Raw genomic sequence first — 115,343 nt, 5'->3', positions numbered from 1 at the left:
CCCACTGAAGTTCCCAAAATTTCCGAAATTGCTTCGTACTTGAGTTCTTCAAAATATTTCATTTTAAAAATCAGCTGTTGTTTTTCTGGCAACAATGCAATCGCTTTTTGTAATTTTAGTTGAATTTCATTACCATCAAAAAAGACATCGGCTTCCAGATTGTCGAGCGTTTTGTTTTGCAATATTTCAGATGAAATGCTACTTAATTTTGATTTTTGTTTTAGAAAAGTTAAGGCTTCATTGGTCGCAATACGGTACATCCATGAAAAGAGTTTGCTTTCTCCTTTAAAATTTTTCAAATGTTGAAATATTTTAATAAAAGTATTTTGCAGAACATCATCAGTATCGTCGTGGTTCAAAACGATGTTACGAACGTGATTGTAAAGAGGTCTTTGATAATCCGATATCAAACGCTGAAACGCTTGGTTTTGCGTTTTAGGGTTTAACAATCGTTTTATAAATTCCTGTTCTTCTAGCAAAATTTGTATTTTAAGGTTAGAATGGAATTTATTAAAAAGGTTTAATCGTCGTAATACAATTTTAAAATTCGGATTGCTCTTCTTCTTTAATGATGGCCGGTTCCGGTGTTTTTACTGCTTCCACTTTCTTGATGACAGGTGTTACATAAGAATTGACAGGAATTGCTTTTGGTGTAATAGGGTAGTAAATTTCAGTGACCCATTTTGAAGGATTCTTAATTTGGGACCGGCTTTTTGTGAAAATTTCTAAATGTGAAAACACAGGATCTACCGGAATTCTATTAGCGTTTATGTATTCTTTGGTTTTATCCAATGCTTTTCTACTATGGGAATAATCACCTGTCAAAGTTGTTTTGACTGCATCAAAAGGTTCTAACTTATCCGCTAAAATATCACTTCCCGAACTCGTTAATATTTGACTTTTTATTGGTACACAAAAGGATAATTTGGTCAATCCGTTCGCTAAATCATAAGTGTGATAAAGTATAAACGGTTTGCCATTTAATTCAATATTATTTTGTTTGCAGAATGTGATGATTTTATAAAATACGACTCTGGAATTTTTAGTAACACTAGAAATTTTACTGGTAAAGGTTTGTTTTAAGTAAAAAGTACCGGCTTTTTTTACTAATCCATTCACTTTTACAGTGTGTGTATTTAATTCAAAATCAAGAGTTTTGTCAAGACTAGCCAAGCTTTTTTCATATATTTTGCCAATGATATTGTCAATTCCACCATTGAATGCAGTGTAGACTTTCATAGAAAAACTCATTTTTCCTATGGTTTTCCAAGTAACTTTTGTGCCCCCAACCGTATCTTTAAATTTCCAAAAAACCAAAGATTCCGTACCGCCAAAATTCATTTTTTGAGATATACTATCGTTTTCTTTAACAAAAAGAGTTTTTATATTTCCTGTTCCATCTTTTCCCTCCCATGAATACGATGCTCCAGGTCCGATTGTTACAGTAGAGTAATTTATTTTCATTTGCGGATCTTCTGTAATCCAAGAACCAAAATCTTCCCAGTTTCTGAAATCATTAACAAAACTAAACACATTGCATTTTGGAGAATTTATGATTTGACTTCTTTCTACAGTAAAATCTCCTTTTTGAGTGGCCACAAAAATGGATAAAGCCACAAAACTAAGTAGCAGTAAAAGAAATAAATATTTTAAAATCCTCATAATACACAGGTTTATTAATTTTTGTAAAGTTAAAGATTTAATTTACAAGTAGCAGAAAGTGTTAAATAAATATAATGTCATTTTTACATCAAAAATCGTAGTCAAAAAAGTTAATTTTCTAAAATGAATCTTAGTGGTCAAACGAAATGAGTAGAACTAATATTTAAAACTGTAATCTAGCTTTATAAAGCAGAAGTAAGGAATTTGATTTGGAATGATAAAATAGTACGGAAATAAAAAAGTCCACTGAAGAGTGGACATCATTACTTTATTTTAAAAAAATTAACGTTTGAAAAACACTTTTATTAAAAATAAAATTCCAATAAAAATTCCAAATCCTATCAGAATTTTGTAATTTCCTTTATAAAACTCTTGATGTATTTTTATATCTTTCCGGTAAGAATAAATTGCAGCAATAATAAATGCAATAAAAAATAAGCCTGCAAACACTAATTGACCTTGACTAAACATAGTTTAAATTATTTTAGGCAAATTTAGTTAATAGTTTAGAAATAGTTGCTAATTTGCCTTTTCATTTAATAAAATAAAAAGATGCAAAAACAGATAAACTCAGTTAAAGAATTTCACACAGCTTTTAAAATAGGCCACAGTGAAGTTCCCACCGCTAATTTAGGAGAAAGTAAACATGAACTCCGCTATAATTTAATGAAAGAGGAAAACGAAGAGTATCTTGAAGCAGTCAAAAACAATGATTTAATAGAAATTGTGGATGCATTGGGTGACATGATGTACATTCTATGCGGAACTATTATCGAACATGGTTTACAACATAAAATAGAGGCCGTTTTCGACGAAATCCAACGGAGTAATATGAGTAAATTAGATGAAGAAGGAAAGCCTATATATCGGGAAGATGGAAAAGTATTGAAAGGTCCAAATTATTTTAAACCAGATTTTTCTAAAATATTTGAGAATACTTAATTAGCGTCCTGGCAAACTAAATTCAGCCAAAATAATAGAAAACAAAAAAGCGATTTTCAGAGTGAAAATCGCTTTTTTAAAATTATAAAATGTTGAATTTATACTTTAACAGTCCACCCAAAAGTATCTTCTTCCAGTTTATTTTGGATATTAGTCAACTTATCTTTTAATTGTATTGCCACAGTTTTTTCGATTTTTGGCAATTCATAATAAACATCCTGATAAGAGAATCCAGAAATTGGACTAACGACAGCTGCTGTTCCAGCGCCAAAAATCTCTTTTAAAGTTCCGTTTTTTGAAGCTTCAACAAGTTCAGAAACCAATACGGGACGAACCTCTACATCAATACCTTCACTTTTAGCCAAATCGATTAGTGTTTTTCGGGTTACACCATCAAGAATTCTTTCACTGACCGGAGCTGTTAGTAATGTGTCATTTATTCGAAAGAAAACATTCATCGTTCCTGCTTCTTCCAGTTTAGTATGCGTTGCATCATCGGTCCAAATTACTTGTTGGAAACCTTCCTTATTCGCTAACTCGGTAGGGTAGAACTGTGCAGCGTAATTTCCGGCAGCTTTAGCAGCCCCAATTCCTCCATTGGCAGCTCTACTGAAATGTTCAGCTATCAATACTTTTACATCGCCTGAATAATAAGAAGATACAGGAGATAAAATAATCATGAATTTATAAGCATTTGATGGATTTGCAATTACACCAGTTCCAGTTGCAATCATAAACGGTCTGATATACATGGCGTTTCCTTTTCCTTTTTTAATCCAGGCTTTGTCTAATTGTAACAATTGCTTTAGACCATTCATGAAAATTTCCTCTGGAACTTCCGGCATAGCCATTCTCACTGCTGATTTATTAAAACGTTTGTAATTTTCATCAGGTCTAAAAAGCCAAATAGCATCAGTGCTGTCTCTGTAGGCTTTCATCCCTTCAAAAATAGCTTGGCCATAATGAAAAACTCTTGTTGATGGGTCTAACAAAAAAGGGGCATAAGGCTTAATAACTGGCTCTTGCCATTCCCCGTTTTTAAAATCACATTCAAATAAATGATCCGTAAAAACGGAACCAAAGTTTAAGTTGTCAAAATCTACCTCTTTTATTTTTGAAGTAGAAGATTTTATAATTTCAATTTTGTTAGTTTGAGTTGTACTCATAGTAATGTATTGTTTTTTAATTTTTTTAAAATGATGAGTTAAAACTTAAAAGAATCTGGTTTTCACAAATTGGCATTTAATTTTTGCAAAATTAAATAAAAATCAGCAAATTACTTATCAAAACAATATTAATTATAGTCTTTGACTAAGATTTATTTACGTTTTAAAAAATTAGAAATAAATAAGTTTAATTCTCTCGATTACATAATAAATTGTGCTTTTTCAGCAGTAAGCGTAATAGTTTTTATTAATTTTGACAAGTATTAGAATTTTAAATCAATACAAATAAAGCGTATAATTTTGAAAAGAGAAATAATCCAGACACTCGATGGTTCAACAACCATACATATATCAGAATGGGACGAATGTTATCATTCTAAACACGGAGCCATTCAGGAAGCAAGACATGTTTTTATAAAAAATGGTCTTTCCTTATTTCAAAACCAGAAAGTTGCTATTTTGGAAATAGGATTTGGCACTGGTTTAAATGCTTTTATTACACTTTTGGAGGCTAAAAAAATGCAGCAAACTATCGATTATGTTGGAGTAGAAGCCTATCCAATTTCAGCTGATGAAGTTTTGAAGATGAATTATGTGACCGAATTAGAGGCAACTCAGCAAAGTGCGATTTTCGATATGATGCATGAAAGCAATTGGGAAAAAAAAATTGTTTTGAATGATGATTTTACATTGACTAAAAGGAAACAATTCTTTGAAGAAATTAACGAAGAAAATAAATTTGATTTGATTTATTTCGATGCTTTTGGATACAGAGTGCAACCTGAACTATGGAGTACGGCAATTTTTGAAAAAATGTTTAAAGCGCTTAAACAAAATGGAGTTCTGGTTACTTACGCTGCCAGAGGTGTTGTTAAAAGGAGCATGATCGAAGTCGGTTTTACTGTTGAGAAGCTTGCAGGGCCCCCTGGAAAAAGGGAAATGTTTCGAGCCCTGAAAAACGAACTTAAATAGTTAAAGTGTTTGTTTTCAATTATTTATTTTTCTCTGAATTTTTCTTCATCTAAAATAAAAAACTAAAAACTTCGTTAAATAATAATAGTGTGATTAAAATTACTGTATTTTTACGAAGCTTTATTAAAAAAATCTAACTTAAAATCTTCATTTATTATGTCGAAAATCATGTATGATTATACAAAATCTGTCTTAGAAAGAGTAAGTTTTGATCCGTTGCTTTTTTGCAAAGAGTTAGAAAAAGCCATCAAAATGTTGTTGCCTTATGAAATGGAACAACTACGAGAATGGTTATTGAGTTATACCATAGGAAAACCAGAGTTGAAACAATGTTTACTTATAGTAAATTCATAAAGGAAAGGAACCGCAAAAAACGGTTCCTTTTTTTATTTTTTATGTATCGAACTTATAATTTGAACGTTCTGAAAAACAATAGCGCCTTTTATGACGCCGGCAATTGTGCTCCTAAGGGCTTCAATTATCTGGATTTTCAATTCGCTTTTTGGGTATATAAGGCTTACTTCTCTGGCCGGTTTTGGTTCCTTAAAATGTCGTAATTTTAATTTGTCAGTTTCTTTTAAATCCAAGGTGTGTAAATAGGGGAGCAATGTTGTTCCTAAACCCTCGTCGGCTAATTTTATCAGCGTTTCAAAACTGCCACTTTCTATTTGAAAATGACTCGTTTCACTTTTACCAGTGTTGTTTTTACACAAATTCAATATTCCGTCACGAAAACAATGTCCGTCTTGTAACAACAGGATTTCATCTAGGTTTAGATCTGAAACTTCTATTTCCTCCTTTTGAAAATGATGATGACTTTCCGGAATGTAAGCTACAAATGGTTCAAAATATAATACAATTTCTTTAATTTTCTCTTCCAGTAAAGGAGTCGCGGCTATCGCTGCGTCAAGATGACCATTTTTTAGTTTTGTTATTATTTCGTCCGTATTGAGCTCCTCGATGATGAGCTTTACTTTTGGGTATTTTTTTATAAAATTATTCAAAAACATCGGCAAGAGCGTAGGCATAATCGTTGGAATTATTCCCAATCTGAATTCACCCCCAATAAATCCTTTCTGTTGCTCCACTATATCTTGGATACGATCGGCTTCATTGACAATATTTTTGGCTTGATTGACTATTTTTTGACCAATATCAGTTAGTTGAATCGGTTTTTTGGTTCTGTCAAATATTTGAATACTTAATTCCTCTTCAATTTTCTGAATTTGCATGCTTAATGTTGGTTGCGTTACAAAACATTTCTCAGCAGCAAGTGTGAAATTTTTGTGTTCGGCCACAGCCAAAACATATTTTAATTGAGTAATTGTCATCTTTTATAATAATATCTGATGCAAATATAAAAACAATCAATTTGACTTATAGTGTAAAGTTGCTTTTTCTTACCTACGTTTGTATAAAATAAAAATAATGAAAACAAATATTTTAGGATTACCCGTAAAAGAATCAGAATTGATAGTAAATGAATTAAATATTCTGTTGTCAAATTTTCAAGTTTATTATCAAAATTTAAGAGGAATTCATTGGAATATTAGAGGAAAACGTTTTTTTGATTTGCATGTAAAATTCGAAGAATTATACACTGATTCCCAAATTAAGATTGATTTGATTGCCGAAAGGGTTCTTACAGTTGGCGGGACACCGCTTCATACTTTTGAAGATTATATAAATAATAATCAATTAGTTGTAGGTAAAAATATTTCTAACGATGAAAAAGCAGTTCATTTGATTGTTACTTCCTTGTCCCATTTATTAAAAATAGAAAGAGAAATTTTAAAAAAATCCGGTGAGATTAATGATGAAGGAACAAATTCGATGATGAGTGATTTTATTTCTGAACAAGAAAAAACAATTTGGATGATGCAGGCGTGGCTAGAAGAAAGTTTGTAATAAATTGAAAACCAGATGAAATCAATTGATTTTTTACTGGTTTTTTTTTAATGTTAATTTTTTTAAAATTTAGGATATTGGATGTTTTTTTTATGAACTATTATTCTATTTTTGCTACAATGAAAATGATATCTAAAATATTCTTAATCATATTTATTGCGTTTCTTGTTACACCAACAATAGTTACTGTGATTGAGAAAAGCGCTGATATTTCAATTTTCTACACTGTCTCTGAAGAAGAACATGCTCAGAAGGAAATCAAGACATTTTTTTATTTGGATAATTTTTCAGATGTAATCCTTCCCGCAAAATTAACTTCAAGCGCCATTTTATCTGAGAATTTATCTAAACACGATAATATAACGGCTTCCATATTTATTCCTCCGCCCAACTAAGTTTAATGCACAATTTTTGATTATATTTTTTTAATCAATTTTCACATGTAGCATGTGAACAACTGTTTTTATTCACTTTTAGTTAGGTATTATGACAAAAAAAATTAACCTTTTTGCTAACCTTAAATCCGATTTTGCGTCTGGTTTAGTGGTTTTTTTGGTTGCGCTACCGTTATGTTTAGGTATTGCAATGGCTTCGGGTGCTCCTTTATTTTCAGGAATTATTTCAGGAATTATAGGAGGGATAGTAGTGGGTTATTTAAGTACTTCTCACATAAGCGTTTCTGGACCGGCCGCCGGACTTACGGCAATTGTTCTAACAGCAATTACGGATTTAGGGGCATTTGATATTTTCTTGACAGCAGTCTTTTTTGCAGGTCTGATACAATTGATACTTGGATTTGCGAAAGCCGGAAGTATTTCTAATTATTTCCCAACGAATGTTATCGAAGGAATGCTGGCGGGTATTGGAATTATAATTATTCTGAAACAATTGCCGCACGCATTTGGATATGACAGTGATTTTGAGGGAGATCAAGCCTTTTCGCAAACGGATGGCAGTAATACTTTTTCAGCGTTGTTTAATATTTTTGATTACCTCCAAATAGGTTCTATAGTTATTACGTTAGTTTCTATGGCAATCATAATTTCTTGGGATAATTTTCCATTTTTTAAAAAACTAAAATTAGTTCCGGGAGCATTAATTGCCGTAACTGTTGCTGTTATTTTGAATGAAATATTCATTAGCAACGGGAGTGCATTGGCAATAGAGAAAGAACATTTAGTTTCTTTACCGGTTCCATCGTCATTCGAAGAATTTAAATCAATTATCGTCACACCTAATTTATCTGGAATTATGAATCCAAAGGTTTGGGTAGTAGCATTTACGATTGCTATTGTAGCTTCGATTGAGACACTTTTGAGTATTGAAGCATCAGACAGGATGGATGTGCAAAAAAGATATACTGACACCGATAAAGAATTAAAAGCGCAAGGAATTGGTAATATGGTGAGTTCTTTACTAGGCGGTTTACCATTGACTTCTGTAATTGTTCGTTCTTCGGCAAACAATAATTCTGGGGCAAAGTCTAAGATGTCAACCATTATTCACGGATCATTATTGTTAATTAGTGTACTTGCTATTCCGGTAGTTCTTAATAAAATTCCATTAGCAACTTTAGCAGCCATCTTGATTTTAGTGGGATATAAGCTGGCTAAACCTGCTAGATTTATACATTTTTGGGAAAAAGGAAAATATCAGTTTGTTCCTTTTATTGCTACATTATTAGCAGTTGTATTTTTGGATTTGTTGAAAGGAGTAGCTTTGGGAATCATCATCAGTGTTATTTTTGTTTTAAAAGGGAATCTTAAAAGAGCTTATTATTTTAGAAAAGAGGAATATGAAGATGGAGATGTAATTCATATCGATTTAGCTCAAGAAGTTTCTTTCTTAAACAAAGCAGCCATCAAACAAACATTAAGTCAAATACCGGAAAATTCTAAGGTTATCATTGATGCAAAAGATACGGTTTATATTGCGCATGATATTTTGGATTTGATCCATGAGTTTAAAACTACCAGAGCTGTAGACAATAACATTAAAGTTAAATTAAAAGGATTTAAAAAAGCATATCAGTTGGAAAACAGCACGGATATACAAAAATACGTTACTATTGAGCATTATTACGATGCCGCAAAACGAGTTATGGTAAAAAAAGAAATGACAGAGGAATAATTTTTTTAAAAATAAAGCGAAAAATAATTAGGGATTTAAATTCAAAAAAATGTTTCTTTACACCTAATGACAAAAAATATACGTTTGTATAATTATTAATAAAAAAAATTATGAGCGATTTTTATAAAAAAATATTGGAGAATAATAAAAAATGGGTTGAAACTTCGTTAGCAAGCGATCCAAATTATTTTCAAGATCTTGCTAAAGGTCAAACACCACCATTGTTATGGATTGGTTGTTCGGATAGTCGCGTTCCTGCAAATGAAATCGTAGGTGCAAAACCGGGCGAAGTTTTTGTACACAGAAACATCGCTAACATGGTCGTTCACTCTGATATGAATATGTTGAGTGTATTGGATTACGCAGTAAACGTTTTGAAAGTCAAACACGTTTTAGTTTGCGGACATTACGGTTGCGGGGGTGTAAAAGCAGCAATGGGAAATGATTCTATCGGGATCATTGATAACTGGATTCGCCACATTAAAGACGTGTATCGTTTGCATAATACGTACTTGGATTCTATTCTGGACGAAACAGAACGTTTTAACACTTTCGTAGAATTGAACGTAAAAGAACAGGTTTTTGACCTTGCTAAAACATCAATTGTTCAGGCAGCTTGGAGAAATGGTCAAGATTTGACGTTACACGGATGGGCTTACGGATTAAACTCCGGTTTTGTTACCGATTTAGAGGTTAACATCAGTTCTGAAAAAGATTTGGATGAAGTTTACCAGTTGAAATTTTAAGTAGCGAATTAGATTCCAAAAGCGGATCAAGACAGTACATAAAATCTTATACAATTTTATAATTAATTGAAATAATGATGAGCTCGATATTGTGTCGGGCTCATTCTTTTTAGATTTAGTTTAATTCTATCTGCTATCGTATTTTAAAAATGATTGCAATTATTTACGTAGTGATAAGTATTTTTTATAAACATTACGATAATATCTAAAACTTCGATGTAAGAATGCATCAAATGCTGTTTATCTTTCAGGTATATTTCAATATTAATGCATGGCATCGGCAGGATTGATTTTGTTTTTTCCTTTTTTTAGCAAAAGTATAAAAGGAATACACAACAAAAATAATGCGCCTAAGTACAAAAAGATGTCCATATAAGATAATACGGAACTTTGAACCATTACTTTATATTCAATGGCTTTGTAGGCTTTTGCCAAAGCTTCATTTTCTGAATAGCCTTTGGACATAAATCCCATTTTTAGTTGTTGCACTATTTTTTGTACTTCATAAGAAGTTGAATTCAGATGCGAAATAAGATTCACGCGGTGTTCCTGATTGAATCTGGCAATAAAAGTGGTGATAATAGCAATTCCGAAAGAACCTCCCAATTGTCGCATCATTCCTGTAAAAGCGGCTCCTTCGCCAATGCTTTTTCCTTTTAAAGTGGACAAGGAAAGTGTAGAAATAGGAACAAATAATAATCCCAATCCAATTCCTCTTAATATCAGTGGCCAGTACAGATGTTCTGCACCAGAATCTGGTGTGATTACCTGTTGCATCCAATACGTAAAAAAGAAAAATAACAAGAATCCTGCTGCCACCATATACGTTTGCGGTATGCCACGCTGAATCATTTTACCAATAAAAGGCATCATAATTCCGGTAGTTATGGAACTTGGAATCAACAGTAAACCGGCATCTAAAGCACTCCAGCCCAATACGGATTGTGTGTAAATAGGGATGATAAAAGTAGAGCCATATAATCCGAAACCTAGAATAAAACACATTATGGTTCCTACTCTCAGGTTGGTGTCTTTCAAAACTCTTAAATTTACTATGGGATGTTGATAGGTAAGTTCTCTCCAAATAAAAAGCACTAAACCAAAAATAGAAACAACAGTTAACAATACAATTATATTATTATTGAACCAATCGTCTTGCTGACCATGTTCCAGAACGTATTGTAAGGAGCCAATAAAAGCGGTTAATAGAACGATTCCCCACCAATCGACTTGACTGGCTTTAAGTTTATCTCCATATTTAGGGCTTTTTACAAAAGACAAAGTCAGTAATGTCGCGATAATCCCGATAGGAATGTTGATGTAAAAAATATAAGGCCATGAAAAATGATCCACAATATAACCTCCCAAAGGCGGACCAAGCGTTGGTCCTACAATAACTCCCATTCCGTAAATAGCTTGCGCCATTCCTCTTTTGGCAACAGGATAACTCTCGGTAATTATGGTTTGTGCTGTCACTAATAAAGCGCCACCACCCAATCCTTGAATAAATCTAAAAGTGACTAATTCCCAAATATTATTGGCGTTACCACATAGAAAGGAAGCAACCGTAAATATAATTATGGAAACCGCAAAATAATTCCTACGCCCAAATTGTTGTGATAACCAACTGGTCATAGGAATAACAATTACATTCGCAATGGCATAAGCGGTAATTACCCAAGCCACATCAGTAAGTGACGCACCAAGGCTGCCTCGCATATTGTTCAATGCCACATTTACAATTGTAGTATCTACAATTTCAAGCATAGCACAAAGAACGGCTGTAATGGTAATGATGACTCTTCTAAAGCCATATTCTACTAAATCGTCTTCTCCCGTTTGAACCATTTTATACTAAAGTGTAAACTATCATTTTCTTAAAGCTAGTGCAGTTTTTGACATTTTAGAACCTGCCAAAGTTTTGATTTATTTTAAATGTACGTCGACATCCACATTCATTCCCGCGCGAAGTAATTTTATTTTTTCAGGATCGTTTGTTGTGCTTAAACTTATTTTAACCGGTAATCTCTGAATTGTTTTTACAAAGTTTCCTGTAGCATTATCAGGAGGAAGTAATGAAAAACGAGAACCTGTAGCAGGAGAAAACGAAGTAATTGAACCTTTAAAATCATAACCCGGATACGCATCTACTTTTATGGTAACTTTTTGTCCGATTACCATTTTGTTCAATTGCGTTTCTTTAAAATTAGCAATTACCCATGCCTCCTTGTTATTGATGATGTAAAATAAAGATTGTCCCGGTTGTACTAATTGTCCCGGTTGAATGTCGATTTTTGAAACCTGACCATCAATTGCAGCAGTTACAGCAGTGTAACTTAAATTTAATTTTGCGGCATCTAATATTGCTTGAGCTCTTTTGATATTGGCAGCAGCCACTTCCGTTTGTTTGTCTGAAACTTTCGATTTAGCTACAATAACTGATTTTTGAAAAGCAGTTGCTCGCTGTTGTTGTTGTAAAACACGTACTTGGCTTTCCGCTTCAAGTTTTGCGGCTAAAGATTGCTCATATTGTTGTTTTGTAATCGAATGGCTTTTGAATAAATTCTCATATCGGTTGTAATCACTCGTAATGCGGCCCAATCTTATTTTTGCCGATTCGATATTTCCGCCCGCTGATTGCACATTGGCATCAGAAACTGAAATGTTAGCCAAAGCACTTCCAATATCCGCTTTAGAAACTTCAAAACTGCCTTCAGCACCAACCATTGCAGCATTTGCTTCTTCAATTTTTAACTGATAATCTCTTTTGTCAATTGTAAAAAGCGTGTCGCCTTTCTTTACAAAATCATTGTCTTTGATATATACTTTATCCACATATCCCGAAACTCTAGGAATTATAGGATTCATGTTTTTTTCAATTTGCGCATCGTCTGTTTCTTCATGAGCCAAGGAATGCCTATATTTATAAGTTCCGTAAGTACCACCTAACACTACCAAGGCCACTAGGATAATAATAAATTTTGAATTCTTTTTTTTCTTTTGCATGGTAGTATGATTATTTTTGAGCTAGATTGAATGATTGTGATAATTGACCAGTTACGGAGAGTAACTCGTAGTATTTTTGGATGGTATTGGCTTTCGCCAAAGCTTTACTGATTTTTGAATTTAGTTGTTCCACATCAGCTTCGAGCAGATCATTAGTGTCCGAAAGTCCATTGTCATATTTGTCTTTTACAATTCGGTAATTTTCACTCGCTTGGTCTTGTGCTTCCTCGTAAACAGTGGTTTGTTTTAAAGCTAAATCGTAATCTTCAATCGCTTTTTGAACTTGAACTTTAATATAATCCGTTAAAAGAGCTTCAGAATTTTGTACTTCTAAAAACTTATTTTCTGCAAGTCGGACCAAGGTTCCATTTTTCAGAATAGCACTTAAATCATAAGAAATTCCAACACCGATATTCATCGCATTTTGAACAGTGATGACATTGCTCAGGTTTAATGCGGTATATCCACCAATGATTGCAATTGCCGGATAATACGACCCTTTTGCTATTTTTATATTCGCTTCACTTGCTTTTCCCTGATACCGAATAGCTTCTAAATCCTTACGATTTTCTAATGCCGGCAATTCATTAATTGGGATATTTATCATTTGGAAATCAGCAAAATCATCTTCCCGAATTTCCAGTTTGGTGTCTGGATTTAATTTTAAAAGTGTAACCAAATAAAAGTTGATTACTTTTAAATTATTATTCGTTTCATCTAACGATAATTGTATTTTCGAAGCTTGTAATTTAGATTTTAACAGATCATTTCTAGGAATGATTCCGTTTTTTTCGAGTTCTACAAAATCTTTAACACGTTGCTTGGCGCTTTTTTGGTTTTCTTTCAGCAGCTCAATTGTTTTTTGTGCTTTGTATAAACTGGCATAATATTCAATCACCCGCAAAGCAATTTCCTCCTTTGTTTGAGCAGCAGTAGCCATTTCAGCTTCGTAAAGATTCTGATATGCTTTGATGCTGTTTTGGATTTTAAAACCAGAGAAAACAGGAACACTGGCATTCAATTGGCCCACCATTAATTGATTGACAATGGGAAGCTGCTGGTCGCTGTTATTTTGATTCAGTTTAAAATCTACCGATGCATTTGCCAATCTTTGGTATTGTCCGGAGAGTTTCAAATCAGGATATTGGTTGTTTTTTGTAGATTGCAATTCGTATTTTTTGGTTTTTACTTTCGTATTGGCCAGCGTAACTTCATTGCTTTTGGTCCAAGCCAAATTAATGGCTTCGTTCAATGTTAAACTTGTTTTTTCTTGTGCTTCTATTGATGAAATTCCAATAAAGAAAATCCCAAAGAGCATGAATTGACTAACTTTCATATATCAGAAGTGCTTTTATAGTTTGTTGTATGTGCTTGGTCAAATTGGTTTTGATATAATTGTTATATAAATCCTCCGTTTTCAAGTTCAATAAATTTTCGAAGAATGGTTTGTTCATGTGAAAATGAAAGAAAGTACCCAAAATGGTTGGTGTAATGAGCGGAATAATTACATCTTTTCTGAAAATGCCTTTAATCTGACCTTCTTCAATAATAGTTTCAAGGGATTTTAGATTTCCTTTTTTTAATTCAGAAAAAGCCTGTAAATTTTGTTCTCGTTTTTTGGAAGTGAATTCGAAATGTAAAATTCTGTAGATACCTCTGTTACTGTTAATTCTATTGATGTAAAGTTCAATTAGTTTGTTTATTTTTTCAATGGGTTCCAGATCTTCTTTTAAGAGATTCTCTAATTGATTTTTGAGGTCGGAAGTTCTATATATAATAAGCGATTCCAACAAACGTTCTTTAGAACCAAAGTAATATGAAACCATGGCAATATTGATTTTTGCCACTTTAGCTATGTTTCTAATGGAAGTACCATCAAATCCTTCCTCTGCAAAAAGTATTTCGGCAACTTCGAGGATCTGAATTTGTTTGTCGTTAAAAATACTTTTCAATGGAATCAAATTTTTTCAAGAAACAAAACTAAACAAGCGTTTAATTTAAACAACTGTTTGGTTTTTGTTTAACATAATTTTAACATTGAATAAAGCGTGACATATTATTTTTTTTTTGATACTTCAATTACATCATTCATAAAAAAAATAAATATAAATCTAACGGCTACTATTAATACGGGTGGTAAAAATAAAAAAATTTGATTTTAACGTTATTTATTAGCATGTAATAATTCTTTCTATTAATTACTTAAAATCAGCACTTACATTTAACGCGAAATCCTATAAATTAGACATTTTATACGGCTTTCCAAATGTATTATAGGATCGACAATCAATATTCAAAGAACTTAAAACTTATAAAACTCTAAAACTTTTTTCATTATATTTGACACAGATAATCCATTTATTTTACTTCAAATAACGATACACAATGGGTTAATTTAATTTTTTCAATATGAAATTTAAAAATAAAAACACCATAAAATTGACATTGTTCATTGGTTTATCGCTACTTGTTTTAGGAAGTATTGCGTATGGTTCATCAAAAGCGGGTGGATTTTCATCTCAAAGAAGTGAAACCATTGTCTACGACTCATTAGTAGATCCAATTGACAATAATGGGTATTTGGGAGATAAGATTGTGAATTTCGGAATGGGATTATTAGGAACACCTTATGTTGCAGCGGGCTGCAGCAAGAATGGTTTTGATTGTTCCGGATTTGTTTATTTTGTCTATAATCATTTTAAAATTCAGGTTCCGCGCAGCTCTTCGCAGTTTAATAATTTTGGTAAAGAAATCCCGATTGACGATGTAAAAAAAGGTGATATTCTATTGTTTTTGAGTCCTACCAGAAATGTTATTGGGCATATTGGTATCGTATCAAATCCAAAAGGAATGGAAAGTGATTTTATTCACTCCACCTCAGGTCGTGAAATGAAAGTGGTTGTAACAAGTCTAACAAAGCCCGGCTATAAGCGTAGATTTGTGAAAGCAATACGTGTTTTGTAATTTTATTATTTTAAGAAAATAGTAATCTAAAATCTATTTTATTATTATTAAAAATGATTCGATTTGCATTCTAGTTATACTATTCGTAGAAAATACATCAATAATGGTGGCTTCATGGTTAATTAATGTAAAATGATTTCCTCTTATTAAAGTAATCAAACTATGATTGGTTATTCCAAAACGAAAATATTTCCCTTCAATTTCTAGTTGATGATATTATACAGTTTCTTTATTGTCAAATAGACTTTGTGTCAAAACAAATAATGAATTGGTAATCGATTCGAAATTTTCTATTCTTTTCTTAATATCATTATTCTTTTCAGTAAGATATAATTCGATGAGATGTTTCTGTTTTCTTTCATAATAATTTACTACCACAATTATAAACTCTATTCAATTTGTATTTCTCAAATATAATCGAATAATTCTAGCAAAAATGCTACTTTTTAAAACTAATTTCATCCAGCCCAATCGTGTATTCCGCACGTTGGTTGTCGTTGACATCCCAAATTTCCATTTTTATTTTTGGGATTTTGTTTTTCCAGTCTATCGTTAATAACCCAAAATGATTTTCCATAATTGGACCTTCAATTCTGTTTTTGTTGGGTGTCGCAAAATGCCAGGTTGAAGAGAGTCCGCTGGAGGTAAAATCGTAAATAGGATACAATCCCGGTGCCGTAAGTTTAGAAATTTCAGCATAATGCACATCTCCGGTTAAAAACAAAACGCCGTTTGCTTTCGTTCTCTTGATGAGATTTAAGAATCTTTTTTGCTCCAGCGGAAAATTAGCCCAACCTTCATAGCCGTTGTATTCAATTCCAAACTGAGACCCGGAACCAATTAGTCGAATATCAGCGGGTTTTTGTAATTCTGCTTCCAGCCAGTTCCATTGCGCAGTTCCTAAATAAGTGGAATCTGGGTTTTGTAAAGGTGCGTAATCCAAAGAGTAGAAATACCGTTTATCATCCCTAACTTCTCCATTGTATTTCTTGTAATCATCCCTGAAAGTGCGGTTATCCAACAGGATTATCTGTACTTTTTTACCTTTATTTTCATACATATTGGACGTGTATATCCCGTCGTGTTTTCTTCTTTCAGAACCTGCAGGTTCATCAAAAAACTTTAAGAATAGTTCTTTTGATTCCTCCTTTTTGGGATAATGCCGACCCGCATCATTTTGACCGTAATCGTGATCGTCCCAGGTAGCAATGATGGGTACATTTTTTTTCAAATTTTGAAAAGTAGCTTTAGCCGCCAATCGATCGTATTTGGCTTGCAGTGTGTTCATATTGTCCGTATCTCCGTAAATGTTATCGCCCAGAAATACAAATAAATCCGGTTGGTGTTTTACCACAACATCAAAAATGAGTAATGGATTATTTTGGTTCGAACACGATCCAAAAGCAATTTTTGAAATGTTCTTTTGCGAGAAACCATTCCATGAGACTAGTATGAAAGCTACTAAAAAAAAGGTTTTTTTAACGATATTATTTTGAATCATAATTTGATTTTTAGTGTTTTAAAGTTTCTAAATAAAAGGGAAGTCGTCTCCAAAAGCATTACCAGTTTCAATAAAATTTAAATGCTGACCGCAATAGATCGTATAAATTCAAAAAAAAAACGTATTTCCAAATGTAATAAAAAAAGGAAGCTAATAAAATGAAGCTAAAAACAAACTGCAGTTCAAACCTCCTAAAAAGTCTGGAACGTTTGTTAATTAAAAGTTAAACCAATGAATATTATTTAATTTGCTTGAGCTAAAATATATTTTTGATATTGATTAACCATTAAATATCCAGTAAATGAAGAAATTTTTCATTTTAACAGCAATTGTAGCAACAATGCTTGTGCCTACCAACCAATTTGCACAATCCAAAAGAAAAAGAGATAAAAACGCCGCTGTAGTTCCGCCATCGGAAAAGAAACCGGAAGCCACCATCAAGGAATACAGTAAGGTAATTACTAAAGATGCCGTTTCAGACGAAGGCTTATTTACGGTTCATAAAGTAGATAAAAAATATTTCTTCGAAATCCCAAATAAATATTTAGATAAAGACATGCTTTTGGTAAGTCGGTTGTCTAAATTGCCTTCAAATTTAGGCGGCGGATACGTAAACGCTGGTTCCGAAACCAATGAGCAACTGATTGTTTGGCAACGTTTTCAAGATAAAATCCTTATCAAATTAAAGTCGTTCAGCGCTGTTGCCAATGACAGTTTACCCATCAGTATTTCAGTGAAATCCAATAATTATGAGCCTACATTATTCGCTTTTGATATCGTAGCATTCAGCAAAGATTCTGCAAATACGGTGATTGATGTATCCAAATTTTATGGCACCGATGTAAAATCAATTAGTGGTTTATCAGGTGAAATGAGAGAAACTTATAAGGTAAAAGGACTGGATGAAACCCGAAGTTTTATCAATACAATGAAAAGTTTCCCCATGAACATTGAAGTAATTCAGGATTTCACCTACAACGCGTCAAAACCGCCGGTTCAGGCAGATTCAGAAACAATCAGTATCCAAATGAATCAATCGATGATTTTATTACCTGAAAAACCAATGCAACCCCGATTGGCCGATCCGCGAGTGGGGTGGTTTACGATGAATCAAATTGATTATGGAAGTAATGAATTAAAATCCGACAGTAAAAGCTATATCCGCCGTTGGAAATTGGAGCCAAAAGATCCTGTCGCTTACGCAAAAGGCGAACTCGTGGAACCCATAAAACCAATTGTTTATTATTTAGATCCTGCCACGCCTGAAAAATTGCGAAAGTACATCAAACAAGGAATTGAAGATTGGCAAAAGCCTTTTGAAACGGCTGGTTTTAAAAATGCGATTATCGCGAAAGATCCCCCAACGAAAGAACAAGATCCTGACTTTAGCCCGGAAGATATTCGGTATTCCGTGATTCGTTACGTGGCCAGTACGACACGTAACGCGGTTGGACCAAGTGTTTCTGATCCTAGAACTGGAGAAATTATCGAAAGTGACGTAATTTGGTACCACAACCATTTGCGGTCGTACCGAAACCGTTATTTGTTAGAAACTGGAGCAGCAAATCCTTCGGCAAGAACATTAAACACAAGCGATGAAGAAATGGGTGAAATGATGCGTATGGTTATCGCGCATGAAGTGGGACATGCTTTAGGTTTTCCTCACAATATGGGTGCAAGTTGCGCTTATGATACTGAAAATTATAGAGATGGAGCCTTTACTCAGAAAAACGGAATCGCAGCAAGTTTGATGGATTATGCCCGTTTTAATTATATCGCTCAACCCGGAGATAAAAACGTGCGTTTCATTCGCCAGATGGGACCTTACGATCATTATGCTACGAATTGGGGATACAGATTCATTCCAAATGTGACTTCTCCTGAAGCAGAAGTACCCACATTAGACAAATGGATTATGGAAAAAGCGGAAAATCCTATTTACAAATTCGGGAAACAAAGCAGTAATTTTGATCCAACATCACAAACCGAAGATATTGGAAATAGTTCGATGAAAGCGGGTACTTATGGCCTTAAAAATTTGCAATATGTAGCGACACATTTACCGGAATGGACTAGTGATGTAACTAATAATTACGAAGATTTAGATGAGCTGTACAAAGAAATGCTGGATGTTTGGAGCAGATATGTTGGACATGTAGTGACCAATGTTGGAGGTGTTTATGAAGCTACAAAAAAGCCAATCCAAAAGGGAAGTATTTATGATATTGTACCAAAAGCAAAACAGCAAGAAGCGATGCAGTGGTTGCAAACTAATGCTTTTGCTTCTCCAACGTGGTTGGTGAATGTAAATACATTAAAAAACATTGATTACGCTGGTTACACCGAGCGTTTCCGAAATGTACAATCCAGACATTTAAATAGTGTGTTGAGTTTTGAACGTATTGGTCGATTGATGGATGCCGAGATAATGGGAACGGCAAATTACAAAGCCTTGGATTTATTAGGTGATATGCGTAAAGGAATTTGGAAAGAGGCTAATTTGCCATCGAACGTGACTATTTACAGAAGAAATTTGCAACGGGCGTACATCGAAAGAATGGCTTATCTTATGAAAGAAGAAATCAAGTCCGGTAGTGCTTCTGACTATTATAATGTTGCGCAATCAGATTTGAGAGGATTAGTGAGAGGTGAGTTGAATGCTTTGAGAATCACTTTGGCAGTTGCTAAAACGAGAGCTGTAAATGCAGAAACAAAATACCATTATGAAGATGCCATCAAAAGAATTGAGTTAATCTTAAACCCGAAATAATGGCAATTCAGGAGATTATATTTACGCAAAAATCCGCTTTCGAGCGGATTTTTGGGTTTTGTAAAGTTGACCTTATAAAAAGAATGCGGTTTATTTCATTGGAAAATTAGCCTCAAAAGCTTTAAATCTTGAGTCTAAATCTTTTAGTAATTGCTTTTTTACGACAGCTTCTTTTATAAAACTGTAATTGATGCTATTGTACACATATTGTTTAATATCCGTATAGGAAACGTTTTTGTATCTTTTGGCTAACAAAACATATTGCTCCGTCATGTTGGTGCGTAAAATACCTGCATCATCGGTACTGATTACGATAGGAACGCCAAATTCTTTGTACAAGGTCAAAGGATGACGGCTTTCTTTTACTTTCAAAATGAATTCGTTGCTCACTAAGTTAATTTCAATAGGAATGGTTTTCTTCGCCATATAACGCAATAAATCATACGAATCTTTCTCATACGCCATATCTACTCCGTGACCGATGCGATTGGCTCCTGCAGTATGAACAGCTGCGCCTATGTGCCAAGTCAAATCTTCCGGTTGCACCAAACCAAGAGTCAGTTCGCCGGCATGCATTGAGTATTTTACATTTGGATAACGAGAATGGCAATATTTAAACATTACCATGTGCAACCAATAATCTTTCATCGAAGTTGCGCCGTCTTCGGGAGAAACAATGTTAACTCCTGCCATTAGAGGACTTTCATCGGCCGAAATGAATGCAATTACCAAATTTTTGAACAAGTCTACGGGTTCCATGAAACGCAGTACAAAATTTTGATAGCGCATCGTAAATTGCTTACCATCAATTTTAAGGTCCTCGTGAAGCTTTGCCACAAAATTGGTATTAAATACTGCAGCGTAGGAATTAGCATCTTTTTTTAGTAAAGAATTGTAAACAGAATCCAATGATTTTAGAATAGCTTTTTCGTCTTTTAACAATGCTAATTTTCGCAATCGGGAATTAAATTCTGTCAAATCATCAGTGTTCATTGCAGTTGGAATCGTTGATAATTGTGTTTCAATATAACTGACATTTTCTGAAATGGCTCTGTTTTTAAGTTCCAATAATCCTTGTCCAAAATTCCCTTTGATAGCTGGTTCAAACTTCATAAACGATTCGAAAAACAGCTTATCTGATGGGTAATCCACATGATTATAATCTTTTACAGACCATTTTTGCATGATTTTTTGTTTGTAAGCGTCCAATGTACCGTTGCTTTTCAATGTCGAAAATAATTGCCAGTTTCCGGTTCCTGGTTTTTCTTTTAACACGTCCATCGTTTCTGTATTAAGATAAAAATCGTCCGTAATAGCGCGTTCCAATAAAGGCTCAGCGTAAATAGAACCCGAAAAATGATGATGTAAATCGCCTCCTTTTGGCATTTGCGAGAAGAAAGCAGTTAGTGCTGCTTCATTGTTTCTGATCTTTTCAAAATAGTCATTCGTTGATTGCGAGTAAGTAGAGTTTAAAAGAAGAGCGAAGAATAAAGTATAAAGTAATTTCATATTTTTTTTTTGGATCGATAATGTTAAAGTACTTTTTTAAAAAAAAGTCCTAAATTATGCCAAAATTAAGCAATTTCGTTTTCTATTTGGTATAGCAATAAAAAAGTTTTATTTTTGCACCTTATTTATGGAAAACAGTATTCATTTTATCTCCGTTACGCCGCCTTGATTTATAGTCTTTAAATTGAAGGATATCACTTAAAAATTTGCATTCAATTTTTTGAAGACGCTTTCTACATATGGAAATGTCTAATCAATACATTTTATGAGCAGTAGCAGTATTTATTTTAGTACCGTTACCACGACTATTTTTTTAGATTTTTTAAATTTAAAGATAATTCCTAAAGCATTTTATTAATTTTTTTAGATATGATTTCAGCAACTGAAATTGAATCACACATCCTATTTGAATTTTTTTATGAAAAAAGTATTTAATTTATTTGATTTATCACAAAAGGTAAATTACAAAACAGAAATTTTAGCTGGTTTGACAGTTGCTATGACGATGATTCCGGAATCCCTATCATTTGCTATTCTCGCAGGTTTTCCACCGTTAATGGGACTGTACGCTTCTTTTATAGCTGGTTTTATTACGGCAGTATTTGGAGGCAGACCCGGAATGATATCAGGAGGAGCAGGAGCAACGGTAATTGTTTTAATTGCCTTAATGAAGTCAAATGGTCTAGAATATGTTTTTGCAGCGGTTGCTTTAGCAGGTATTTTACAAATTTTAGTGGGCGTTTTTAAATTAGGCAAATTTATCAGATTAGTGCCTCATCCCGTAATGTTTGGTTTTGTCAATGGATTGGCAATCATTATATTTATGTCTCAATTGGAACAATTTAAAATGGTGGTCAATGGAGAAATCACATGGCTTACAGGAACTCCAATGCTGATTATGGCAGGTTTGGTTGCTTTAACTATTGGAATTGTTGTATTTCTGCCAAAATTAACAAAAGCAATCCCATCATCGTTAGTAGCCATTGTAGTTGTATTCTTGTTGGTTTTTTTATTAGGAATAGAAACAAAAACCGTGAAAGATATTGCCTCTGTAAGTGGTGGTTTTCCTCCATTTCACATTCCGAATATTCCACTTACATTAGAGACTTTAAAAATAATTTTTCCTTATGCCTTAATTATGGCTGCAGTCGGATTGACCGAAGGCTTACTGACCTTGAATTTAGTCGATGAAATCACTGAGACTCGTGGTAATGGAAATAGAGAATGTATTGCACAAGGGAGTTCTAATATTTTGAATGGCTTTTTCTTTGGAATGGGAGGTTGCCCAATGATAGCACAAACATTGGTTAACTTATCAGCAGGATCTAGAGCCCGTTTATCTGGTATTGTTGCTTCATTAACAATTCTAATAATTATTTTATTTGGTGCTCCGGTAATTGAACTATTACCTATGGCTGCTTTGGTTGGCGTGATGATTATGGTTGCCATAGGAACTTTTGAATGGGCGAGTTTGAAAATATTTAATAAAATGCCCAAAAACGATGTTTTTCTTGTGATTTTAGTTGCTTTAATTACTGTTTTATTGCATAATCTTGCTTTGGCTGTTTTGATAGGCGTAATTATTTCAGCTTTGGTTTTTTCGTGGGAAAGTGCTAAACGAATTCGCGCAAGAAAATTTATTGATGAAAACGGGGTGAAGCATTATGAAATATACGGGCCTTTATTTTTTGCATCTACGACTGCTTTTACTGAAAAGTTTGACGTGTTAAATGATCCAAATGAAGTTATCATCGATTTTAAGGAAAGTCGAGTTTCTGATATGTCAGCAATTGAAGCATTGAATGTTATTACAAATCGTTATCACAAGCAAGGTAAAAAAGTACATTTACGCCATTTGAGTAGCGATTGTATAACGTTACTTAAAAATGCAGAAGCCATCATTGATGTAAATATTATGGAAGATCCAACGTATAAATTAGTGATTGATCGACTTTAATTTCAATAAGCGTAATAAAAGTTTAGTTCTGGAACTTCCAATTGTATCGCTTCATGGAATGTATAATAATTAAAAAACTATGCCACGACTCTCACAAATCCGCGAAAATTTATTCGTGTTGATATTTGAGATTGGTGGCAAGTTTGTTAAATGATATAACTTGGCAGACTTTTATTATAAAATAACAAACTATATTTTCATCGCTTCGGCAGCTAATCGTCCCGTTTTTAGAGCGGCATTGATAGAACCATTTAGCAAGTTGTCTCCGCAAATAAATAGCGTATCCGAGATTTTTATTTCAGAGACAGCGATTTCATTTCGTACACTTTCTTGAGTTGGCAATGCATATTCAATGCGATACGCCCTTAGCATTTTCCACGAATTTACTTTTTTCCCGTACCATTGTTTCAACTCTTGCTTCATGTTTTCAGTTAAAGTCGCGTCATCAACAGTTGGGATTCCATTGTAGGAAACGGAAATAAGCACTTTCCCTTTTGGCGCATACGCTCTGGAAACATTTGACATTACAGTCAAATTATTCACCCATTTTTTCTGACTTGAAGCATTTAAAATAACGACCGCTTTTTTAGTAGGCGCTTCAATGGCTTCAAAATAAATATTGGTTACCTGATGCGAAGTCATTTTTTGCTTCGGAAAGTATTTTTGGGTCAAGGCATTGGCGGTCGTAGCCAAAAGGATTTGGTTGGCTTCAAAAACAGTTCCATCTTCAATAGTTATCTTATTTCCATCAATGGCTGTCACTTTGGTATGGCATTGAATACTGCCTTCTGGAAGCATAGCGACTATTTGTTTGGGTATTTCTTCCATTCCTAAAGCAGGAACCGCTACATCGCCATCTGAAAACATTTTCATTACAAAATCGAACATTCTACGGGAAGTTTTCAATTCATTTTCCAAAAAGATACCGGAAAGAAAAGGAGCGTAAAAGCGTTCTATCATTTTTGCGCTAAAACCATAATCGGTCAGTTGCTTGAGAGTCGTTTGCTCCGGTTGTTCGAAAATTTCGTCAATCGTTAATTTTTGCAGTTTATTTTTTAACCAAAGAGTATTGATTTTGTCTTTTAGAGTGCCAACGGGCGCAAAAAGTGTTGCAAGTGCAGCAGATGGTCTTCGGAATGGATCTGCAATTTCAAAACTGCCTCCGTCATAAAGCACGGTTGCTCCGGGTAACATTTTTTTTAGTTGTAAATCATTATAATTAAGTAGAGCTCTTGTCTCAGGATATGCCGTCAAAAGGACTTGGAAACCTCTGTCGAAAAGAAAGCCTTCATGTGAATCGGTTTTTATTCTTCCGCCCGCGCGATCACTAGCCTCCAAAAGGAGAACTTTTCGATCTTGACGATGCAAATGAACAGCCGCAGCTAATCCCGCTAATCCCGCTCCCACAATAATTACATCCTCTTTCATAGTTTTTGATAATATTTGATACAAAAATAAGCCAAATAGGGATTTAGAATTGCTTATTTAAGTGACAATTTAAAATTTGATTATTGTTTACTGTAATCCAAATTGCATCAATAAATCGGTTTGCTCGTCGTTACCCATTATAAAAACGTGTTTATCAAATACAAAAAACCCATTTTTAATATAAAATCGGAGTGCTCTGTGATTTTCTTCCCACACACCGAGCCAAACAGAATCAACGCCAGAACTTTTTGCGATTTTTTTTACCTTGTCAAGCAAAAGCTGTCCGATATTTTTTCCATGAAATTTTTGCAGAACATAAATCCGTTGCACTTCTAAAGCATTTTCGTTTATAGATTCCGTTTGGGCATCGCCAAAGTTTATTTTCAGATATCCCACTGCTTCTGCATTTGAATAGGCTACATAAAACTGAGAATTATCATTGTTTAATTCATTTTTTAATTGTTCCGAATTGAAATTTTCTTTTACATAATTGGCAATGTTTTCAGGCGTATTTACAGCGGCAAAAGTCTCTTTAAAAGTATGGATGCTTATATTTTGAATTGTTTCCAAATCTGATACTGTTGACTTCCTAATTTCAATCGTGTTCATAATTATTTATTGGTATTTTACAACTCAAAAATAATTAAATTGGCGAACAATTTTCAATATCTATTGCACTATTAAACAAATCAATTTAAAGATTCTTGATTTCTTGATTTCAATTAGTACTTTTGGTTCAATTAATAAAAAGAGCTCGAAAGAGTATTGTGTATGAAAATTGTAATATCGCCAGCCAAGTCGTTAAATTTTGACAAACAGTTACCCACTCAATTGCACACCGAACCTTTGTTCTTAAAAGAATCGAGACAGATTCAAAAAGTTTTAAAAGAGAAAAAGCCTGCTGATTTATCGGATTTAATGAGTATTTCAGATAAACTTGCTGATTTGAATTGGAAGCGAAATCAAGAATGGAAAACACCATTTACGACTTTAAATGCACGTCCGGCAATATATACTTTTGATGGAGATGTTTACGTTGGATTAGGTGCTTATTCGATTCCAGAAAAAAAAATAGAAGCTTTACAGGATCGTTTGAGAATACTATCTGGTTTGTATGGATTACTGAAACCGTTGGATTTGATTCAGGCGTATCGACTGGAAATGGGAACCAAATTACCAATTGGCGAAAGCAAAAACTTATATGAATTTTGGAAACCGGCCGTTACAAAGGCTTTAAATAAAGAGCTTAAAGAAGACGAATTGTTTATCAATTTAGCCAGTAATGAATATTTTTCAGCAATAGATGTCAAGGCGTTAAAAGTTCCTGTAATCACACCAGAATTTAAAGATTACAAAAACGGAAAACTAAAAATCATCAGTTTTTTTGCCAAAAAGGCTAGGGGAATGATGGTGCGCTACATTATTGATACCGATGTTAAAACGATAGAGGATTTAAAAGGTTTCAATTACGATGGTTATCAATTTGATCAAAACTTATCGGAAGGCAATAATTTGGTTTTTACGAGATAGCTAATTTTTTAAATATTAATCCTTTAAAATTGGCATGTATCATATTTTTTTAAATTAAAATATTTAATAATTTTAGAAGTTGACACTTACTGGTTTTTGATTCATGTTATATTTTGATTTTAAGTCGTAAATCATAAATCAAAGGGAAGTTGGGTACAAAAAAATCTGGAAAGTGCTAAATTCTATTTTACATAATATAAATTATAGATCATTTTATTTCATATTAATATTAAATAAGTTATTAACGCAACGCTACCGAAAAACTACAAATCTTTTAAATTTGATAAAATCAAATGTGTTGTGGGCTCGCCATAAACTAAAAGTCGGTCTATAAATTGTTGCAGATGCAGTTGATCAATTAAAACTACTTTCATAAAAATATTATGTGTACCAGTAATTCTATAAGCTTCATATATTTCCGGAAATTGATTCAAATCTTCACAAAAAATGAAGAGTTTCGTACTGAATAATTTAAACATTATAAAAACTTCTAAGCCAAAGCCAAGTTTTTTATTGTTTAGTTGAATCTTATAACCTTCGATAACACCGCTATCTTCTAGTTTTTGAATACGTTCTCTAACTGACGAAGGTGAAAGCCCTATATGTTTGCCAATATCTACAAATGAAGTTCTAGAATTAACTTTAAGACTTTCTATTATTTTTAAATCAAGTGCATCGACCATAAATAAAGCTTTTAAATTGGCTAAATTACATTTAAATTGTTGTAAACGGACACTAAATCCGTTGAATAAATTTTAGTTTAATTACTCGTTACGCTAATTTTGCATTATGGATATGATGTTATTACTCCTTACTATTGGTATTTTTCTTGGCTTTTTTGTTCAAACCATTACTGGATTCGCCGGTGCTTTAATTGCCTTACCTTTTTTGCTCTTTGTGATGCCATTGTCGGATGCAATTGGTTATTTATCTATTTTTTATTTTATTTCAACTCCTATTTATATTTATAAAGAATGGAAATACATTGACAAACAACTTCTAATAAAATTGGCCCCATCATCATTTTTTGGACTAATAATTGGAATTATTGTTTTAGTATATGCTCAACCTATATTTTTAAAAAAAGCATTGGGTTTGTTTATAATTTTGTATGCATTAAATAGTTTAAAAGAAAAAAAAGAAATCCATTTAATCTCAAAAATGAAATACTTTTTTGGTTTTTTAGGAGGTTTTTTTTCAGGTCTTTTTTCAACTGGAGGGCCTTTGTATTTAATAATTATAAAAAGTGAAACCTCGAATGTAAAGACTTTACGTGCCACCATGTTTGGTGTTTTGGGTTTAATAACATTAATGCGAATTCCTATTCTTGCCTTTGAAGGTATTTTGTCCCTGAATCTATTTTATAATGCAATTTTTGTTTTACCTTTTTTCATAGTAGCTTTATTATTGGGTAATAAGGTGTATTTAAAATTAAATGAATTTATCTTAAAGCGAATTATGTTAGGACTTTTGTTTTTGTCCGGAATTATGTTATTAATAAAGAATTAAGTGCTTTTATTTATGTTTTCAGTTTTTGTGATAAATCAAATTTATTAAATCTACCATTTGAATCGCCCTTTAAATATTTACCTTTGCAAAAATTAAAAAAATTTGATGATTGATCTCATAATGACAAAAACTAAATATTTCCAATTAATTCTAATTTTAGGTTCACTAACTGCGCTTGGACCATTTTCGATTGATATGTATTTGCCTGGTTTTGCCGGAATTGCCAAGGATTTGAACACATCCGTAGCTAATGTTTCCATGACTTTGTCCAGTTATTTTATTGGAATTTCCGCAGGACAATTGCTTTATGGACCTTTATTAGATCGTTTTGGTCGAAAAAAACCTCTTTTTATCGGACTAATCGTTTACATTTTAGCTTCTCTAGGTTGCGTTTTCGTTACTGATATAAATACTTTTATTGGTTTACGATTCATTCAGGCTGTCGGCAGCTGTGCTGCAACCGTAGCATCGGTTTCTATGGTTCGAGATTTATTTCCTGTAAAAGATATTCCAAAAGTATTTTCATTATTGATGTTGGTTGTTGGACTTTCGCCAATGCTAGCGCCAACTATTGGTGGTTACGTTACCGAAGATTATGGCTGGCATACCGTATTTTTTATATTAATGTGTATGGGTATTTTGATTCTTTTGGCCGCGCAAATCGGCTTGCCAAATACTTTTAAACCAGATACTTCAATTTCATTAAAACCAAAACCAATTATTACTAATTTTATCATTATTCTAAAAGAGCCTCAGTTTCATACCTATGCATTTACAGGAGCAATAGCTTTCTCAGGATTGTTTACTTATGTAGCGGCCTCCCCTATTTTATTTATGGACATTTTTAAAGTTGATGGTAAAACATATGGTTGGATATTTGCTTTTATGTCCTTGAGTTTTATTGGTGCCAGTCAATTAAATTCATTTTTGTTAAGAAAATTCACGAGTGAACAAATGATTTTAGGGGCATTAATTTCTCAATCTTTCATTAGCATTTTATTCCTAGTTTTGGCAATGAATGATCTTTTAAATTTGTATCAAACTATTGCGATGCTATTTTTATTCTTAGCCTGTTTAGGAATTTCAAATCCTAATACAGCAGGACTTACGCTTGCTCCTTTTTCAAGAAATGCGGGAAGTGCGTCGGCATTAATGGGGGCCATTCAGTTAGGATTAGGCGCCTTAGCGTCGTTTGCAGTGGGTGTTTTTGTAAAAAATTCGATGTTGCCAATGGTTATAATTATGGCCGTTTCAACAATTTTAGCCTTAATTATTTTAATTCTTGGAAAACGAAATATAAAAAAAACTATTGCAACTTCTCATGATGAAGGAATTGCAATAGTTCATTAATTTTAGCTTTAGTATTATTTAGCTTCTATTTTAACTTTTTTATCAGGTCTGATAATCATTCGCAAAGATTGGTCTTTTGCAAAATAGGCAATCATCCAATTAAAAAATGTTTTCACTCTATTGCGATAAGTTATCAACGAAATGAGATGAATAAATAGCCATATTATCCAAGCAAAAAATCCTTTGAAATGCATTTTAGGATGTGGTAAATCAACCACAGCCTTATTTTTTCCAATGATAGCCATTGATCCTTTATCATTATATTTAAAGGGTTTTAATGGTTTTTTTTGACTCATTAGTTTAAAGTTCTTAGCCAAATTTATTCCTTGTTGAATCGCAACTTGTGCCACTTGTGGATGACCATTTGGGAAATCTGCATCTGTAAGTTGGATGCAAGTATCTCCAATTGCATAGATGTTTTCAGTACTATTTACTTTATTATAAGCATCAGTAGCCATTCTTTTTCCGCGACCATAACTTTCTATTGGAATTCCTTCGAAAACTTTTGCAGAAACTCCCGCGGCCCATATTAAATTTGTAGTTTGAATCGTTTCGCCATTAGCAAAATATACTGTGTCATCTATATAATCCACCACTGTGGTATTTAATTTCACGACAACACCTAATTTTGTCAGCGCTTCAAGTGTATCTTCCTGAGAAGCTTTACTCATTGGAGAAAGTACGGCATTTGCGCCATCAACAAGATAAATATTACTTGCAGTAGTACTTAATTCTGAATATTCTTTCAGCAAAATATTTTTTCTCATCTCAGCGAGCATACCGGAAACTTCAACACCAGTTGGGCCACCACCGGCAACTACAATGGTTAATAATTTTCTGCGTTCACGAATGTCTTTACAAATGGCAGCTTTTTCTAAATTCTTCAAGAGTGTATTACGCATAACGATTGCGTCATTCAGCGTTTTCATTGGAATAGCATTTTTTTTTACGTTTTCCATTCCAAAATAACTCGTTTCGGCACCAGTGGCAAAAACCAAGTAATCGTATTTTAATTCTCCATTGTTGAGAATGATTTTATTTTCTGAAGGGTTTATTTTTAGTAAGTTTCCTAAACGAAATTGTAGATTTTTTTTGCCCGAGAAAAATTTCCTAAAAGGGTAACTTATACTTGAAGGTTCTAAAAAAGCGGTAGCGACCTGATATATCAGTGGTGCAAAGAAATTGTAATTATTTTTGTCTACGAGTGTTACGTTGATTCCTTTTTCATTTAAAAGTTCTTTAGCAAGATTTAATCCTGCAAATCCACCGCCGATTATTATAATTTCCATATCGTGTTTTTATAGTCTATAAATTAAAAAAGCATCCCTAAATATACACTATTTATGAATGCTGTAATAAATTAAATAGTAAATAAACTTGAAATATTTAATTCTTTTTAAGTTTTTTAACGGGTTTTTCTAAAGGTTCATTTTTGTTTTGCAGCATATAATTTGCCAATAATTTTTCAATCAATTCATCTTTAGTCAAATGATGAAAAACAATTTTTATTTTTTCTTTTAATGCTGCAGCAACATCATGATTGGGTTTAGTTTTGAAGATTTGCTTTGCCCACAATAACGTATTATTTTCTTCGATACTGGCAACAGTTGGTTTTTTAAATTGTGTAAATTTTATTCCCAATTCTTTTTCGAAATCAGCAATTTCCCCTACTTCTTCTTGTTGCAAAACCGTTAGAGAAAGGCCCTTTGCTCCTGCTCTTGCCGTTCTTCCGCTACGGTGCACGTATGCTTCATAAACATCAGGTAAATGGTAATTGACCACATAAGAGATTTCTTTTACGTCAATTCCTCTTGCCGCTAAATCTGTCGCTACCAATATGTTGATATGTCCTTCACGGAATTGCTCCATGATTCTGTCTCTAATTCCCTGAGATAAACTTCCGTGTAATGCTCCCGATGAAAATCTATTTATTGCCAGATTTTTCGCTAATTTATTAACAGCGGCTTTTGTTTTGCAAAAGATAATTCCGCGCTCTCCTTCTTTAGAATTCAAGAAATGCATCAAAACATCCAGCTTCTCAATGGGATCAACTAAAATATATTCATGATCAATTTCTTGATTTCCTACCGTTTCCATGTTGGCGTTAACGTGCACCACATTTTTATTCAAATAATTCTGAATTAACTGTTTGATAGTTCCGGGCATGGTCGCCGAGAATAAAAAAGTATGATGAATTGCAGGTAACTCCGCCACAATCTCATCTAAGCTTTCTTTTAGAATAGTCACCATTTCATCGGCTTCATCAAGCACTAGGAATTTGGTTTCTTTCAAATTTATTGCTTTGCGCTGAATCAAATCAATCAATCTTCCGGGTGTTGCCACAACAATATGTGTAGGCAATGAAAGTCGCTCTATTTGGGGTTTTATTGGGATACCGCCGCAAGTTGCCGCAATGGAAACATTGGGTAAATATTTAGAAAAATCTTCTAGGTTTCTAAAAATCTGATGTCCTAATTCCCGAGTTGGAACTAAAATCACAGCTTGAACTGAAGATAAATTTACATCAATTAATTGTAAAAGAGGCAATCCAAAAGCTGCTGTTTTTCCTGTACCTGTTTTAGCAACTCCAACCAAATCTGTAGTGTTTGATAAAAGTAACGGAATTGTTTTTTGCTGAATCTCTGTGGGTACAACAATTTTCAATTCGGTAATCGCTTTTAATATTGGTGCTGAAATTCCTAAATCGGAGAATTGTTTTGGCATTTTTTTGGATTTTATAATTTTATAAAAAAGTTATTTTGTAAACGTAATTTTTAGCCCCGATAGCAGTGAAAATCCTTTCTGGTCATGAACTTGTTTCAGTGTTCTGAAACAAGTTCATGACCAGAAAGATTGCATCGAATAGCGGGATTAGCTCCTTAAAAAAGAAATATTAATCTTCATCCGGTTCGTTCATGATTTTTTCCCGATATTTTTTACCAGTTAACAATACCAGTTTTAATTTGTAATCGTCAACAAGCCACTCACGGTAATTTTTACTGCATTGACTCAAACATTTAGAATAGCGCTTGATGCGGCAATCGATATCATCATCTAGCAATTTTCCTAATGCTTTCGCCTCTTGCAAGGTTTCAGAATTATCAACACACATGGCAGCGTGCTGTTCCAATGATTTTTCCAACACTTCTTTTGAACGTAAATTTTGTTTGATGATGAGTTTGTGTTCTTCATCGATATCAAAAGTTACCACTTCTGTTTTGCTAAATTTAGCTCGTATTTCAGGCGGCATGCTGTATTTAAAATACAATTCGATTTCAGTGTCATCACGTAAATTTTCCAGATAAAACTCCGGTGATTTAAAGATGTGTTGCCAATTTACCGGCTCACTCCACAATCCAAATCGTGCTGCATTATTCCCCAAATCGATAACGCTAAAAGTATCTTTATTAGGTAATTTTCTGGAACCGCGACCAATCATTTGATAGTATAGTGTCAATGATTTTGTCGCTCTATTTAATATGATAGTTTCGACAGTAGGCTCATCAAAACCGGTGGTAAGAATTCCAACTGATGTCAGAATCGCATCCGGCGTATGCTTAAACCAATGTAAAATATCTTTTCTTTCTTCGTTATTGCTGGTGTTATCCAAGTGGCGAATCGCATAACCGGCTTCTCTAAAAGTTTCATATACATATAAGGATGTATTGATTCCGTTATTGAAAATTAAGGTTTTCTTACCCAAAGATTTCTCCGTGTAAGCATGCAATAATTTTTCCTGCATGGCCATATTCGTATATAAATCATCTGATGATTTTACGGTGTAATCCCCATTGATACCTACTTTTAATGAGGTCAAACCCACATCATAGCTGTACGTGATTGCTTTTGCTAAAAATCCATTTTCGATCAACGAACTAATGGTGTCTCCTACGATTAATTCATCGTAGCTCTCATGCATTGGCAACTTGATATTCGAACTTAAAGGCGTTGCTGTAACTCCTAATATGAATGCATTTTTGAAAGAGCTTAATAATTTTCGGAAGGAGTTGTAATGCGCCTCATCGATAATCACCAATCCTACATTATCTAAATGCAATTTTTCGTCATTGATACGGTTTTTCAAAGTTTCGACCATTGCAACAAAACAAGAATAATCGTTTTGGTCCGGAAGTTCTTTTACTTTACTGTTGATAATTTTGTTTTTCACATCAAAACCTTTCAACATTTTTGAAGTTTGCTTACACAACTCAATGCGGTGTGTCAACACAACTACTTTTTTATCATGTTGTGATAAGTAACGTCGCACTATTTCTGAAAAAACTACTGTTTTCCCTCCGCCAGTAGGCAATTGGTATAACAAATGGTGTTGTGGAGGTGCATTATCTATACGCTCAAATATGGCGTCAATGTCGCCTTTTTGGTACGCATAAAGTTCTTTTTTGTCTTCGATTTCTATTTCTAAAGTGTTTTGCGACATTGCTTATTGTTGGATTTTTGCAAAAATACACCTAAAAAACAGTTTAGTTATCAATTTTAATTAAAAAAAATAGGATTGATTAAATAAAATTGAATTATGCAACCTTTCAGTACTCAAATCGCTCAATAATAGCATTGAACTCTTGTTCGTTGTACCATTTTTGCATAATGGTTTCGTTATGAATGACTGCTATTCTTGTTTTAAAATCATTAAGTATTCCGTTTGTGATTAAGAAAATAACGGCTTGCTCAAAAGAATTGAACATACTTTTGAAAAACAAATCATGTTTTATAACATTTTCAGATGCAAAGGTTTGTGCAATTTCGATATTGTAAAGCATTACATCGGCAATTATAAAGGGATCAACACCTAAAAGGATAAAATGCTTGATATATTTTTGAGCAACGGAGCGTCTCATTTTAGGTTTGCTGCGTCTTCCCGCCTTTTTGAAAGGAAAATATTCATTTGAAATTTTGAGTTTGCATTCTTGCAAAAGCGTTTCTTCTTTTGGATTGAAAACAAAATTATAATAGACTTTTACCGGACTGAATTTTTCGTACAATTCGAGAATTTGCTCTTCGAGTTGCTCTTTATTCAATTCAGCTAAGTATTTTTTTAAATCGCGTTTGCTCATTACCAAAGTTTAAGATTACAAAAGTAATTTACTTTTAGAATCAATGCGCCGAAAATCAATGATTATAACTAATTTTGACACAAATAAAAGTAGAAGCACTTTTTATCCTAACCTAATTTTTTACTTTTATCCTCAAATTTATTTTTATGCTGAAGATTTTTAAAATTATCGCACTACTTGAAGGAGTTTCTTATTTGGCTTTATTTACCAATATGTTAGTTGTGAAACCTACAAATGTTGCTTTTTACAAGGCATTATTATTTCCAGTAGGAATGGCTCACGGAATTTTATTTGTAAGTTATATCATTTTAGCGATAATGCTGAAATTTGAACAGAATTGGGATTGGAAAAAATTCGGAATTATATGTTTGGGTTCCTTAGTTCCTTTTGGAACTTTTTACGTAGATAAAAAATATTTACAAAATGTATAAATACATAGAAAAAATATTCAATTTTCTTTATCCTGTATTTCGAAAATGGGGATTAGGAAGCAGTTTAGCTTCCTATTTAAGCCTAGTGCTCAATATCGTTATATTATGTGTCTTGGCATACGCGATTTATGTTGTTTTTAGACTTATTCTGGTCACCATTATGGCAGTTATTGCCCAAAAAACTAAAACGAGATTTGATGATTTATTGGTAACAAACAAAACTGCCAAGTACATTGCGCACTTAATTCCGCTGCTGTTTATATATAAATCGGTACCAATTATTTTAGACAAATACGTGTATTGGGAAGGCCTTTTTGGAAAATTAGTCGGAATTTATATTGTAATGTTGGTTTTATGGATCATCCGAACCATTTTTAATGCTTTACGAGATTATTTAAAACTAAAACCAAGGTATAGCGATAAACCAATTGACAGTTTCATTCAGGTTATAATGATTGTGCTATGGACTGTTGGGATTACGGTTATTATTTCCAAATTATTCGATATCAATCAAAAAGAGTTGTTAACCATTTTGGGAGCGGTTTCTGCGGTAATTATCTTGATTTTTAGAGATACTATTTTAGGTTTTGTTTCGAGCGTTCAAGTCTCAATCAATGATATGGTTCGAATTGGCGACTGGATTACGATGGATAAATTTGGTGCCGATGGAGATGTAATAGAAATTAATCTGGCAACAGTGAAAGTTCGAAATTTCGACAACACTACGACCACTATTCCTACCTACAGTTTAAGTTCCGATTCGTTTCAAAACTGGCGCGGAATGTTGAATTCTGATGGGAGACGGATCAAAAGACACATTCTTATTAAAACTAGCAGTATTCGATTTCTGGAAGAAACAGAATTAAGTGATTTAAAAAAAATACACCTTATTTCAGATTATATTGACACTCGAAAATTAGAAATAGACGAATATAACTCCAGTAATAAAGTTGATAAATCTATTGCTATAAATGGACGGAATTTGACCAATTTAGGCTTGTTTCGAAAATACATAACCGAATATTTATTTAATTATCCCGGCTTAAATCAAGAGATGTTGATGCTTTGTCGCCAATTGCAATCGACCTCACATGGAGTTCCGCTTGAAGTCTACGCCTTTTCGCATGACAAACGTTTTGAAAATTACGAATACATCATGTCGGATATATTTGATCATATCATCGCATCAGTGCGTTATTTTGACTTAGAAATTTTTGAAACTGCCACCGAAAATGAATTAAAAGTTTAATCGTTGTTTAAATTTCATTTTCTCTGATCTTCGTTCCCTCCACTTTGTGTTATGAAATGTATAAATCTTTTAAAAAAACTAAAATTTTACCTTTGCTATGCGTATTTTTTTTAATTTTAGAAAAAAAAATATGAACGAGCGTGATACTTTTTTAAAAGAATTTAGAGGACAAACTATTGGTTCCGTAACCACCCAATCTACAACTGAAGAATCATTTCAAAATGAAGTACTTCGACCAATTTTAAAGCTACAAAATGATTTATTTGTAGCTTCCTTTATCAATTATATAAATAAAAATAAAGCTGATTTTTACAATCATTCTCTTGATAAAAAACAATCAGTCATAGAAAATGTAATCCGTAAGGACATCAAGTTTCGAAATGTTTTAAAGGGAATGGTTATTGGATTATTCACTTCTGATGAATATGCCATTTACATACAAAACACCTCCAATACCAACAAAAGAATGATGAGTATGCTTGTAGAAAGATTGAAAAGCCAAGTTCAACTTTTTTAAATCTAAAAAAACAGTAAATTTTTTGTTTCCCTTGTTCAGAAATTCATTGATCCATTCCAACATTTTGATTTTACTGATTATTAAATGGTCATGCAGAATAGAAGGACTTAAGATTTTAAAAACACATTATGTTAAAACAACTTGATTTGTTGTTTATAATTTAAAAATCACCTTCTTATTAATCTAATTATTACCATTTATATCTAATTTAATAATTCTAATCTTTTTTATAATAAATATTAGTTAAGCGCATTTTTATCTGCTATCGGTATGGTTTTTTTCATTATAATTGTTAAAAATAATTTTATGAAGGAAGAATATTTCAGTTGGTATTCCCCAAATTTAAATAGAGATATTGAAATGTTGGTTTTTGGACATGCTGGATATCCTGTAATCTTATTTCCAACTTCTATGGGAAGTTACCATGAAAACAAAGATATGGGTTTGATAGAATCTGCAAAATGGTACATTGAGCAAGGTTTAATTCAAATATTTTGTCCGGATAGTATTGACAAGGATAGTTTTTACAATAAAAATATACACCCTGTTCACCGTATCGAAAATCACGTAAAATACGATAAAATGATTTGTCACGAGATTGTTGAAAAGGCAAAGAACAACACGCCCTCAGGCAAAGTTGCCGTTGCTGGTTGCAGTTTTGGAGGCTATCATGCGGCAAATTTTGCTTTTCGTCATCCAGGTTATGTAAGTCATCTTTTTTCTATGAGTGGCGCTTTTAACATTAAGAGTTTTTTGGATGGTTTTCACAACGACGATGTATTTTACAACAGTCCGGAAGATTATTTATACGGTCTAGATGATTATGAATTATGGAACATGGACATTGTTTTGGGAACTTCTAATTGGGACATTTGTTTCGATGCCAATCTAAAATTAAGCAAAGTACTAAGCGACAGACACATTCATCATTGGTTAGATATTCGTCAGGAACAAAAACACGACTGGCCGATTTGGAAAGAAATGTTCCCGCATTATTTATCAAGAATTAACTTTTTTAAAATTATAAACACATCAAAATGAAAAAAATTGGAATTTTATTTGGAATGGAAGACACCTTTCCTCAAGCATTTATTGATCGTGTCAATTCAAAAAACGAAAAAGGAATTATTGCTGAGGCAGTGGCTATTGATAAAGTAGTTCAAAATCAAGACGGAGAATACGCAATAATTATTGACCGGATTTCGCAAGATGTCCCTTTTTATCGTGCCTATTTAAAAAATGCGGCTTTAACAGGAACAAATGTAATTAACAATCCGTTTTGGTGGAGCGCCGATGATAAATTTTTCAATAACTCCTTGGCAGATACGCTCGGCGTACCTTTACCTAAAACCGTAATTCTTCCTTCGGCTGAACATCCTACGGACACGACCGGAAAATCATTCCGAAACCTAAAATATCCAATGGACTGGGAAGGAATCTTTGACTATATTGGATTTCCTGCATACATGAAACCGTATGCTGGAGGTGGCTGGAAAAATGTGTATCGATTGGAAAATATTGAGGAATTCTGGGAAAAGCATCAGGAAACTGGACAATTGGTGATGATGCTTCAAGAAGAAATTGTTTTTACGGAATATTTCAGAGTTTATTGTTTGGGTTGCAAAGCGGTGCGAATAATGCAATATGAACCAAGAAATCCGCATCATTTACGCTATGTAATCGATGGACCGCTTGTGGATAAAAAATTATTAGCAACCATAAAAGATTATACTTTACGACTTTGCAAAGGATTGGGATATGATTTTAATACGGTAGAATTTGCCGTTCGTGACGGTATTCCTTACGCCATTGATTTTGGAAATCCCGCACCTGACGCCGAATTAACTTCGGTTGGTGCTGAAAACTTTGAATGGGTGGTTGAAGAGGCTTCGAAAATGGCTATTGCTGCCGCAAAAAAGCAAAAATCAGGAAAAATGAACTTAACATGGGGAACTTTTATTAAAGATGCTGTTGCTGGGAAATAAAATTTTATAAATTACAAAATACCCTAGCCCCGATTAAAGTGTAAATCCTTTGTGGGCCTGCTTTTTAAGGCCTGTAAAGATTGTAACGGAAAGCGGGACACGAGCGAAGCGAACTGACGAAGTAATTAGCTCCTAAAAAAATAAAATAATGAAAAAATTACCAGTTTTTACACTAGGTGTTGAAGAAGAATATCAAATAATTGACCCTGATACAAGAGATTTACGGTCGCATTTGTCAAAAATTGTGGATGGTGCCAAAATAATTTTAAACGAGCAGGTGAAGGCCGAAATGCACCAATCTGTGGTGGAAGTAGGAACTAATATTTGTCATAGCGTTAATGATGCCAAAAATGAGATTCGGTTTTTACGCTCTAAAATCGTTGAATTAGCGGAGAAACAAAACCTTATTGTTGGTGGTGCCGGAACACATCCTTTTTCAAAATGGCAGGATCAACCGATAACTGATGATCCGCGATACCACGATATTGTTAATGAACTGCAAGATGCTGCGCGTTCTAATTTGATTTTTGGAATGCATTGCCATGTAGGAATTGAAAATCGTGAAATCGGTTTGCAATTGATGAATCAGGCTACCTATTTTCTCCCTCACATCTTTGCACTTTCGACAAATTCACCTTTTTGGGAAGGAAGAAAAACAGGTTATAAATCATTTAGAACCAAAGTATTTGATAAGTTCCCCAGAACAGGTTTGCCGGAATATTTTGATTCAGTAAGTTCGTACGAGAACTATTTAGATACTTTGATAAAAACAAATTGCATTGATAATCCAAAGAAAATTTGGTGGGATTTACGCTTGCATCCGTTTTATAACACAATAGAATTCAGGATTTGTGACATGTGCTTGACCGTCGATGAAACTATTTGTATCGTTGCCATTATTCAGGCAATTGTAGCCAAACTCTACAAATTGAATATGAACAATACTAGTTTTAATGTTTATCGACTGGCTTTGATAAAAGAAAATAAATTCCGGGCAGCACGTTACGGAATTGAGAATAATATGATTGATTTTGGCATGCAAAAAGAAGTTGAGACTAAAATGCTTATTCTGGAATTGCTTGATTTCATTGATGATGTTGTGGATGAATTAGGCAGTCGTGACGATATTAATTATGTTCATGAAATTTTGAAAAACGGAACTGGAGCGGACAAACAATTGGCTGTTTTCGAAGAAACTGGCGATCTTTCTAAAGTGGTGGACTTTATAACTGGTCAATTTACCAAGGGATTATAAAATATAAATTATCTTTGCGCATTATTTTTAAAAACAGTTATGTCGAATAAAATCATAAAAATAGCGCTTTTGGATATGTACAACGGAGAACCTAATCAGGGAATGCGATGTATTATTGATATTGTCAATCGGTTTAATCCCGTCGTCGGTTTTGAAATATTTGATGTTCGCGGAAAATGTCACTTGCCGGAAATAAAAAAATTCGACATTTATATTTCAACCGGAGGACCAGGAAATCCATTAATTGGAGATGGAGATTGGGATGTCAAATATTATGAATTTATTGATTCTTTGAACAAATGGAATATGGAGAACGCTGTTAAAAAACATGTTTTGTTTATTTGTCACTCGTTTCAGATGGCTTGTTTGCATTTTGGATTGGCCACAATAACCAAAAGAAATGATACTTCTTTTGGTGTGATGACCATGCACAAAACGAAAGAAGGCCAAACAGATTCTTTATTTGAAGGTTTGGCGGATCCTTTTTATGCTATTGATTCCAGAGATTATCAGGTGGTACAACCAAAACTTAGTGTTTTTGCTAAAAAAGGAGCCAAGATTATTTCATTAGAAAAAATTAGGGATCACGTGCAATACGAACGCGCGATTATGGCGGTTCGATTTACAGACTACTTTGTAGGTACTCAATTTCATCCTGAAGCGGATCCGATAAGCTTTGTTGCTCACATGAGAAACAAAGTAGCGAAGGAAAAAATCAAGAAAATGAAAGGGAAAAAGAAATTCAGAAACATGCTGGAAGATTTATTAGATGATGATAAAATTTACAGAACTAATGAAACCTTAATACCAAATTTCCTCAGAATAGCAATTAACGATTTGATGAAAACAAAAAAAATGCTTTCTAATTAATACAATCCTTGCAAATGATTTCAAAATATCGGGAGTTATTTAATGCTCAATTTACAGAAAAAAAATATCAGGAATTCAAAGATGATATTGCTTCCGATTTTAATTACCTACCTACTTTCAGGTTGGCGGAAACCCCTTTTTTTATTTCAAAAGAGTTGCAGTCCCAATTGATTGAAGGTTGTAATGAAGTTGTAGCTTTTATTCAAAAAGAAGACTTTAAGTTACTTACCAACAAATCATTAGAATTAAACTTAAAAGTACCAAATGAGGACGACCATTCTACTTTTCTAGCGATCGATTTTGGCATTTGTGAAGAAGAAGGAAAAATTATTCCTAAACTGATTGAAGTGCAAGGATTTCCTTCTTTGTACAATTATCAGTTGAATGTGTATGAAAAGTTCAAGAATCACTATCCGATTCTTAAGGAACTGACTCCATTTATAACTGACATTACACAACTGAAATATTTGGATATTTTAGAAGAAGCAATTTGCAACAATCATCCAAAAGAAAATGTTATTCTTCTTGAAATTGAACCCGAAAAACAAAACACCAAAATTGATTTTTATTACTGCAAAAGAGATATTGGAATCCCAATTGTTTGCGTGACGGAGTTGATAAAAAAAGGCAAACAACTTTTCTATAAAAATTTAGCAGGCGATGAAATTCTTATAAAAAGAATTTATAATCGGGTTATTTTTGATGAATTAAATCTGAGAACCGATTTACAACTTAATTTTAGTTTCTCAGATGATTTAGATGTGGAATGGGCGGGTCATCCCAATTGGTTTTTTAGAATCAGTAAATTTATTTTACCTTTATTGAAAGGGAAATATTTTATAGACACAACTTTACTAAGTGACTTAAAAGAAATACCTCAGGATTTAGAAAACTATGTTCTAAAACCGCTTTTTTCATTTTCAGGAACAGGAGTTATTTTCCATGTAACCAAGGAAGATATTGAATCCGTTGTTGAAAAAGAACTTTATATTCTTCAAAAAAAGGTAAATTACATTCCAATTGTGCAATCTCCAGACGGAAAAGTAAAAGCCGAAGTACGTGTACTTTGTGTTTGGAAAAAAGACGATATCGCTCCTACTCTATGCTGCAACTTGGTCCGTTTGAGTCGAGGTGAAATGATTGGCGTAAAATTCAACAAGGACAAAGATTGGGTTGGTGGTACGCTTGGTTTATTTGAAAGATAAACTTAAATTGAATCTTAATATTTCCATTTTTTAACATTGATTAAAGTTTTTAATTATCTTTTCATTTTTTATCATCGAAGCCTTTTTTACTAATTATTTAGCAAAAAAATTTCTAACTCTTTACATGCTTATTTTAACCGATAATGTCATTTTAACGCATTGAAAATTATTTTAACGAATGTTCAACAATATATTATAGTAAAATACTCGCTAATATTATATTAATTTCATTTTTAAGAGCGGTTTTTCTTCCTTTTTTCTTTAAGAAATATAATTTTTTATTTAAAATCTTAGATTCCAGCGACACTTTTATGAATTTTTTAAAGTGTTTCCCTTAATAATTTGAAAAATATGGAATTATTCAATAATTTAACATAAATAAAATTAAGGTGTTTTTTTTTTCTTTATTATTGTAAGGTTATAATAATTTAAGAATAATCAACAACTTTAATAATTAACAAATGAATAGAAGAGAAGCACTTAAAAACGTTGCGTTTTTGATGGGAGGCGCAATCTCAGCAACTACAATGGGCGTTTTGTTTGAAAGTTTTACTTTACCCGAAAAAGAAAAAAATCAGGTGTCTTTTTCTGCTACGGATGAAGAGATTTTGGCTGAATTCGCCGATATCATCATCCCGACAACAGCATCTTCGCCCGGAGCAAAAGCTGCAGGACTCGGTGCTTTTATTCCAATGATTATTAGAGATTGTTATCCTGCAAATATGCAAGAAATTTTTGCCTCAGGATTAAAAGCAATGCAATATAAATGTTCTAAAGAATTCAATAAAGACTTTTTGTCAATGTCCGTTGAAGAACGTCAAAAACTATTGACCTCATTAAGGGATGAGGCAATTGCTACCAATAAAGCACCTTCTTTCTTTTTGATTGCAAGAGATTTAACAATTTTAGGGTATTATTCTTCAGAAATAGGCTGCACACAGGCTCGTGAATATCTTCCAGTTCCGGGACGCTACGATGGTAGTGCAGACTACAAACCCGGACAAAAAGCTTGGGCAACCAACTAGTCTTATTAGAACCTACTGTTAGAAACTATTTTATTAAATAAAAAATAATACCCGTGAATATAAATACCAATTTGAAAGAGGAAAATACGTATGATGCTATTGTTGTAGGATCTGGAATTAGTGGTGGTTGGGCTGCAAAAGAACTTACCGAAAAAGGATTAAAAGTTTTGATGTTAGAACGCGGAATGAATATTGAGCACATCAAAGATTATGAATCGGCCATGAAAGCACCATGGGAATTTGAACGCGCAGGCAAGCTTACCGAAGAACAAAAAAGAACCCATCCTGTTCAAACAAGAGATTATCCATACAATGAAGCTACCGAAAAATGGTGGGTGAATGACTTGGAATGTCCCTATACAGAAGACAAACGTTTTGATTGGTACAGAGGATTTCATGTGGGTGGAAAATCTTTAATGTGGGGCCGTCAAAGTTACCGTTTTAGTGACCATAATTTTGAAGATAATGCCAAAGATGGTCATGGAAATGACTGGCCTATTCGATATAAAGACCTTACCAGGTGGTATGATTATGTAGAGAAATTCGTAGGAATAAGTGGTCAAGCAGAAAATTGGCCCCTATTACCGGATGGTAAATTTTTGCCTCCAATGGATTTAAATTGTGTTGAAAAATCAGTTAAAGAAAGATTAGAAAAACATTATAATAAATCACGTATTCTGACAATTGGTAGAACCGCCAACTTAACTGTGCCTCACAAAGGTCGCGGCAGCTGTCAGTACAGAAATTTGTGTAGCCGAGGATGTCCGTTTGGAGCGTATTTCAGTACGCAATCTTCTACTCTACCGGCTGCGATGGCAACCAACAGATTGACCGTGAGACCCTACTCTATTGTGAATCATATCATTTATGATAAAGATACTAAAAAAGCAAAAGGTGTGATGGTTATTGATGCAGAAACAAATGAAACTATGGAGTTTTATGCTAAAATTGTTTTTGTGAACGCATCCACTTTAGGATCAACATTCCTTTTATTAAATTCAACTTCAGAAGCGCATCCGAATGGAATGGGTAATGCCAGCGGACAATTAGGCCATAATCTTATGGATCATCATTTCCGTTGTGGTGCAGAAGGAACAGCTGAAGGTTTTGAAGATAAATACACGTACGGAAGAAGAGCTAATGGTATTTATATTCCAAGATACCAGAATGTAGGAAATGATAAAAGAGATTATTTAAGAGGTTTTGGATATCAAGGTGGTGCCAGTAGAGGATCGTGGCATAAAGAAGTAGCCGAACTGGCTTTTGGTGAAAATTTCAAATCTACCATGTCATTACCAGCTGATTCTTGGAGTATGGGATTAGGTGGTTTTGGAGAAATGCTACCGTATTACGAAAATAAAGTATATATCGACCATACTAAAAAAGATAAATGGGGACAACCTGTTTTAGCAATTGACTGCGAAATTAAAGATAACGAAGCTAAAATGAGGGAAGATATGATGAATGATGCCGCAGAAATGCTGGAAGCTTCAGGAATTAAAAATATACAAACCTATGATAATGATTATTATCCTGGAATGGCTATCCACGAAATGGGTACTGCCAGAATGGGTAATGATCCGAAGGATTCAGTTTTAAATAAATGGAATCAAATGCACGAAGTGAGTAATGTATTCGTTACGGATGGGTCTTGTATGCCTTCCATCGCTTGTCAAAATCCATCATTAACATTTATGGCTTTAACGGCACGTGCTTGCGATTACGCAGTAAAAGAATTAAAAAAAGGAAATATTTAGGTTCATCGGTATGAGAAAATTAAGAATGGGAATGGTTGGTGGTGGCCAAGATGCCTTTATTGGTGCAATTCACCGCTTAGCCGCCAATATGGATGGATTAATTGAATTAAAGTGTGGTGCATTAAGTATAAAACCAGAAACCGCAATAGCCTCTGGTAAAGCCTTGTTTCTTCCAGCATCAAGAACGTATTTGACGTATGAGGAAATGATTAAAGCTGAAGCGCTTTTGCCTGCTGACGAAAGAATCGATTTTGTTACTATTGTTACACCAAACTTTGCTCATTTTGCTCCTGCGATGATGGCTTTGGATCATGGTTTTAATGTAGTAATTGAAAAACCAATGACTTTTTCGTTGGAAGAGGCAAAACTATTGCAGCAAAAAGTAGAAGAAACAGGATTAATTCTTTGTTTAACACATACCTACTCCGGCTACCCAATGGTCAAGCAAGCTAAAGCAATGGTTAATGAAGGAAAATTAGGAAAAATTAGAAAAGTTTGGGTTGAATATCCGCAAGGTTGGTTGAGTAAACTTTCTGAAAGAGAGGGTAATGCGCAAGCAGCTTGGAGAACGGATCCTACTAAATCCGGAAAAAGTTCAGTAATGGGTGACATTGGAACTCATGCAGCACATTTAGCCGAATATATTACCGGTGCAAAAATTACAGACGTATGTGCAGAATTGGACACCCTCGTTGAAGGTCGCGTAATGGATGATGATGGTGCGGTATTACTAAAGTTTGACAATGGAGCAAAAGGAGTTTTAATGGCTTCGCAAGTAGCTGCCGGAGAAGAAAATGCTTTGAAAATCAGAATCTATGGCGAAAAAGGTGGAATTGAATGGTTTCAACACGATCCCAATACTTTAACAGTTAAGTGGCTATATGAACCAACTCAGGTTTTAAGAGCTGGATCTAACTATGCACATTTATCTTCATTTGCAACTCACAATTGTAGAACTCCAGGCGGACATCCCGAAGGTTATTTAGAAGCATTTGCTAATATTTATCGCAACTTTGCTTTAACCCTTAACTGCAAATTAGATGGTAAAACACCTACTCCTGAAATGTTAGACTTTCCTTCTGTTGAAGATGGAGTAAGAGGAATGGCATTTATTGATAACGTAGTAGCATCATCACAATCTGATAAAAAATGGACTCCTTACGTTTTGTAATTAATTAGGAATTTACAAAAGTTTAGACAAACATAATATGACAACAATACAAGGTCCAGCAGTATTTTTAGCCCAATTTATAAGTGATGAAGCGCCTTTTAATTCTTTAGATGGGATTTGTAAGTGGGCCGCTGATTTAGGTTTTAAAGGTATTCAATTGCCAACATTAGATACCCGTTTCATTGATTTACAAAAAGCCGCCGAAAGCAAAACCTATGCAGATGAACTTAAAGGTACCATCGCTTCTTATGGACTGGAAATTACAGAATTGTCTACGCATCTGCAAGGACAGTTAGTAGCCGTTCACCCCGCTTATGATGATTTTTTTGATGCTTTTGCTCCGGTAAACGTTCATGGAAATTCAAAAGCGAGACAAGAATGGGCTGTCCAACAATTAAAATATGCAGCTAAGGCATCCCAAAATTTAGGTTTAAATGCTCATGCCACCTTTAGTGGTTCTTTACTTTGGCAATATTTTCATCCGTGGCCTCAAAGGCCGCCCGGCTTAGTTGAAGATGGTTTTGCTGAATTAGCCAAACGCTGGTTACCAATTTTAAATGAATTTGACGAAAATGGAGTCGATCTTTGTTATGAAATACACCCTGGCGAAGATTTGTTTGATGGGGAAACCTATGAAATGTTTTTAAAAGCCGTAAATAATCATTCCAGAGCGTGTTTGTTATATGACCCGTCCCATTTTGTATTACAACAGTTAGATTACATTCAATACATTGATTTTTATCATGAACGAATAAAAGCGTTTCACGTAAAGGATGCCGAGTTTAATCCTACAGGAAAGCAAGGAACTTTTGGAGGATATCAAAGTTGGGTAAATCGTGCAGGACGTTATCGCTCCCCTGGAGATGGTCAAATTGATTTTAAAACTATTTTTAGCAAACTGGCACAATATGATTACAAAGGCTGGGCTGTTATGGAATGGGAATGTTGCATTAAAAATCAAGAGGATGGCGCTAGAGAAGGCGCTGCATTTATAAAAAATCATATCATAAAAGTTACCGACAAAGCATTTGATGATTTTGCTGCTGTGGAAACAAATAAAGCTTTTAACAAAAAAAACTTAGGATTATAAAACTTAAATATAAATGAAAATGAAATTAAAATATTTGCTTTTTGGGGTTGCTTTAATTAGCTTAACCTCATTTTCTAATGATAATTTAGATACAAAATATATTAAAGCTACTAAAAAAACAACAGCGATTTTTCAAACATCGGATGGTGAAAAATTAATCGCTAAATCGGATTGTGTCGGGTGTCATAAACTAGACAAGAAACTAATAGGCCCCTCCTACTTAGATATTGCAAAAAAATATCCTTCGAACGATAAAAATATTACTTATTTATCTGGTAAAATAATAAAAGGTGGTTCAGGAGTTTGGGGAACAATACCTATGTCTGCACATGCTTCGCTTAAAAAGAATGATGCAAATTCGATGGCAAAGTATATTTTATCCTTAAAAAAATAAATCAAAAGACGCTTTTATATATTCTGTATAACGTTATTATGCAGAATATAAAGTTATGATGTGACACTATTCTATTGCTATTAACCAAACTAGATTAAAAATAAATGAAACAAAAAGAAGAAGATAAAATCACAAATAACCGTCGTGATTTTATAAAAACAACTGCTATAGCTGCCGCAGCTTTTATGATTGTTCCCCGTCATGTTTTAGGAAGAGGATTCGTTGCACCAAGCGATCGTTTATCAATAGCCAGTATTGGCGTTGGCGGAAAAGGTAAATCTGATATCGCTATGTTCGCCAGCAGTGGAAAAGCTGATATTTCTTTTTTATGTGATGTTGATACCAGAAGAGCCGCTGCAAGTGTAAATGCATTTCCTAAAGCTAAATTTTACACGGATTGGCGCGAAATGTTAGACAAAGAACATAAAAATTTCGATGCAGTTTCAGTTTCTACTCCGGACCATAACCATGCTATACAAGCGCTTGCTGCTATGCAATTAGGCAAACATGTATATGTTCAAAAACCTATGGCACATGATATTTACGAAGCTCGTATTTTGACTCAAGCTGCCAAAAAATATAAGGTGGTTACGCAAATGGGAAATCAAGGTGCCTCAAATGATGGTACCCGAATAATGAAAGAATGGTATGATGCAGGTTTAATTGGTGATGTTCATACGATACATGCATGGACAGACCGCCCGGTTTGGCCTCAAGGTATTCCGTGGTCTGCCAATAAAGCCGATATTCCAAGTGAATTAAATTGGGATTTGTGGTTGGGAACCGCTCCTTACAAAGAGTATGTAAATAAATTAGTGCCCTTCAACTGGCGAGGATGGTGGGATTATGGTACTGGTGCCTTAGGAGATATGGGTTGTCACCTGCTAGAAGCTCCTTTTAGTGTATTAAACTTAAAATATGCCAAAGATGTACAATGTAGTGTAGGTTCTGTATACGTAGATGAATTTCAAAGAGGATATTTTCCTGAGAGTTGTCCACCTTCTAGTCACGTTACATTAACTTTTCCAAAAACTGAAAAAACTAATGGTGACATTGCAGTCCACTGGATGGATGGAGGAATCCAACCTGAAAGACCTTCTGAATTAGGTTCGAATGAAATTTTTGGCGATGGCGGAAATGGAACATTGTTCACAGGTACAAAAGGAATAATGATGTGTGATACTTATGGTTTAAATCCGCGTTTGCTTCCTCTAAGCAAAAATGAAAATTTACAAGTTGCTCAAAAATACGCAAGAGTGATTGATGGTTCCGAAGGACATTACAAGCAATGGATTGAAGCAGCAATTGCAGGTTATGGAAAAAAAGAGTTAAGTTCTCCTTTTGAAATTGCAGGTCCTTTAACAGAAGCATTATTGATGGCAAATCTTGCTATCAGAGGTTATGATGTAATGAGAGAAGAGCTTGGAGAAGAAGTGTATCCGGGCCGTTCAGCAAAATTACTATGGGATAATGATGCCATGAGAATAACCAATTTTGACGAAGTTAATCAATTTGTGAAGCGAGACTATCGCCAAGGTTGGAAAGCTTTAACTTTATAAACAAGATTAATTATTAATTCAAAAACTTAAAAATGATTAAAAATATTTGTACCTCATTAATTGTTATACTAATGATTCAAACCGCAAATGCACAACAAGCACCAATAGCCAAAGGATTTAAATCAATTTTTGATGGACAATCCACAGCAGGATGGCATTCTTACGGAAAAAAAACAGCTGGTTCAGGTTGGAAAGTTGAAAATGGCATATTGCATTTTGATCCTACTGCTGCCCAGAATGGTCAAGGAGGCGATCTTGTAACTGATGTTGAATACGAGAATTTTCATTTGAAATTAGAATGGAAAGTAGCAGCAAATGCGAACAGTGGTATTATTTTCTTCGTTAACGAGGATTTGACAAAATTTAAAAATACCTATGAAACAGGTCTTGAAATGCAAGTGTTAGATAATGAAGGTCACCCTGACGGTAAAATTGAAAAACACAGAGCTGGTGATTTGTATGATTTAGTAAAAAGTACTTCAGAACCGGTAAAGCCTGTTGGAGAATGGAATTCTGTTGATATTGTATGTAAATTCGGAAAACTTACAATGTTAGTTAATGGTGTAAAAGTTGTTGAAACAACACTTTGGGATGCTAATTTCAAAAATTTAGTTGCCGGCAGTAAATTTGCTACTTGGCCTGGTTTTGCAGCTTTCAAAAAAGGAAAAATTGCTTTGCAAGATCACGGTGACAATGTCTGGTTCAGAAACATCATGATTAAAGAATGGAATACTATGAAAATTACAACCGGATGCGAGGCCGGAATGTAATTGAATAAAAAGTATTAAAAAAAACGAAAACTAACCAAACCAAAATAAAAATTATCCAACCAATGAATAGCACCATCCGAATAAAATTATCCATAATGATGTTCCTAGAATTTTTTATCTGGGGCGCATGGTTTGTAACCCTTGGAACATTTCTGGGAAATAACTTAAAAGCATCGGGTTCAGAAACTGCCGCTATTTTTTCTACGCAATCCTGGGGCGCCATTGTTGCACCTTTCATCATAGGTTTAATAGCTGACCGGTATTTTAATGCAGAAAAGATTTTGGGAATTCTTCATCTCGCAGGTGCCTTTTTAATGTATCAAATGTATCAATCGGAAGAAGTTGGAATGTTCTACACTTATGTTTTAAGTTACATGATTTTATACATGCCAACGTTGGCTTTAGTCAACTCAGTTTCTTTCAATCAAATGAAAGATCCGGAAAAAGAGTTTTCTAACATTAGAGTTTGGGGAACTATTGGTTGGATCATTGCGGGACTTTCAATCAGTTATTTATTTCATTGGGATTCTGCTGAAGGAATAAGTTCAGGTTTACTTAAAAATACTTTTTTACTAGCTGGTGTTGCTGCCTTTATATTAGGCTTATTTAGCTTTACATTACCAAAAACACCACCAAAAGTTAATGATGAAAAAATAAAAATTGGAGATATTATAGGTCTTGATGCTTTAAAATTATTGAAAGATAAAAACTTTGCAATATTTTTCGTTTCATCTATTCTAATTTGTATTCCTCTTGCTTTTTATTATCAAAATGCTAATCTCTTTTTAACTGAAGCAGGTGTTGAAAATCCGACGGGGAAAATGGCAATTGGACAAATATCGGAAGCCTTATTCTTGTTATTGATTCCTGTGTTCTTTACGCGTTTTGGTTTCAAAAAAACGATTTTAATCGGGATGTTAGCTTGGGCAATTCGATACGTTTTATTTGCTTACGGCAATGGTGGAGACTTAAGTTTCATGTTAATTATAGGTATTGCGCTTCACGGTATTTGTTATGATTTCTTTTTTGTATCGGGTCAAATTTACACCAATTCAAAAGCGGGAGAAAAATATAAAAGTGCTGCTCAGGGTCTCATTACATTAGCTACCTATGGAATTGGTATGCTAATAGGTTTTGCTGTTGCAGGTTATATTACAGATAATTATAAGCTGGCAGACGGTGCTGTAAACTGGCAGATGGTATGGATTATTCCTGCTGGAATTGCTATGGCAGTGTTCTTACTTTTTGCACTTTTATTTAATGAAAAAAACAAGGGAGAAGAATCCACTTCTGCTGTATAAAAATTAAAAATGAGTACTAATTTAAATAGAAGATCTGCCATAAAAGGAATAGTAGCCGGAACAGTTGCGATGGGAATTCCTTCTGGATTTTCTGCTTTGGCTATGCCAAAAAAAGAAACAGCAATACAATTGGGTAAATTAAAAGGAAATATAAATCACTCCGTTTCTCGGTGGTGTTTTAATGACATAGATTTAGATACTCTTTGCATCGAATCTAAAAAGATGGGAATTACCGGGATTGATTTAGTAGGTCCTAAAGATTGGCCAACATTGAAGAAATATGATCTTGTTTCTACCATGTGCAACGGTGCAGAGATTAATTTAGTAGATGGTTTTAATGATATTAAATTCCACGAAACGCTATTAAAAAACTACACTGAAATGATTCCGATGGTAGCAAAAGCAGGTTATAAAAACCTAATTTGCTTTAGCGGAAGCCGAAGAGGAATAACTGATGAAGAAGGATGGAACAATTGTGTTATCGGTTTGCAAAAACTAATTACATTGGCTGAAAAGCATAATGTGATTTTAGTAATGGAATTGCTAAACAGCAAAATTGATCATAAAGATTACCAATGTGACAGAACATCCTGGGGAGTAGCATTAGCAAAACGCTTGAATTCAGAAAACTTTAAACTTCTTTATGATATTTATCACATGCAAATCGATGAAGGTGATGTGATTAGAAACATAAGGGACAATCATCAATATATTGCACATTATCATACGGCCGGCGTTCCGGGACGAAATGAAATTGATGATACACAAGAATTAAATTACTCCGCAATTATGAAAGCAATTGCAAAAACTGGTTTTAAAGGTTATGTAGGACAAGAATTTGTACCAAAAAACCCGGACAAATTAGCCGCACTACAACAAGCTATTACTATTTGTGATATTTAACCAATCTAAAAAACAACTCATGATAAAGAGAAGAGAATTTTTAATTAATACTGGTTTGGCTCTAGGCGCATTAGCACTTGCTCCTACATTTGCTTTTGACTCAAAAAGTAGAAATATCGGAATTCAACTATGGACCTTGCGTGACACGTTACCAAAAGATGTTAAAGGTGTTTTAGCTCAAGTTGGTAAAGCTGGATTTTGCGAAGTGGAAACTTTTGGTTATTTAGTAGATAAAGGCTTTTTTGGAACTTCAGTGCGCGATTTTAAATCGATATTGGATGATAACGGTTTAAAAGCAACGAGTAATCATTTCGATTTCAATTCGATGATCAAAGATGGTTCCACTGATCTTGTAAAATATTATGTAGAAACCGCAAATCAGTTAGGAAGTGAATATGTGACGGTGCCATATATCGTTTCAGAATTGCGCGGAACTACTGGTGATGCCTATAAAAAATTAGCCTTACAAATTAATAAAGTAGGAGAACTTTGTAAAGAAGGAGGTTTGAAATTAGCCTATCACAATCATGATTTTGAATTTACTAAATTTGGTTCAACCAATGGATATGAGATTTTATTAAATGAAACTGATAAAAACTTAGTTGATTTTGAAATGGATTTATATTGGGTAGTTCGCTCTGGAAATGATCCACTGCAATTATTCCAAAAATATCCCGGACGTTTCTCTATGTGGCATGTAAAAGATATGGATAAAGTTAATCCAGATTGGAATGCAGAGATAGGAACTGGAACTATAGATTTTAAATCGATTTTTGCTCAAGCTAAACTTGCTGGGATGAAACGTTTCTTTTTGGAACACGAATCAAATTACAAACCAAATCCAATAGAGTCTGCTGCAACAAGTTTTAAATACATTAGGAAAAACTTGATCTAAATAGTTTTAACGAAAAATAAATTTAAAAAAGGGATATGTTAGTATCCCTTTTTTATTACCACTTCTCTGCTCCCAATAATTTTTTTCCCAAATCACTCAATTCTGCGGTTTTATATTTACTGTAAAAATCATAAAAGTTTTCATTCTTTATTTAAAATAAAAGATACCTTCATAAAATTTAGGCCTTAATTTCTGGATTTACTCTGTTATATCAAAACTGGCGACATAAAAATTTTTGTCTGTTTCCAATTTTGAATTTTCAGTATTTGCTGGAAGACTCTTCCATTTTATTTCCGGTTGCAACAATTCTTCTTTTCCGTTTAGAGTTACTTTGACGGGCATATTAAAACCAGCTACACAATTTGTCCAGCGATACCACAGTTGATTATCCTTGAAAAAATATTCCAGTGTAGGAATTCTGGTGTCTCGTAAGTACTGATTAAAAACAGTTGATAAATCGAGTCCGACTTTTTGACTCATATAATTCTCAATTTGTTTTGTAGTTACCGTTTGGTGATAAAAAGTACTGTTCAAACCTCTTAAAATCCCTCTCCATTTTTCATCATCATTTACTAATTGGCGTATCGTGTGAATCATATTGGCGCCTTTAGGATACATATCGCCTGAACCTTCATTATTTACATCGTAATTTCCGATTATTGGTTTGTCATTTTGGATATTTTTTCTGGTTCCTCTCACGTACTCAAATCCTGCTTCTTTTCCATAATAATATTCGACAAAAAGACTTTCAGAATAGTTTGTAAAACTTTCGTGAATCCACATATCAGCAATATCTTTATATGTGATATTATTGGCAAACCACTCATGTCCAGATTCGTGAATTATAATAAAATCGAATTTTAATCCCCAACCCGTTCCGCTCAAATCACGACCCAAATAACCATTTTGAAATTTGTTTCCATAAGTTACAGAACTTTGATGTTCCATTCCTAAATATGGAGCTTCAACAAGTTTGTAACTGTCTTCATAAAAAGGATACGGCCCAAACCAGTGCTCAAAAGCCTTTAGCATCCTTGGAACATCTTGAAATTGTTTTTTGGCTTTCGCCAAATTGTCTCTCAAAACATAATACGTGCAATCCAAAATCCCTTTTTCTCCTTTATATTTTTCTGAAAATGAAACATAATCTCCTATATTTATGTTTACGCCATAATTATTAATTGGATTTGACACATACCAATTATAGGTTTTTGTCCCGTCTTTTAGTTGTTTAACACTAGTCAGACGTCCATTCGATACATTTGTCAAATTTTTAGGAACATTTACGCTAATCAGCATATTTTCCACTTCGTCATACATGTGATCTTTGTTTGGCCACCAAACACTCGCTCCTAATCCTTGACATGAAGAAGAAATAAAAGGCATACCATTATTGTCTTTTTTCCAAGTGATTCCTCCATCCCATGGCGGATTTACCGCAACTTTTGGTTTTCCTCCATAATGTATGGTTAGTTCTTTTATTGCACCTTTTGTTTGGAGAGCAAGTAATTCAATAAAAAATGCATTTCCTTCTCTTCTGTATTTTAAAGATTTTCCATCTTGAATAACTTTAAAAATTTCCATGGGATTCTGTAAATCAATTTGCATATTGTTGTATTCCTGTAATACCTGATATTTTATGGTATTCGAACCAGAAATAGTGCTGTCTGCGGGATTTACTTTAATATCAAGATGGTAGTTTTTTACATCCCACCAAGCTCTTTCTTTGGTAACACTGCCACGTATCGTATCTTGTCTAGTAAATATTTCTTCTTTTGTATCTAGAAGGCCTTGCGCATTTACACCATTAAAGATGAGAAATGAGATAAAAATAAGACTGCACTGTTTTTTCATAATGAATTTATTTTGGACAAAAATAGACTTCAAATTATAGAAATAAAATTCCTTAAATTTATTTTCCGGGATATATCTGAACATATTCTTGAAGCAATTTATTTTGTTTTCCTCTAATTTCCATAATTACCTTATTGTTTTTAAAGTCAAATTTTAATAATCCAAAATTGATATCTTTTATCACTGCTCCTTTGACATAAGGATTTTCTTCACCAGAAAAAGTAGTATAAGTATGTGTCAATCCACTCGAGGTAAAATCTATTAACGGATACGCTAATTTAGCAACATTTTTGGCAGAAAATGTAGCAATATGACGATCTCCCGATATTATAAAAGTACCTTGAGCTTTGGTGGAAATTATTAATTGCTCTAATTTTTCTATTTCATGAGGGAAATTTCCCCAGGCTTCAAAACCATGTTTATCGGATAAAAACTGAATACTGCTTACTATGACGTTAAATTGAGCATCGGAATTTCTAAGTTCTTTCTTTAGCCAATTCCATTGTGCCTTTCCCAATACTGTTCCTTCACCATATTTATTGGGTTGAAAACGCTTTTTTGAATCGGTCGCTTTTGTAAGTGCTGTTCTAAAAAAACGAGAATCCAATACAATTATTTTGACTTTATTTCCATCAACAACAATGGTTTTTGCAGTATAAATTCCGTCTCTTTTTCGTTCCGGAGCCTTTTTTGAAGTTCCTAAAAAATCTAATAATAACTGTTGACTTTTTCTTTTAAAAGGATATTCTTCCCCGCCGTCATTCACACCAAAATCGTGATCGTCCCACGTTCCTAAAACGATTTTGTCTTTAATAAATTTGAGATAATCAGAATCCTGTTTCTGAATATCATAATTATTTTTAAGAAAATGCATGTCTGATGTATCGGAATACACATTATCGCCTCCCCAAATCCAAACAGAAGGATGATTTTCATCTATCGCTGGCCAAAGTTCATTTTTAATTTTTTGGTCGTCGCAGGAACCGAAAGCAACAGTAAAATATTCATTTTGAATCGGTTTTTGAGGTTCAATTTGACTTATTTGATCAAACGATTTACAACTTATAAATCCTAAAAAACTAAAAAGAAATATTATTTTTTTCATTTGATGTAGAAATGGAAGTAATTATTTAATATTAAAATTCCAACGAAGATATAAAAAACTGTGTCGTTGTACTTTAACTAAACTTTAAATAAAAAAGCGACTATTTCTATTGAAACAATCGCTATTTTTAATTCGGCAAAAGCATTTAATGCAAATTTGTTATTTTTATTTGTTCTACCACAGCTGTGAAATCATTGGCTAAACGATTGCCATAATCTTCTAAAAGTTCTAAAACACGCTGCTGATTATCTGATTTTACAATTAATCCTGCATGATATTCCAATGGCACTTTAAAGCAAACTTCAGGATCTGAAAAAGATGATAAATTAGGGTGCTGGAATTTTGACAACGTCAGAACGATTCCGGCATACCCTTTTTTTACTTTTGGCAAAACATATTTATCCGCTTTTACTAATCCGTTTTCAATTGCTGCCCACTCCTTCCATAAATTAATATTGGAAGCTTCGGCAACCATCTCTGCTAAATGTGCTCCTCCCACGCGTGAAGATGTTTCCAGAAAATAAATCTTACCATCTTCATTACTTTTAATAAATTCAGTATGAGCGGCTCCATGTTTCAATCCAAAACCTTTCATCACTTGTTCATTTAACTTTTTTATCGCAATATCATCTTCTGAATTGTATCTAATATTTGCCGAACGGAAAACACCACCATCCTGAGAAATTTCCATTGGTGTGGATAAATATTTTGAAGTCAAACTAAAGATCACTTTACTGTCCGAAATTAAACTATCGCAATGATACACATCGCCTGGTTTAAATTGTTCCAATAAATATTTAAATCTATTATTCCCCATTTCATTAATATGAATCCACAAACTCTCTTTGTCATGTATTTTTATAATTCCTGTTACCGAAGCTTCGGAACGAGGTTTTAAAACCCATGGAGCTTCGATAGTTTCAGCAAAAGTATTAATGTCATGATCGTTAAATAACGAACAAAAAGCAGGAATGGGTATCCCACAACTTTTGGCTCTCATACGCATGGCGAGTTTATCTCTAAAATAACGTCCTGTGGTTTGTCCCATTCCGTCGATACGGAGATTTTCCCTTAAATATGTTGCTTTTTCCACGTCATAATCATCCAGAGCTACAATGGCATCAATTTTTGTGGACTTCATGAAATTCCCAACACCTAACAAAAGATGTTCTAAATTCCAATCGACGTCCTGACCTTCCATATAGAAAATCTCATCAATATGTTGATGGGGCCACGGTTTATCCTTCAGTTTTTCACTCGTCACTAAATAGACTTTGTTGCCTAACTTTTTTAAATTAATTAAAAAATCGGCACCTTTGAAATAATTTGAAATGCAAAGAAAGGTTTTACAGTTTTCCATTGTTTATAAATTTTCAATGAATTTAGTCAATAAATGAACACCAAAGGCTGTTGCGTGCTTACTTTTAGCAAATTCATCATCTCCAAATGCCACTCCTGCAACATCCAGATGTGCCCAAGATTTGTGTCCCTCAGTAAAATATTCTAAAAATTTGGCAGCACTTATGGCTCCCGCAACTGCTTTTCCGCTATAATTTTTCACATCGGCAATATCACTTTCAATATCTGATTTATATACATCCCAAAGTGGTAAAGGCCATAAACGTTCTCCAATTGCATCTCCGTTTTGTTGCAATTTCTTCGCCATTTCTTCATTATTGGTAAACAAAGCACCACATTCATAACCAAGAGTAGCCACGCTGCTTCCGGTAAGTGTAGCAATATCAACAATATATTCTGGTTTGAAATTTTTAATTAAATACGATAATCCATCTGCTAAAATAAGTCGCCCTTCAGCATCCGTATCAATAATTTCTATAGAATGCCCGCTGTAACTGTGAATTACGTCGCTTGGTAAAAATGATTTGCCATCCACTGCATTTTCAGCACAAGGAACAATTGCAGTTACTTTTACAGGTAATTGTAAATCAGCGATCAGTTGCATCGCGCCAAAAACTGCGCCACCACCTGCCATATCACATTTCATGTGAACCATTCCAGCTGTTTTTATATTTATTCCACCAGTATCAAATGTGATTCCTTTTCCAACAAGTCCAACGTGTTTCATGTGCTTAACTTCAGCTACGGGAGTGTAATTCATGATAATAAACTGTGGTTCATTTTCACTTCCTTTTCCAACTGCTAAAAATGCGCCGAGACCAACTATTTTTGAAGCTTCAGACCCGAGAACTTCTACATCAAATCCGTATTTTTCTCCCGTTTCTTTGGCCCAATTCGCTAAGTATTTCGGATTGATTGTATTTGGTGGCAAATCGACCAAATTAAAAGTACTCAATTGTGCTTTTGCAATTTTAATTCCTTTTTTGGCTGCAGCCAAATAATCATTCTCACTTACCAAAGTCAATGTGAATTCAGGATTTAAAAAAGGATGTATTTCTTTTTCAGATTTAAAATGACCCAAATTATACGTTCCCAGAAGCAAACCGGATACCATCGCTTCAATCTGTTCTTCAATACATTGTTCCGGTATAACTAAAGCAACATTCGAACTGAAATTTTCTTTTTGTTTCGATGAAATACGTCTAAAAATAGTCTTTAAAGATTTGTAATCAATTGTTTTTCCCAAACCAATAAAGACATAAGTATTGTCATTTTTTTCGGCTAAGTAGTGTGTGTCTTTTTTTCCAAAAAAAACGTTAGAAGCAATTTTCAATCCATTAAATGCAATGGGAACAATACTTTTTGAATAGGTTTCAAAAACCGGAATCAAAATTGTACCTGAAAAACTATCTAAATTTGTTACTGTTCTTGTTGTCATTTTCTTTAATTTTTAAAGCTTTTTGATTAAATTTAATGTTACTGTGTATGCTTTATTCTTAAGATTGAGTTGCTATAGATTGCGTCTCTAAGAATCTTTTGTATTAAAAAATAACCACTCAATTGCTTTAGGAAATTCATCACTCCAATATATTTCGCTGTGTTTTCCCTGCCTGTTAATACTTAAATTAATTTGGGATCTATCTTCTATAAAGTGGCTGGAAATTAAATCATCCTGAAACTTTTTGACGTGCTCAATCATCGTTTTACTTTCATCACCACCAGCATATAAATAAATTTTAGTATCGGTCGTATTTACTTTCCTTGCATCAATTTTTAACTCCGGAACCACCCAAAGTGATGGAGAAAAAATCATCAGTTTACCAAATGTTTCGGGATTCCTGAGACCACTAAAAATACTGATTAATCCGCCCATCGAACTTCCTCCTATTCCTGTGAATTCACGTTCTTTTTTGGTTCTAAAATTACTGTCTACATAAGGTTTTAGCGTATCAGTCACAAAACGGATGTATTTCTTTCCTTGTCCTTTTCCTAAAACTGTTTTTCCTACATTATATTCTTTTATACGATCTTCCTCAGCGTGTTCAACAGCAATAATTATGATTTTTCCAATTTTATACTCGGACATGACTGCCAGTTTTTTGTCAATTTCCCAGTTTCCAAATTCGGCTGTTTCATTGAATAAATTTTGGGCATCCTGCAAATACATTACCGGATAACTCTCACTAGAATTATCGTAATCATGTGGTAAAAGTGCCCAAATTTTCCTGATTTTATTAAGTTGCGGGATTTTAAATTCATCTGATATCAACTGAACTTGTGGCAAATACGATTGTTTATAAGGCAACCAGTTTTTCCTCCATCTGGCAACATGTTCATTTTGTACGCCAGTATACGCTAATGTTGAACGATTTTCGGTACGATTTCCATGACTGTCAATTTCAACTTCACTCCAATCCCCTTTTGTAAATTTATACAAAAGCACCTTAGGATAATCAAAGTCATGAGGGAATTTGTAATGATACGAACCATTTCCAATCTTTTGCATTACAAATTCTTTGTCCTGTGTGCGCCAATTATTAAAATTTCCTGAAATATAAACCGGTCGAGAATCATCTTCGTCAGTTGTCAGAATTATGTATAGTCCTGTATTAATTATGGAATCGTTTACATCTGGATTAAAGGTGGTATTATCTGTATTCATCACTTGTATTGGGGGACTTTTTATTGTAAAATAATAGTAAATATAGTGGATTGGCATTTGAAATAAAAGAAAAAAGAAAAACCCAATAGTATAATTATTTACTATTGGGTTTTATGAATTTAAATTCTCTAAAAGGAATTTCTATTTTTGACGCGTTTTTAACACTTCAACAACGTCATTCAGCTTATATCCCTTGGCTTGCAATAAAATAAGATAATGAAAAAGCAAATCAGCACTTTCGCTTAAAAACAAATCATCGTTATCATCTTTGGCCTCTATAACCACTTCAATCGCTTCCTCGCCTACTTTCTGTGCAATTTTGTTCATTCCCAATTTAAACAACGAAGCCACATAACTTTTTTCGGAATCCGCATTTTCTTTTCGAAGTTGAATAGTATCTTCTAACGCCGTCAGAAACCCATAATCGGATTTATTTTCGTCAGCCCAACACGTATCAGTTCCGTTGTGACACGTTGGTCCTTCTGGTTTTACTTGTACCAATAATGTATCATTATCGCAATCGTTTTTGATGTTAATCAAATTTAGAAAATTTCCACTTTCCTCTCCTTTTGTCCAAAGTCTCTGTTTAGTTCGACTATAAAATGTTACTTTTTTAGTGTCAACTGTTTTTTGGTATGCTTCAGCATTCATGAAACCCAACATCAAAACCGTTTTGGTTTCACTGTCTTGAATGATAGCAGGAATTAATCCGTCAGTATTTTTTGAGAAATCTATGTTCATATTTTTAGTCTAATGTATTAAAGTCAAAAAAAAATTAAATTCGTACTTCGATATTATTGTTTTTAAGCGCTTTTTTTAATGTTTTAATTTCAATTTCTTTAAAATGAAATACGCTTGCCGCCAATGCTGCATCGGCTTTTCCTACCAGAAAAGTGTCTTTAAAATGTTGAATGTTTCCTGCGCCACCAGAAGCAATTATTGGAATATTAACCAATTCAGAAAGTTTGGCCAAAGCTTCATTTGCAAACCCATTTTTAGTTCCGTCATTGTCCATTGAGGTAAACAGAATTTCGCCTGCGCCTCTTTGCTCCACTTCTTTGGCCCAATCAAATAAATTCAATTCAGTTGGTATTTTCCCTCCCATTAAATGCACAATCCATTCTCCATCTATCTGTTTGGCATCAATAGCGACAACAATACACTGGCTTCCAAATTTCTGTGCCAAATCATTAATCAATTGCGGATTTTTAACCGCTGATGAATTGATGGAAACCTTATCAGCTCCGTTTTGAAGCAATATTTCTACATCCAAAATAGAAGAAATTCCACCACCAACGGTAAAAGGAATATTAATCGTTGAAGCAACCTTCCGTACCAATTCAACCAAGGTTTTTCTTCTTTCTTCCGTCGCAGAAATATCCAGAAAGACTAATTCGTCCGCGCCTTCATCCGAATATATTTTGGCTAATTCTACCGGATCTCCTGCGTCACGTAAGTCCACAAAATTAACACCTTTTACGGTTCTTCCGTTTTTTATATCAAGACAGGGTATAATTCTTTTTGTAAGCATATCTGTTTGTTGTTAAAAGTCTTATTATTCAAATACTGGGCGTAAAAAAGTTCGTTCATAACTTAAAATACATCTTGAATCTTCTGCAATTTTGAACGTTTCGATACATTCTTGATCTTCTAAAATTAGTCTTCTGTAATTTTCATATTCGGATAAACTAGCAAACGAAAACATTGCAAATGCAACGTTATTTGCTCCTTCAGACGGCAAAAAATAACCATGATGCTGTCCACCAAAACGGTTAACTAATTTAATCCATCTTTTACCATACTCTTCAAAAATATCCAATTGAAAAGGGTCAATAATATATTTTACGTAACAAGTTATCATAATTTATGCTCTGAATTTGACTATTTACTAATTATAAACTGTTCCAATTGTTTCAACGAAATTCGTCCTTCATAAATTGCTTTTCCGATTATTGTTCCTTCACAACCTAATTCGGCTAGCCTTGGCAATTCATCAAAAGTTGAGATTCCTCCTGAAGCAATCAATTTTATGCCGTTGGATTCCCCCAAAATTTTATCGTATAATTCAAAAGAAGGTCCTTCAAGCATACCGTCTTTGGCGATATCCGTACAAATAACATATTCAATTCCTTTATTTTGATACTCTTGTATAAACGGAATTAAATCTTCATTCGAATCTTCTAACCAACCAGAAACTGCTACCTTTTCATTATTAGCATCTGCCCCCAAAATAATTTTATCCGAACCATATTGCGCAATCCATTTTTCGAATAGTTCTCTATTTTTAACGGCAATGCTTCCACCAGTAATTTGATTCGCACCACTTTCAAAAGCGATTTTTAAGTCGGAATCCGATTTTAATCCACCACCAAAATCAATTTTCAGTTTGGTTTGAGAAGCAATTTGTTCCAAAATCTTATAATTGACAATTTGGCTTGACTTCGCTCCATCTAAATCAACCAAGTGCAAATATTCGATTCCGTGTGCTTCAAATGATTTGGCCACTTCAAGCGGATTTTCATTGTATATAATTTTGGTATTGTAATCGCCTTTTGACAAGCGAACACATTTTCCGTCTATGATATCTATTGCAGGTATTATTCTCATTTATTTAAGTCTTAAAGTGTAAAAGTCAAAAGTCATAAAGACCCAACCTAATTTATAATTTTAAAAAATTACCCAAAATTTGTTCTCCAACGTCACCACTTTTCTCTGGGTGAAATTGTGTTCCGTAGAAATTATCTTTTTTAAGAGCTGATGCATACTCAACTTCATAATTAGTTGTTGCAATGGCTTCGAGACAAATTGGCACATAAAAACTATGTACTAAATACATGTATTCGTTTTCATTAATTTCTTTGAATAAAAGTGATTTCAAGTTGTAAATTTGATTCCAGCCCATTTGAGGTACTTTTACTTTTGGCGTAAATTTAATCACATCAACATCAAAAATACCCAAACCCGTTGTGTTTCCTTCCTCCGATTTGTTGCACATCAATTGCATGCCCAGACAAATCCCTAAAACGGGTTGTTTTAAAGTTGGGATTAATACATCAAGACCACTGTCAATAAGCATTTTCATCGCAAAACTAGCTTCGCCAACACCTGGAAATATCACCCGGTCCGCAGCCTTAATTTCTTTCCAATCATTACTCAAAACAGCCTCAAAACCTAATCTTTCAATAGCAAATTTTATGCTTTGAATATTTCCTACTCCGTAATTTATGATTACAATTTTCATTTCATTCAACCATTAATAAATTAAGTTTTATTTTAGAAGTAACGTCCAATAATTCATAATTTATAATTCATAATTTTTTAAAGCATTCCTTTTGTCGAAGGCAAAATCATCTTTTCCGTATCACGTTTTACTGCTACTTTTATCGCTTTTGCAAAAGCTTTAAAGATGGCTTCAATCTTGTGATGCTCATTTGTACCTTCTGCTTTGATATTAATGTTGGCTTTGGCACCATCCGAAAACGATTTGAAAAAATGAAAAAACATTTCCGTCGGCATTTTCCCAACCATCTCCCGTTTGAATTCGGTTTCCCAAACCAGCCAGTTTCTGCCTCCAAAATCAATTGCCACTTGTGCTAAACAGTCGTCCATTGGCAAACAAAAACCGTAACGTTCTATTCCTAATTTATTTCCCAATGCTTTTGCAAAAACTTCGCCCAATGCAATTGCTGTATCTTCAATCGTATGATGTTCATCCACTTCTAAATCTCCTTTTACAAGAACTTCTAAGTTCATTTGTCCGTGACGGGCGATTTGGTCGAGCATGTGGTCAAAGAAAGCAATCCCGGTTTCAATTTTACTTTTTCCGGTTCCGTCAAGGTTCAATTTGATATAAATATCCGTTTCGTTCGTATTTCTTTCGATGGAGGCGGAACGCTCCTCTAATTTCAAAAACTCATAAATTACTTTCCAATCGGTAGTTTGCAAAGCAATAACGAAGTCCAATTCTCCTCTTTTTGAAGAAATCTCATCTCCTCCCAAAGCTTCATTTGTATCAATAAAAATCGCTTTTGAACCTAAGTTTTTTGCTAATTCAACATCCGTTATTCTGTCTCCAATGACGAATGAATTTGCTAAATCATATTCCGGATTGTCAATATATTGTGTCAACATTCCAGTTGAAGGTTTGCGAGTCGGTGCATTTTGGTATGGAAAAGTTTTGTCAATAAACACTTCTTTGAAAACAACCCCTTCATTTTCAAACGATTTCATAATAAAATTATGAACTGGCCAAAAGTTGATTTCGGGATGAGAATCCGTTCCCAAACCATCTTGATTGGTAACCATTACCAATTCGAAATCCAATTCTTGAGCTATTTTAGCTAAATATTGAAAGGCGTTTGGATAAAATTCTAATTTTTCGAAACTGTCTAACTGATAATCATTTGGTTCCAAAACCATTGTTCCGTCACGGTCTATAAAAAGTATTTTCTTCATTTAATTACGATGCGCTATGCTATTTTAAATTAGCTATTTGTCTATTATTTTCTTCTTGTATGAATAATCAATTTTTTTGGGCGTGTCCCTGTGGGTCGGGCTATACGTTCCCGCTTTTTTACAGCCTCGTTCCTCTGCTCTAAAAAGAGCTCCACTGCTATCCCTCACGCTAAGCAACCACTCTCTATTTTAAATATTGAAAACATTTGCTATCCTCGGTCATCTCGACCATCTTATGTTTAGCTGTATTTTCAGTTACTTCTTCACAGTATACATTGTTTATCAACATCCCGGTTTCAAATACAAGTTGCACATAAGTTATTTTACCTGGCTCAACTTAAATTAGAAATTTTTCAGCACTTTCGCCTGGCTACTTTCTGCCACCTTTAACAAAATAATTATGCTTTCCTACAGCAACTTCATGTACGGAGTAATTTTTATTATTCAATTTGCACACAAAAGCACCATCTACAAAAGTTTTAAAAGCAACTGCTGAACCCTGAAAATCTGTAGAACGCAAAAAATAAATTTTGCCAGTTGTAACGTTGGTAGTGTCCTGCGCAGAAGCAAGCGAAGCAAAAAACAAAGTAACAATGAAGGTAAAAATTAATTTTTTCATTTTATATCAGTTCAGGTTAATTCATTTCTTTCAAAGCTACTATTAATTTCATGTTTTCTTGTGCAGTTCCAACAGTAAAACGCAAACAATTGTCACATAGCGGTTGGGTTGTACGGTTCCGAATTACAATACCTTTCGCAATCAATTCATCATACCTTTTGTTAGCATCATCCACTTTTACCAAAATAAAATTGGCTTCTGTAGGATAAATTTTTTCGACAAAGTTCACATCAAGTAATTCCTTAAGTAATTTTTCTCGTTGTGCTATTATTGATTCAATCTCAACTTTTATTTTTTCTGTATCACCTAATCGTTCGATTGCTCTTTTTTGAGTCAGTTCATTGACATTATACGGTGGTTTTATTTTGTTTAAGACCGAAATTATTTCCGCAGACGCATAACAAACTCCCAATCTAATGCCGGCCAGACCATACGCTTTTGATAATGTCTGGGTGATAATTAGGTTTGGATATTCATCTAATTCATTACTCCAGCTATCTTTCTTCGAAAAATCAATATAAGCTTCATCAATTACAACAAGACCTTTGAAGTTTTGCAAAAGATATGCGACACTTTCATCCGAAAAGGAATTCCCGCTTGGATTATTTGGCGAACACAAAAAGATAATTTTAGTTTGTTCATCGACAGCTTCTATAATTTTTTCAATTTGAGGTTGGAAATCATCCGAAAGCAAAACTTCTCGATTTTCAACTGCATTGATATTACCCAAAACGCCATACATTCCGTAAGTTGGTGGCAAAGTAATTACATTATCTTTTTTTGGTTCACAAAAAGCCCGAAATAACAAATCCAACACTTCATCGCTTCCGTTCCCTAATAAAATTTGATCCGTTTTAACAGATTTTTGTTTTACCAAAACCTCTTTTACACTCATTTGTTGCGGATCCGGATAACGGTTTACACCATTTTCAAACGGATTTTCATTGGCATCCAGAAAAATCATATCTGCAATGTCGAAATCCTTAAATTCATCACGAGCCGTAGAATACGGTTTCATTCGTTTAACGTTTTCTCTGACTAAATTATTTATATCGAAATTATTTTCCATCTTGAATCGCTTTTAATCGTAATGTAACTGCATTTTTGTGTGCTTGCAGTCCTTCCGCTTCTGCCATGATTTCAATAGCTTTACCTATATTTTGTATTCCTTTTTCAGTTATTTTTTGAAAAGTCATCGTTTTAGTAAAACTATCCAAATTTACACCGCTATAATTCTTGGCGTAACCGTTTGTAGGCAGAGTATGATTCGTTCCTGAAGCATAATCACCGGCACTTTCAGGGGTATAATTTCCTATGAATACAGAACCCGCATTTTGAACACCATTGCTGTAAAAATCATCAAATTCTGAACAAATAATAAAGTGTTCCGGTCCGTATTCGTTGATTAAATCCAAAGCAATTTTATCATTTTCGACAAAAATTAATTTAGAATTGGCAATCGCTTTTTCAGCAATGGCTTTTCTTGGCAATGTTTCCATTTGGATTTGGATTTCAGCCTCGACAGCATCAATTAATTTTTTGGAAGTAGAAACTAAAATTACCTGACTGTCTGCTCCATGTTCAGCCTGTGACAATAAATCCGAAGCTACAAACGCCGGAATTGCAGTATCGTCAGCAATAATTAATAATTCTGATGGACCTGCCGGCATATCGATTGCTACGCCAAATTGTGTTGCTAATTGTTTAGCCACGGTCACAAATTGATTTCCCGGTCCAAAAATTTTATACACTTTCGGAATTGTTTCTGTCCCAAAAGTCATTCCGGCAATAGCCTGAATTCCTCCCACTTTTAATATTTTAGTCACACCACACAAATCTGCAGCATACAAAATAGCTGGATTTATATTTCCGTTTTTATCCGGTGGCGAACACAAAACAATTTCATTACAGCCAGCAATTTCCGCAGGAACAGCCAACATCAAAACTGTGGAGAATAAAGGTGCAGTTCCTCCCGGAATATACAATCCTATCTTTTGAATTGGTCTTTTTTCCTGCCAGCACTTTACTCCTTCGATTGTTTCTACAGTTACTCTTTCTGTTTTTTGAGCAATATGGAATTTTTTAATATTTGATTTTGCGAGAGCAATCGCTTCTTTTAAGTCGGTAGAAATTGATGCGATTGCTTGGTCAATTTCAGCTTTAGTAACTTCAATAGAATCGATTTTGGCACCATCAAAAAGTGATGTATATTTCGCGACAGCTGTGTCTCCTTTCTTTTGAACTTCATTAAAGATTTCTTTTACAGTAGCTTCAATGTCATCCACAGTTTTAGTAGGTCGCTCTAAAATTGAGGACCACGTTTCTGGTTTTGGATTGTATATTTTATTCATTTATAATTTTATTCAAAGATTAAATAATAGAATTATTACGTTTTTAAACTCATAATTCATAACTTATAATTTAAAATTCTTAAAGCACCATTTTCTCAATTGGACAAATTAAAATCCCTTCGGCTCCAGCTTCTTTCAATTGATCAATCACATCCCAAAAACTATCCTTGTCGATAACAGAGTGAACGCTACTCCATCCCTCTTGTGCCAAAGGCAAAACGGTTAAACTTCTTAATACCGGAAGAATTTTTCCAACAGCATCAATTTTGTCATTTGGAACATTCATCAGGATATACTTCGATTTTCGTGCTCTTAAAACGGATTCGATTCTGAATTTTAACGTATCAATTATTTTTTGGGATTCAGGACTTACTTTTGGAGAAACAGCCAAAACCGCTTCACTTTTAAAAATAACTTCAACTTCTTTTAGATTATTTTTAAACAAAGTACTTCCGCTCGAAACAATATCAACAATAGCATCGGCCAAACCTATATTTGGAGCAATTTCAACCGAACCTGATATCTGGTGTATATCGACTGTCACCCCTTTAGAACTAAAAAAATCTAGCACTGTTTTAGGATAAGAAGTTGCAATACGCATACCGTCTAAATCTTGAACGGATTTGTAATTAAATGCTTTTGGTACAGCAACGGAAACTTTACATTTTGAAAAACCTAATTTTTGAATTACTTCAATACTGTTTCCTTTTTCAACTAATAAATTATCGCCAACAATCGCAATATCTACAACTCCATCTATCAAATATTGAGGAATATCTGAATTTCTTAAATATAAAACCTCTAAAGGAAAATTTGACGCTTCGGCTTTTAATTGGTCGATACCGTTATCTATTGAAATACCAGCATCTTTTAGAATTTGAATGCTGTCTTCGTTTAAACGTCCTGATTTTTGAATTGCAATTTTTAATGTACTCATTTTGTTTTGTTTTTTTTTTTGTTTAGAATATTTTGATTGAGTACAAATGATGGGTAATAAAAAACCCGTTTGATGTACTCAAACGGGTTTTTAGAATATGATGATTTACACACATATCATTAACACATCGCTTGAGAGCAATAATGAAAATGATGATGGTGCAATTGATTTGTAAACATTTTTGGATGATATATTTTAATTCTTTTGCAAATATAAGAGATAAATTATTTACAAAGCAATTTTTATTTTAACATTAATACTAATTTTTGTTAAATTAATATTATTTGTCTTCTTTATCATATATTTTTTCAGCAGATGGATTCCCATTTGCCGGAGCCGAAACAGCATTATTTTCTCTAATTTCAGTATGACGAATTTCTCCTCCCGAAGTCCCAACATTTATAGCCATAATTCCACCTATCAATGCTAAAACAAGCGTAATAAATGAAAATATTTTGGCCGGTCGGAACTTTTTTACAGAGGCTACTAATGAAATTAAAGCAAAACTTCCGGTTACGTAAAGTACTAAAGCAAATTTCTCTGCTAATTCTTCATGTTCATGGATGATTGCTTTGCCTATATTTGGAAAATCTTCCACCATTTCCTCTGCTCCCTCGCCAGTTCCCATACTGAATGCACCAAAAATAGCTGCTACAATAAATAGAATGTAAGCAGTATTTTTTACGGAATTGTTATTTAAAAATATTCCTGTAATTAAAATTCCAATTCCAAAAAAGGTTCCGATAATTGGAAAATGGTTTACGACCATGTGTAAATGAGCATCATTCATAATTTTTTTATTTAAAGTTTAATATGTTCTCGTACATTAATTATTTTATCCCGCTAATGAAACCCCGATTACGGAACCTATTCCATAAGTTACAGCTGCGGCGACTAATCCAAAAGAAACTTGTCTAAATCCGGAAAATAAAACGCTTTTTCCGGTCAATAATGTTATTGCGGCGCCAATACCAAAAAGCCCAACCACACTACTTCCGACACTTAATAAAATGGCATTTTTTCCATCTAAAAACATAAATGGATACAATGGAATAATCGCTCCAATAGCAAAAAGTACGAATGAAGCTATTGCCGCTTCCCAGGCCGAACCACCTAATTCTTCTTTGTCTATTCCCAATTCTTCTGTGATAATAGCATCAATTGCCGTTTGAGGATTTTCAAAGGCTTTGTCAGCTAATTTCTGTGCTTCGACAGCATTCATTCCTTTGGCTTGATACAGCAATACCAATTCTTTTTTCTCTTCTTCGGGTGAAGCTTCTAATTCTTCGGTTTCCAACTCAATTTGACGCTGGTTTAATTCTCTCGAACTTTGCACCGAAAGCCATTCGCCCAAAGCCATTGAAATTGCTCCTGCCAAAAGTCCTGCAATTCCTGTTAACAATATCGTATCATTAGAAACGGCTGCTCCGGCAACGCCCATTACTAAACTCAAATTCGAAACCAATCCGTCATTAGAACCTAAAACGGCAGCTCGCAACGCGTTTCCGCCCACTGATTTGTGTCTGCTTTCAAATTTTGACAAAAACCCGCCGGAAACATTCAAGGCGGCATTATTGTTTACGGCTTCAATAATATTTAGATGATTGTGCTCAAAACCTGTTGGTTTTTCCCCGCTTTTGATTTTATTCTTGATTGAATTTACCGCAAACTGCTTTTCTATACTCGCAAGGTTACTAATAATAGAAGTATATCCAAAGATTTTGCCCAACTTCAATTGAAATTTTGCTCTTGTAGAAGGCAAAGGCATTGTGTAATTTGGCTCCAGAGTCAAAACTTTATCAAACATATGTTTCGCATGTCCTTTTTCGATTTCACTCAGACTACGCAATACTCGTGTCAGCGTATCGTCGGACTGAATGGCAGCAATACTATCATACAAAAAGGCAGTATCAACTTCTGTTTGCAATTGATCTTTTAATTTATTCAGGTCCATTTTATTTACTGTTTATTAATTAGCCAAATCGAAAACATCCTTTGTTAAAATCCTTGAAAAAGCATTAATGATTGTACTCGGAAGTATTTCGACGAAATTTTCAGATTTTTCGCCTGCCGTAACGCTTACTTTCTTGAATGAATATCCATTTTTTTTATTATCCAATAAAAGTACGAAATTTTTGTTATTTTCAGTTATTATTGCTTCAGAAGGAATCGCCAAACCTTTCTTGGAATTGATGATAATTTCAGCCTCAACAAACATTTCTGTTGATAACTTTTGCTGTATCGCATCGTCTAAATGTCCATGAACATTAATCGTTCTGTCATTTCCTTCAATTGATTTTCCAACCAAATGTACTTCCGCATTAAAAACATCTTTCGTTGCTTCAGGGACTTTAAAATGAATCTTCTGTCCTATTTTAATATTTAAAATATTTTTTGTAAAAACAGCTAATTCTAAATGTAAATGATCCGTATCAACAATTTCTAAAATAACATCCGAAGCCGCCAAATACATTCCGACATTGGCATTCATAATTACAATATCTATCACTATTGGAGAAAAAATAGTGATTGTTGAAGTAAGATTTCCTCTCTCCACATTTCTCGGATTAATATTCAAAAGCACTAATTTGGCTCATTTCACTTCATATAAACTTAAAATTACGGTGGTTCCGCTATGTGCCTGACTGGTAATTGCAATATCAATGTTGAGCAAGGAGCACAATCTTTTTACGATAGACAATCCTAATCCTGTTCCTTTAATTTCTGGATGATTACTGGATTTTGAACGATAAAACTGGTTGAATATTTTTTCTAAGTCCTCAGCTGGTATTCCAATTCCGGAATCAGTGATCTGACATTCAATTTTAGAACCGATAGATTTTATGGTGACAGCCAAATTTCCGTTTTGATTTGAATATTTTAATGCATTTGATATTAGATTATTAATTACTATCGAAAACAAATAATTGTCGGTTTCCAAGTAATAATCTTTAAGGAATTCAGTCGAAACACTGATGTTTTTTGATTGTATCACTGTAGAATATCGAGCAATTGTATCTAAAAATAATGCATTCAAATATACTTTCTCCGTTTTTAAGGTTTGCTTTTGGTTTTCAAATCGAGCCAATAAAAGCAATTGATCCACTAAATGATTTAAGCGATTGACTTCTGTAACACAAAAATTAATTTTTTCTTCATATTCAGCGTGGTTTCTGGGTTTACGAATCAAAACTTCTAAAGTTCCTTTGATCACCGTTAATGGCGTTCTTAATTCATGAGAAGCATCTGAAGTAAACTGCTTTTCTCGTTCAACGGCAGTTTCTATTCGGTCTAATAAATTGTTGATGGTTTGCGATAAAATAAACAATTCGTCACGGTTTTGCGGTAACGGAATTCGGGACCTCAGATTATCTTTGGTAATAATGTTAGAAGTCGTGATAATGGTACTAATTGGTTTTATGCTTCTTCCAGCGATAAATCGAGCGATAAAAAACAGCAAAATAAGTATTACGGGATAGGAAATAATCAACACTTCAAATATATTATCAAGTACCCTCGTAACATCTTCCAGTGACATGGCAATTATTATGTAGCCAATAATTTTTGTTTTTTTATAAATTGGAACCTGAATTTGACGAATCGCGTTGTCGACTAATTTGGTATCAAAGATTTTATTATCAGCATTCTCTTTGTCAAAAGTTAAAGTAGATTGTTTAAGATTGGGCGATTTTTCAATCACATTGCTATTTTGATCTATAAATTGAATAAACACCGGATTTACGTCCAGCGTATTGTGCTCGCGTTCCATCCATTCCTGTTCATGAATCAAATGAAAACTGTTGCCTACAAATTCAATTTCATTGAAATGTTTTTCAGCTTCACTAGTAATGTCGTTATTGACATGGCTGTAAACACTAAATTTAACAATAGAAAAGATGATAAAAAAAACCACAAAAATCAATAAAGCTGTGGTAACAATATAATTGAAAGCAATTCTATTTTTAAAGGAAAGTTGTTGCATCTTAATCTATTCATTAGCGATATAACCTACACCGCGAACTGTTTTTATGTAGTCTTGTTCAATTTTTAAATTTAATTTTTTACGAATTGCATTCATAAAAACATCAATTACACCAGTGTCATATTCAAAATGAATGTCCCAAACATCTTCTATAATCTGAGTCCTGGTGCAAACTTTACCTTTGTTTTTTACCAAATAAGTCAACAGTTCAAATTCACGTTGGGTCAATGCCACTTGAATTTCATTTACTAAAACACGATGTTGCGCCGTGTCAATTTTGATGGTGCCAAGAGTCAGCACTTCGTCGACATTTTGGTTTCTGAAATGAATTTTGATGCGTTCCACTAATTCATCAAAACTAAAGGGCTTCTTGATATAATCATTCGCACCTGCTTTCAAACCTTCAATTGTTTCCTGAACGGTATCTTTTGCAGTTAAAAAAATGATCGGAGTCGTTGTGTTTTTTAATCGAATGGATTTACAAAGTTCTAATCCGGTGATTTTTGGCAACATCCAATCCAATAAAATTAGATCAAAATTATGTTTTTGAGTCAACTCAAATCCTTTTAAACCATCAGAAGCACTCGTGATTGTATACCCTTCTTCTTCTAATCCTTGTTGCAGAAATTGAATAATTCCTGCTTCATCTTCTACAATTAGTATGTGCATTTTTATCGTTTTTGTAAATTTAGGTTTTATTGCATTACAAATTTGAAAGCAATTGTAGCAATATTTGCATTCAGATTATCGCTTCGTTTGTAATGATTGAATCTAAAATCAATATTTTTCAACCCAAATTTCCAAATTTTACCCGCAGTAAAAATATCGGTGTAATTTACACCAAAACCATATTGATTCGCATCAAATGTTGCTAAATCAGCATCAGAAGTGTAAAACTTTTCTGTTGACAAATGCGTTTCATAAGGCGCAAAATATTTTGAAGCCATTTGTGTGTAATAGCGATACATAGGAAAAACAGTAAACTTATCCGATACTTTCACAGGAAGCTCAAAACTGGCGGTATGCGATTGAATGTCCCAGTTATCAGAATAAAAACGATAATAGGTTCGTAATATAAATCGGTCACTGAAGTAATAGTTCAAACGCGCTCCCACCGGAATTTTAAAACGAGAATCGGGTAATCTTTCGATATCGTCCGCTAGTTTGTAGACTCCGGCGTTGCTTGTACTTTCGTAATTGCTAATATATTCCGGCTGTCCAATGTAAAAATTGGCTTTGTCAGCAAAATAAATTCGGTGATAAGGAGACGATAATAATCCTTGCTGCTGCAATACATCAAAAAAAACGGAAACTTGTAATTTCTTGGTTAAAACCTGAGAAAGCCCTAGCGAAGCTGAGAAAGAATTTCGGTTAACCGCATTTACTGTTTGAAAGGCTGAGGGCAAATAATTTGTTGTGGATTCACCGTTTTGATCCAAAACCGATATCCCGCTAAAATAGCCTTGATTTAAAAAATTAGAACCATATTTTGAATATTCGTGCAATTCAGTGGGATAAATAGGTCTCCACTGGTCCAAATATGCATTTACTTTCAAGCTCAGTTCCGTGTTTTTTTCATTGAAGAGACTTGCAATTCCTCCACCAAAACCAACAGAAGTATAATCGTATTCATTCGAAAAAGAAACATCTGCATTCCATATAAAATTTCTAGAGTCGCTGCTGTGACTGTAATTAGCCGTAACAGAAACCAATTGATCACTTTTTGAAGCACCGGATGACGCTTGCCAAGGCGTTCCATAAGGTCCGGAGGCCACTGCTTTATTTCCTGTTATTTTACCATTATCACCCTTTTCTGCGCCGCCAGAAGCGCCAGTGGAATTAAATGGATTTATGTTACTGGAAGAAGCTGATGAATAGGCCGATATTCCTAAATCAATAGTCAAAACATCATCATCATTCAAAGGCATTGCCACGACAATATTAGAGGCTACATCGGTAAGTTTCTCCGAACCAATTCCACCAGAAACGGCTGATTTTGATCCGTCTTGATTGTAATAACTGGCTAAAAAGTCAACTTCCGTACTTTCTAATACCCTTTTTTTGAAAACCGGTTCTTTACTATTTTCCTGAGAAAAAGCAGTTGCCGTAATTAAGATAAAAAGAGATAAAATTTTTATTTTCATTTTTTACTGGATTGAAATTTACAATCTGGAATAATTTATTTGACTAATTGCAACCACAACCACCTCCCGATTTACCACCATTGGCTCCTGCAGCAGCTTCACGATATATTTGAAAAGACGTTTCATACCGTTCCGCTGTTCGTGCTGAAAGCTTCATGTCAGGATCATTTATTTTCTCTTTTTCATATTCTTTGACGGAACTGCACGATTGTAAAACGAGTAGTGTAAAAAAAACAAAGGCTATTTTCTGTTTCATGACTGTAGTTTTTAATTAATTATATTTTTTGATGTCAATTCCATTTGAAGAATGGATTTTGCCTTTATCATCAACAATAATGCATTCTAGGCCTTTAATTTGATTGACAAGATCCAACCCTACTTCTACTCCAAGCACAAAAATTCCCGTTGCCATAGCATCCGCGATTTCTGTCTTTTTGGCAAAAACGGAGACACTGACAATGCCACTTGCCGGGTAACCTGTTCTGGGATCAATAATGTGAGAATAGCGGATCCCGTTGAAATTAACATATTTTTCATAACTCCCTGAAGTTTCCACGGAGCCATCTTCTATCGGAAAAGTGGCGAAAATTTTATTTTTATTCAAAGGGTTTACAATTCCTACAGTCCAAGGTTTTCCATCAGGTTGTTTTCCCCAAACATTAATATCGCCTGAAACATTTATAATCCCTGAAAGACACCCTTTCGAAAACAATAGATCTTTGACTTTATCAGCAATATAACCTTGTCCAATACCGCCCAAACCTAATTTCATTCCTTCTAATTTAAGAAAAACAGTTTGTTCTTTTGGGTTTAGAATTATGTTTTTGTATCCAATTTTTGCCACAGATTCCTTTACGGCTTCTTCGGTTGGCATTACTTTCATGGAACCATCAAACTTCCATATTTTGTCCATCGAAGCATACGAAATATCAAATGCGCCATTGGTTATTTGCGAGATTTTTATAGATCTTTCGACCAATTCAAAAACTTCGATATCGACTTTTACAGGTTTTATTCCTGCATTGCGGTTAATTTCTGAAATTTGTGTTGTTGGAATCCAATCGGAAATTAAATGCTCAATTCGTTTTACTTCGGCAACCGCTAAATCAATAAATTCGTTGGCTTTTATAGAGTCATTTGCAACAGCAGTAACCTCAAAAGGACTTCCTAACATCATTAGCTTTCTTTTGTGCGTAATTTGAGAAGTTGCTAATACCGTTGTGAATAAAAAACCTATGAAGAGTATTTTTTTCATAATTTCTCAAAGGAATGAATGATTTGTATGTATTCTTGCGGAGTTATGTTTTTGTAACCAGTAATTCCTAATATACTTCCTGTTTTATCCAGCAACAGCACTAAAGGAAAATTTCCTGATTTGTTGTATTGTTCTGCTAATTTTTTATTGCTCGCAGTCAATTCAGCGGATAACATATTTGCTTTTTTCTTGGGAAAATCAGCCTTATAAAGCACCCACTTCTGTTTTGATTCTTTTTTAAAATCTTCTGATTTCCAAATCGTATTTTCTAATTTAATGCAAGGTGCACACCAGTCTGATCCTGAAAACACAAGTAGAATGTTTTTGTTTTCTAAAATTGACTGTGCTTTTGCCTCTTCAAAATTCGTCTCCCAATTTTGAGAGTAGCTTAATGTTCCTATGAAAAGAAACAAAATCATTATATTTTTTTTCATTGTGAAATCCTTTTAAAATGTGAAGTAAACTTATTCATTTTATTCTAAAAAAAACCTCACTAAATTTGATTTTAAGCTAATATTAATTTTGATAAAATATTAAGCAGTTCTTAAAAAATAACAATAAAAATTATGTATACTTTTGTTTTTAAATTTATCATTATGAAATTGTTGCAAAAAGCCAATCCATTTTATTATTTACTACTGTTTTACATTAGTGTAAGTTTTATTGTCAGAGTTATACTTTTCTTTCATCCCATAACACAAACATCATTTATATGGGTGGATACGCTTTCCCTATTTGTCTTAGGGTTGATTTCTGATATTTTTATTTTTATTTTAGTCAGTGGATTTTTGTGGTTGTATCTTATTTTCATATCCAATGCAAAATATTACAAACCCTACGGATATCTAATTTTTGGATTATTAATAGCCTTGATACTTTACGTTTCATTTGGAAACACGATACTCAACGAATATGGTAGTGCTTTACCAAAAATTGTAACTGTCTTTATTTCGATAAAAACAATATTGTTTGGACTGTTACTTTTCTTACCAAAATATAGAAACCAAATCAGACTTTGGTTATTTTCCTTCGTCATTTTCCTTTACGTAATTTTAATTCTGCAAAACGCAATCAGCGAGTATTTCTTTTGGAATGAATTTGGGGTGAGATATAATTTTATCGCAGTAAATTATTTGGTTTATACTAATGAAGTTATCGGAAATATCATGGAATCTTATCCTGTTATTCCGTTGTTTTCAGCGCTATTTATTATTGCAGGAATTGTAACTTATTTTATTGTAAAAAAATCAAAAAATTATATTGAAAGTATTCCTGTTTTTGTACAAAAAATCAAAATTTCCGGAATTTACCTGCTGCTTTTCGGATTATCATTATTAGCAATTCCCGCTTTATCTTTCAAAGAAAATTCTCAAAATATATTTGCCAATGAATTACAGGCCAACGGTTTGTATAAATTTTATGTAGCATTTATGAAAAGCGAATTGGATTATTTTAAATTTTATAAAACAGTTCCAAATAATCAAGCTTTTGCTCAATTACAAAAACAAATTCCTAATATTTCAGGAGAAACAACTTTAAGAGAAATAAAAAATGAAGCTGCCGAAAATCACAAAAATGTGGTTCTGATTACTATTGAAAGCTACAGTGCGGAGTTTATGAAAATGTATGGCAACGAGAAAAATATCACGCCATTTCTTGACAGTTTAGCAACCAAAAGTTTAGTTTTTACAAACCTATATGCCGTTGGAAACAGAACGGTTCGCGGTCTTGAAGCCGTTACTTTATGCTTTCCTCCTACAGCTGGTGAAAGTGTGGTAAAACGAGAAGACAATAAAAACAAATTTTCTACCGGAGGCATCTTTAAACAAAAAGGTTATGCTGTAAAATTCATGTACGGCGGCGATTCCTTTTTTGATAATATGGGAGATTTCTTTTCAGGAAATGGATATGAAATTGTAGATAAAAAAACATTTGAACCCAATGAAATAACTTTCGCTAATATTTGGGGTGTATGTGATGAGGATATGTACAACAAAGCCGTTGAGGAAATGAATACAGAAGCAACAGCAAATAAGCCGTTCTTCAACCACATTATGACTGTGAGCAATCACAGACCATTTACGTATCCAAATGGAAAAATTGACATTCCCGGAGATGCAAAATCACGTGATGGCGGTGTAAAGTATACAGATTATGCGATGAAAAAGTTCTTTGAAATGGCCAAAAAACAGCCTTGGTTTACCAATACCGTTTTTGTAATTCTTGCTGATCATTGTGCTTCCAGTGCAGGAAAAACAGAACTTCCTGCTGATAAATATAGAATTCCGGCAATAATTTATAGTCCAGGTTTTGTTGAACCAAGAAAATACACCAATCTGATGTCGCAAATTGATGTAATGCCAACTCTATTCGGTTTGTTAAATTTTGATTATCAAAGTAAATTTTATGGACAGGATGTTCTAAAACAAGACTATAAACCACGAGCTTTGATTGCCACATACCAGGATTTAGGATTGATAAAAGACAATGTTTTGACGATTATCTCCCCAAAACAAACCGTAAAACAATTTCAATTGACTTTAAAACCCAACCAAAAAGTAGCTCCTGATTTTCAAATATTTTATGATCAAATACCGCTTAAAAAAGAAAGAGCTGATTTAGTTAACGAAACCATTTCTTACTATCAAACGGCATCGGATATATTGAAGAAAAAGAATTATCAAAAAATTAATTAGCATAAAAAAACGGGTGAAATCAATGTCTCACCCGTTTTCTAATTGAAAATATAATGTTATTCTTTTTCGTTTGTCAAACCAAAGAGGTTTCCTTTTTCAAAAGTTTTTAAATCCTTTTTTAAAGTTTTACTATTGCGCTTAGTCAGTTCAGTAGCATCAAGATTACTTAAATCCGGTTTTCCCGCATTTACCCATGCTGTGTACCAAAAACTTGCAGTGGCACTAATGGCTTTTTTCATTTGTTGTTCGACCATTCCATTCAAATCCGTGTGTAATTTAGCAGCATATTCATCAGAATATAACGTTCCGCCGTATTTGTTTTTCACCACATTTCCAGCTGCATCCGTTACATACATTTTGTTTTCAGCAGTTGCAGTTCTTAATTTTTTATCAGTATCCAATAAAGGCTTTACTAAACTGTGGGTGTCAAAAATGATATCCCAAGTTGCTTTCTCTACATTCTCTAAATATTTTCCTTGCGGTACATTAAGCTTATAATCTTTGGCAAACAATTCCGGCAAACGACTTTCCCACAAAGAATGAATTCCTTTTTGATTGGTATTTTGTCCGTCATGATTGTCCGAAGTATGCAATGGCATGTGCGCATCAGCAATGTAATGTCCTAAATCAGCTGCGATGAATAATATTTCATTCTTTCTTTTATCCTTGAAAGCTTTAGTCAATTTGACCATCATATCCTGAATGTACCAAGGTAAAATTCCGTTTTTCGTCAAAAATTTCTCCTCATATTTAAGGTTCGCTTCTTCCATTGTTTTGGGAAAAGTTTCCACTGCACCAAAATTCTCCATATCAAAATAATGACGTGGCGGCTCCGCTTTATCATTCAAAACATTTCTTCTCAAATCCGGAACGGTAGATCCTTGCGTGATAAAATCAATGTGATTGTAAAAAAATGCTTGTAATGGTTTTGGAAGTGCCATTACTGCCGCTCTATTGATTCGTTCATGACCAATAACGCCCCATGACAAAAGAAAAATAGCAACTCCAAGAACAGATAAAGTAATAAGTGTAGGTCTAATTTTAAAATTTTTCATTAAATTTATTTTTTTGAAGTACAAATGTATTTCTTTAAATCGTTATTAAAAAAAATTGGGTTTAAGATTCTGTTAATTAAAAAAGAAAACTACATATATGTTTCGACATCAAGGGAAAAACAGAACTTTTATTCACAATCTTCGTTTGGCCACTTTATTATCTTTTGTTGCCGGAATTGTAAATGTTACGGGTGTTTTGTCTATTCAAACATTAACTACCAATGTTACGGGACATTTCGCCTATTTTGCGGAAGAATTCATGAAACGGGATTATACAGCCGCCATTACCTTTTTTGTATTCACTATTTTCTTTTTGTTTGGTGCTTTTATTTCTAATTTTTTAGCGGAATTAATTTCCAAAAAACACCCTAATTTATCGCACGTCATTCCTATTGCATTGGAAATGCTTGTTTTAATTGGTGTTGCAATCTTTGGAACACAATCCGATTTATCTAGCATTGATGGAAAATGGATTGCTTTTTCGATGCTTTTTGCTATGGGAATACAAAACTCTTTGGTAACCAAAATTTCTCAATCAACGGTCCGAACAACCCATTTAACTGGGCTTTTTACCGATTTAGGTATTGAATTATCTCAATTGTTTTTCTATAAAAAACCCGAAGAAAAGAAAAAATTAAAAACCAGTATCTATCTGAGATTATCCATTATTTTATTCTTTTTTATCGGCTGTTTTGCAGGTGGTTTTCTTTATGATTTATTGAAAATGAAAACACTTTTTGTGGCCGCCACTTTTCTATTGTTTGCCCTTTTGTATGATTATCTCCGACTTCAATTTCATGTTATAAAGCGAAAAACCTTTCATCATAAAACTATTTAAGATAAATAATTGAGATCAAAGTTGCGATTGCTATAAATGTCCACAGCAATATTCCTTGCGAGAGCGGTTTAAATCCTACCGATTTTAGAACAGTTCTATTTAATCCCGCTCCAATTAGGAACAAAGTTACTGTCAGACCTATTTTAGCAACTGAAACCAAATGCGGTCCAAAATTACTTATTTGTGGCAAATACGTATTGGCAATCATAGCCACAATAAAAAATCCAATAAAATAAGGGATTTTTATTTTTCCCGATTTATTTTTGAAAAAAAATGCAGTAATTAATGCCACAGGAATAATCCACAAAGCACGTGCTAATTTTACTGTAGTGGCTATCTGCAATGCTTCAGGACCAAATTTACTGGCTGCTCCTACCACAGAACTGGTATCATGAATGGCAATGGCGCACCATAATCCAAACTCTTTTTGTGATAAATCCAACCAATGACCCACGGCAGGAAATAAAAAAAGTGCAACCGAATTCAGAATGAATATCACTCCTAAAGCAACTGAGGTTTGTTTTTCATTGGATTTGATAATAGGAGCAATCGCTGCAATGGCACTTCCACCGCAAATTGCAGTGCCACAAGAAATCAAATGCGTTGTTTTCTTTTCGGTTTTAAACCATTTACCAAGAAAAGTTCCTAAAATCAAAGTACTAAAAATAGAAAGTACCGTAAATAAGAAGCCTTCTTTTCCTGCAGCAACAGCACTGTGAACATTCATTCCAAATCCTAAACCAACTACTGAAAATTGCAATAAGTAATTTGTGGCTTTATGATTCAATTCTAAAAATGGATGTCCAAAAAGATTGGCGACAATTAATCCCAATACTAAAGCAATTGGCGGGGAAATAAAAATTGTGGTACAAAACATCAGCAACACAACAAAAATAAGTTGCTGCAATGTGGCATTTACTTTAAAAAAAATAAAAGATTCTTTTTGAATTACTTTTTGATGCGTTTCCAATGTAAAGTTGTTGAATTATTACATCACAAAGGTGAAAAGATAAATCTATTTATGCCAATCGTAAATTATGATCTGCTATAACTTTAAATTATAATGATTGTAAATATTCTGGATGAACAAATCCGATAGAGAATCCGTTTTTCCTTGTAACGTAATGATATAAAAGAAACGTTCTATAATTAGGTCTTTTATGTCAAGTATGGCCAATTCATTGTTTGCAAGTTCTTTTCTTACCGCATGAATGGATATAAAAGCCACACAATCAGAGTTCATCAAATAGGATTTTATGCTTTCGGTACTACCTAATTGCATTTCGATTTGTAGTTCTGATAGTTTAATTTTAAATGGTTTCAACGCATGTTCAATTACTTCAAGTGTTCCTGAACCTTGTTCCCGCATTAAAAAACGCATCCTTTTAAGATCATTTTGAGTCACTTCTTCAATACTAACTAATTGATTGGAACTCTTACAGACTAAAACCAATTCGTCTTTTAAAAACTCCGTATATTTAATGGATTTATTTTTTGATTGCCCTTCTACAATACCTATTTCAATCTCCTGTTTTAACAAAGCATTTTCTATTTGTTCCGTGTTTCCATTTAGTAAATTCACTTTTACATCTTGTAATTTTTTATGGAAACGAGCTAAAAGTGGCGGAATTATATACTGTGAAATAGTTGTACTGGCTCCTAATCGCAACAATCCTGCACGTTGATTAATCAGCGTGCTCATATCAAAATCTATTTCGCGGTAAACTTCAAAAATGTTTTTGGTGTGCTTTAATAAAACTTCACCAGCAGTAGTCAGTGTGGTTTTAGAACCATTTCTATCAAATAATTTAATTTTATATTGCTCCTCTAATTCCTGAATGTGTTTTGAAATCGCGGGTTGCGTGATAAACAATTCGGTTGCAGCTTTAGTAAAACTCAAACGATTGGCAACGGTATAAAACACTTTCAGTCTAAAATCCATATTATTCAAATGTATTACAGTAATCCGTTGTATTTTCGAACAAACCATTCAGTTGCCAGCAAAATTAAAATTAAAACCAATAACCAAATCCAATCAATTAAAGGCGTTTTAGTAACACTATTCTTTTGTACTGCTCTATATTCGTCGTTTTCCAAAAGCGTTTTAATCAATGCATCGACTTGATCGGGAAAAAATACTTTTCCTTGTGTTTGCGTGGCCAATTGTGTTAATTTTTCGACATCGGGATTGACAAATTGCTTTTCGATATCAAAATCAAGAATTTCAAAACTACTGGAATAGGTAGTTTTAGAATTCAATTCTTTTACAGTAAACGCATAAGAACCGGCTTTTAATCCGTCAAGATTGACTTTAAAGGAATTATTATCTTTTAGTAAATCGTAATTTTTTGTTTGCCTGGTTTTGGTATTTGTTACCGCAATAGTCAAACGGGCTTTTTCATCAAACTCATAATTTTTATTGAAAAATTGCGCAGTTATTTCAATGGTTTCACCGGAATTATAAAAACTTTCATGCTCAACAACCAGTGATTTTTTAGAATTATTCGAAGCTAAAAATTGAATAATCTTATCGATTAAAATATCATATTTTTCAAAAGATTGATTGTTGACATGCGTTTGCAAACGCCATTTCCAACTATTTTCTCCCAAAAGATAAGCGTCTCGCCTGCCTTGATTTTCTGTAAAAGCCAATAAAGGTGAATTAGTATCTATATTTCTAATTTTGGACGAAAGCAAAACAGACACCGCTCCTTTTGTAGTTACGTTTCCAAAAGCGTTTTGCAAAGGCGGTAAATTTTCAAACCCGATATTGTCAGCTGCAAACAAATTAAACTGCGCATTAAAAACTGACAAATAATCTTCTTTTTGTCCACTCATTTTAAAGCTCAAATTATTCTGTTGCTGATTCAGAAAATTGAAATCGGTGTTGTTACCAGTAATAATAAACGTATTGATTCCCGCACCTTTATTATTCTCAAAAATGGTTTTGAATTCAGTTGTTGGCTGGTATAAAATTAAAACATTAAAATCCTGCAATGCTTTGACTTCATCTGGTTTAACGATTGTTACTTTACGCTGTACATTGGATTCAATCGCTCTTTTTAGCGCACCTAAATCAGGATGATTTATGGCTGAAATTATGACAATATTTGTTTTTTGGTCAATAACTTCAACCGCAAAATTCTTGGTGTTATTATACGTGTTTTTTTCCTTTTCTTTTGATGTGATAGTAGCTTTAAAAACCTGTAATCCTATTTTATCAGCCGGTAAAAGAACACTTACTTTTGCCGTTTTTTTGGAGGGAGAAAAGGTAATCGATTGTTTACTAAATACCGACTTGCCTTGAGATATTACAAATTCAGCAGTTATACTATTAGTTCCTGAATAGTGCAAAAAAGCTTCTACAGGAAATTTATTTTTTTGAAAAGCGTATTTATTAACGTTCAGCTGATTGATTTTAAAATCTAAAAAAGTCGTTGTATCACCTACAATCACTGGAAATACTTTATTCGCAACATCAAAACTATAAATATAATCATTCCCCGAAGTTTGATTTCCATCTGTAATTAAAACAGTTGGATAGATTGCGTTTTTATAAATGCTTTTTAGATTTTTAGCTACAACATCAATATTGGTTTGGGTTCCTTTAAAATCAAATATTTCTGTTGGTTCAAAATCAGCTGAAAATTGATACGATTGCACGTCAAATTTCTGTTGTAAATCCGAGTTTGATTGTATTTTTTTATACAATACCAAAGCTTTTTCATTGGCATTCAAAAAAGAAATAGAACTTGAATTGTCAACAACAATCGCTAAAAGTGTTTTTACAGTTTCCAATGTATTTCTGGTTATTATTGGATTAATCAACAACAATAAAATTCCAAAAATGGATGAAAAACGCAAAAAAGCCAAAAACCAACCGATTTTCGATTTGTTTTTAGCTTTGTAGATATATTGAAAAAACGACAAACTGCCAGCTATTAGTATAGAAAGAAGTAATAGTAGCAAGGTAGTTGTTGTCATATTTTAGCAGTGTTCAGTGTTCAATGTTCAGTTCTCATCTTACTGATTACTAAAACTGATAACTTTTTTAAGTAAGCATTCCTCCGCAAACATTCATAACTTGTCCAGTCACGTACGCACTCATATCTGAGGCAAAGAAAAGACAGGCGTTGGCAACATCTTCAGTCGTTCCGCCACGTTTCAACGGAATTCCGTCTCTCCATCCTTTTACAATATCTTCGTTTAATTTAGCTGTCATCTCTGTTTCTATAAAACCTGGAGCAATTACATTGCAACGAATGTTACGTGATCCTAATTCTAGTGCTACAGATTTAGAAAAACCGATAACTCCCGCTTTAGAAGCAGCATAATTAGTCTGTCCTGCATTTCCTTTTACACCTACAACTGAACTCATATTTATTATCGAGCCAGATCGTTGTTTCAGGAAAGTACGTTGAATGGCTTTTGTCATATTAAAAACCGATTTCAAGTTGACATCAATTACTTGATCAAAATCGCTTTCAGACATACGCATCAATAGGTTGTCTTTAGTAATTCCAGCATTGTTTATTAAAATATCAACTGTTCCAAATTCAGTTAAAACTGCATCAACAAAAATTTGGGCCTCATTAAAATCGGCAGCATTTGATTGATATCCTTTAGCTTTAATTCCAAGGGCGTTCAATTCGTTTTCCAATACCAAAGCTGATTCTACAGAAGAGCTGTAAGTAAAGGCAACATTTGCACCATGTTTTGCAAAAACTTCAGCAATTCCTTTCCCAATTCCGCGACTCGCACCTGTAATTATGGCTACTTTTCCTTCTAGTAATTTCATATTTAAAAATTAGTTTAAATTTTATTTGGAGCTATTCCTGCTATCCGTTTCAATCTTTTATGATCGCTCCCGCTCACATAAAAGGATTTTCACTGCTATCAGGGCTATCTAACACTCGTCAAATATATAATAATTCCCTTTTTAAAAAAAATTCAAAAGCAATAACAGTCAAAATTCAATTCTTAAATTTTAAAGAATCGTTTTGTCCATTTATCCCAAAACGAACTGTAAATAGCCACTAATGTGAAAACTAATAAAAATAAATGATACCAAGCATTACTAATTAAATCAAAGAAATCTAATTTCCCGTTAGCGTAGCTCAATATAAGCAATACTTGAGCACCATAAGGTAAAATCCCTTGAATTATACACGAAAAAATATCCAGAATTGCAGCCGTTTTTTTAGGATTTAAATTGTATTCATCATTAATTTCTTTAGCAATCGGCCCTGTAATTACAATAGAAACCGTATTATTCGCTATCGCTAAATTAGCAAAACCTACTATAGCGCCAATTCCCGCTTGAGCTGATTTTTTACTTTTAATTCTTTTTTTAATCTGAACTAATAAATACGTTATTCCGCCCGCTTTATCTACCATGGCAGCTAAACCTCCGGTAAGCATAGACAACAAGAAAATATCAGTCATACTAGTAAAGCCTTCATATATCTTTTGCGTAAACTCCATTAGCGTAAATGAACCACTAAAATATCCAATTATACCTGCTAATAAAGTACCAATAAGCAATGTTGAAAATACATTAACACCCACAACCGCTAATATGATTACTAAAATGTAAGGTACAATTGCTATCCATGAAAAATCATTTTTTGCAATGGCAACGGTCACAATATCCGAGTTCAAACCAAGATAAAAGAACACCAGAATAGTAAAAACTGCAGCTGGAAAAGCAATAAACAAGTTAATTTTGAACTTGTCTTTTAGATCACATCCTAATGACTGCGTTGCTGCGATGGTAGTGTCAGAAATCATGGAAAGATTGTCTCCTAACATAGAACCACCTAATAAAGCGCCAGATATCAATGGTAATGAAGCGCCACTTTTATCAGCTAATGCGACAGCGATTGGACCAATCGCTACAATTGCACCTACTGAAGTTCCTGTAGCAGTTGATAAAAATGAAGCAATCAAGAAAATCCCCAATGGAAAATAGGCAACGTCGATAGTATTTATTCCAAGATTCACCACAGCGTCAACTCCGCCCATCGCTTTACTTACCACCGCGAAAGCGCCGGCCAATAAATAAATTAAACACATAGTCATGATTTTGCTTTCTCCACATCCTGCAATTAGTGTAGCAACTTTAACGTCAGTTGAAGATTTGAATAACAAAAAAGCAGCAATAATACCCACCAGAACAGCCACTGGCGATGGAAAAGCATAAAAATCTTTTAGAATAATTCCTGCTCCTAAAAAAGTAAAAATAAAAATAAATAAAGGAATTAATGCAAAGGCATTTCCTTTGTCTTTGGAAAATAAAGTCATAAAAATAATTTACAATTAAAAATTATGACGAAAAACAAAGCTAAAAATGGGAATGTAAACAACATTTTTTCCAAAGGATTTGGCTTATCGTTTTAGCACCTTGCTTGCTGTTGCAGGTTGCTATCCTATTGTAGGATTCGTGATAACGGGTGCAAAAGTAATTAATTATTTATGAAATATTTGGAATTTCATTCAAAAAATAATAATTCAAAAAAAAGCGCCACATAAAAATATGACGCAATTACAATTAAGATATTGAAAAAACAGGCTTTAAATAATTAAAAAGCCACATTCCATTTTGGTAATCTTCCATTTTCGTCAAGGAAATTTTGCAAAACTTGTCCTTCTACAAATGTTGGGATTACTTTCGTATTATCATTGAATGTTTCATACCAAACCACTTCAAGCGTGCTGATATCTTCTATTTTCATTTGTGCTGGCCAAGAATATTTTCTTCCAGTTTTTGCAAATTGGTGTCCTTCTACAATTTTATCTTTCAAGCCACCATTTTTAATTTTCAAAGTTCCGTTATTTTGAATAGTTCCAGTAGAACCAACCATAATTAACTCTTTTTCATCTCCAACGGAATACACTAAAAATACTCCAGATCCTTCTGAAGCATTACAAACTTCTGCTAAACTATCTTCTGTAGTAAATGAAAACTGATTGGTAACTTTAAATTTTTTTAATTCTTTGTACATGTTATTTTATTTTTATTTGAACTGGCTTCGGCAAAAAAATACCCCACAAAACCGTGAGGTCAATTAGAAACCATTCGTTTGTATTTACTTTTATTAGTATTGAATCTGAAAAAAACAAATCCGTTTAATAAAGTACAAAGATATTTCTTTAATTCAATTTATAATAAAAAAGCCCCACAAATGTGAGGCTTTTAAAAATATTTAATCAGAGTTTAGATTAACCTAAAACTTCTTTTACTTTTTTACCAATTTCAGCTGGAGAATCTACTACGTGAATTCCACATTCTCTCATGATTTGTTTTTTAGCTTCTGCAGTATCGTCAGATCCACCAACGATTGCACCTGCATGTCCCATTGTACGTCCTGGAGGAGCGGTAACTCCTGCAATGAATCCTACAACTGGTTTACGGTTACCATCAGCTTTGATCCAATGAGCAGCATCAGCTTCTAATTGTCCACCAATTTCACCTATCATTACGATACATTCTGTTTCTGGGTCGTTCATCAATAATTCAACTGCTTCTTTTGTAGTGGTTCCAATAATTGGGTCTCCACCAATACCAATTGCAGTAGTGATTCCTAGTCCTTGTTTTACTACTTGGTCAGCTGCTTCGTACGTTAATGTTCCCGATTTAGAAACAATACCAACAGTTCCTTTTTTGAAAACAAAACCTGGCATGATACCAACTTTAGCTTCACCCGGGGTGATTATTCCTGGGCAGTTAGGTCCTATTAATCGAGCGTTTCTTTCTTTAACATAACTATTTGCTTTTATCATGTCAGCAACAGGAATTCCTTCAGTAATTGCAATAATTACTTTTATTCCAGCGTCTGCAGCTTCCATAATTGCGTCAGCAGCAAAAGCCGGCGGTACAAAAATGATTGTTGTATCAGCACCTGCTTGTTCTACAGCATCTTTTACAGTATTGAAAACTGGTCTGTCTAAGTGAGTTGTTCCCCCTTTTCCTGGAGTTACACCACCAACAACGTTAGTACCGTACTCAATCATTTGAGAAGCATGGAAAGTTCCTTCGCTTCCTGTAAATCCTTGAACAATTATTTTGGAATCTTTATTGACTAAAACACTCATGATATATTTTTTATGTAATTTTTAAAATGGTTATGCAAAAGTATAAAATAGTAATCAGTAATCAGTATTCAGCGTTCAGTTTTTTGACACTAAATTATGATAATTGACTCATTTGGTACCCTCGAAATAATTTATTGTCTTTAATTTGCCAAATAACAAAAAAATGTGCCAGCAGCATCTCTTCTCTTGGATTCTCAATCGTTTTCACAAAATGAGAATAGCGAACTGAAATTAAATCATTTTCAGATAAAATATGACTGATACGAACCTTCGAACGAACGTACGCTTTGCTCAACTCAACAGATAAATTTATTAACGAATCATAATTAAGTTCCACAAAGCCCTTACTGCTGTTCCATTCCACAATTACTTCCGGATGCAAAAAATCTTTAATAACCTCGCTGTCAATTAAGGCATCTGATTTATAAAATTTCTGAACGATTTCTTTTGCAGACATATTATTTTAGTTTATTTAGAATTTCTGGAATCTTCTTGATATTGGCCAGTTGTTTCAATTTTTCTCTTGATTCTTCAATTGGAGTACCGAAATACGATTTACCACCTTCTACTGATTTTGTTACGCCCGTTTGACCAAGAATAACAGCCTTTGCTCCTATTGTTATCCCACTCGTGGTTCCTACTTGTCCCCAAATAGTAACTTCATCTTCAATAATAACACAACCCGCGATTCCGGTTTGTGATGCGATTAAACATTTTTTTCCAATGACGGTATCATGACCAACGTGCACCTGGTTGTCAATTTTTGTGCCTTCGCCAATAGTGGTATCGCCAGTAACACCTTTGTCAATGGTACAAAGAGCTCCAATTCCAACATTATCTTTGATAACCACTCTTCCGCCTGAAAGTAATTGATCGTATCCTTCAGGTCGCTTCTTGTAATAAAAAGCATCGGCACCCAAAATAGTTCCTGCATGAATCATCACATTATCGCCAATTACAGTATAATCATAAATGGAAACATTAGAGTGAATCAAACAATTCTTTCCTACAACTACATGGTTTCCAATAAACGTATTTGGCTGGATTACAGTTCCTTCTCCTATGGAAGCTGTGGCAGATATTGAAACATTTGAATATTGAAATGGCTTGAAATAGTTTGTCAATTTGTTAAAATCCCTAAAAGGATCTTCAGAAATCAACAATGCTTTTCCCTTTGGACAAACTACATTTTTATTAATCAAAACAATCGTTGCTGCAGATTGTAATGCTTTATCATAATATTTAGGATGATCCACAAAGACAATATCTCCGGATTCAACAACATGAATTTCATTCATTCCTGCAACAGGAAAACTAGCATCACCAACATATTCACAATCGATGATACTTGCAATTTCTTCTAAAGTGTAAACTTTTTGGAATTTCATTTTCTTTTAGTTTTTAGTTTTCAGTCTCAGTTTTCAATCTTTACCTACACGAAATGTCATTGAGGCTGAAAACCAATAAAAACTATTCCTTAACTCTTTCCATGTAATTTCCGGAAGTCGTATCTATTTTGATTTTGTCCCCTTCATTAATAAACAAAGGAACATTTACAGTTGCACCCGTTTCAACAGTTGCTGATTTTGTTGCATTCGTAGCAGTATTTCCTTTAATTCCTGGTTCAGCATAAGTCACTTCAAGAATAACTGATGCCGGCATATCTACTGAAAGCGGTAAATCAGTTTCTGTATTGATACTTACCATTACGTTTTCTCCTTCTTTTAATAAATCAGGTGAATCCAGAATGTTTTTGTTTAAAGTAATTTGTTCGAAAGTCTCAGTATTCATAAAATGAAAATCATTGCCTTCTGGATATAAAAACTGAAATTTATGGTTTTCAACTCTAACTTCTTCGATTTTATGACCTGCCGAAAAGGTGTTATCTAATACTTTTCCGTTTGTTAAACTTCTCAATTTTGTTCTGACAAAAGCAGGTCCTTTTCCTGGTTTTACGTGAAGAAATTCAATAATTTTGTAAATATCGTTGTTGTATTTGATACACAATCCGTTTTTAATATCTGATGTAGATGCCATTATATTTTTTATTTATTTTCCCCACCCCGACCCTCCCCGAAGGGGAGGGAGCTAAGAATGGAAATTAGTTACTTATTTATTTTTATTATATTTTACATTTTGTACTACATTATATTTTTTTATAATATAGGCACGTTTACACTCTCTCCCTTTCGGGGAGGTCTGGGGAGGGGATTAATAATTCCCAGAATATCCTTTCATTACTCCTCTTGATGAATTTCGAATAAAATCAATGATTTCATCTCTTTCGGGTGTTGCTTCCATTTCAGCTTCGATAATACCCAAGGCTTGAGTTGTATTGTAATTTTTTTGGTACAGAATTCTGTAAATATCCTGAATTTCTCTAATTTTTTCAGTGGTAAAACCACGTCTTCTTAATCCAACTGAATTAATTCCAACATATGATAAAGGTTCTTTTGCTGCTTTTGTGAAAGGCGGAACATCTTTTCTTACTAAAGAACCACCTGAAATCATTGCGTGATCTCCAATGTGAATAAATTGATGGATTGCTGCCAATCCTCCAATAACCGCATATTTACCAACTGTAACATGACCTGCCAAAGCAACTCCATTTACTATAATAGCATTATCACCTATGTGACAATCATGCGCAATATGCGCTGTTGCCATTACTAAACAATTGTTACCTAAAGTTGTTTGTCCAGAAGCGATTGTACCTCTGTTTATAGTTACGCATTCTCTAATCGTACAGTTGTCACCAATTATTGCTAAAGAATCTTCTCCTCCAAATTTTAAATCCTGAGGAACTGCTGAAATTACCGCACCAGGGAAAATATTACAATTTTTTCCAATTCTTGCGCCTTCCATTATCGTAACATTCGAACCAATCCAAGTCCCATCTCCAATTATTACATTATTGTGTATGGTTGTAAATGGCTCGATGACAACATTTTTGGCTATTTTGGCGCCTGGATGAACATAGGCTAGTGGTTGATTCATCAGCTATTATTTATTTTTATATTTATCAGAATAAAAACTCCAATCGATTTTTGTTGCGATTCAATTGTAACGTTTTCAATCTAAATCTATTGTTTTTTTGCAATTTGCGCCATTAATTCCGCTTCAGCAACTAGTTTTCCATTTGCGTAAGCATTTGCTTGCATGTGGCAAATTCCTCTTCTGATCGGCGTTATTAAATCACATTTAAAAATTAAAGTGTCTCCTGGCAGCACTTTATGTTTGAATTTGACATTGTCAATTTTCATAAAATACGTCAAATAATTTTCAGGATCTGGAACAGTGCTTAAAACCAGAATTCCACCGGTCTGTGCCATGGCTTCCACAATTAAAACACCTGGCATCACTGGAGCTTCAGGAAAATGACCCACGAAGAAATTTTCATTCATCGTAACATTTTTCATTCCCACAACATGCGTTTCAGACATTTCAATGATTCTGTCAATTAATAAAAACGGAGGTCTATGAGGAAGTACCGCCATAATTTTATGAATGTCCATTAATGGCTCCTGGTGTAAATCATAAACAGGAACGTAATTTCTTTGTTCAATTTTTATGATTTTCGCCATTTTTTTGGCAAACTGTGTATTTACAAAATGCCCTGGTTTATTAGCGATTACTTTTCCTTGAATTCTTGTTCCAATTAAAGCCAAATCACCTACAACATCAAGTAGTTTGTGCCTTGCAGCTTCATTAGGATAATGTAATGTTAGATTGTCTAAGATTCCATTTGGTTTAACCGTAATTTCGTCTTTTCCAAAAGCAACTTTCAAATTTTCCATCGTTGCGGCTGAAATTTCCTTATCAACATAAACAATCGCATTATTCAAGTCACCACCTTTTATCAAACCATTTTCCAAAAGAGATTCTAATTCGTGTAAAAAGCTAAATGTTCTGGACTTTGATATTTCAGTTTTGAAATCAGCAATACTTTTCATATTTGCATTCTGAGTTCCTAGAATTTTAGTTCCAAAATCAACCATTGCAGTTACACAATAATGATCACTTGGCATAACTAAGATTTCACTTCCTGATGCTTCATCAATAAAAGAAATAACTTCCTTAACAACGTATACGTTTCTTTTCGCATTTTGCTCTTCAAAACCTGCTTTTTCAAGTGCTTCAACAAAATACTTTGAAGAACCATCCATGATAGGAAGTTCAGAAGCATTCAATTCGATGATCACATTGTCTAAATCACAACCAACCAGCGCTGCTAAAACATGCTCAGGAGTTTGAATTTTAACGCCAAGTTTCTCCAAATTAGTTCCTCTTTGCGTATTTACAACATAATTTGCATCTGCCTCAATAATAGGTTGTCCTTCAAGATCTACTCTGACAAAGGTAAAACCATTATTCACTGGAGCAGGTTTAAAAGTCATTTTTACTTCTTTTCCTGTGTGTAATCCAACTCCAGTTAACGAAATTTCTGTTTTGATGGTCTTCTGTTTAACCATTGTTTCCATTTTTTTGGTTTAATATTTGTTTTTTTAATTCTTCTATTTCTGCAACAATTTTCGGTAAATTCTTGAAATGAACATACGACTTACTAAAATCATTGTAACCAAATGTAGGGCTTCCTTGCAAGATTTCATCATCTTTTATATTCCTTCCCACACCGGACTGCGCTTGGATTCGCACATTGTTACCAATGGTTAAATGGCCTGAAATTCCAACTTGTCCGCCAATCATGCCGTTTTTCCCAATTTTTGTAGAACCTGCAACTCCTGTTTGCGCGGCTATCACTGTATTTTCCCCTATTTCAACATTATGGGCTATCTGAATTTGATTGTCAAGCTTGACTCCTTTTCTGATGATGGTAGATCCCATGGTAGCTCTGTCAATTGTGGTACAAGAACCTATATCAACATTATCTTCAATAATTACATTTCCTATTTGCGGAATTTTAGTGTACGTTCCGTCTGGATTTGGTGCAAAACCAAAACCATCAGCGCCAATAATAGCACCAGAATGAATGGTACAATTGCTACCAATCACGGTTTCCGAATATATTTTTGCGCCAGCAAATAATATTACATTATCCCCAATTGACACATTATCCCCAACAAAACAATTAGGATATATTTTTACATTTTCGCCCAAAACTACATTCTGACCAACATAACTAAAACTACCAAGATATAAATTATCTCCGTATTTTACACTTTGTGAGAGAAAAGAGGGCTGTTCTATTCCGGTTTTATTCAATTTTACCTGATTATAAAACTCTAATAATTTTGAAAACGCGGCATACGCATCATGTACTTTTATTAATGTTGTGGTCAAGGGCAATTCTGGCTCAAAAGACTCATTAACAATTGTAACGGAAGCTTTTGTGGAATAGATAAAATTAAGATATTTAGGATTTGATAAAAAAGTAAGTGATCCCTCAGAGCCATCTTCGATTTTTGACAATCTAAAAACTTCAGCCATGGGATTTCCTACAACTACTCCTTCTAAAATTCCCGCTATTTGTTCTGCTGTAAATTTCATCTTATCGGATCATATTTTTAAAAAAAGTAAGATGGAACTCGCTGTGTAAAGTTCTTTTTGAATTAAAAAAAAATGATTTGGCTCGTTTCATTGTGGCAAAAATATAAAAAAATAGATTTTAAATGACGTTTTTATAGCAGTTGTTTTGGGAAACAGATATAATACTTCGTCACTAATTTAGATAACGATTTTAAATTCAGCTGGTCAGAAGATTCTATAACGTCCTCTATTGTGCTGTCTTTTTTCAAAATTCGTATCGGTTCCGCCTCTTTGCTGTATGCTTGATTTTTTATTTTACCTTTAAAAATAAAATAGTTAGTTTCTAGTAATGAAATATTATTTTCTACTGCGAATCGTTCTTTTAGCGGCTGTAATTCTTCAATCCCTACTTTTTCACTAGTTAATTTTATTTTTAATAAATCTCTGTTGACAATCATTTTACTTAACGACGACAAAATAAAATCATCTTGTTTTTGCCAAGCTTTTAAAGCTCCAATAATATCAAAATCATCCAGTTGAGCAAATAAATCCAAGGTTTCAGCATCAAAAGTATCAATAGTGACTTTGTTTTGCATGAAAAACAATAGCGGCTCGCTGCACGGCAATTGCACTCCTTTTAGAGTTAATTCTTTGGCGCGTTTTAAGATTTTCATCAAAATTAACTCTGCCACTAAACTAGTTTTGTGCAAATACGCCTGCCAATACATCAAGCGTCTGGACATTAAAAACTTTTCTACGGAATAAATTCCTTTTTCTTCAATTACTAAATAATCTTCGACCACATTCATCATTTGAATCAGTCGTTCCGAATTGACATTTCCTTCTGCCACTCCCGAGTAAAAACTGTCGCGTTTCAAATAATCCATTCGATCCATATCCAATTGACTGGAAATCAATTGCAACATAAACTTTCTGTTGTATTCTCCTTTAAAAACCTGAATTGCCAAACTCAACTGACCGTTAAATTCAACATTTAATTGGTTCATGAATAACAACGATATTTCTTCGTGATGAACATCTTCTACAATGCTTTTTTCCATCGCATGCGAAAAAGGACCATGCCCAATATCATGCAATAAAATAGCAATGTACAGTGCATTTTCTTCTTCCAGAGAGATAAAAACTCCTTTGAAACGCAACACATCGACAGCTTTTTGCATCAAATGCATGCAGCCTAAAGCATGATGAAAACGAGTATGATTTGCTCCAGGATAAACTAAGTACGACAATCCCATTTGGGAAATTCGGCGCAAACGTTGAAAATAAGGATGCTGAACTAAATCGTAAATTAACGCATTTGGAATTGTAATAAACCCATAAATGGGATCATTGAATATTTTTAGCTTATTGATTTGACTCACTTCACGTTTGTTTTTAAGGTCAACAAATATAAGTAAATTAGATTTCAAAACAGAAACGACTCACTGCTGATTTGGAATCAAAAAAAACGAAGCGTTCATGGCGCTTCGTTAGTCTATTTTATTTTTAAAGTTTTCTGATCCAAATATTTCTAAATTGATTTTTTGAATCATGATCCTGAAGCGAAATTACATCATCGCCATGAGACGACGGATAATTATGCAAACCGATGTAAAGTGTCAATCCGTTTATAGTTGTGTTGTTTTGTACTAAAACACCATTCAAAAATACGGTGATTCTTGCCGGAGCATCAATTCTTCCATCTCCCTTAAAACGTGGTGCTGTGTAAATTACGTCGTAAGCATTCCATTCTAATGGCGTTTTCACGGCGTTTACTAATGGGGGATGATCTTTATAGATACTTCCCGCTTGACCATTGCTGTATGTTCTATTATTGTAGGAATCTAAAATTTGCAATTCGTATCTGTTTTGGAAAAACACACCGCTGTTTCCTCTTGCCTGTCCGCCATCTAAAACGACATCCGGTGCACTCCATTCCAGATGCAACTGACAATCGCCAAAGGTCATTTTGGTTTGAATGGCTCCTGAGCCTGGAACAACTTCCATGTAATCCTTATCAACAATTTTCCAACCGGCAGGTTTACTTACATCTTTTTGGTTGACCCACTGGTTCAGATTTTTACCATCAAATAAGATTATCGCATCCGAAGGTGCATTGCCAAGGATTTTAGCAGGCGTAATAACTTTTACTAACGGTTCCCAAATTTCCGTCATTTCGGGTTGCATCAACATTGGGGAAACCTCTGGCGGAGTATTTACATATTTGTGTTGCGCAATAGTTGCTGTAGCGGAAAAAATGGCAATTATTAAAAAAGAGTTCTTGAAATTTTTAGCGTTCATGGTTGGATTCATTTGGTTTAATAAAATATAAATTTAGGGTTATTGTTCTCTTTTCAATATTAAGCATTTTTTTTTCATGAACTAACTTTTAATCTAATTATAACTAATTGGGTATAATTCAAATTTTTTAAGGGCATAAAATCATAGTTTTAAAAATTCATTCTAAGACGTTTTACAATATTATAGCGCATCGCAGCTTTACGAATCCTAGAATTAAGCTATCCTAATCTTTTTTCCCTTTGAATTTATGCGTTTATTTTAATGTTTTTTTCGGAATTTGTAATTTCATATAATTGCGCACAAGAAGTTAAATAAAACTCATGAGTTTTTAAACTCTAAATTTCACACGAAATCCTCCCAAAAAAATGGATTTTAGGATTTAAAAAATCAATTTCGTTTTTCTATTGATATCAATCTGTTGCTAAAATAGCGTAGCCGTAATTATCGGACCAGCCGGATGACAATGGCAATAATTTTCGGGTGTGTGCTTCTCTGGTCATTCCAGTTTTTTCCAAAACATGGATGGAACCAATATTCCCAACCGCGCAACCCGCCTCAATCCGATGCAGATTCAGTTCTTTAAAACCAAAACAGAGAATTTCTTTCAAAGATTCAGTCGCGTAGCCTTTATTCCAATGATCTTTGTGGAATTTAAACCAAACTTCCGCATTTTTATATTTTACTTTCCCTGAATTGATTCCTATTAATCCTATAGTTTGGTTTCCGGTATTCAATTCGACTGCAAAAGTAAAATGGGTCGCAAATTCTTTGTTGTTTTCAAAAACCCACCTTTCTAAAAGTAATTTTGTTTCTTCGAGTTCTGATGGAATTCCTAAAGTATTGAATTCATCTGTTTCTTTCAAAGAATGCAATTCATGAATATAATCCAAATCCAAAAGTGTGATTGGTCTTATAATTAATCGTCGCGTTTTGAGAATTGTAGTATTCATTATTGACTATTATAATTTTATTCGAGTAATAAGTAGTAAAACTCAAATTAGAATTTTGTGCCCACTAAAACCAGTCTTTTTGTAATTATATAACCTTATAATTTCCGACTAATCAACATGGGCACAAAAAAATTTATTCAGTACCAAAACAAAAAAAAGTTCGAGTCATTTAAATTAATAAGTCCTAAAACAACTTAAATATTCTGTTAATTGGAATCATCACACCTTGTTTCAAGATAACATTTTTGTCAGTGACACCCCAAACCGTGGTGTCTACAACTTTCTTGGATTCAACGTCTTCAAAGAAAATTTTAATTTTTGAATGCTCTAAATTGCCCAGTGATAAAGCTCTGTTGATTTCACCAGTTCTTGTTTTTATTTCGTCAACGTCGCTTAAAACATCTGTTTTTGGAAACTTAAGAAGCGCAATATCTTCTTTATCAATGATTTTGTAATCTTCTGTCATAATAGTAAAAAATTTAATTAATAATAAATTGCTGTACTGTGGAAAATCAAAAAGTTGACCTATTTTATTCGCCATAATACTACATTACAAAAATAAAACCTCCCAAGTTTGTTACTGCCAATTTTATATTAATTTTTTGTCTTTCTTAACAATTACTTTTTTATCTGCTCTATAGAATTGCTCTCAATTCAGTGTTGTTCCAAAAAATTCAATATGGTGCAATCAAACAAATATTTTAAATCTTAGAAAGTAATTTTTTCTTTGAATACCAGTACTGACAGAAAAACAGATAAAAAAATTAAGCAGATTGTACAAACTATTTTATAAAAATTTAAAAACTGAATTTTACTAATTTATAATTTTCCGACACTCAATAAATTCACTATTTTTCCTAAAAAATTCCTAAAGAATAAATGATAGCAATTAAAAAAAATGTAAAAATGAAATTCATTTCTTTTAATTTAATAAACAACAGCTTTTTAGAAGTTCTAAAACAATTAAATGTATCATCTTTTTCTATGATTTTGTCGTTTTCAAAAGTCTCTCAATTTTCTATTTGGTCGTTTCTGTCATACCTAATAAAAGAACCATTTTTAATGTTTTTTTTGAAATTTCCAATTTACCAAAGCTGTCCGGTTTCACGATAAAAGATTCACTCGCCTTCCATCAGTCCATTGATAAAAGAATCTTTTGCTTTCACTTTTCCGTTTTGAAAAAACAAGTTAAATAATTCCCAATTAATTTATGGGCGATTTGTCCGTTCAACCACTATTTTTTTGTTAATATTTTATTTTAAGTGAGAATTAAACCAAATCCAAATGACAATACCAATCTTTTAATTACGAATATTGTCTTTTTAATTTCATCTTAATTTAAGCTATTCTCTTTTGGATTACTATTTTGAGAATTTGAAACTGCTGTAAAAAAGAGCATTATTAAAATCAGTATTGGTTTCATCATTTTGTTTTTCTTCGACTATTTTAACATGGGAATGTGTGTAACATTCTTTTATATTGCTCATTTTTTTTGTATTTGTATTCAATTTTGTTTGCGGTCGCGATAAAGACGCTTGTGTTAGCAGTGCCTAGCAAACTATTAATATATACTAAGATTCTTTTTTATTTTAACCAGATATAGTCTCAAGTAATTCAGCCGTTGCTGAATTTTTCATAGTTCTTGCTCGCACTGGTCCAACCTGATATAATTTAGTGATAAGCTCATCTTCTGTTACATCCAGAAGTTGCTCAATAGTCACTATTTTAATTTCTTCTAATTTATTTTTTTGCCAATGTGTTAAGTCTAAACCTTTGACGGATTTTGATAATTGTGATTGAAGACTTGATAAGAATTCCGCATCTGAAAAATCAGATATTGTTTCTATGGATAAACTTGTAAATGCAGAATTATTTTGACCATACTCAGTAAACATATCAAGTTTTACATTTTCAATAATACTTTTTGATGTTGTTATTGATGCCGAATACTGAGATAATAAACAACTAAACTTAATTTCAAATCTGTCACCAATTTTTGATTTTGTTGCTTTAACACCACTGTCATATTTTCGTATGATACCAGTATAATTTAATAAGCGAAGAGCTTCCTTAACCTGTTCAGGCACATCTTTACTAATCCAGAAATAAATTGTTGATTCTTTTTGGCCCCTATCAACACGATCATTATTTTTAGAAATTGTTGTAGGTATTACATTATCCTCAATAAAAGTTCGTCCCCAATCAATTATTGATTTATGACCTTTATACTTTTCTCCTAATTGAGTATGTTCAAGCCAAATTTCAGATCTATAAAAATTTCTAATTACATCATTTACAGAAGCAGTATTAAATTTTTCACATTTATCTAACGTTTTTAATAATAATCTTGGGTTTCCACCAGCAGAAAAAACTAATGTATTAAATAAATCCATATGTTTATTAATTATTCTTTCCCATGATTCTCCACCTTGTTTTAAAACCATTTCTTTCATTTCATTTACATAATTTGGAGAAAGTAAGTCTCTATCAATTCTCATGTAAATTGCATCATGTGTCATTTCAAAACTATTACCATAATGCGTAACACCAGGGTAAACAGCAGCATTACATGAAATATAGGGCGATTTATAATCCCTAAATAAAGTAAAAAACTGTCTCTGTTGTTCTGGTCTAAAGACATGAGCAGATTCGTCAAAGAAATATATAAGTCTATTAATATTATTTTCAACGCATATTTCTTCAATTGCGTCAATAACTTCGCTCAATTCAGGTAAAGTTGTTGTATCAATATTGATTTTAGGAGATTTATATGATGATTCAAATCTATTTACAATTAGCTGTAGATTATTAGATTCTGTTGTGCCTAAAAGCGAGGTAGCGTACTGACTCACAACAAGTCCATTCTTTTGAAATACTTTTAATGTTTCCTTTATTATTTTAGCTAGCATCCAATGATAAAACTGATTAGGATCACTTGAATGCAAAAGTGAACTTTGCATGAAAGTTACATAAATTGGAAGAATCTTATTAGCTTCAAAACTTTCCAAAATTTCAGTTTGACCAACTTTCATTAAAAAAGATTTACCAGAGCCTCTGCTTCCCTCTAATACTATGTGTGAATGTGATTTAAAAGCATTTAGTATGTCTCTTTCTATTTTACTCTCAACAAATAGTTTTAATATTTCATCTTTGCGTATACTTTCGGTTCTGTAGTAAAAGTTATCCATTTTTTTGTCCTCCAATTTTAATTCTTATTTCTTCAATATGACCTAAACTATCATTAATATGTATTTCAATTTTCGAAATATCTTCAAATGGTATAAAGTTTAAAAATCTTAGACATAAAACATAATTAGAAACAATAATATAATCTTCTATGTACGATTTATAAATATCCTTCAGAACTATATTATATGATAACTTTGGGTTTTCATAACTCCAAGTTTTATTATTACCATGAACCATTTCTGATAATTCACGATAAAGCTTTTTTAATTTTAAATGAATATCTGCAGTAGTTGTTTTTAATTCCGGAAAATAAGCCTCTGAAAATCTTTTAGATAAAATTCCATTTTCTGAACATGATAAAACCGCCCAAATCAAATCTTTATTTCCATTGGACCATTCTTTATATTCAATATTATGTGCAGAAAAATAAATCGAACCACAAAGCATTTCCAAAGACAGTCTTAAAGAAGCAAATGAACCACGATATATTCCTTGCATCATTTGTAGACAAGATATATCTAATTCTTCAATTGAGTTAGATAACATATTTGAGGATTCATAGTTGATTAATAAATTCATCCAAATTTGTAGATTACTTACTAAGTCATGTGTTAAACTTTGTCCACTATTGTCTATTAAAGATTCTATGAAAATTCTAGAATTTTCAGAATTTAATCTTGTATAATAATCGTTTACTGTCATTGATGTTTTATTATTTTGTTCACGAAAATATAAAATAAAAACTACAAATAATCAAATTCCCTTCTTATTTTCAGAAACCTTTTCTTACCCTTTCATTTTTATAAACCCCACTAATTCTATCAACTGCGTGAGGGATGGAAGCGGCATCCTTTCCTTTTTTCTTTAAAAAGGAAAGATAAAGCGTACAGCCCGACCCGGACGGAGTTTACGGAGGATGGGGCACGCCCAAAAGTAAATATAAAGCAAAACGGAAGCGAATAGTAATTTTATGAAATACAGCATAAGTGTGTTATAAAATTATCATAATATTAGCAGGGAGCCGTTGCAAAAAAATGTAATTTGGCACTTTAATTTAGTACGTTAGAACACTTGTTGATTCAATTATGGATAAAATAAAAATACTTTGGGTAGATGATGAAATCGACCTTTTGAAACCACATATATTATTTCTGGAAAAGAAAAATTACGAGGTAACAACCTGCAATAACGGGTTGGACGCCATTGGTATTTTTGAGGAAAATAATTTTGATATTGTTTTTCTGGATGAAAATATGCCCGGAATGAGCGGCTTGGAAACGCTGTCAGAAATGAAGGAAAAAAAATCTTCAGTTCCAATGATTATGATTACAAAAAGCGAGGAAGAATACATTATGGAGGAAGCCATAGGATCTAAAATTGCCGATTATTTAATCAAGCCTGTAAATCCAAACCAAATTTTGTTGAGTTTGAAGAAAAATCTGGATCATTCCCGATTGATTTCACAAAAAACTACACTGGATTATCAGAAAGAATTTAGGAAAATCACCCTGGAAATGGCAATGGTGAATTCCTATGAAGACTGGATTGAGTTGTACAAGAAATTGATTTTTTGGGAACTGGAATTGGAGAACATCGACGATCAGAGCATGATTGAAATTTTGGAATCCCAGAAAACGGAAGCTAATTCCCAATTTGGAAAATTCATTGAGCGCAATTATGAGGATTGGTTTGCACCAAAAGCGGACAAACCCGTTCAATCGCATACCTTATTCAAAGAATTAGTGCTTCCTGAACTCAAGAAAAAAGACAAGCCCATTTTGTTTGTAGTGGTTGATAATCTGCGCTACGATCAGTGGAAAACCTTTGAAATTGTAGTTGGAAATTATTACAAACTGGAAAAAGAAGTGCCTTACTACTCTATTCTTCCTACTGCGACGCAATACGCGAGAAACGCTATTTTCTCCGGTTTGACACCATTGGAAATGGAAAAACAGTTTCCCCAATACTGGAAAAATGACCCGGAAGAAGGCGGAAAAAATCTTTTTGAAGCGGAATTTTTGACGGCACACTTGAAACGATTGGGTTTAAATATCAAGCAAGAATATTTTAAAATAACCAGTCTTGCCAGCGGAAAAAAATTAGCTGAGAGTTTTAAATCATTAAAAGATAATGATTTAGTGACAGTAGTATACAACTTTGTGGACATGCTTTCGCATGCCAAAACGGAGATGGATGTCGTAAAAGAATTGGCGTCCGATGACAAAGCGTATCGCTCATTGACGTTAAGTTGGTTTAAGAATTCCCCGCTGTTAGAAATCATTCAACAGGCTCAAAAAATGGGTTTTAAATTGATTTTGACCACGGATCACGGAACGATAAATGTAAAAAATCCATCGAAAGTCGTGGGTGACAAAAACACCAGTTTGAATTTACGTTACAAAACCGGACGCAGTTTGACGTACGAGCACAAAGATGTTTATGCGGTAAAAGAACCAAAAAATATTGGTTTGCCTACTATAAATATGAGCAGTTCTTATATTTTTGCAAAAAATGATTTGTTTTTGGCGTATGTCAATAACTACAATCATTATGTGAGTTATTACAAAAATACGTATCAGCACGGTGGAATTTCATTGGAAGAAATGATTATTCCGTTTTTAGTTTTTAACCCACGATAGGAAATTCCAGTCTCAGTTTTCGGCGAGAGCCTTAAACTTTTAAACAAATATAAAAGAATGAATGTTACTTTTTCTTTAGATCAACTCGAGGAAGTTGCGCAAAAAATAATAGCAAATAACCCCAAAAAAGTGATTCTTTTTCACGGAGAAATGGGCGTTGGAAAAACAACTTTAATCAAGCAATTGTGCAAAACGCTTGGAGTAACCGGTGCAACGAGCAGCCCAACCTTTTCTTTAGTTAATGAATATGAAGCTATTGACAATCAGTTGGTTTATCATTTTGATTTTTACAGATTGAATGATGAAGTGGAAGCGCTGGATATGGGAATTGACGATTATTTGTATTCCGGCAATTGGTGTTTTATAGAATGGGCAGAGAAGATTCCAAATTTGATTCCGAAAACCCATTCCGTTATCAGTATTTTACTACTCGCGGACGGAAAACGTTTATTAACTTTAAGCTAAAAGTAATTATGAATGTAGACAATACCATAGCAATAATTCCTTTTTCTCCGACTTACAAAGAAGCTGTAAAAATATTAAATCTGGAATGGCTGCAAAAACATTTCAGGGTTGAACCCAAAGATGAAATCGTACTTTCTGATCCGCAAGGTCAGATTATTGACAAAGGCGGAATGATTTTTTACGCGAAATATAAAGATGAAATCGTTGGAACCGTATCCTTGATAAAAACCGACAGTACAACCTTCGAATTGAGCAAAATGGGCGTAACAGATAGCGCACAAGGATTAGGAATTGGTAAAAAACTGATTTTGCATTGCTTTGATATTGCTGAAGCGAAAGGAATAGAGAAACTGATCTTATATTCAAACCGGAAATTACTGTCAGCGATACATTTGTATGAAAAATTTGGTTTCGTAGAAATTCCTTTGGAGGATGGAGTTTATGAGCGAGCCGATATAAAAATGGAAAAAATCATTCGCTGAGATTTGTTGCATTCCAAATGAATTTAACAAGATAGAATTTGTGCCGTTTATGGATCTTTTTACGTAATTTGTACCCTTAATTTAACAACATCAATGTCAATAACTATAACGCCATTCACCAAACAACAGCTTTTACCACAAGAAGAAAAACTGGAAATTGCAAGACAAAAAAGCGAACTTTTTATTGGTATTCCAAAGGAAACGAGTCATCAGGAACGCCGAATTTGTCTTACTCCGGATGCTGTTAACTCGCTTACCTATCATGGCCATCGCGTAATGATTGAAGCAGGGGCGGGATTGAGTTCAAGTTATACCGATAAAGAATATTCTGATGCAGGCGCCCAAATCACTAATGACACCAAGAAAGTCTTCAGTTGTCCCATGATTTTGAAAGTGGAACCGGCCACCCTTGCTGAAATAGAAATGATGAATCCGCAGACGATTTTGCTGTCGGCGATTCAGTTGAAAACCCGCAAGAAAACGTATTTTGAAGCTTTGACCAAAAAGAAAATTACCGCTCTCGCTTTTGAATACATAAAGGATGAGGACGGAACGTATCCTGCAGTTAAATCCTTAAGCGAAATTGCGGGAACGGCCTCGATTTTAATTGCTGCCGAGTTGATGATTACCAATGAATTTGGAAAAGGATTATTATTTGGGAACATTACTGGCGTCCCTCCTACTGATGTAGTAATTTTGGGTGCAGGAACCGTTGGAGAATTTGCTGCCAAAACCGCTATTGGTTTAGGTGCCAGTGTAAAAGTTTTTGATAATTCTATTACCAAATTACGTCGTTTGCAAAATAATTTAAACCAACGGATTTTTACTTCCACAATTCAACCTAAAGCTTTACTCAAAGCATTGAGACGTTGTGACGTGGCTATTGGCGCTATGCGAGGCAAAGAACGTTGTCCTATAATTGTTACGGAAACGATGGTGGAACACATGAAAAATGGTGCCGTAATTGTCGATGTAAGTATTGATACCGGCGGTTGTTTTGAGACTTCAGAAGTGACTTCACATGAGAAACCTACGTTTATCAAAAACAATGTTGTACATTATTGCGTACCTAATATCCCTTCCCGATATTCAAAAACTGCATCACTTTCCATAAGTAATATAATTTCCCCTTATTTGATGAAAATTGCGGAGGACGGCGGCATCGAAAGCGCCATCCGTTGTGATAAAGGATTAAAAAATGGCGTTTACATGTACCACGGAATCCTTGCTAATTGTTCTATTGGCGAATGGTTCGATCTACCTTATAACGACATCAATTTAATTGTTTTTTAAGAAAACTTTCTTCTACCTTTGCAAAAAATTTAATTCATGAAGTTTATACATCGTTTTGCCTATTATTTGGTAGGTTTAGTAATAGGACTGTTTTTTGTAGCGTTAGTTTTCAGTGGCAAAGACACCCGCTGTAATTATTTTCCAAATGCAAGAGTTTTAAATGATTTAAGGAACAAACCTTTTTATTATTCGGATAAGGCTTCTGTAATTTTGGCTGAAAAATGGATTGATACTGCCGATATAAAAAACACACTACAATTTGGTGATGTAGATTTTGACAAAAGCAATATTGAACTAAAAAAAGGAAAGTTATACATCATCGAAGGTAAAACAATTAAAAACCAAGAGGTTACGCTGAAAGTCATTAACTACTCCGATAAAGCTGTTTTAGAGGATATTGTTAAAAAGTAAGACATAGAATTAGTCGTACTTATCATTTAATTTTTCCAATAACATTATTTTAATTTGGGCGTGACCTTACGTAAAAACTTCAGGTCGTGCTGCACGATCCCGCTTTTTTTACAGGCTGAAACGCCTCTTAAAAAAGAGCTCCACTTCCATCACTCAAGCAAAGCTGTTTAAAACAATTATTTACATCTTCAAATCACGTAATTAATCTACTGAAATCCAGTTAATTAACTCTAACCCGTTTTGTTCTAAATACGCGTTCGTCTTACTGAAATGTTTATTCCCAAACCATTTTCTCTGATTTGCGCTCATAGGCGACGGGTGCCCGGATTCTAGAACTAAATGTTTGTTGCGATCGATTTTTAGCCCTTTTTTATGGGCAAAATTACCCCAAAGCAAGAAAACGACATGTTCTTTTTGTTCGGAAATTTTTTGAATTACAGCATCCGTGAAAACATTCCATTTTAAGTGTTTGTGGCTGTTCGCATTGTCTTCTCTAACGGTCAGAGAAGCATTCAACAATAAAACGCCCTGTTTTGCCCAAGTTTCTAAATTCCCGGAAGCTGGCATGAAAATAGTGTCCAAATCCTCACTCATTTCTCGAAAAATATTGCGCAACGAAGGAGGAATTCGCACACCTTCATTCACAGAAAAACACAAACCATTGGCTTCTCCCTTGCCGTGATACGGATCCTGGCCAATGATAACCACTTGTACGTCTTTGAAACTGCAATAATTAAACGCAGCAAAAATTAATTCTTTTGAGGGATAACAAGTGTGATTTTTATACTCCTCATCAACAGTTTCCACTAAATCTAAAAAATAGGGTTTCTGAATTTCATTCGATAAAATGAATTGCCATTCCGGATTGAGATTGATTTGCATAGTTGTGTATTAGAAAGCAAAGATACAAAGGGAATTATTTTTTAAAACCTAAATAGGACAATAAACATTCTTTAATTCTTTGTGAAAGTCTGTTAAATTATCTTAACTATTAGCTATTTTTGTCTTGAAAAGAATTTTACGATAAATGATATCAATCACCGAAAAAACATTACAAGATTTACAATTTCCTACAGTACTCGAAACCATTTCTACCATTTGCAACACTGATATTGGAAAACAAAAAGCTTTCGAAATAACCCCTTTTAAAGATAGGGAAACGTTAATGCAAGCATTAATGCAAACATCAGAGTATGTTTCGTCTTTTCAAAATAACAATGCCATTCCCAATCATGGTTTTGACGCCATCACGCACGAGATAAAATTTCTTGCAATAGAGGACAGTTTTTTAGAAGTGGGCAGTTTTCGAAAGATTGCAACTATTTCTTCAACGGTAAATTTCCTTTTGACTTTTTTGAGAAAATTCGAGGATTATTATCCAAATTTAAATTCAAGGGCGAACCAAGTCGAACTTACTAAAGAAATCATCACGATGGTCGACGAAGTAGTTGATAAATATGGTGAAATAAAAGACAATGCGTCGCCGGATTTACTGAATATCCGCAGAAATATGAATGCGGTTCGAGGCAAAGTCAATCAAAGTTTTGGTTCTGCGTTGACGCAATACGCTGCTTTGGGATATTTAGATGACATTAAAGAAAGTTTTGTACAAAACAGACGTGTTCTAGCTGTTATGGCAATGTACCGTCGTAAAGTAAAAGGTTCTATTTTGGGTAGTTCTAAGACTGGAAGTATTGCCTATATTGAACCTGAAGCTACCTTACAATATTCTCGTGAGTTGAGTAATTTAGAATATGAAGAAAAAGAAGAAATCACCCGGATTTTAAAACAGCTGTCCAATTACATTCGTCCTTTTTTACCGTTATTGATTCAATATCAGGATTTCTTGAGTGATATTGACGTAATCGCTGCCAAAGCAAAATACGCCAACAGAATTAACGGAATTTTGCCAACAATTACCGAGGAACGTCGTGTTTATTTTAGAGATGCGTACCATCCTATTTTATATTTGAATAACAAACAGAAAAACGAAATAACACATCCGCAGACTATTGAACTCAGTCAGGAAAGCAGAATTATTGTAATTTCCGGACCCAACGCAGGAGGAAAAACGATCTCTTTGAAAACCGTTGGGTTGTTGCAACTCATGCTGCAATCTGGGATGTTAATTCCTGTTCATGAACGCAGTGAAACGTTTTTATTCGATAGGATTTTAACAGATATTGGAGACAATCAATCAATTGAAAATCATTTAAGTACATATAGTTACCGACTAAAGAACATGAACTACTTCCTAAAGAAGTGCAATAGAAAAACCATGTTCCTGATTGATGAATTTGGTACCGGTTCTGATCCAGAATTAGGAGGTGCTTTAGCAGAAATTTTCTTAGAAGAATTTTATCACCGAGAAGCTTTTGGGATTATTACCACTCACTATTCAAACCTAAAAATTCTGGCCAATGAATTGCCTTTTGCCACCAATGCGAATATGCTTTTTGATGAAAAATCATTAGAACCCATGTATAAATTGGCAATGGGTCAAGCGGGAAGTTCCTTTACTTTTGAAGTCGCTTTAAAAAACGGAATTCCATTTAGTTTAATAAATCGAGCCAAAAAGAAAATTGAAGTTGGAAAAGTACGTTTTGATAAAACGATTGCCACACTTCAAAAAGAGCGTTCAAAGATGGAAAAAACATCACAAAACCTTAAAGAAGAAGAAACAAAAGCACGGGAAGAGGGCAAGAAAATGGAGACTATCAATGTAAAAATAAAACAAAAACTGGAAAGCTATCAGGAATTATATGACAGCAACCAGAAAACAATATACATCGGTCAAAAAATTGAAGACATTTCGGAGAAATATTTTAATAATAAAAACAAGAAAGAGTTGCTAGGTGAATTTTTGAAAATCATCGAAATAGAAAATTCAAAACGCAAAAAAGCAACCGTTAAAGAAACTAAAGCACTGACAGAAAAGAAAAAAGAAGTAATTGAAGAAATAACAGTTCAGGTTGAGGAAATTAGAAAAGAAAAGAAAGAAAAGAAATTAAAAGTAATAATTGAAAAACCAAAACCAGTTCTAAAATTAGGCGATCGCGTACGAATGTTTGATGGAAAAGCGGTGGGAACGATTGATGCTATCGAAAAAAATAAAGCAACTGTAAATTATGGTGTATTTACTTCAAAAGTGAGTCTGGAAGCGCTGGAGTTTGTAGAAGCCGGGAAGAAATAAACAGTATTTAGTTTGCAGTTTTCAGTCTCGTCTCACGTTTTGTCATTTCGAAGAAGGAGAAATCTCTATCCGGTTAAATTATAAAGTTTAAATTATGCTCAATATTCCTATAGACAAAAAAATCATTCTCTTTGACGGAGTTTGCAACCTGTGTGATTCAGCAGTGCAGATGATAATTAAGCATGATACTGAAGATATTTTTCGGTTTGTAGCTTTACAATCAGCTTTGGGTCAAAAAATCATCCAACATTTGGGAATTGATATTCAAAAAACAGACAGTATTATCCTGTATCACCCTGGTTTTGCTTACTACTTAAAATCAGAAGCTGCTTTAGAAATTGCTAAAAATTTGGGAGGAATATTTTATTTTGCGACACTGTTTACGATATTACCCACTTCTTTTAACAACTATATTTACGATTATGTCGCTAAAAACCGCTACAAATGGTATGGGAAAAAAGAAGCTTGTCTGATTCCCACCAAAGAAATCCAAGCTAAGTTTTTAGAATAAAATAATAATCATGATAATTATCATACCTTTTATTTTGCAGGAATTATAAATTTGGACAATCTTAAAACTTAATTAATCATGAAAGACACTACACTTTTTTCTTGGGATAACGGAACTATTATAATGGTTGTTGTATTTGGGTTAGTAATCATAGGACTGGTTGCAGCAGTTTTAATTATGATGAACTCTGATAAAAAAATTAAATAACAGCATGAAAAAAGAGGATGTCTTTATGGGACATCCTCTGGCTGATAAATCTATAATTAGATGACTAACTTCTAATTAATTTTCTGTATTTCAATCTTTTTGGTGTTAAATCACCACCCAAGCGTTTTTTCTTATTCTCTTCATATTCCGAAAATCCGCCTTCAAAATAATACACTTCAGAGTTTCCTTCGAACGCCAGAATATGTGTACAAATTCTGTCCAAGAACCATCTGTCGTGAGAAATTACTACCGCACAGCCGGCGAAATTCTCCAGACCTTCTTCTAATGCACGAAGTGTATTGATATCCAAATCATTCGTAGGCTCATCCAATAACAATACGTTTCCTTCTTCTTTCAAAGTCATCGCAAGGTGCAAACGGTTGCGTTCCCCACCGGAAAGCATGGACACTTTTTTGTTTTGTTCTCCACCACCAAAATTAAATCGGGATAAATAAGCTCTTGAATTTACTTGCTTTCCGCCCATCATAATCAATTCTTGACCGTCAGCAAAGTTTTCCCAAATCGATTTTTCCGGATTTATATTCGAGTGTGCTTGATCAACATAAGCTATTTTTACGGTATCCCCAATTGAGAATTCTCCTGAATCTGGCTTCTCTTCTCCCATTATCATTTTGAAAATTGTTGATTTACCGGCACCATTAGGCCCAATAATTCCAACAATTCCAGCTTGTGGGAGCGTGAAATTTAAATTATCATACAACAATTTATCTCCAAATGCTTTAGCAACATTTTTAGCTTCAATTACATTCGTTCCTAAACGTGGCCCATTTGGAATGTAAATTTCCAGATTTTCATCCAATTGTTTTTGATCTTCATTCAGTAATTTATCGTAGTTCTGCAAACGCGCTTTTTGCTTGGTTTGACGACCTTTGGCACCTTGACGAACCCAGTCCAACTCACGCTCTAAATTCTTTCTGCGCTTAGAAGCTGTTTTCTCTTCCAATGCCATACGACTAGATTTTTGGTCCAACCAAGAAGAATAATTTCCTTTCCAAGGAATTCCTTCACCTCTGTCTAATTCCAAAATCCAACCGGCAACATTATCCAAGAAATATCTATCGTGCGTTACAGCTATTACTGTTCCCGCGTATTGTGCTAAATGTTGTTCTAACCAAAGGACACTTTCAGCATCCAAGTGATTCGTTGGCTCATCCAGAAGCAAAACGTCTGGTTGTTGCAATAATAATCGACATAAAGCTACACGACGACGCTCTCCACCTGATAAATTCTTGATTGGAGTGTCTCCTTCCGGGGTACGCAAAGCATCCATTGCGATTTCCAGTTTGGTATCAATTTCCCAAGCGCCCAATGCATCTATTTTATCTTGTAAAAGCGCTTGACGATCCATCAATTGCTCCATTTTATCAGCATTTTCATAGACTTCCGGCAAACCAAAACTATCATTGATTTTATTGAATTCATCTAAAACTGCCATAGTTTCGGCAACGCCCTCTCTTACAATTTCGATAACTGTTTTGCTATCATCTAAAATAGGTTCCTGTTCTAAATAACCTACTGTATAACCCGGCGCAAAAACTACGTCACCTTGGTAGTTTTTGTCTACACCGGCTATAATTTTTAATAAGGAAGATTTTCCAGAACCATTTAAACCCAAAATACCAATCTTAGCTCCATAAAAGAAACTTAAATAGATGTTTTTAAGGACTGGTTTATCTGCTCCTTGATACGTTTTACTCAATTTTGACATTGAGAATATCACTTTTTTATCGTCTGCCATTTTTTTAATTTAAAATTATTTCTATTCTGCCATTAAGGCTCTTTTCTCAATTTGTAAACCTTCTAGACTCTTCCTTTCAGAGAACTAAAAACCCAAGCGTTAGCCAAAAAACCCACACCCACTGCAGCGAATCCCCATCCTGCTACGTCATCATATCTAAATGCACCTAATGCAATCAGTAATAAACCCATTACAATCATAATCAAAGTTGCCCAACCTAAAATAGTATTTTTATTCATTGACATAGTCCTGGTATTTATTTTTAAATCACTAATTTTTGGAATACAAATATCGGAAATTTTGCCTTTTAATTGAATATTTTATAAAGCATTTCTCTTAATAAATCTGATTGTGACATGGCACTGGCTCCAACCCCTTTACTTTTTACATCAATATCTCTCAAAGCCCCAACAATCTGACTCACTTTCTTCATCGGATAATTCTTCAAAGCTAGATCATATTCTTTCAAAAAGAAAGGATTAACACCTATGACCGCCGCCACATTCTTGGGGTTTTTATCTTTTAATCCATGATATTTTAATAATTGAATAAAAAATCCAAAAACTAGACTTGTCGTTACCACCATTGGATTGTCTTTTGGATTTTGGGCAAAGTTTTCAGCAATCGTGTACGCTTTTAACTGGTTGCGTTCACCAAGTGCTTTTCGTAATTCAAACACGTTAAAATCTTTACTAAAACCTATATTTTCTTCAATATCTTTTGGAGTTATCGTACTTCCTATCGGCAAGATGATTTGCAATTTCTCTAATTCATTGTTTATTTTACTCAAATCTGTCCCTAAAAATTCAACTAACATGGCATTTGCTTTAGGCTCAATTGAATATTTCTTGCCTGATAAAACACGTTTAATCCACTCTCCTACTTGGTTTTCATATAGTTTCTTACTCTCATAAACAACACCGTTTTTTGCCAATAACTTCGTTACTTTTTTACGTTTATCCAATGTTTTGTATTTGTAGCAAAAAACTAAAACGGTTGAAGGCATAGGATTATCAGCATAACTTTCCAGCTTATCGATGGTTCGGATTAAATCCTGTGCTTCTTTGACAATAACCACTTGACGATCTGCCATCATCGGATAACGCTTAGCCGTGGAAATAATATCTTCCATAGACACATCTCTTCCATATAAAACGGTTTGGTTGAAACCTTTTTCCTCTTCAGATAAAATTTTTTTCTCAATATAATCCGATAGTTTGTCAATATAATACGGTTCTTCTCCCATCAAAAAATAGATGGGTTTGATGTTGCCACTTTTTATATCATTTACAATTTTTAATACTTCGTCCATATTATCTATTCTCTTTTAATCTATTATCTAAAAGTCTTACTTTTGCTTCATGCGAAAACTCAATTTTCAACTTTATCACTTTCGGTTCAAAAATAGCGAAAATAAAGTTTCCATTTTTGATGCAATCAGGAAAAAATTCATCATTCTTACCCCTGAAGAATGGGTTAGACAACATGTTGTCCAATTTTTATTAGAAGAAAAAAAGTATCCGCACTCCTTGATTAATGTAGAAAAAGTATTAAAAGTCAACGGATTGCGCAAAAGATACGATGTCGTGGTTTACAGTCCGGATGGTTCAATTTTCATTTTGATAGAATGTAAAGCACCCGAAATAAAAATTGCACAAGCCACCTTTGACCAAATTGCCCGTTATAATATGACAATGAAGTCCCAATTTTTGATGGTGACCAATGGTTTGAATCATTACTTTTGCCAAATGGATTTTGAGAATGAAAAATATCATTTTCTGGAAGAATTACCTGATTACAAACTAAATAGTCTATAAAACAAAACCTCATAATGAGAATAGCAGTTGTCATACTTAATTGGAACGGAATATTATTATTGGAAAAATTTTTGCCCTCTGTTGTACAATATTCACCGGAAGCTGTAATTTATGTTGCTGATAATGCTTCTACTGATGATTCTATTTCCTATCTCAAAACTTTTTTTCCGTCGGTAACAATTATCAAAAATGACAGTAATCTTGGTTTCGCCAGTGGCTACAATGAAGCATTAAAACAGGTTGACGCAGATATTTATGCTTTAGTGAATTCTGATATAGAAGTAACAGAGCATTGGTTGCAACCCATTCTTGAAACTTTCGAAAATGAATCTAAAACGGCTATTATCCAACCTAAAATATTAGATTATAAACGCAAAGAATATTTTGAATATGCAGGCGCTGCCGGCGGATTTATTGATCAATACGGATATCCTTTTTGTCGGGGTCGAATTTTTGATGCTTTAGAAAAAGACAACGGACAATATGATGACACACGAGAGATATTTTGGGCATCAGGAGCATGTTTTTTTATTCGAAGCGCTGTTTATAAAGCATTAAAAGGTTTTGACGATGATTTTTTTGCGCATCAGGAAGAAATTGATTTGTGTTGGCGTGCGATTAACAACGGATATAAAATAAAATACATTTCAAGATCTGTGGTATATCATGTAGGCGGTGCCACTTTGCAGCAAGGCCACCCAACTAAAACGTATTTAAATTTTAGAAATTCCTTACTGATGTTAACCAAAAACCTTCCAAAAGAAAAATTATATTCGATACTTTTAGTCAGAATGATTTTGGACGGAATTGCAGGAATTCAATTTTTAACACAGGGAAAGTTCAAGCATTTTTGGGCAATATTGAAAGCTCATGGTGCTTTTTACACCCTTTTTTCGATTAATTATAATAAGAGAAATGAGTTTCAACGTACAACATATTATACTGTCAATAGTATCATTTACTTGTACTTTATTAGAAAAATAAACGTTTTTAACGATTTATTTAGAATCAAATGAATTTTAAAAAGCTAGATTTGTAACTAACCCTTTATCTAAATTTAAACAATCTATGAAAAAAATCGTAATTGCCTTATCAGTAATAGCCCTTTTAACTTCTTGTGTTTCTAAAAAGAAATACACGGATTTAGAAACTAGAAATAAAGAAACCCAAGATTTATTAAATACTGCAACTGTAAAATTAAATTCTTGCTTAGAAGAAAAAGCAGGTTTTGCAGCAACAGTAGCTGCTTTAAAAGAACAAAATCAAGGTTTAATTAGTGTTTCAAAAGACATGACGGTATTGTCGACTAAAGGTGCTCAAAATATTGAAAAAGCATTAGAATCTATCAAAGAGAAAGATTTAAAAATAAGTAGAATGCAAGATGCTTTAACTAAAAAAGATAGCGTAACACTTGCATTAGTTACCAGCTTGAAAAGTTCAGTAGGAATATCTGATCCGGATATCGAAATAAATGTGGAAAAAGGTGTCGTTTTTATCTCTATTGCAGACAAATTATTATTTAAAAGCGGAAGCTACGAAGTGACGGACAGAGCTAAAATGGTTTTGGCGAAAGTTGCAAAAGTAGTCAATGACAAACCTGATTTCGAATGTATGGTAGAAGGACACACTGATAACGTTCCTTACAACGGCTCAGGTGTTTTATTAGACAACTGGGATTTAAGTGTAAAACGTTCTACTTCTATTATCCGTGTGTTAACGAATCAACTAGGTGTTAAACCAGAGCAATTAATTGCTGCAGGAAGAAGTTCTTATATTCCATTAGTGGCGAATGATTCTGCTGAAAACAGATCTCGTAACAGAAGAACTCGTATTGTAGTTTTACCTAAAATTGATCAATTCTATGAAATGATTGAAAAAGAAATGAAAAAACAAAGACCGTAATTTGTTTTAATTATCAAAAAGTAAACGCCTCAAAATTGGGGCGTTTTTTTTATGATTTATTTTTAGGTGGTAAACTGTTTTTCAAAAACTGATTTGGTGTAAAAACAAAAAAAGCAGGCCAATCGACCTGCCTTAATGTATCCTCAATTGTTTTTTAATAACCAATTAAATATAATCAAGAATAACATGCTATTATATTGTAATTAAAGAAATTGTTATTTATTGGTAAATATAAAGTTTTATAATAGATACGCAAATATTTTGCCAAAGATTTGAATTTTATAAAATATCTAAACTTCCTTTACCTTCTCTTACTACAATTGGCTCATCACCTGATAAGTCGATAATGGTAGAACCTACATTATCACCGTAACCTCCATCAATAACCAAATCAACCAGATTTTGCCATTTCTCAAAAATAAGTTCCGGATCCGTAGTATATTCTATCACATCATCTTCATCGTGAATTGAGGTAGAAACAATAGGATTTCCAAGCAACTTTACAATTTCTAAAGCAATCGCATTATCAGGAACTCTAATTCCGACAGTCGTTTTCTTCTTAAATTCTTTAGGTAAGTTATTATTTCCCGGCAAAATAAAGGTATAAGGTCCTGGTAAAGCTCTTTTTAAGATTTTAAAAGTAGCTGTGTCTATTTGTCTCACATAATCAGAAATATTACTTAAATCATGGCAAATGAAAGAAAAATTAGCTTTGTCGAGCTTAACTCCTTTTATCTTCGCAATGCGTTCCAAAGCTTTCGTGTTTGTAATATCACAACCCAAACCGTAAACGGTATCCGTTGGATAAATCACTAAACCACCTTCTTTTAAA

General features: G+C 33.6%; 112 protein-coding genes and 1 riboswitch (2 of these 113 cut by a window edge). Of the genes, 44 read left to right on the top strand and 68 right to left on the bottom strand.

Annotated features, from left to right (window positions below; all coding sequences use genetic code 11):
• From ACP7AV_RS06465 to ACP7AV_RS06455, 3 genes are all read right to left on the bottom strand, one after another.
• Positions 1 to 479 carry the 5' portion of an RNA polymerase sigma factor gene (locus ACP7AV_RS06465; RefSeq protein WP_426091230.1) on the bottom strand. 64 nt of this gene lie to the left of the window's left edge, so only the first 479 of its 543 coding nucleotides appear in the window; its start codon is at positions 477 to 479; its stop codon lies off the left edge, out of view.
• Positions 480 to 540: 61 nt separating this feature from the next.
• The gene (locus tag ACP7AV_RS06460) at positions 541 to 1,662 is read right to left on the bottom strand and encodes an SRPBCC family protein (protein ID WP_426091229.1); all 1,122 of its coding nucleotides are present in this window, start codon (positions 1,660 to 1,662) and stop codon (positions 541 to 543) included.
• Between the two features lie 282 nt (positions 1,663 to 1,944).
• Complete coding sequence (locus ACP7AV_RS06455; RefSeq protein WP_426091228.1) at positions 1,945 to 2,133, bottom strand: hypothetical protein; 189 nt, start codon at positions 2,131 to 2,133, stop codon at positions 1,945 to 1,947.
• An 81-nt stretch (positions 2,134 to 2,214) separates the two neighbouring features.
• Here ACP7AV_RS06455 and ACP7AV_RS06450 point away from each other — a divergent pair, with 81 nt between their 5' ends.
• Positions 2,215 to 2,604, top strand: a complete 390-nt coding sequence (locus ACP7AV_RS06450; protein ID WP_426091227.1) for a hypothetical protein — start codon at positions 2,215 to 2,217, stop codon at positions 2,602 to 2,604.
• Positions 2,605 to 2,702: 98 nt separating this feature from the next.
• Here ACP7AV_RS06450 and ACP7AV_RS06445 read toward each other — a convergent pair whose 3' ends face one another.
• Positions 2,703 to 3,770, bottom strand: coding sequence for a branched-chain amino acid aminotransferase (locus ACP7AV_RS06445; RefSeq protein ID WP_426091226.1), 1,068 nt, complete (start codon positions 3,768 to 3,770; stop codon positions 2,703 to 2,705).
• A gap of 300 nt (positions 3,771 to 4,070) precedes the next feature.
• Here ACP7AV_RS06445 and mnmD point away from each other — a divergent pair, with 300 nt between their 5' ends.
• Together mnmD and ACP7AV_RS06435 are read left to right on the top strand one after the other, a co-directional pair.
• Positions 4,071 to 4,742 carry a tRNA (5-methylaminomethyl-2-thiouridine)(34)-methyltransferase MnmD gene (mnmD, locus tag ACP7AV_RS06440; protein WP_426091225.1) on the top strand — a complete coding sequence of 224 codons (672 nt, stop codon included), beginning with the start codon at positions 4,071 to 4,073 and terminating at the stop codon, positions 4,740 to 4,742.
• 156 nt (positions 4,743 to 4,898) lie between these two features.
• Positions 4,899 to 5,096, top strand: a complete 198-nt coding sequence (locus ACP7AV_RS06435; RefSeq protein WP_091208837.1) for a hypothetical protein — start codon at positions 4,899 to 4,901, stop codon at positions 5,094 to 5,096.
• A gap of 32 nt (positions 5,097 to 5,128) precedes the next feature.
• Here the strand turns inward: ACP7AV_RS06435 and ACP7AV_RS06430 are convergent, their stop codons facing one another.
• On the bottom strand, positions 5,129 to 6,073 hold the full coding sequence (locus ACP7AV_RS06430) for a LysR substrate-binding domain-containing protein (RefSeq protein ID WP_426063769.1): 945 nt from the start codon (positions 6,071 to 6,073) through the stop codon (positions 5,129 to 5,131).
• 97 nt (positions 6,074 to 6,170) lie between these two features.
• Here ACP7AV_RS06430 and ACP7AV_RS06425 point away from each other — a divergent pair, with 97 nt between their 5' ends.
• The 4 genes from ACP7AV_RS06425 to can all read left to right on the top strand — a co-directional run bounded on the left by ACP7AV_RS06425 (position 6,171) and on the right by can (position 9,526).
• Positions 6,171 to 6,650, top strand: a complete 480-nt coding sequence (locus tag ACP7AV_RS06425; RefSeq protein WP_426091224.1) for a Dps family protein — start codon at positions 6,171 to 6,173, stop codon at positions 6,648 to 6,650.
• 125 nt (positions 6,651 to 6,775) lie between these two features.
• On the top strand, positions 6,776 to 7,045 hold the full coding sequence (locus ACP7AV_RS06420) for a hypothetical protein (protein WP_426091223.1): 270 nt from the start codon (positions 6,776 to 6,778) through the stop codon (positions 7,043 to 7,045).
• Between the two features lie 91 nt (positions 7,046 to 7,136).
• The gene (locus ACP7AV_RS06415; protein WP_426091222.1) at positions 7,137 to 8,780 is read left to right on the top strand and encodes a SulP family inorganic anion transporter; all 1,644 of its coding nucleotides are present in this window, start codon (positions 7,137 to 7,139) and stop codon (positions 8,778 to 8,780) included.
• A 110-nt stretch (positions 8,781 to 8,890) separates the two neighbouring features.
• Positions 8,891 to 9,526 carry a carbonate dehydratase gene (gene can, locus ACP7AV_RS06410; RefSeq protein ID WP_426063765.1) on the top strand — a complete coding sequence of 212 codons (636 nt, stop codon included), beginning with the start codon at positions 8,891 to 8,893 and terminating at the stop codon, positions 9,524 to 9,526.
• Positions 9,527 to 9,790: 264 nt separating this feature from the next.
• Here the strand turns inward: can and ACP7AV_RS06405 are convergent, their stop codons facing one another.
• The 4 genes from ACP7AV_RS06405 to ACP7AV_RS06390 form a co-directional block, all read right to left on the bottom strand.
• A complete protein-coding gene (locus ACP7AV_RS06405; RefSeq protein WP_426091221.1) occupies positions 9,791 to 11,374 on the bottom strand; it encodes a DHA2 family efflux MFS transporter permease subunit in 1,584 nt (527 codons plus the stop codon).
• A gap of 78 nt (positions 11,375 to 11,452) precedes the next feature.
• A complete protein-coding gene (locus ACP7AV_RS06400) occupies positions 11,453 to 12,532 on the bottom strand; it encodes an HlyD family secretion protein (RefSeq protein WP_426091220.1) in 1,080 nt (359 codons plus the stop codon).
• Between the two features lie 10 nt (positions 12,533 to 12,542).
• Complete coding sequence (locus tag ACP7AV_RS06395) at positions 12,543 to 13,868, bottom strand: TolC family protein (protein WP_426091219.1); 1,326 nt, start codon at positions 13,866 to 13,868, stop codon at positions 12,543 to 12,545.
• Positions 13,858 to 14,484 carry a TetR/AcrR family transcriptional regulator gene (locus ACP7AV_RS06390; RefSeq protein ID WP_426091218.1) on the bottom strand — a complete coding sequence of 209 codons (627 nt, stop codon included), beginning with the start codon at positions 14,482 to 14,484 and terminating at the stop codon, positions 13,858 to 13,860. The genes ACP7AV_RS06395 and ACP7AV_RS06390 overlap by 11 nt, the downstream gene beginning before the upstream one ends.
• Positions 14,485 to 14,941: 457 nt before the next feature.
• Between ACP7AV_RS06390 and ACP7AV_RS06385 the strand changes: the two genes are divergently transcribed.
• Positions 14,942 to 15,496 carry a C40 family peptidase gene (locus ACP7AV_RS06385; RefSeq protein WP_426091217.1) on the top strand — a complete coding sequence of 185 codons (555 nt, stop codon included), beginning with the start codon at positions 14,942 to 14,944 and terminating at the stop codon, positions 15,494 to 15,496.
• 439 nt (positions 15,497 to 15,935) lie between these two features.
• Here ACP7AV_RS06385 and ACP7AV_RS06380 read toward each other — a convergent pair whose 3' ends face one another.
• Positions 15,936 to 16,997 (bottom strand): alkaline phosphatase D family protein, encoded by a 1,062-nt coding sequence (locus ACP7AV_RS06380; protein WP_426091216.1) that lies wholly within the window; start codon positions 16,995 to 16,997, stop codon positions 15,936 to 15,938.
• A gap of 301 nt (positions 16,998 to 17,298) precedes the next feature.
• Between ACP7AV_RS06380 and ACP7AV_RS06375 the strand changes: the two genes are divergently transcribed.
• A complete protein-coding gene (locus ACP7AV_RS06375; RefSeq protein WP_426091215.1) occupies positions 17,299 to 19,767 on the top strand; it encodes a zinc-dependent metalloprotease in 2,469 nt (822 codons plus the stop codon).
• Positions 19,768 to 19,857: 90 nt separating this feature from the next.
• On the opposite strand, the gene ACP7AV_RS06370 is transcribed toward ACP7AV_RS06375, so the two are convergent.
• Complete coding sequence (locus tag ACP7AV_RS06370) at positions 19,858 to 21,276, bottom strand: adenosine deaminase (RefSeq protein ID WP_426091214.1); 1,419 nt, start codon at positions 21,274 to 21,276, stop codon at positions 19,858 to 19,860.
• Between the two features lie 418 nt (positions 21,277 to 21,694).
• On the opposite strand from ACP7AV_RS06370, the gene ACP7AV_RS06365 reads away from it, so the two are divergent.
• Positions 21,695 to 23,233: a SulP family inorganic anion transporter gene (locus tag ACP7AV_RS06365; RefSeq protein ID WP_426091213.1), complete on the top strand. Its 1,539-nt coding sequence runs from the start codon at positions 21,695 to 21,697 to the stop codon at positions 23,231 to 23,233.
• Positions 23,234 to 23,422: 189 nt separating this feature from the next.
• Here ACP7AV_RS06365 and ACP7AV_RS06360 read toward each other — a convergent pair whose 3' ends face one another.
• Positions 23,423 to 24,685 carry an NAD(P)/FAD-dependent oxidoreductase gene (locus ACP7AV_RS06360; RefSeq protein ID WP_426091212.1) on the bottom strand — a complete coding sequence of 421 codons (1,263 nt, stop codon included), beginning with the start codon at positions 24,683 to 24,685 and terminating at the stop codon, positions 23,423 to 23,425.
• A gap of 63 nt (positions 24,686 to 24,748) precedes the next feature.
• Entirely contained in the window at positions 24,749 to 25,270 is a 522-nt protein-coding gene (locus ACP7AV_RS06355; protein ID WP_426091211.1) for a GNAT family N-acetyltransferase, read from the bottom strand.
• Positions 25,271 to 25,432: 162 nt separating this feature from the next.
• On the opposite strand from ACP7AV_RS06355, the gene yaaA reads away from it, so the two are divergent.
• Positions 25,433 to 26,191 carry a peroxide stress protein YaaA gene (yaaA, locus tag ACP7AV_RS06350; protein ID WP_426091210.1) on the top strand — a complete coding sequence of 253 codons (759 nt, stop codon included), beginning with the start codon at positions 25,433 to 25,435 and terminating at the stop codon, positions 26,189 to 26,191.
• A 263-nt stretch (positions 26,192 to 26,454) separates the two neighbouring features.
• Here the strand turns inward: yaaA and ACP7AV_RS06345 are convergent, their stop codons facing one another.
• Positions 26,455 to 26,874 carry an Lrp/AsnC family transcriptional regulator gene (locus tag ACP7AV_RS06345; RefSeq protein WP_426091209.1) on the bottom strand — a complete coding sequence of 140 codons (420 nt, stop codon included), beginning with the start codon at positions 26,872 to 26,874 and terminating at the stop codon, positions 26,455 to 26,457.
• A gap of 112 nt (positions 26,875 to 26,986) precedes the next feature.
• On the opposite strand from ACP7AV_RS06345, the gene ACP7AV_RS06340 reads away from it, so the two are divergent.
• A complete protein-coding gene (locus ACP7AV_RS06340; RefSeq protein ID WP_426091208.1) occupies positions 26,987 to 27,700 on the top strand; it encodes a TSUP family transporter in 714 nt (237 codons plus the stop codon).
• Between the two features lie 120 nt (positions 27,701 to 27,820).
• The gene (locus tag ACP7AV_RS06335) at positions 27,821 to 29,050 is read left to right on the top strand and encodes a multidrug effflux MFS transporter (protein ID WP_426091327.1); all 1,230 of its coding nucleotides are present in this window, start codon (positions 27,821 to 27,823) and stop codon (positions 29,048 to 29,050) included.
• Positions 29,051 to 29,064: 14 nt separating this feature from the next.
• On the opposite strand, the gene ACP7AV_RS06330 is transcribed toward ACP7AV_RS06335, so the two are convergent.
• The 4 genes from ACP7AV_RS06330 to ACP7AV_RS06315 all read right to left on the bottom strand — a co-directional run bounded on the left by ACP7AV_RS06330 (position 29,065) and on the right by ACP7AV_RS06315 (position 34,122).
• Complete coding sequence (locus tag ACP7AV_RS06330; RefSeq protein WP_426091207.1) at positions 29,065 to 30,339, bottom strand: NAD(P)/FAD-dependent oxidoreductase; 1,275 nt, start codon at positions 30,337 to 30,339, stop codon at positions 29,065 to 29,067.
• Between the two features lie 97 nt (positions 30,340 to 30,436).
• Positions 30,437 to 31,774 (bottom strand): DEAD/DEAH box helicase, encoded by a 1,338-nt coding sequence (locus ACP7AV_RS06325; RefSeq protein ID WP_426091206.1) that lies wholly within the window; start codon positions 31,772 to 31,774, stop codon positions 30,437 to 30,439.
• A gap of 169 nt (positions 31,775 to 31,943) precedes the next feature.
• Positions 31,944 to 33,488: a DEAD/DEAH box helicase gene (locus ACP7AV_RS06320; RefSeq protein ID WP_091207955.1), complete on the bottom strand. Its 1,545-nt coding sequence runs from the start codon at positions 33,486 to 33,488 to the stop codon at positions 31,944 to 31,946.
• A 106-nt stretch (positions 33,489 to 33,594) separates the two neighbouring features.
• Complete coding sequence (locus ACP7AV_RS06315) at positions 33,595 to 34,122, bottom strand: DUF6155 family protein (RefSeq protein ID WP_426091205.1); 528 nt, start codon at positions 34,120 to 34,122, stop codon at positions 33,595 to 33,597.
• Positions 34,123 to 34,268: 146 nt separating this feature from the next.
• On the opposite strand from ACP7AV_RS06315, the gene ACP7AV_RS06310 reads away from it, so the two are divergent.
• From ACP7AV_RS06310 to ACP7AV_RS06225, 18 genes are all read left to right on the top strand, one after another.
• Positions 34,269 to 34,553, top strand: coding sequence for a DUF3817 domain-containing protein (locus tag ACP7AV_RS06310; protein ID WP_426091204.1), 285 nt, complete (start codon positions 34,269 to 34,271; stop codon positions 34,551 to 34,553).
• Complete coding sequence (locus ACP7AV_RS06305) at positions 34,546 to 35,802, top strand: mechanosensitive ion channel family protein (protein ID WP_426063745.1); 1,257 nt, start codon at positions 34,546 to 34,548, stop codon at positions 35,800 to 35,802. Before ACP7AV_RS06310 ends, ACP7AV_RS06305 begins: the two co-directional genes overlap by 8 nt.
• Positions 35,803 to 35,932: 130 nt before the next feature.
• Positions 35,933 to 36,319 (top strand): glyoxalase, encoded by a 387-nt coding sequence (locus ACP7AV_RS06300; RefSeq protein WP_426091203.1) that lies wholly within the window; start codon positions 35,933 to 35,935, stop codon positions 36,317 to 36,319.
• Between the two features lie 306 nt (positions 36,320 to 36,625).
• Positions 36,626 to 37,360 (top strand): esterase family protein, encoded by a 735-nt coding sequence (locus ACP7AV_RS06295; RefSeq protein WP_426091202.1) that lies wholly within the window; start codon positions 36,626 to 36,628, stop codon positions 37,358 to 37,360.
• A complete protein-coding gene (locus ACP7AV_RS06290; protein WP_426091201.1) occupies positions 37,357 to 38,304 on the top strand; it encodes an ATP-grasp domain-containing protein in 948 nt (315 codons plus the stop codon). Before ACP7AV_RS06295 ends, ACP7AV_RS06290 begins: the two co-directional genes overlap by 4 nt.
• A gap of 148 nt (positions 38,305 to 38,452) precedes the next feature.
• On the top strand, positions 38,453 to 39,559 hold the full coding sequence (locus tag ACP7AV_RS06285; RefSeq protein ID WP_426091200.1) for a carboxylate-amine ligase: 1,107 nt from the start codon (positions 38,453 to 38,455) through the stop codon (positions 39,557 to 39,559).
• Positions 39,560 to 39,598: 39 nt separating this feature from the next.
• Positions 39,599 to 40,429, top strand: coding sequence for a type 1 glutamine amidotransferase (locus tag ACP7AV_RS06280; protein ID WP_426091199.1), 831 nt, complete (start codon positions 39,599 to 39,601; stop codon positions 40,427 to 40,429).
• 14 nt (positions 40,430 to 40,443) lie between these two features.
• Positions 40,444 to 41,634, top strand: a complete 1,191-nt coding sequence (locus ACP7AV_RS06275; RefSeq protein ID WP_426063739.1) for a hypothetical protein — start codon at positions 40,444 to 40,446, stop codon at positions 41,632 to 41,634.
• Between the two features lie 461 nt (positions 41,635 to 42,095).
• Positions 42,096 to 42,659 carry a gluconate 2-dehydrogenase subunit 3 family protein gene (locus ACP7AV_RS06270; protein ID WP_426063738.1) on the top strand — a complete coding sequence of 188 codons (564 nt, stop codon included), beginning with the start codon at positions 42,096 to 42,098 and terminating at the stop codon, positions 42,657 to 42,659.
• Between the two features lie 53 nt (positions 42,660 to 42,712).
• Positions 42,713 to 44,416, top strand: a complete 1,704-nt coding sequence (locus ACP7AV_RS06265) for a GMC oxidoreductase (protein WP_426091198.1) — start codon at positions 42,713 to 42,715, stop codon at positions 44,414 to 44,416.
• Positions 44,417 to 44,426: 10 nt separating this feature from the next.
• Entirely contained in the window at positions 44,427 to 45,587 is a 1,161-nt protein-coding gene (locus tag ACP7AV_RS06260) for a Gfo/Idh/MocA family protein (protein WP_426091197.1), read from the top strand.
• Between the two features lie 37 nt (positions 45,588 to 45,624).
• Positions 45,625 to 46,677, top strand: a complete 1,053-nt coding sequence (locus tag ACP7AV_RS06255; protein WP_426091196.1) for a sugar phosphate isomerase/epimerase family protein — start codon at positions 45,625 to 45,627, stop codon at positions 46,675 to 46,677.
• A 19-nt stretch (positions 46,678 to 46,696) separates the two neighbouring features.
• The gene (locus ACP7AV_RS06250) at positions 46,697 to 47,071 is read left to right on the top strand and encodes a c-type cytochrome (RefSeq protein ID WP_426091195.1); all 375 of its coding nucleotides are present in this window, start codon (positions 46,697 to 46,699) and stop codon (positions 47,069 to 47,071) included.
• Between the two features lie 104 nt (positions 47,072 to 47,175).
• Positions 47,176 to 48,630 carry a Gfo/Idh/MocA family protein gene (locus ACP7AV_RS06245; RefSeq protein ID WP_426091194.1) on the top strand — a complete coding sequence of 485 codons (1,455 nt, stop codon included), beginning with the start codon at positions 47,176 to 47,178 and terminating at the stop codon, positions 48,628 to 48,630.
• 32 nt (positions 48,631 to 48,662) lie between these two features.
• On the top strand, positions 48,663 to 49,400 hold the full coding sequence (locus ACP7AV_RS06240) for a 3-keto-disaccharide hydrolase (protein WP_426091193.1): 738 nt from the start codon (positions 48,663 to 48,665) through the stop codon (positions 49,398 to 49,400).
• 62 nt (positions 49,401 to 49,462) lie between these two features.
• Positions 49,463 to 50,701 carry a nucleoside permease gene (locus tag ACP7AV_RS06235; RefSeq protein WP_426091192.1) on the top strand — a complete coding sequence of 413 codons (1,239 nt, stop codon included), beginning with the start codon at positions 49,463 to 49,465 and terminating at the stop codon, positions 50,699 to 50,701.
• Between the two features lie 9 nt (positions 50,702 to 50,710).
• Complete coding sequence (locus ACP7AV_RS06230; RefSeq protein WP_426063730.1) at positions 50,711 to 51,604, top strand: hydroxypyruvate isomerase family protein; 894 nt, start codon at positions 50,711 to 50,713, stop codon at positions 51,602 to 51,604.
• A 19-nt stretch (positions 51,605 to 51,623) separates the two neighbouring features.
• A complete protein-coding gene (locus tag ACP7AV_RS06225) occupies positions 51,624 to 52,499 on the top strand; it encodes a sugar phosphate isomerase/epimerase family protein (protein WP_426091191.1) in 876 nt (291 codons plus the stop codon).
• Positions 52,500 to 52,697: 198 nt separating this feature from the next.
• Here ACP7AV_RS06225 and ACP7AV_RS06220 read toward each other — a convergent pair whose 3' ends face one another.
• From ACP7AV_RS06220 to ACP7AV_RS06105, 24 genes are all read right to left on the bottom strand, one after another.
• The gene (locus ACP7AV_RS06220; protein WP_426091190.1) at positions 52,698 to 54,353 is read right to left on the bottom strand and encodes a M1 family metallopeptidase; all 1,656 of its coding nucleotides are present in this window, start codon (positions 54,351 to 54,353) and stop codon (positions 52,698 to 52,700) included.
• A 58-nt stretch (positions 54,354 to 54,411) separates the two neighbouring features.
• Positions 54,412 to 55,458, bottom strand: coding sequence for an alkaline phosphatase D family protein (locus tag ACP7AV_RS06215; RefSeq protein WP_426091189.1), 1,047 nt, complete (start codon positions 55,456 to 55,458; stop codon positions 54,412 to 54,414).
• Between the two features lie 145 nt (positions 55,459 to 55,603).
• Positions 55,604 to 56,818 carry an ATP-grasp domain-containing protein gene (locus ACP7AV_RS06210; protein WP_426091188.1) on the bottom strand — a complete coding sequence of 405 codons (1,215 nt, stop codon included), beginning with the start codon at positions 56,816 to 56,818 and terminating at the stop codon, positions 55,604 to 55,606.
• A gap of 3 nt (positions 56,819 to 56,821) precedes the next feature.
• Positions 56,822 to 58,255, bottom strand: a complete 1,434-nt coding sequence (locus ACP7AV_RS06205) for a leucyl aminopeptidase family protein (RefSeq protein WP_426091187.1) — start codon at positions 58,253 to 58,255, stop codon at positions 56,822 to 56,824.
• Between the two features lie 87 nt (positions 58,256 to 58,342).
• Positions 58,343 to 59,479, bottom strand: coding sequence for an alpha/beta hydrolase (locus tag ACP7AV_RS06200; protein WP_426091326.1), 1,137 nt, complete (start codon positions 59,477 to 59,479; stop codon positions 58,343 to 58,345).
• 141 nt (positions 59,480 to 59,620) lie between these two features.
• Positions 59,621 to 60,220 carry a bifunctional phosphoribosyl-AMP cyclohydrolase/phosphoribosyl-ATP diphosphatase HisIE gene (gene hisIE / locus ACP7AV_RS06195; RefSeq protein ID WP_426091186.1) on the bottom strand — a complete coding sequence of 200 codons (600 nt, stop codon included), beginning with the start codon at positions 60,218 to 60,220 and terminating at the stop codon, positions 59,621 to 59,623.
• Positions 60,221 to 60,254: 34 nt separating this feature from the next.
• Positions 60,255 to 61,010: an imidazole glycerol phosphate synthase subunit HisF gene (gene hisF, locus ACP7AV_RS06190; RefSeq protein ID WP_426091185.1), complete on the bottom strand. Its 756-nt coding sequence runs from the start codon at positions 61,008 to 61,010 to the stop codon at positions 60,255 to 60,257.
• Between the two features lie 24 nt (positions 61,011 to 61,034).
• The gene (locus tag ACP7AV_RS06185; protein ID WP_426063721.1) at positions 61,035 to 61,340 is read right to left on the bottom strand and encodes an NIPSNAP family protein; all 306 of its coding nucleotides are present in this window, start codon (positions 61,338 to 61,340) and stop codon (positions 61,035 to 61,037) included.
• 20 nt (positions 61,341 to 61,360) lie between these two features.
• On the bottom strand, positions 61,361 to 62,086 hold the full coding sequence (hisA, locus tag ACP7AV_RS06180) for a 1-(5-phosphoribosyl)-5-[(5-phosphoribosylamino)methylideneamino]imidazole-4-carboxamide isomerase (RefSeq protein ID WP_426091184.1): 726 nt from the start codon (positions 62,084 to 62,086) through the stop codon (positions 61,361 to 61,363).
• A gap of 52 nt (positions 62,087 to 62,138) precedes the next feature.
• Positions 62,139 to 62,720 (bottom strand): imidazole glycerol phosphate synthase subunit HisH, encoded by a 582-nt coding sequence (gene hisH, locus ACP7AV_RS06175; RefSeq protein ID WP_426091183.1) that lies wholly within the window; start codon positions 62,718 to 62,720, stop codon positions 62,139 to 62,141.
• A 77-nt stretch (positions 62,721 to 62,797) separates the two neighbouring features.
• A complete protein-coding gene (gene hisB, locus ACP7AV_RS06170) occupies positions 62,798 to 63,934 on the bottom strand; it encodes a bifunctional histidinol-phosphatase/imidazoleglycerol-phosphate dehydratase HisB (RefSeq protein ID WP_426091182.1) in 1,137 nt (378 codons plus the stop codon).
• A gap of 370 nt (positions 63,935 to 64,304) precedes the next feature.
• Entirely contained in the window at positions 64,305 to 64,553 is a 249-nt protein-coding gene (locus tag ACP7AV_RS06165; protein ID WP_426091181.1) for a hypothetical protein, read from the bottom strand.
• A gap of 16 nt (positions 64,554 to 64,569) precedes the next feature.
• Positions 64,570 to 65,622, bottom strand: coding sequence for a histidinol-phosphate transaminase (hisC, locus tag ACP7AV_RS06160; protein ID WP_426091180.1), 1,053 nt, complete (start codon positions 65,620 to 65,622; stop codon positions 64,570 to 64,572).
• Complete coding sequence (hisD, locus tag ACP7AV_RS06155; RefSeq protein ID WP_426091179.1) at positions 65,612 to 66,904, bottom strand: histidinol dehydrogenase; 1,293 nt, start codon at positions 66,902 to 66,904, stop codon at positions 65,612 to 65,614. Before hisD ends, hisC begins: the two co-directional genes overlap by 11 nt.
• A 79-nt stretch (positions 66,905 to 66,983) precedes the next feature.
• Complete coding sequence (gene hisG / locus ACP7AV_RS06150; RefSeq protein WP_426063714.1) at positions 66,984 to 67,841, bottom strand: ATP phosphoribosyltransferase; 858 nt, start codon at positions 67,839 to 67,841, stop codon at positions 66,984 to 66,986.
• 280 nt (positions 67,842 to 68,121) lie between these two features.
• Positions 68,122 to 68,631 (bottom strand): hypothetical protein, encoded by a 510-nt coding sequence (locus tag ACP7AV_RS06145; protein ID WP_426091178.1) that lies wholly within the window; start codon positions 68,629 to 68,631, stop codon positions 68,122 to 68,124.
• A 45-nt stretch (positions 68,632 to 68,676) separates the two neighbouring features.
• The gene (locus ACP7AV_RS06140) at positions 68,677 to 69,795 is read right to left on the bottom strand and encodes a VIT1/CCC1 transporter family protein (RefSeq protein WP_426091177.1); all 1,119 of its coding nucleotides are present in this window, start codon (positions 69,793 to 69,795) and stop codon (positions 68,677 to 68,679) included.
• Positions 69,796 to 69,810: 15 nt separating this feature from the next.
• The gene (locus ACP7AV_RS06135; protein ID WP_426091176.1) at positions 69,811 to 70,419 is read right to left on the bottom strand and encodes an efflux RND transporter periplasmic adaptor subunit; all 609 of its coding nucleotides are present in this window, start codon (positions 70,417 to 70,419) and stop codon (positions 69,811 to 69,813) included.
• A 15-nt stretch (positions 70,420 to 70,434) separates the two neighbouring features.
• The gene (locus ACP7AV_RS06130; RefSeq protein ID WP_426091175.1) at positions 70,435 to 71,823 is read right to left on the bottom strand and encodes a sensor histidine kinase; all 1,389 of its coding nucleotides are present in this window, start codon (positions 71,821 to 71,823) and stop codon (positions 70,435 to 70,437) included.
• A gap of 6 nt (positions 71,824 to 71,829) precedes the next feature.
• Complete coding sequence (locus ACP7AV_RS06125) at positions 71,830 to 72,492, bottom strand: response regulator transcription factor (protein ID WP_426091174.1); 663 nt, start codon at positions 72,490 to 72,492, stop codon at positions 71,830 to 71,832.
• A gap of 26 nt (positions 72,493 to 72,518) precedes the next feature.
• Entirely contained in the window at positions 72,519 to 73,967 is a 1,449-nt protein-coding gene (locus ACP7AV_RS06120; protein WP_426091173.1) for a DUF3570 domain-containing protein, read from the bottom strand.
• A gap of 43 nt (positions 73,968 to 74,010) precedes the next feature.
• The gene (locus ACP7AV_RS06115) at positions 74,011 to 74,223 is read right to left on the bottom strand and encodes a DUF4266 domain-containing protein (protein ID WP_426063708.1); all 213 of its coding nucleotides are present in this window, start codon (positions 74,221 to 74,223) and stop codon (positions 74,011 to 74,013) included.
• A gap of 15 nt (positions 74,224 to 74,238) precedes the next feature.
• On the bottom strand, positions 74,239 to 75,222 hold the full coding sequence (locus tag ACP7AV_RS06110; RefSeq protein ID WP_426091172.1) for an FAD:protein FMN transferase: 984 nt from the start codon (positions 75,220 to 75,222) through the stop codon (positions 74,239 to 74,241).
• The gene (locus ACP7AV_RS06105) at positions 75,219 to 75,656 is read right to left on the bottom strand and encodes a thioredoxin family protein (RefSeq protein WP_426063706.1); all 438 of its coding nucleotides are present in this window, start codon (positions 75,654 to 75,656) and stop codon (positions 75,219 to 75,221) included. Before ACP7AV_RS06105 ends, ACP7AV_RS06110 begins: the two co-directional genes overlap by 4 nt.
• A 162-nt stretch (positions 75,657 to 75,818) precedes the next feature.
• On the opposite strand from ACP7AV_RS06105, the gene ACP7AV_RS06100 reads away from it, so the two are divergent.
• Positions 75,819 to 77,918: an LTA synthase family protein gene (locus ACP7AV_RS06100; protein ID WP_426091171.1), complete on the top strand. Its 2,100-nt coding sequence runs from the start codon at positions 75,819 to 75,821 to the stop codon at positions 77,916 to 77,918.
• Between the two features lie 56 nt (positions 77,919 to 77,974).
• On the opposite strand, the gene ACP7AV_RS06095 is transcribed toward ACP7AV_RS06100, so the two are convergent.
• Positions 77,975 to 78,973 (bottom strand): zinc dependent phospholipase C family protein, encoded by a 999-nt coding sequence (locus ACP7AV_RS06095; RefSeq protein ID WP_426091170.1) that lies wholly within the window; start codon positions 78,971 to 78,973, stop codon positions 77,975 to 77,977.
• A 97-nt stretch (positions 78,974 to 79,070) separates the two neighbouring features.
• Between ACP7AV_RS06095 and ACP7AV_RS06090 the strand changes: the two genes are divergently transcribed.
• Positions 79,071 to 79,811, top strand: a complete 741-nt coding sequence (locus ACP7AV_RS06090; protein ID WP_426091169.1) for a YoaK family protein — start codon at positions 79,071 to 79,073, stop codon at positions 79,809 to 79,811.
• On the opposite strand, the gene ACP7AV_RS06085 is transcribed toward ACP7AV_RS06090, so the two are convergent.
• From ACP7AV_RS06085 to ACP7AV_RS05990, 20 genes are all read right to left on the bottom strand, one after another.
• A complete protein-coding gene (locus ACP7AV_RS06085; protein ID WP_426091325.1) occupies positions 79,804 to 80,688 on the bottom strand; it encodes a YeiH family protein in 885 nt (294 codons plus the stop codon). The two genes, ACP7AV_RS06090 and ACP7AV_RS06085, sit on opposite strands and share 8 nt — an antisense overlap.
• Before the next feature lie 168 nt (positions 80,689 to 80,856).
• Entirely contained in the window at positions 80,857 to 81,753 is an 897-nt protein-coding gene (locus ACP7AV_RS06080) for a LysR substrate-binding domain-containing protein (protein WP_426091168.1), read from the bottom strand.
• 14 nt (positions 81,754 to 81,767) lie between these two features.
• Positions 81,768 to 83,795, bottom strand: coding sequence for a hypothetical protein (locus ACP7AV_RS06075; RefSeq protein ID WP_426091167.1), 2,028 nt, complete (start codon positions 83,793 to 83,795; stop codon positions 81,768 to 81,770).
• Positions 83,796 to 83,862: 67 nt separating this feature from the next.
• Entirely contained in the window at positions 83,863 to 84,609 is a 747-nt protein-coding gene (fabG, locus tag ACP7AV_RS06070; protein WP_426091166.1) for a 3-oxoacyl-[acyl-carrier-protein] reductase, read from the bottom strand.
• A 182-nt stretch (positions 84,610 to 84,791) separates the two neighbouring features.
• Positions 84,792 to 86,114: a Na+/H+ antiporter NhaC family protein gene (locus ACP7AV_RS06065; RefSeq protein ID WP_426091165.1), complete on the bottom strand. Its 1,323-nt coding sequence runs from the start codon at positions 86,112 to 86,114 to the stop codon at positions 84,792 to 84,794.
• Between the two features lie 54 nt (positions 86,115 to 86,168).
• Positions 86,169 to 86,265, bottom strand: a riboswitch (SAM-I-IV-variant riboswitch).
• 127 nt (positions 86,266 to 86,392) lie between these two features.
• Positions 86,393 to 86,815, bottom strand: a complete 423-nt coding sequence (locus ACP7AV_RS06060; protein ID WP_426063691.1) for a hypothetical protein — start codon at positions 86,813 to 86,815, stop codon at positions 86,393 to 86,395.
• A 217-nt stretch (positions 86,816 to 87,032) separates the two neighbouring features.
• Positions 87,033 to 87,905: a succinate--CoA ligase subunit alpha gene (sucD, locus tag ACP7AV_RS06055; protein ID WP_035672307.1), complete on the bottom strand. Its 873-nt coding sequence runs from the start codon at positions 87,903 to 87,905 to the stop codon at positions 87,033 to 87,035.
• A gap of 94 nt (positions 87,906 to 87,999) precedes the next feature.
• The gene (locus ACP7AV_RS06050; protein ID WP_426091164.1) at positions 88,000 to 88,362 is read right to left on the bottom strand and encodes a nuclear transport factor 2 family protein; all 363 of its coding nucleotides are present in this window, start codon (positions 88,360 to 88,362) and stop codon (positions 88,000 to 88,002) included.
• Between the two features lies 1 nt (position 88,363).
• On the bottom strand, positions 88,364 to 89,293 hold the full coding sequence (locus ACP7AV_RS06045) for a UDP-3-O-(3-hydroxymyristoyl)glucosamine N-acyltransferase (RefSeq protein ID WP_426063689.1): 930 nt from the start codon (positions 89,291 to 89,293) through the stop codon (positions 88,364 to 88,366).
• Between the two features lie 82 nt (positions 89,294 to 89,375).
• Positions 89,376 to 89,942, bottom strand: coding sequence for an elongation factor P (gene efp, locus ACP7AV_RS06040; RefSeq protein ID WP_426091163.1), 567 nt, complete (start codon positions 89,940 to 89,942; stop codon positions 89,376 to 89,378).
• A 174-nt stretch (positions 89,943 to 90,116) separates the two neighbouring features.
• Entirely contained in the window at positions 90,117 to 90,902 is a 786-nt protein-coding gene (gene lpxA, locus ACP7AV_RS06035) for an acyl-ACP--UDP-N-acetylglucosamine O-acyltransferase (protein WP_091207753.1), read from the bottom strand.
• A gap of 86 nt (positions 90,903 to 90,988) precedes the next feature.
• On the bottom strand, positions 90,989 to 92,377 hold the full coding sequence (locus ACP7AV_RS06030; RefSeq protein WP_426091162.1) for a bifunctional UDP-3-O-[3-hydroxymyristoyl] N-acetylglucosamine deacetylase/3-hydroxyacyl-ACP dehydratase: 1,389 nt from the start codon (positions 92,375 to 92,377) through the stop codon (positions 90,989 to 90,991).
• A complete protein-coding gene (lpxD, locus tag ACP7AV_RS06025; RefSeq protein WP_426091161.1) occupies positions 92,370 to 93,413 on the bottom strand; it encodes a UDP-3-O-(3-hydroxymyristoyl)glucosamine N-acyltransferase in 1,044 nt (347 codons plus the stop codon). The genes ACP7AV_RS06030 and lpxD overlap by 8 nt, the downstream gene beginning before the upstream one ends.
• Positions 93,414 to 93,544: 131 nt before the next feature.
• On the bottom strand, positions 93,545 to 94,774 hold the full coding sequence (locus ACP7AV_RS06020; RefSeq protein ID WP_426091160.1) for an HD domain-containing protein: 1,230 nt from the start codon (positions 94,772 to 94,774) through the stop codon (positions 93,545 to 93,547).
• Between the two features lie 124 nt (positions 94,775 to 94,898).
• Positions 94,899 to 95,693: a 3-keto-disaccharide hydrolase gene (locus ACP7AV_RS06015; protein WP_426091159.1), complete on the bottom strand. Its 795-nt coding sequence runs from the start codon at positions 95,691 to 95,693 to the stop codon at positions 94,899 to 94,901.
• Between the two features lie 410 nt (positions 95,694 to 96,103).
• A complete protein-coding gene (locus ACP7AV_RS06010) occupies positions 96,104 to 96,643 on the bottom strand; it encodes a GNAT family N-acetyltransferase (protein ID WP_426091158.1) in 540 nt (179 codons plus the stop codon).
• A gap of 184 nt (positions 96,644 to 96,827) precedes the next feature.
• The gene (locus tag ACP7AV_RS06005; RefSeq protein ID WP_426091157.1) at positions 96,828 to 97,184 is read right to left on the bottom strand and encodes a hypothetical protein; all 357 of its coding nucleotides are present in this window, start codon (positions 97,182 to 97,184) and stop codon (positions 96,828 to 96,830) included.
• Between the two features lie 820 nt (positions 97,185 to 98,004).
• On the bottom strand, positions 98,005 to 98,130 hold the full coding sequence (locus tag ACP7AV_RS06000; RefSeq protein ID WP_426091156.1) for a hypothetical protein: 126 nt from the start codon (positions 98,128 to 98,130) through the stop codon (positions 98,005 to 98,007).
• 102 nt (positions 98,131 to 98,232) lie between these two features.
• Positions 98,233 to 99,831 carry a hypothetical protein gene (locus ACP7AV_RS05995; RefSeq protein WP_426091155.1) on the bottom strand — a complete coding sequence of 533 codons (1,599 nt, stop codon included), beginning with the start codon at positions 99,829 to 99,831 and terminating at the stop codon, positions 98,233 to 98,235.
• Entirely contained in the window at positions 99,824 to 100,534 is a 711-nt protein-coding gene (locus tag ACP7AV_RS05990; RefSeq protein ID WP_426091154.1) for a hypothetical protein, read from the bottom strand. Before ACP7AV_RS05990 ends, ACP7AV_RS05995 begins: the two co-directional genes overlap by 8 nt.
• Positions 100,535 to 100,917: 383 nt before the next feature.
• Here ACP7AV_RS05990 and ACP7AV_RS05985 point away from each other — a divergent pair, with 383 nt between their 5' ends.
• From ACP7AV_RS05985 to ACP7AV_RS05965, 5 genes are all read left to right on the top strand, one after another.
• Positions 100,918 to 102,471 carry a response regulator gene (locus tag ACP7AV_RS05985; RefSeq protein ID WP_426091153.1) on the top strand — a complete coding sequence of 518 codons (1,554 nt, stop codon included), beginning with the start codon at positions 100,918 to 100,920 and terminating at the stop codon, positions 102,469 to 102,471.
• Positions 102,472 to 102,528: 57 nt separating this feature from the next.
• Positions 102,529 to 102,936, top strand: a complete 408-nt coding sequence (tsaE, locus tag ACP7AV_RS05980; protein WP_426091152.1) for a tRNA (adenosine(37)-N6)-threonylcarbamoyltransferase complex ATPase subunit type 1 TsaE — start codon at positions 102,529 to 102,531, stop codon at positions 102,934 to 102,936.
• Between the two features lie 8 nt (positions 102,937 to 102,944).
• On the top strand, positions 102,945 to 103,418 hold the full coding sequence (locus tag ACP7AV_RS05975) for a GNAT family N-acetyltransferase (protein WP_426091151.1): 474 nt from the start codon (positions 102,945 to 102,947) through the stop codon (positions 103,416 to 103,418).
• A 93-nt stretch (positions 103,419 to 103,511) separates the two neighbouring features.
• Entirely contained in the window at positions 103,512 to 104,711 is a 1,200-nt protein-coding gene (locus ACP7AV_RS05970) for an alanine dehydrogenase (RefSeq protein ID WP_426091150.1), read from the top strand.
• Positions 104,712 to 104,747: 36 nt separating this feature from the next.
• The gene (locus ACP7AV_RS05965; RefSeq protein ID WP_426063678.1) at positions 104,748 to 105,122 is read left to right on the top strand and encodes a DUF4258 domain-containing protein; all 375 of its coding nucleotides are present in this window, start codon (positions 104,748 to 104,750) and stop codon (positions 105,120 to 105,122) included.
• A gap of 201 nt (positions 105,123 to 105,323) precedes the next feature.
• On the opposite strand, the gene ung is transcribed toward ACP7AV_RS05965, so the two are convergent.
• Positions 105,324 to 106,004: a uracil-DNA glycosylase gene (gene ung / locus ACP7AV_RS05960; RefSeq protein ID WP_426091149.1), complete on the bottom strand. Its 681-nt coding sequence runs from the start codon at positions 106,002 to 106,004 to the stop codon at positions 105,324 to 105,326.
• 145 nt (positions 106,005 to 106,149) lie between these two features.
• On the opposite strand from ung, the gene ACP7AV_RS05955 reads away from it, so the two are divergent.
• The 3 genes from ACP7AV_RS05955 (at position 106,150) to ACP7AV_RS05945 (ending at position 109,033) form a co-directional block, all read left to right on the top strand.
• Positions 106,150 to 108,315 carry an endonuclease MutS2 gene (locus tag ACP7AV_RS05955; RefSeq protein ID WP_426091148.1) on the top strand — a complete coding sequence of 722 codons (2,166 nt, stop codon included), beginning with the start codon at positions 106,150 to 106,152 and terminating at the stop codon, positions 108,313 to 108,315.
• 94 nt (positions 108,316 to 108,409) lie between these two features.
• A complete protein-coding gene (locus ACP7AV_RS05950) occupies positions 108,410 to 108,826 on the top strand; it encodes a thiol-disulfide oxidoreductase DCC family protein (protein WP_426091147.1) in 417 nt (138 codons plus the stop codon).
• A gap of 78 nt (positions 108,827 to 108,904) precedes the next feature.
• The gene (locus tag ACP7AV_RS05945; protein ID WP_426063674.1) at positions 108,905 to 109,033 is read left to right on the top strand and encodes a hypothetical protein; all 129 of its coding nucleotides are present in this window, start codon (positions 108,905 to 108,907) and stop codon (positions 109,031 to 109,033) included.
• Between the two features lie 64 nt (positions 109,034 to 109,097).
• On the opposite strand, the gene ettA is transcribed toward ACP7AV_RS05945, so the two are convergent.
• The 3 genes from ettA to holA form a co-directional block, all read right to left on the bottom strand.
• Complete coding sequence (gene ettA, locus ACP7AV_RS05940; protein ID WP_426063673.1) at positions 109,098 to 110,792, bottom strand: energy-dependent translational throttle protein EttA; 1,695 nt, start codon at positions 110,790 to 110,792, stop codon at positions 109,098 to 109,100.
• A gap of 62 nt (positions 110,793 to 110,854) precedes the next feature.
• Positions 110,855 to 111,037, bottom strand: coding sequence for a CAL67264 family membrane protein (locus ACP7AV_RS05935; protein ID WP_417960094.1), 183 nt, complete (start codon positions 111,035 to 111,037; stop codon positions 110,855 to 110,857).
• Positions 111,038 to 111,099: 62 nt separating this feature from the next.
• Entirely contained in the window at positions 111,100 to 112,104 is a 1,005-nt protein-coding gene (holA, locus tag ACP7AV_RS05930; protein ID WP_426091146.1) for a DNA polymerase III subunit delta, read from the bottom strand.
• A gap of 49 nt (positions 112,105 to 112,153) precedes the next feature.
• Here holA and ACP7AV_RS05925 point away from each other — a divergent pair, with 49 nt between their 5' ends.
• The 3 genes from ACP7AV_RS05925 to ACP7AV_RS05915 are packed head-to-tail and all read left to right on the top strand — an operon-like array spanning position 112,154 to position 114,511.
• On the top strand, positions 112,154 to 112,609 hold the full coding sequence (locus tag ACP7AV_RS05925) for a type I restriction enzyme HsdR N-terminal domain-containing protein (RefSeq protein WP_426091145.1): 456 nt from the start codon (positions 112,154 to 112,156) through the stop codon (positions 112,607 to 112,609).
• An 11-nt stretch (positions 112,610 to 112,620) separates the two neighbouring features.
• Complete coding sequence (locus ACP7AV_RS05920; protein ID WP_426091324.1) at positions 112,621 to 113,625, top strand: glycosyltransferase family 2 protein; 1,005 nt, start codon at positions 112,621 to 112,623, stop codon at positions 113,623 to 113,625.
• 52 nt (positions 113,626 to 113,677) lie between these two features.
• Complete coding sequence (locus ACP7AV_RS05915; protein WP_426063670.1) at positions 113,678 to 114,511, top strand: OmpA family protein; 834 nt, start codon at positions 113,678 to 113,680, stop codon at positions 114,509 to 114,511.
• 279 nt (positions 114,512 to 114,790) lie between these two features.
• Here the strand turns inward: ACP7AV_RS05915 and ACP7AV_RS05910 are convergent, their stop codons facing one another.
• On the bottom strand, positions 114,791 to 115,343 hold the 3' portion of the coding sequence (locus ACP7AV_RS05910; RefSeq protein WP_426091144.1) for an L-threonylcarbamoyladenylate synthase. 68 nt of this gene lie beyond the right edge of the window; only the last 553 of its 621 coding nucleotides appear in the window; its start codon lies off the right edge, out of view; it ends in the stop codon at positions 114,791 to 114,793.

The sequence above is a fragment of the Flavobacterium sp. DSR3-2 genome (assembly GCF_049896525.1).
Lineage (GTDB): Bacteria > Bacteroidota > Bacteroidia > Flavobacteriales > Flavobacteriaceae > Flavobacterium.
The sequence above is the reverse complement of the archived record's forward strand: the minus strand, read 5'-3'. Positions and strand labels throughout refer to the sequence as shown.

Bases quoted from the DNA above. Each gene is read 5' to 3' on its own strand.
- ACP7AV_RS06200 (WP_426091326.1), bottom strand. From the start codon at position 59,479: ATGAATACAGATAATACCACCTTTAATCCAGATGTAAACGATTCCATA.
- hisB (WP_426091182.1), bottom strand. From the start codon at position 63,934: ATGAAGAAAATACTTTTTATAGACCGTGACGGAACAATGGTTTTGGAA.
- ACP7AV_RS06140 (WP_426091177.1), bottom strand. From the start codon at position 69,795: ATGGACCTGAATAAATTAAAAGATCAATTGCAAACAGAAGTTGATACT.
- ACP7AV_RS06315 (WP_426091205.1), bottom strand. From the start codon at position 34,122: ATGAGCAAACGCGATTTAAAAAAATACTTAGCTGAATTGAATAAAGAG.
- ACP7AV_RS06010 (WP_426091158.1), bottom strand. From the start codon at position 96,643: ATGAATACTACAATTCTCAAAACGCGACGATTAATTATAAGACCAATC.
- ACP7AV_RS06245 (WP_426091194.1), top strand. From the start codon at position 47,176: ATGAAACAAAAAGAAGAAGATAAAATCACAAATAACCGTCGTGATTTT.
- hisA (WP_426091184.1), bottom strand. From the start codon at position 62,086: ATGAGAATAATACCTGCAATAGATATCATAGACGGAAAATGTGTTCGC.
- ACP7AV_RS06030 (WP_426091162.1), bottom strand. From the start codon at position 92,377: ATGGTTAAACAGAAGACCATCAAAACAGAAATTTCGTTAACTGGAGTT.
- lpxA (WP_091207753.1), bottom strand. From the start codon at position 90,902: ATGAATCAACCACTAGCCTATGTTCATCCAGGCGCCAAAATAGCCAAA.
- ACP7AV_RS06445 (WP_426091226.1), bottom strand. From the start codon at position 3,770: ATGAGTACAACTCAAACTAACAAAATTGAAATTATAAAATCTTCTACT.
- ACP7AV_RS06355 (WP_426091211.1), bottom strand. From the start codon at position 25,270: ATGAACACGATTGAAATTAGGAAGTCAACAGTATCAGATTTGGAAACA.
- ACP7AV_RS06210 (WP_426091188.1), bottom strand. From the start codon at position 56,818: ATGGAAAACTGTAAAACCTTTCTTTGCATTTCAAATTATTTCAAAGGT.
- ACP7AV_RS06220 (WP_426091190.1), bottom strand. From the start codon at position 54,353: ATGAAAAAACAGTGCAGTCTTATTTTTATCTCATTTCTCATCTTTAAT.
- ACP7AV_RS06325 (WP_426091206.1), bottom strand. From the start codon at position 31,774: ATGCCAAAACAATTCTCCGATTTAGGAATTTCAGCACCAATATTAAAA.
- ACP7AV_RS06085 (WP_426091325.1), bottom strand. From the start codon at position 80,688: ATGTTTTGTACCACAATTTTTATTTCCCCGCCAATTGCTTTAGTATTG.
- ACP7AV_RS06090 (WP_426091169.1), top strand. From the start codon at position 79,071: ATGTTTCGACATCAAGGGAAAAACAGAACTTTTATTCACAATCTTCGT.
- ACP7AV_RS06430 (WP_426063769.1), bottom strand. From the start codon at position 6,073: ATGACAATTACTCAATTAAAATATGTTTTGGCTGTGGCCGAACACAAA.
- ACP7AV_RS06125 (WP_426091174.1), bottom strand. From the start codon at position 72,492: ATGCACATACTAATTGTAGAAGATGAAGCAGGAATTATTCAATTTCTG.
- ACP7AV_RS06275 (WP_426063739.1), top strand. From the start codon at position 40,444: ATGATTTCAAAATATCGGGAGTTATTTAATGCTCAATTTACAGAAAAA.
- ACP7AV_RS05990 (WP_426091154.1), bottom strand. From the start codon at position 100,534: ATGACAGTAAACGATTATTATACAAGATTAAATTCTGAAAATTCTAGA.
- ACP7AV_RS06415 (WP_426091222.1), top strand. From the start codon at position 7,137: ATGACAAAAAAAATTAACCTTTTTGCTAACCTTAAATCCGATTTTGCG.
- ACP7AV_RS06050 (WP_426091164.1), bottom strand. From the start codon at position 88,362: ATGTCTGCAAAAGAAATCGTTCAGAAATTTTATAAATCAGATGCCTTA.
- ACP7AV_RS06295 (WP_426091202.1), top strand. From the start codon at position 36,626: ATGAAGGAAGAATATTTCAGTTGGTATTCCCCAAATTTAAATAGAGAT.
- ACP7AV_RS06045 (WP_426063689.1), bottom strand. From the start codon at position 89,293: ATGAAATTCCAAAAAGTTTACACTTTAGAAGAAATTGCAAGTATCATC.
- ACP7AV_RS05970 (WP_426091150.1), top strand. From the start codon at position 103,512: ATGTCAATAACTATAACGCCATTCACCAAACAACAGCTTTTACCACAA.
- can (WP_426063765.1), top strand. From the start codon at position 8,891: ATGAGCGATTTTTATAAAAAAATATTGGAGAATAATAAAAAATGGGTT.
- hisIE (WP_426091186.1), bottom strand. From the start codon at position 60,220: ATGAACATAGATTTCTCAAAAAATACTGACGGATTAATTCCTGCTATC.
- ACP7AV_RS06005 (WP_426091157.1), bottom strand. From the start codon at position 97,184: ATGGCGAATAAAATAGGTCAACTTTTTGATTTTCCACAGTACAGCAAT.
- ACP7AV_RS06095 (WP_426091170.1), bottom strand. From the start codon at position 78,973: ATGAAAAATTTTAAAATTAGACCTACACTTATTACTTTATCTGTTCTT.
- ACP7AV_RS06335 (WP_426091327.1), top strand. From the start codon at position 27,821: ATGACAAAAACTAAATATTTCCAATTAATTCTAATTTTAGGTTCACTA.
- sucD (WP_035672307.1), bottom strand. From the start codon at position 87,905: ATGAGTGTTTTAGTCAATAAAGATTCCAAAATAATTGTTCAAGGATTT.
- ACP7AV_RS06065 (WP_426091165.1), bottom strand. From the start codon at position 86,114: ATGACTTTATTTTCCAAAGACAAAGGAAATGCCTTTGCATTAATTCCT.
- ACP7AV_RS06080 (WP_426091168.1), bottom strand. From the start codon at position 81,753: ATGGATTTTAGACTGAAAGTGTTTTATACCGTTGCCAATCGTTTGAGT.
- ACP7AV_RS06235 (WP_426091192.1), top strand. From the start codon at position 49,463: ATGAATAGCACCATCCGAATAAAATTATCCATAATGATGTTCCTAGAA.
- hisH (WP_426091183.1), bottom strand. From the start codon at position 62,720: ATGAAAATTGTAATCATAAATTACGGAGTAGGAAATATTCAAAGCATA.
- hisC (WP_426091180.1), bottom strand. From the start codon at position 65,622: ATGGAAAATAATTTCGATATAAATAATTTAGTCAGAGAAAACGTTAAA.
- ACP7AV_RS05915 (WP_426063670.1), top strand. From the start codon at position 113,678: ATGAAAAAAATCGTAATTGCCTTATCAGTAATAGCCCTTTTAACTTCT.
- ACP7AV_RS06365 (WP_426091213.1), top strand. From the start codon at position 21,695: ATGAAAAAAGTATTTAATTTATTTGATTTATCACAAAAGGTAAATTAC.
- ACP7AV_RS06280 (WP_426091199.1), top strand. From the start codon at position 39,599: ATGTCGAATAAAATCATAAAAATAGCGCTTTTGGATATGTACAACGGA.
- ACP7AV_RS06425 (WP_426091224.1), top strand. From the start codon at position 6,171: ATGAAAACAAATATTTTAGGATTACCCGTAAAAGAATCAGAATTGATA.
- ACP7AV_RS06450 (WP_426091227.1), top strand. From the start codon at position 2,215: ATGCAAAAACAGATAAACTCAGTTAAAGAATTTCACACAGCTTTTAAA.
- ACP7AV_RS06215 (WP_426091189.1), bottom strand. From the start codon at position 55,458: ATGAAAAAAATAATATTTCTTTTTAGTTTTTTAGGATTTATAAGTTGT.
- tsaE (WP_426091152.1), top strand. From the start codon at position 102,529: ATGAATGTTACTTTTTCTTTAGATCAACTCGAGGAAGTTGCGCAAAAA.
- ACP7AV_RS06120 (WP_426091173.1), bottom strand. From the start codon at position 73,967: ATGAAAATAAAAATTTTATCTCTTTTTATCTTAATTACGGCAACTGCT.
- ACP7AV_RS06330 (WP_426091207.1), bottom strand. From the start codon at position 30,339: ATGGAAATTATAATAATCGGCGGTGGATTTGCAGGATTAAATCTTGCT.
- ACP7AV_RS06395 (WP_426091219.1), bottom strand. From the start codon at position 13,868: ATGAAAGTTAGTCAATTCATGCTCTTTGGGATTTTCTTTATTGGAATT.
- ACP7AV_RS06060 (WP_426063691.1), bottom strand. From the start codon at position 86,815: ATGTACAAAGAATTAAAAAAATTTAAAGTTACCAATCAGTTTTCATTT.
- ACP7AV_RS06285 (WP_426091200.1), top strand. From the start codon at position 38,453: ATGAAAAAATTACCAGTTTTTACACTAGGTGTTGAAGAAGAATATCAA.
- ACP7AV_RS06460 (WP_426091229.1), bottom strand. From the start codon at position 1,662: ATGAGGATTTTAAAATATTTATTTCTTTTACTGCTACTTAGTTTTGTG.
- ACP7AV_RS06305 (WP_426063745.1), top strand. From the start codon at position 34,546: ATGTATAAATACATAGAAAAAATATTCAATTTTCTTTATCCTGTATTT.
- hisD (WP_426091179.1), bottom strand. From the start codon at position 66,904: ATGAATAAAATATACAATCCAAAACCAGAAACGTGGTCCTCAATTTTA.
- ACP7AV_RS06380 (WP_426091216.1), bottom strand. From the start codon at position 16,997: ATGATTCAAAATAATATCGTTAAAAAAACCTTTTTTTTAGTAGCTTTC.
- ACP7AV_RS06310 (WP_426091204.1), top strand. From the start codon at position 34,269: ATGCTGAAGATTTTTAAAATTATCGCACTACTTGAAGGAGTTTCTTAT.
- ACP7AV_RS06205 (WP_426091187.1), bottom strand. From the start codon at position 58,255: ATGACAACAAGAACAGTAACAAATTTAGATAGTTTTTCAGGTACAATT.
- ACP7AV_RS05925 (WP_426091145.1), top strand. From the start codon at position 112,154: ATGCGAAAACTCAATTTTCAACTTTATCACTTTCGGTTCAAAAATAGC.
- ettA (WP_426063673.1), bottom strand. From the start codon at position 110,792: ATGGCAGACGATAAAAAAGTGATATTCTCAATGTCAAAATTGAGTAAA.
- ACP7AV_RS06320 (WP_091207955.1), bottom strand. From the start codon at position 33,488: ATGTCGCAAAACACTTTAGAAATAGAAATCGAAGACAAAAAAGAACTT.
- ACP7AV_RS05965 (WP_426063678.1), top strand. From the start codon at position 104,748: ATGAAGTTTATACATCGTTTTGCCTATTATTTGGTAGGTTTAGTAATA.
- ACP7AV_RS05935 (WP_417960094.1), bottom strand. From the start codon at position 111,037: ATGTCAATGAATAAAAATACTATTTTAGGTTGGGCAACTTTGATTATG.
- ACP7AV_RS06145 (WP_426091178.1), bottom strand. From the start codon at position 68,631: ATGAATGATGCTCATTTACACATGGTCGTAAACCATTTTCCAATTATC.
- ACP7AV_RS06345 (WP_426091209.1), bottom strand. From the start codon at position 26,874: ATGGTCGATGCACTTGATTTAAAAATAATAGAAAGTCTTAAAGTTAAT.
- ACP7AV_RS06385 (WP_426091217.1), top strand. From the start codon at position 14,942: ATGAAATTTAAAAATAAAAACACCATAAAATTGACATTGTTCATTGGT.
- hisG (WP_426063714.1), bottom strand. From the start codon at position 67,841: ATGAGTACATTAAAAATTGCAATTCAAAAATCAGGACGTTTAAACGAA.
- ACP7AV_RS05950 (WP_426091147.1), top strand. From the start codon at position 108,410: ATGCTCAATATTCCTATAGACAAAAAAATCATTCTCTTTGACGGAGTT.
- ACP7AV_RS06075 (WP_426091167.1), bottom strand. From the start codon at position 83,795: ATGACAACAACTACCTTGCTACTATTACTTCTTTCTATACTAATAGCT.
- ACP7AV_RS06225 (WP_426091191.1), top strand. From the start codon at position 51,624: ATGATAAAGAGAAGAGAATTTTTAATTAATACTGGTTTGGCTCTAGGC.
- ACP7AV_RS05945 (WP_426063674.1), top strand. From the start codon at position 108,905: ATGAAAGACACTACACTTTTTTCTTGGGATAACGGAACTATTATAATG.
- ACP7AV_RS05975 (WP_426091151.1), top strand. From the start codon at position 102,945: ATGAATGTAGACAATACCATAGCAATAATTCCTTTTTCTCCGACTTAC.
- fabG (WP_426091166.1), bottom strand. From the start codon at position 84,609: ATGAAATTACTAGAAGGAAAAGTAGCCATAATTACAGGTGCGAGTCGC.
- ACP7AV_RS06270 (WP_426063738.1), top strand. From the start codon at position 42,096: ATGAATAGAAGAGAAGCACTTAAAAACGTTGCGTTTTTGATGGGAGGC.
- ACP7AV_RS06255 (WP_426091196.1), top strand. From the start codon at position 45,625: ATGACAACAATACAAGGTCCAGCAGTATTTTTAGCCCAATTTATAAGT.
- ACP7AV_RS06290 (WP_426091201.1), top strand. From the start codon at position 37,357: ATGAAAAAAATTGGAATTTTATTTGGAATGGAAGACACCTTTCCTCAA.
- ACP7AV_RS06405 (WP_426091221.1), bottom strand. From the start codon at position 11,374: ATGGTTCAAACGGGAGAAGACGATTTAGTAGAATATGGCTTTAGAAGA.
- ACP7AV_RS06260 (WP_426091197.1), top strand. From the start codon at position 44,427: ATGAGAAAATTAAGAATGGGAATGGTTGGTGGTGGCCAAGATGCCTTT.
- yaaA (WP_426091210.1), top strand. From the start codon at position 25,433: ATGAAAATTGTAATATCGCCAGCCAAGTCGTTAAATTTTGACAAACAG.
- ACP7AV_RS06300 (WP_426091203.1), top strand. From the start codon at position 35,933: ATGAACGAGCGTGATACTTTTTTAAAAGAATTTAGAGGACAAACTATT.
- lpxD (WP_426091161.1), bottom strand. From the start codon at position 93,413: ATGAAATTTACAGCAGAACAAATAGCGGGAATTTTAGAAGGAGTAGTT.
- ACP7AV_RS05985 (WP_426091153.1), top strand. From the start codon at position 100,918: ATGGATAAAATAAAAATACTTTGGGTAGATGATGAAATCGACCTTTTG.
- ACP7AV_RS06105 (WP_426063706.1), bottom strand. From the start codon at position 75,656: ATGAAAAAAAATATAATGATTTTGTTTCTTTTCATAGGAACATTAAGC.
- hisF (WP_426091185.1), bottom strand. From the start codon at position 61,010: ATGCTTACAAAAAGAATTATACCCTGTCTTGATATAAAAAACGGAAGA.
- ACP7AV_RS06185 (WP_426063721.1), bottom strand. From the start codon at position 61,340: ATGATAACTTGTTACGTAAAATATATTATTGACCCTTTTCAATTGGAT.
- ACP7AV_RS06110 (WP_426091172.1), bottom strand. From the start codon at position 75,222: ATGAAAAAAATACTCTTCATAGGTTTTTTATTCACAACGGTATTAGCA.
- ACP7AV_RS06400 (WP_426091220.1), bottom strand. From the start codon at position 12,532: ATGCAAAAGAAAAAAAAGAATTCAAAATTTATTATTATCCTAGTGGCC.
- ACP7AV_RS06435 (WP_091208837.1), top strand. From the start codon at position 4,899: ATGTCGAAAATCATGTATGATTATACAAAATCTGTCTTAGAAAGAGTA.
- efp (WP_426091163.1), bottom strand. From the start codon at position 89,942: ATGGCATCTACATCAGATATTAAAAACGGATTGTGTATCAAATACAAC.
- ACP7AV_RS06000 (WP_426091156.1), bottom strand. From the start codon at position 98,130: ATGAGCAATATAAAAGAATGTTACACACATTCCCATGTTAAAATAGTC.
- ACP7AV_RS06100 (WP_426091171.1), top strand. From the start codon at position 75,819: ATGAAATTGTTGCAAAAAGCCAATCCATTTTATTATTTACTACTGTTT.
- ACP7AV_RS06420 (WP_426091223.1), top strand. From the start codon at position 6,776: ATGATATCTAAAATATTCTTAATCATATTTATTGCGTTTCTTGTTACA.
- ACP7AV_RS06455 (WP_426091228.1), bottom strand. From the start codon at position 2,133: ATGTTTAGTCAAGGTCAATTAGTGTTTGCAGGCTTATTTTTTATTGCA.
- ACP7AV_RS06340 (WP_426091208.1), top strand. From the start codon at position 26,987: ATGATGTTATTACTCCTTACTATTGGTATTTTTCTTGGCTTTTTTGTT.
- ACP7AV_RS06250 (WP_426091195.1), top strand. From the start codon at position 46,697: ATGAAATTAAAATATTTGCTTTTTGGGGTTGCTTTAATTAGCTTAACC.
- ACP7AV_RS05955 (WP_426091148.1), top strand. From the start codon at position 106,150: ATGATATCAATCACCGAAAAAACATTACAAGATTTACAATTTCCTACA.
- ACP7AV_RS06015 (WP_426091159.1), bottom strand. From the start codon at position 95,693: ATGAACGCTAAAAATTTCAAGAACTCTTTTTTAATAATTGCCATTTTT.
- ACP7AV_RS06370 (WP_426091214.1), bottom strand. From the start codon at position 21,276: ATGAAATTACTTTATACTTTATTCTTCGCTCTTCTTTTAAACTCTACT.
- ACP7AV_RS06115 (WP_426063708.1), bottom strand. From the start codon at position 74,223: ATGAAACAGAAAATAGCCTTTGTTTTTTTTACACTACTCGTTTTACAA.
- ACP7AV_RS06165 (WP_426091181.1), bottom strand. From the start codon at position 64,553: ATGAAAAAATTAATTTTTACCTTCATTGTTACTTTGTTTTTTGCTTCG.
- ACP7AV_RS05995 (WP_426091155.1), bottom strand. From the start codon at position 99,831: ATGGATAACTTTTACTACAGAACCGAAAGTATACGCAAAGATGAAATA.
- ung (WP_426091149.1), bottom strand. From the start codon at position 106,004: ATGCAAATCAATCTCAATCCGGAATGGCAATTCATTTTATCGAATGAA.
- ACP7AV_RS06130 (WP_426091175.1), bottom strand. From the start codon at position 71,823: ATGCAACAACTTTCCTTTAAAAATAGAATTGCTTTCAATTATATTGTT.
- holA (WP_426091146.1), bottom strand. From the start codon at position 112,104: ATGGACGAAGTATTAAAAATTGTAAATGATATAAAAAGTGGCAACATC.
- ACP7AV_RS06240 (WP_426091193.1), top strand. From the start codon at position 48,663: ATGATTAAAAATATTTGTACCTCATTAATTGTTATACTAATGATTCAA.
- ACP7AV_RS06375 (WP_426091215.1), top strand. From the start codon at position 17,299: ATGAAGAAATTTTTCATTTTAACAGCAATTGTAGCAACAATGCTTGTG.
- ACP7AV_RS06230 (WP_426063730.1), top strand. From the start codon at position 50,711: ATGAGTACTAATTTAAATAGAAGATCTGCCATAAAAGGAATAGTAGCC.